Here is a 111,301-nt window from a genome sequence, read left to right as displayed (position 1 = left end):
TGGTGTTTGAAGGCCTCGATACGGTCGCGACGATCGTGCTGAACGGCGAAGAGTTAGGCCGCACCTTCAACATGCACCGCACCTATCGCTTCGACGTGTCGGAGCGGCTGAAGCAGGGCGCGAATGAACTCGTTGTGACCTTCCGCTCCCCTTATGCCTACGGCGCCGAGATGGAGGCGCATTACGGTTACCGGCCGAACAACTATCCCGGCCCTGGCAACCTGATGCGCAAGATGGCCTGCAACTTCGGCTGGGACTGGGGTCCGACGCTGGTGACCTCGGGGATCTGGAACCCGGTGCGGCTGGAAAGCTGGGAGCGGGCGCGGCTTGCGGAGACGCGGGTTTCGGCGACGCTTGCAGGCGGCGAGGGGCTCGTGACGGTTCGCGCTCGTATCGAGCGCCGCGACGGCGCTGGCGCGAAGATCGTCGCGAGCATTGCCGGCGTCAGCCACGTCGCCGAGTTGGCGGAAGGAGCCGATGCGGTCGAGTTCCAGCTGACTGTTCCAGCGCCGCAGATCTGGTGGCCGCATCACCTTGGCGCACAGCCACTCTACCCGCTGCAGGTCGAATTGCGGAATAGCGTAAGCGACGACTTACTCGACAGCTACTCTAAGCAGATCGGCTTCCGCTCCGTCAGACTCGACACAGCACCCGATGAACACGGCTCCGCCTTTACCTTCGTCATCAACGACGTGCCGCTTTTCCTCTGCGGCGCCAACTGGATTCCGGACGACTGCTTTCCGCCACGGGTAACCGCCGAGCGCTATGCTTCCCAGATCGAGGAGGCGAAGGCTGCAAACATCAATCTGCTGCGCGTCTGGGGCGGCGGCATCTTCGAGCGAGACGAGTTCTACGAGACCTGCGACCGCGCGGGGATGCTCGTTTGGCAGGACTTCCTGTTTGCCTGCGCCTCCTATCCGGAAGAACAACCGTTGCACAGCGAGGTCGAGGCGGAGGTGCGCGACAATGTGGTGCGCCTGATGCCACATCCGTCGCTGATTGTCTGGAACGGCAACAACGAGAACATCTGGGGCTTCGACGAATGGGGATGGCGCCCGATCATCAAGGAGGGCGTAAGCTGGGGGCTCGGCTACTATCTCGATGTTCTGCCAAAGCTCTGCGCCGAGCTGGACCCAGATCGGCCGTATTATCCGGGCAGCCCCTACTCCGGGACAATGGAGATCGAGCCGAACGCGGACGAGCACGGCTGCAAGCATATCTGGGATGTCTGGAACGATGTCGGCTACGAGGTCTATCGCAACTACATCCCTCGCTTCTGCTCGGAATTCGGCTGGCAGGCGCCTCCGAACTGGGCGACGATCGAGGAAAGCGTCCATGACACGCCGCTGACACCTGTTTCGAACGGCGTATTCCATCATCAGAAGGCGACACAGGGCAACGACAAGCTGATCCGCGGTCTCGCCGGGCATCTGCCGGTGCCACGGACGATGGACGACTGGCATTTCGCGACGCAGCTCAACCAGGCACGCGCCATCCGCTTCGCGATCGAGCACATGCGCTCGCACCGCGCCATCTGCAAGGGCGCCGTCGTCTGGCAGTTCAACGACTGCTGGCCAGTGACCTCATGGGCGGCGCTCGACTCGGCAGGACGGCGCAAACCGCTCTGGTATGCGATGCAACAGGCATTCGATCCCAGACTGCTGACCATCCAGCCACGCAATGGCGGGCTGGCAGCCGTCGCCGTCAACGAGCGCACGCTGTTCTGGCGGGCGAAGATATCGGGCAAGCGCCTGCGGCTTGATGGTACGGTGCTCGCCGAATTCGAGTTCTGGCGGCTGCTCTGCGACCGCTTCGAAGCGAAGGAGTTTCCGCTGCCGGCGGATATCGCAACGCCGGACAATGCCGGTGACGAGCTGATCGTCGTGCAGATGCTCGACCGGCGCGCATTCCATTATTTTGTCGAGGACATCGATTTGAAGCTCCCGGCACCGCGGGCGTCAATCGAGCTAACTGCCACGACGGATGGATATGCGGTGAAGGTGACAGCGGAGACCCTGCTGAAGGACCTTTGCCTGATGGCCGACCGGCTCGATCCTGATGGCGTCGTCGATTCGATGCTGGTAACGCTGCTGCCGGGGGAAAGTCACATATTCGCGCTACGGACTGCAAAAGCGATGTCGGTAAGCGACATCAGCATTGGCACCGTGTTGCGCTCCGCCAACGATCTCGTCGCCACACACTGAAAAGGCCCCGTCTGCGACGGGGCCCATCCAGGTCGTTTTACCACGCCGCGCGCCAAGTGGGCAGAGTGCGGCGCAGCGCATCTACGCGCGATCAAGGGACCGCGCGTGTGCGGACGACGTTACATCCAGTAGGGAGGCACGCCGTAGTAGTCGTAAACTCGGCGGCCATTATCGTTGTACCAGGTGTCGTCATCGTCCGCATAGCTCGGCGCGCCCTCGATCTGATCCTTCGTCAGATCGATGCGATAGCCGTCCAGCTGGGTATCGTAGGTCAACTTTTCCCACGGCAGCGGATAGTGATCGTGGCCGATGCCCAAGAAGCCGCCGAACTCGAGTACGGCATAGGCAACGCGGCCATCCTGCTTGCCGAGGATCAATCTTTCAATAGAGCCAATATGCTTGCCATCGGCTCCATAGACGCGGGTGCCTTCCACGCGGTCGCTGGCAATCAGTGTCGGTGTGTCCTTCACATTTGGGTCACGGCGGGTTTTGTCAGCGTCCTGATGCAGCATGGTGCACCTCCTTTTGTTTCCTCGTGGTTGGCCCACGGAGAAAAAACGCTGCCCCGCACTCGATGTTCCCAATTTACTCACAGCAACCGCCAATACATGATTATTGACGTTTACGTTAAGGTTAGTGTAGCTCTATTCTCAGCTTGAACCATTCAGGCGATGACATAAGCTGCCGCGTTGGAAGATGGAGGATCGTCCAATCGGCTTGCCGGTGGGACCGGCCGGCAGCGACAGGGAGAGAGACCATATGAACAGCATTTCCGTCCATCCAGGCGGTGCGAAGCCCGAAAAGCCCTGGCTTGCGACCTATCCCAACAGCGTGCCGGCAGAGCTTCCACCGCTGGAATACGAATCGCTTGCGGAACTGCTCGAGAAATCCTGCGCGCGCTATGCCAATCGCATCGCCTTTTCCAGCATGGGCAAGACGCTGACCTATGGCGAGCTTGAGAGCCAGACCCGCAAGATTGCAGCGTGGCTGCAGAGCATCGGCCTCGAGAAGGGTGACCGCGTTGCCGTCATGATGCCGAACGTTCTGCAGAATCCGGTCGCCGTTTACGGGATCCTGCGGGCCGGCTTCGTGGTCGTGAATGTCAATCCGCTCTACACACCCCGCGAACTGGAACATCAGCTGCGCGACTCGGGCGCCAAGGCCATCTTCGTGCTCGAAAACTTCGCGCGAACGGTCGAGCAGGTACTGGTCAAAACCGATGTGCGCCATGTCGTCGTCACGTCGCTCGGCGAGATCCTGGGCGCCAAGGGGCTGATCGTCAATCTGCTCGTGCGCAGGGTCAAGAAGCTCGTTCCTTCATGGTCTATTCCGCAGCACAAGACCTTCAAGCAGGTGCTCGCGGAAGGTGCCGGCCAACCTTTCAAACTTGTAAGCCTGACGGGGGGCGACATCGCCTTTCTGCAATATACCGGTGGCACGACCGGCATTGCCAAGGGCGCGGTGCTGACGCACCGGAACCTGCTCTCCAACAAGCTGCAGCTCGAACTGTGGCTGCGATCGGCTTTCGACAAGAAGCCGCGCCCAGAGGTTCTGAACTTCCTGTGTGCCCTGCCGCTCTATCATATCTTCGCACTGACGGTGAATTCGCTGATGGGCATGTCGCTCGGCGCCCACAATATCCTCGTCGCCAACCCGCGCGATATTCCGGCGCTGGTCAAGGAATTCGGCAGGGTGAAGGTCCACATCTTCCCCGGCCTCAACACACTCTTCAACGCGCTGATGAACAACGCCGATTTCGCCAAGCTCGACTTTTCCTCCATCGTGATGTCGCTCGGTGGCGGCATGGCGGTGCAGCGACCGGTCGCCGAGCGGTGGATGAAGATCACCGGCTCCCATATCACCGAAGGCTATGGTCTCTCCGAGACATCGCCGGTCGCCACCGCCAACCGCTTCGATTCGGCAGAGTTCACCGGTTCCATCGGGCTACCGATTCCATCCACCGATCTCGACATTCGCGACGAGGACGGCAATTCGCTGCCGCTTGGTGAGATCGGCGAGATTTGTATCCGCGGCCCGCAGGTGATGGCTGGTTACTGGAACAAACCGGAGGAGACCGCCCGCGTGATGACGCCGGACGGCTATTTCCGCAGCGGCGACATGGGCTTCATGGATGCGCGCGGCTACACCAAGATCGTCGACCGGAAGAAGGATATGATCCTTGTCTCCGGCTTCAACGTCTATCCGAACGAGATCGAGGAAGTGGCGGCGATGCATCCCGGCATCCTCGAGGCGGCGGCTGTCGGCATCCCCGACGGGCATTCCGGCGAAGCCGTGAAGCTCTTCGTGGTTCGCAAGGACCCGGCGTTGACGGAGGCAGACGTCAAGGCGCATTGCGCGGCAAACCTCACCAACTACAAGCGGCCGCGCTTCGTGGAATTCCGCACCGAACTGCCGAAAACGCCAGTCGGAAAAATCCTGCGCAAGGATCTGCGCGGCTAAGTTTGACGGTCGCGTGAAATTATGAGCCATCCGTTTGTTCAGATGACTTTTTTGCGTTCCGAGAGGTCGCCGAACTTGATTTGCGCCCTACAAAGCGAATAGTTTCCGCGACCCTCTCGCCCTGCAAAGGAGCCTCCCATGAATGCCATCGTCGAACAATTGAAGAGCACTGCAGCCGCCACCAAGGCAACCGATCTGCGCGCCGCCTTTGCCGCCGACCCGCAGCGTTTCTCGCGCTTCAGCGTGTCGCTCGACGACCTCCTGATGGATTATTCCAAGACGGCCGTGAACGACGAGATCCTGGCTCTCCTGGTCAAGCTCGCGGAGACGGGCGGCGTTGAAGTCAAGCGTGACGAAATGTTCGCCGGCAAGGCGATCAACTTCACCGAAAACCGAGCCGTTCTGCACACGGCGCTACGCAACCGCTCCAATACGCCGGTGCTTGTCGACGGCAAGGATGTCATGCCTGATGTCAACGCCGTGCTTGGCGCCATGGGCAAATTCGCCGATGGCATCCGCTCTGGCAGTCTTAAGGGCGCGACCGGCAAGGCCATCACCGACGTCATCAACATCGGCATCGGCGGCTCTGACCTCGGCCCCGTGATGGCAACGCTGGCGCTGGCGCCCTTCCATGATGGACCGCGCGCGCATTTCGTTTCCAACATCGACGGCGCCCATATCGCCGACACGTTGAAGCTCGTTCAGCCCGAGACGACACTGTTCATCGTCGCCTCCAAGACCTTCACGACCGTAGAGACGATGACGAACGCGCAAACGGCGCGCAAGTTCATCGCCGACGCGCTCGGCGAGGCCGCCGTCCAGCATCATTTCGCTGCCGTTTCGACCGCACTCGACAAGGTCGCGGCCTTCGGCATCGAGAGCGAACGCGTCTTCGGCTTCTGGGACTGGGTGGGTGGCCGCTACTCCCTCTGGTCGGCGATCGGCCTGCCGATCATGATCGCCATCGGCCCGGAAAATTTCATCAAGTTTCTCGAGGGCGCCCATGCCGTCGACAACCACTTCCGCACCGCACCGATCACCAAGAACTTGCCCATGCTGCTCGGCCTGATCGGCTTCTATCACCGCAATGTACTCGGCTATCCGACCCGTGCCGTCCTGCCCTACGACCAGCGCCTGTCGCGCTTCCCGGCCTATCTGCAGCAGCTCGACATGGAATCGAACGGCAAGGGTGTTACGATCGACGGCACGCCCGTCGAGGGTAATTCCGGTCCTGTTGTCTGGGGCGAGCCCGGCACCAATGGCCAGCACGCCTTCTACCAGCTGATCCACCAGGGCACGAGCGTCATCCCGGCCGAATTCATGATCGCGGCGAACGCCTTCGAGCCAAATCTGCGCCACCAGCACGAGCTTCTGATATCGAATGTGCTTGCGCAGTCCGAAGCGCTGATGAAGGGCCGTACCTTCGACGAGGCGAAGAAGCAGCTGACCGACAAGGGCATGGACGACAAGAAGGCCGACTTCATCGCACCGCACCGTGTCTTTACCGGCAACCGCCCGTCGATCACCTTCGTCTACGACAAGCTGACGCCCTACGCGCTCGGTCGCCTGATCGCGCTCTATGAGCACCGAGTCTTCGTCGAAGGCGTGCTGTTCCGCATCAACTCTTTCGACCAGTGGGGCGTCGAACTCGGCAAGGAACTGGCGACTGGTCTGCTGCCTGTCGTGGAAGGCAAGGAAAGCGCTGCCGGCCACGACTCCTCGACGCAGGGCCTCGTTGCCGCACTGGCAAAACTTGCCAAGTAACAGAGCATTGAGATCAAAAAGCTCCCGCGGCTGGCCGCGGGAGCTTTACACAGTCTGGGAATTGACTTGAGGGCTTAAAGCCCGTCCTCTAGTTCGACCTCTTCGGGAAGCCTCGACATATCAGTCGATTGTGAACCTGAGTCGATCCGACGATGGCAGCGGCGACATCCGCGGCTAGTTCGTCATCTCCGCGACAGCGGACGAAGCCTTCAAGCACCACGAAATCGCCAAGCATTGAAACAACGATCTGCGTGCTGTCGAACTCCGATGACGCTTCCAGTGCGCACTTGACCGCGGCTTTGGTCGCCGCCGAACAATGTCCGGCTTCGACGCTGCTGAGCGACCAGCCTTGACCATCAACGCGTAGAACCATTTCTTCTCCTCCAACGTTAAACGCTGAAGCTACAGGCCGCAATATTAGCAGTCTATTAAGTATGACATGCGCCGGCATTTGTCTTGTGGTAGCGCTTGGTCAATGTCGAAATTCGGCTTCACGATGCGTCTTAGGTACATCGCTATAAGGAGAGGTTGAATGGATGTGACCGACGACGAGCTTCTGAATTTCGAAGCACATGGCGCAGCGCCCCTGCCAAGGCCGCAGCGCGAAGGCTTCGTCGAGAACGACGGCGCTTGCATCTGGTATGCGACCTACGGTTCCGGCCCAGCCGTGATCCTGCTGCATGGCGGGCTCGGCAATGCGGGGAACTGGGGCTATCAGGTGCCGGCACTGGTCGCCGCGGGCCGACAGGTCGTCGTTATCGACAGTCGCGGCCACGGCCGCAGCACGCGCGACATGCGCCCCTATCACTATGCCCAGATGGCAGGCGACGTTCTTGCGGTGATGGATTGCCTTGAGCTTACGAAGTCCGCCCTTGTCGGCTGGAGCGACGGGGCCTGTACGGCGCTGATCCTCGCCGACCAGCGGCCAGAGCGGGTACCCGGTGTGTTTTTCTTCGCCTGCAATATGGATCCCAGTGGCACGCTTGAATTCAAGCCGACACCGGTCATCGATCGCTGCTTCAGTCGTCATCGGAAGGATTATCAGGCGCTATCCGCCACGCCCGATGCCTTCGAGAGCTTCGTGGGCGATGTGTCGAAGATGATGGCAAGCGAGCCAAACTATACGGCTACCGATCTCGCTGGCATCAAGGTGCCGGTCGCGGTCGTGCTCGGAGACAATGACGAGTTCATCAAGCGCGAGCACGCCGATTATCTGGCCCGCAGCATTCCCGATGCCGAACTCATCCTGCTTCCGGAGGTCAGCCATTTCGCGCCGCTGCAGCGGCCAGAGCACTTCAACCGCGAAGTGCTCGCCTTTCTCGATCGGCTATAGCCTGTCTCAGAGGCCGATTTCTTTCGCCCAGGGCGGATTGGCGCCGGCGCGCGAGACGGTGACGGCAGCGGCCTTGGCACCAAGCGAAAGCGCGTTCTGCAGCGCCTTTTCGCTGAGCGAAGCGACCTTTTCCTTGGTCAGGAGATCGTCGATCTTCAGCGAGGCAAGCACGCCGGCATCGAAGGTGTCGCCAGCGCCGACGGTATCGACGACAGTGACGCGCTCGCTCGGCACGGTGACCTTGCGCTCGTTGGTGTAGCCCGACGCGCCCTCGGCACCCTTGGTGATGACCACGAGCTTGGCGCCCTGCTTCAGCCAGTAGGCCGCCAGGTCGTCATGGCTGCCTTCGAGGCCGAACCATTCCAGATCCTCGTCAGAGAATTTCAGGATGTCGGACTTCGCCGCCATGCGCTTGATGCGCGCCATATGGGCGTCCTTGTTCTTGATGAAGCCCGGGCGGATGTTCGGATCGAGCGAAATCACCCGCTTGTTGCATTCGCGGTCGAGCAGCGCCTCATAGGTCTCGCCGCAGGGGCTCGGGATGAGACTGATCGCGCCGAAATGCAACGCCTCGCAATCGTCGCCGAGGACAGGCAGATCGTCGGTCGTGATCATGCGCCCGGCCGTGCCTTCGTCGTAGAAGGCATAGGTTGCCTGGCCGTTGACCAGCTTGACGAAGGCGACCGTCGACGGGCGTGGGGTGATGGCGCAGAGGCTGAAGTCGACATTGCTCGCCTTCAGCGTATCGCGCAGGATTTCGCCCATCATATCGTCGGCGAGGCCGGTGAAGAAGGCTGTCGGAATGCCGAGGCGTCCGAGTGCGATCGCCGTGTTGAAGATCGCGCCCCCTGCATATGGAGCGAAGCCCTTCTCGCCCAGAGTCGTCTCCCGCGGCAGCATGTCAATCAGCGCTTCGCCACAGCACAAAATCATTCCGGCCTCCCAAGCATTACGATCCATCGATGCTCAAATCGATTAGATAATTTCGTGGCAAAAGCAAAGCGCCGCGACGCAATTCTTCATTCAAAGTGATGAAATGCCGCCATTGCGTCCCGACCAGGCAAGCGGCGCATCGAGGAAGGCTTCGACTTCGCTCAAGGTCTTCTCGTCGAACAGCTTTTGCGCCTTGGCGACGGCCAGCACATCGCGCCAGGTGGCGATATAGTGCAGCTTCACCTTGCCATCGGCAAAGCGCAGCGCGCCTTCATCGAAAATACCGTAATAGAACAGGGCGATACCATGATCGACCACGCCGCCAGCAGCCCTGACGGCATCGATGAACTTGAACATGCTGCCGCCTGCCGTCGTCAGGTCCTCGATGACGAGGACGCGTGAGCCCTCCGGCATGTTGCCTTCAATCTGCGCGTTGCGGCCATGACCCTTCGGCTGCTTGCGGACATAGATCATCGGCAGGCTGAGGCGATCGGCGAGAAGGGCTGCAAATGGGATGCCCGCAGTCTCGCCACCGGCCACGCAATCGAACTGCTCGAAACCGGCTTCGCGCAGAACGACGCTGGCGGCGAAATCCATCACGGTCGAGCGCACGCGCGGAAAGGAGAGCAGCTTGCGGCAATCGATATAGACCGGGCTCGCCATGCCGGAGGCGAATTTGTAGGGCTGCGCTGCATTGAAGTGCACCGCCTTGATCTCCCAGAGCATCTTCGCCACGAGTTCCGCCATCACGGCGCGGTCGGTGAATGTCGTCTGGATCATCGCTCTCTCCTTTGGTCAAATTTATGGGCCAATAGCAGCAAGCGCGGCAGTTTTCCAGAACGGCGAGCGATTCCACGCCGTCAATGAGGGCAAAAAACGCGACAGCGCTTGAAGACGTCGGCCGGGCATCCGTCCAGAGGTGCCTGAAGGCACCGCCTTCGTTGCGCTGAGCCAGCAATGCATCAATTCTTTCAGTTATTTGCGCTTGCGCGCCGGCGCGGCGGCGATATCGTCACGTCATGGAGCATATTGAGGTTTTTCAGCGGCTCGGCGTCGCCCTTGCTATTGGCCTGCTCGTCGGGGTCGAGCGGGGATGGCAGGAGCGCGACATTCGCGCTGGCGGCAGAGCGGCGGGCATCCGGACGTTCGGCCTTACCGGTTTTCTCGGCGGAATAGCCGGAACGCTTCAATCGATGACCGGCCCATTTTTGCCTGCGACGATCGCCGTGCTTCTGGGGGCCATTTACATTGCCGGCAAGTGGCAGGAGACGAAGGAAAACGAAGACTACAGCATCACCTCGGTCGTAGCCGCCCTGGTGGTGTTCGGGCTCGGCTTTCTGGCAGCTGTCGGCGACATCGTTACCGCGGCAGCCGGCGGTGTCGCGACCACGGTCATTCTTGCGGCTCGCCATAGCCTGCATGGCTTCCTCAGAGGATTGACGTGGGTGGAGCTCCGCTCGGCGCTGGTGCTGCTTGCAATGACCGTCATCGCCTTGCCGCTATTGCCTAACAGGGCGTTGGATCCCTGGGGCGCGCTCAACCCCTACTCGCTCTGGCTGCTGACGATCACCATCGCAGCCCTGTCCTTCGCCGGCTATGCCGCCATTCGATTGATGGGCCCGGGCCGTGGCGTTCTGCTGGCAGGTGCCGCGGGCGGGCTTGTCTCGTCCACCGCCTTGACGCTTTCCTTCGCCCGCTATTCGGCGAAGGCGCCGGAGGGCGCACGCCACCTTGCGGCAGGGGCAGGCATTGCCGGCGCCCTCTCCTTCGTCCGCGTTCTCGTTATCGCCAGCGCGCTTTCCTTCACCTTGCTGGCGCCCCTCGCCGCCGCGCTGGTCCCTGCAATCATCGGTTTCCTGGCAGCGGCGCTGTTTTCGGTCTGGCGTTCGGAGACCGCGACAAAGGCGCCGGAGATCGACCTCAAGAACCCCTTCGAGCTCACCACGGTCATTTCCTTTGCTCTGCTGCTCGGCCTGATCAGTCTCGTGTCGAAGATCGCGATCGAATATGTCGGCCCGTCCGCGCTCTTCGTCGTGGCGGCGATCTCCGGCCTCGTCGACGTCGATGCCATCACGCTATCCACCGCGCGCCTCGCCGGCTCGACGATCGACGTGATTAAGGCGGCTGACGTCATTCTGATCGCCGTCGCGGTCAACGCGGTGACAAAGGTGGTGCTTGCCTTCACCGCCGGCCGGCGGGAGTACGCGATGGCGCTCGGGCTGGCTTCGGTCGTGGCGGTCGCGCTCGGAGCCATCGGCTATTTCGCGGCGCGCAGCTTTTTGCCGGCCTGAAGCAATTGGACCGGCGTGACCAGTTCCACCAGTCGCCCTGACTACGACAACCGGCCGATATCGATCGGGAGCATTCGCTGATAAAGCGCAATCGCAGCCCGTCCCTCGGTATCATCCAGCGAGATCGCATAGCGGACGGCGGCTGCCAGCAGCTGCATGGTCAGCCTGGCAATGGCGACAAGTTCGCCCTTGCTCCGCCCTGGTTCCAGCGTGGCGAGAACCGAAAGCAGCGCCTGAGCATGAAACTCCATGTCCTCGGCATCGATCTGTTGCAGTAGCCGATCGGCCTGGGTGGCGACCCAGATATCGCGCATCACCGGCTCTTGCCGGAAGAAGTCGTAATACTGGTCGGCGATGTTACAAAGTGCCTGCCGCAGCGTCGCCGCGTCCCTTACCGCCGCAAGCTCGGCTTCGACGCAGGCCCTGCCCTGCTCGTTGAAGCGTTCGGCCAGTGTGCGGATGATCGAGCTTTTGTCCGGGAAATATTGGTAGAGCGCCCCGAAGGATAGCTCTGCCTTTTCAACGATCTCGCTCATCTTCAGCGCATCGCTGCCATTCTTTTCGATGAGCTCGAGCGCCACCGAAAGGATCTTCTCGAAGCGCTCCCGCCCGCGCTTCTGCTGCGGAATCCTGCGCGGTTGGCCGATTGATTCCGGCCGTCTTCTAGGGCTCACGGAAACCTCTTCGCCCATTCCACTCTCCGTTTTCTTCTTGACGATGAAAATAAGAGAGCTTATCTCATTTTACAAATGAGAGACTTTCTCTTGTTTTTGCCGGAGGTGTATTCTTATGCGGCATTCCATTCTCATCGACGCGCGGGACCCAGTAAATTTCGACCGCCCCGCCAAGGATTTTCGGCCCCATCTGCGTGATGCTGCCGCCAATGGCCCGTGGAGGATATGAAAATGACACTGGTTCTCGGGATCGTTCTGGCGGCGGCTGCGATCGGTAGCGGCCTCGTCGCCGGCATCTTCTTTGCCTTTTCGACCTTCATCATGACGTCGTTCGCCCGCATTCCCGCCGAACAGGGCATAGCGGCCATGAACTCCATCAACGTCACGATCGTGCGCTCGCCCTTCATGCTGCTTTTCGTGCCGACCGTGGTCCTCTGCCTTGTGATCGCTGCCTTCGCATTCTTCAACTTGCGCGAAGGCATCAGCGTCTGGATGCTGGCCGGAGCGGTGCTCTATATCTTTGCATCGTTCCTCTCGACGATCGTCTTCAACGTGCCGATGAACGACGCGCTGGCGAAAGTCGGTGGTGGCGGCGCCGAGGCGACCGCGCTCTGGGCGAGCTATCTCAAGGATTGGACGTGGTGGAACCATGTGAGGACAATCGCCTCGCTGCTCGCATCCATGGCCTTCGTCCGCGCCTTGATGCTCATCTAAACGGGAGGGACTGCAGTACGCGCGTTCTCAGACAGTTTGCCGCCCTTAAAGAAGGGCGGCAGAAAATTGCGTGTTAATAGAACGCTTTAGCGCTCGACATCCCAATGGAGCGGGAACATCGGATCGAAAACCGTAACGGAGCCAGCGCCGGTTTCGATCTTGGCGGGAAAACTGACGGGGTCGTTACGCTTGACCAGCGTTATTCTCTCTTCATTGACCGGCAGGTCATACCAGGTAGGTCCGTTCAGCGACGCGAAGGCTTCGAGCTTGTCGAGCGCATTTTCCTGCTCGAAGACATGCGCAAGGCAGCTCATCGTATTGATCGAAGTATAGATGCCGGCGCAGCCGCAGGCACATTCCTTCAAGGGATCGACATGCGGCGCCGAATCCGTACCGAGGAAGAAGCGCGGATCGCCACTTGTTGCAGCGGCACGCAGCGCAAGACGATGGTTTTCGCGCTTGGCCACCGGCAGGCAATAGTAGTGCGGGCGAATGCCGCCGACGAGGATGGCGTTGCGGTTGATGATCAGGTGGTGGGTGGTGATCGAGCCTGCGAGACCACCCTTCGCGGACTTGATGTAGTCGATGCCGTCCTTCGTGGTGACGTGCTCCATCGTCACCTTGAGTTCGGGCAAGCGCTTGCGGATCGGATCGAGCACCGTCTCGATGAACACCGCTTCACGGTCAAAAATGTCGACCTCAGGCGTCGTCACCTCGCCGTGGACGCAGAGGGGCAGGCCGATCTTGGCCATGCGCTCCAGCACCGGCATCGCCTTTTCGATGTCACGCACCCCGCCATGTGAATTGGTCGTGGCACCGGCCGGGTAGAGCTTGACCGCCGTGATCAGCCCATTCGTCTTGCCGGCCTCGACATCATCGGGATTCGTATGTTCCGTCAGGTAGAGCGTCATCAACGGCTGGAACTTGTCGCCCTTCGGCAGCGCTGCCATGATCCGACCGCGATAGGCTTCGGCGTCCGCCGTGGTCACCACCGGCGGCACGAGGTTCGGCATGATGATCGCGCGGGCAAAGTCGCGGCTGGTATCGCCGATCACACCTTCCAGCATGGCGCCGTCCCGCAGGTGCAGGTGCCAATCATCTGGGCGACGGATGGTGATCGATTGCATGCGCTGGAACTCCGGAGGCTGGCCTATAAGGTTCAGCCCTGCGCATTATCACCCCGAAGCGGGCCATGGCAAACACTTTGCCCGCGACACTCAGGCTGGTGCTGCACCATATTCGTTGGAGCCGGGCGTGCCGGGGGTGAGATACCACACGAGCAGAACGATCCAGCCCACCAGCGGAATGATGCCGACGAGAATCCACCAACCGGAGCGGCCGATATCATGGAGGCGGCGGACCGCCACGCCGAGACCCGGAAGCAGCACGGCAAGCCCATAGACGGCGCCGAGTATTTCGCGGCCGAAGAGAAGATAGTCGACGGCGCCCAGAATCACCGTGGCGATGACGTTGAAGAGCGCAAACCACCAAAATTCCGGGCGACCGGCGCGGCCGCTGAAAACCGCGTATTTAGAGAAGACTGATGAGACTGCTTCCGTGAAACTCATGCGCTCTTCCTTCATGTCCACACAGGGTGCCAAACCGCAAAAGTTGTATTGAAGGTGAGCCTGCAACGATTCCATCAGGCGATGCAAGTCCCGGCATTCAGCCAGACCGCCAGACAGGTCAGGCGATCTCGAGCGTCACATCGGCCCTGCGGCGATTGCCAAGAATCAATCGACCATTAGGCAAATCGTTGCCGTAGACCTTGGCGCTCGCTTCTTCCTCTGTCAGCTTGTAGCCGCGCCAACGCGCCCACAGCCGTTCCTCGAGCACCTCGATCGGCGGGGCGAGCATGACAGAGTAGTCGAAGATACCTTCGAGCTCTGCCCATTTGCCCTGGCTGAAGAGCAGGTAATTGCCCTCGACGATAATGAAGCGATGCTCCGGCGAAACCACACGCGCCGAGGCGATGGCGATTTCCCTGGACCGGTCAAAGACGGGGATCAGCACGTCCTGGTCGGCGGGACGCACGGCCCGGATGATATCGAGAAAGCCCCTGACGTCGAAGGTTTCCGGGATACCCTTGCGCGCCAGAAGACCGCGTTCAATGAGGATGGCATTGTCCATATGGAAGCCATCCATCGGCAGGACCTCGGCCGTTTCGCCCCTGGCTTTCAGTGTGTCGGCCAGGTTGTCCGCCATGGTGGACTTGCCAGCGCCGGGCGGGCCGGCGATGGCGATCAGGAAGCGCTTGGTGTCACCGGCGCGATCGATGACCTCGCCGGCGATTTCATCGATCGTTGCACTCATGCGGCAACCGGCTCCGTCGGCGCGGCTTTGGCGCCGGTCATGAAGGCCACCGCATCGGACATCGTGTATTCCTTCGGATTGATGACCGTCAGGCGGCGACCGAGCCGGTGGATATGGATACGGTCGGCAACCTCGAAGACATGCGGCATGTTGTGCGAGATCAGCACGATCGGCAGACCGCGCGAGCGCACGTCCAGGATCAGTTCCAAGACCTTGCGGCTTTCCTTGACGCCAAGGGCAGCCGTCGGCTCGTCCATGATGACGACCTTGGAACCGAAGGCTGCAGCACGCGCGACCGCCACACCCTGCCGCTGACCGCCCGAGAGCGTTTCGACGGCCTGGTTGATATTCTGGATGGTCATCAGGCCAAGCTCGGAAAGCTTGGTGCGGGCGCGATTCTCCATCTCCGGGCGATCGAGCATGCGAAACCAACTGCCAAGGATGCCCGGCCGACGAATCTCTCGGCCGAGGAACATGTTGTCGGCGATCGAAAGCGCCGGTGATAGAGCGAGGTTCTGGTAGACCGTCTCGATACCGGCATCGCGCGCCTCCATCGGAGACTTGAAATGCACAGGCTTGCCTTCCAGCGTGATCTCGCCCTCATCGGGGCTGATGGCGCCCGAGATCGCCTTGATGAGCGAGGACTTGCCGGCTCCGTTGTCGCCGATGACTGCCAGGATCTCGCCGGGGTACAGATCGAAATCGGCATGATCGAGTGCGGTAACGCGTCCGTAGCGCTTGACCAGACCGCGTGCCGAGAGGAGAGGTTCGTTCGCCATATTACACCGACACCTTTCTGATCCACTGGTCGATTGCGACCGCGGCGATGATAAGCACGCCGGTGAGCAACACCTTCCATTGCGGATCGGCGCCGAGCATGTTGAGGCCCATAGAGACGACGCCGACAATCATCGCGCCGAAGAGTGTGCCGAGGATCGAGCCGCGGCCGCCGAAGAGCGAGATACCGCCGATCACCGTCGCCGTGATGGCCTGCAGGTTATAATCCGTTACCGCAGACGAGGGAGAAATCGAGCCGTTGCGGCCGATGGAGACCCAGGCTGCGAAGGCGGCGATGATGCCAGAGACGGTGTAGACGGTGAGCAGCACGCTCTTGGTCTGAATACCTGAAAGCTTTGCCGCTTCCGGATCATCGCCGACGGCATAGACGTGGCGGCCCCAGGCGGTGTGATTGAGGATGTACCAGAGCGCAAGGACAAGTAGCACCATGGCAATGACGCCGAGCGTCAGGACTGCACTGCCGAGCCTGAAGCTGATCGCAAAGAAATGCAGCAACGGCGCCTGCGCGTCGACATCGGTGTCGCGGATCGTTTCGTTGGCGGAATAGATGAAGTTCGTGGCCATCACGATGTTCCACGTACCGAGCGTCACGATGAACGGCGGCAGTTTCATGAACGCGACGAGGAAACCGTTCAGGAGACCGCAGAGGCCGCCTACCAGCATGCCGGCCAGCACGGCGATCGGTGTGGGGATGCCATAGGTGATGGCACAATTGCCCATAATGACGGCCGAGATGACCATGATCACACCGATCGAAAGATCGATGCCAGCGGTCAGGATGACCAGCGTCTGCGCGGCCCCCAGGATACCGACGATGGCGATCTGCTGGAGAATGAGCGTCAGCGTGTAGGACGAAAAGAACCGCCCGCCAATCGCGATGCCGAAAATGATGATCGACAGCACCAGCACGATCAGCGGCACAGCGGCCGGTGTCGAGTGCAAGAAATGCTGCGCACGCTTCACAAATGGTACGGCTTGATGTTCAAACGACGCGACATTCTTGTCGCTGCCGTCAAGCACCCGTTCGAAGTCCTGTGCTCCAGTCATTGTTCCTCCTCCGCTTTCGCGCCAAACCGCGCGCGGAAGCCCTGCCCCATATCACACCGGTCTTTGTTTGCCGGTTCCCGAGACAGCAGCCATGGTCGGTCGAAACCGACCGGGGATCAAGCCCCGGCCGGCAGTAAGTTATATCGCGGGATTTAGCCCCAGCACTTGTCGGTGCCGACCTTCGTGTCGATCGACTCGAGGCCCGAGACCGGCTTGTCTGTCACCAGCGAAACGCCGGTGTCGAAGAAGGACTTGCCTTCGGTCGGCTTCGGCTTTTCACCGCTGTCCGCAAACTTCTTGATCGCCTCGATGCCGAGCGAAGCCATCAGCAGCGGATACTGCTGGGAGGTGGCGCCGATGACACCGTCCTTGACGGACTTGACACCCGGGCAACCGCCATCAACCGAAACGATCAGCACGTTCTTTTCCATGCCGACAGCCTTGAGGGCCTGATAGGCGCCGACAGCAGCCGGCTCATTGATCGTGTGGATGACGTTGATGCTCGGATCCTTCTGCAGAAGGTTTTCCATAGCCTTGCGACCGCCTTCTTCGTTGCCGTTCGTCACGTCGTGGCCAACGATGCGCGCATCGTCCTCGTCGCCGATCTTGTTCGGATCCTTGGTGTCGATGCCAAAGCCCATCATGAAGCCCTGGTCACGCAGAACGTCGACGGTTGGCTGCGACGGCGTCAGATCGAGGAAGCCGACCTTGGCATCCTTTGCCTTGTCGCCAAGCGTTTCCTTGGCCCACTGGCCGATCAGCTTGCCGGCGAGCAGGTTGTCGGTCGCGAACGTTGCGTCGGCAGAATCGGCGGGATCGAGCGGCGTGTCGAGGGCGATCACCAGGAGGCCCGCATCACGTGCCTTCTTGACGGACGGGACAATGCCCTTCGTGTCGGATGCGGTGATCAGGATACCTTTCGCGCCATCGGCAATGCAGCTTTCGATCGCGGCAACCTGGCTTTCGCTGTCACCGTCGATCTTGCCGGCGTAGGACTTCAACGTCACGCCGAGTTCTTTTGCCTTTGCTGTCGCGCCTTCCTTCATCTTGACGAAGAAGGGGTTGGTGTCGGTCTTGGTGATGAGGCAGGCGGAAACATCCGCGGCCATTGCCGGCGCCGAGAAGGCGACACCGAGGGCGAGCGCGCCAAGCGCTGCGGAAAGCACTGATTTCTTCATTTAATCCTCCCAGAAATAGCCGACCCACCCCCTGGCGGTGCCGGAATTGACGAGCACGAGAACGCTGCAGTCTCGCCGACGGGCCTCCTCCAAGCCGTTCTGTGCCGTTTGACGAGGGTAATTAAGAGCGAAAGAAATCGCCTTGTCAATAAATAAATCCAATTGAATTATTAATTCGCTATGGCATGCTGAGCAAAAATAGCGCATAGGCCACGAGACGGGAGGAGCGGCCAATGTCGTCTTTAGACGGTCCGGTTCACACACCGGCCCAACCGCCTATATCGAGTCCTGCGGGCGGCGCGAACCAGATCAGGGTCCGCGCCTATAACGAGCGGCTTGTGCTGTCGCTGGTGCGCCTTTACGGCTCCCAGTCGAAGGCGGATATCGCACGCCGCACCGGCCTTTCGGCACAGACGGTGTCGGTCATCATGCGGGCACTGGAGAAGGAAGGGCTGCTCTCTCGCGGCGAGCCGGTGCGCGGGCGCGTCGGCCAACCCTCGATCCCGATGCGCCTCAATGCCGACGCCGTTTACTCGTTCGGCGTAAAGATGGGCCGACGCAGCGCCGACCTGGTGCTGATGGATTTCGTGGGCAATATCCGCCTGCAGCTTCACCAAACCTATGCCTATCCGCTGCCCGAGGTTTTCCTGGATTTCATTACGTCAGGCATCCGCGAGCTTGAAAGCCGGCTGGACGAGCAGCAGCGCAGCCGCATTGCCGGCATCGGCATCGCAGCACCCTTCGAGCTTTGGAACTGGGAAGAGGAAGTGGGATCGCCCAAAGGCGCAATGGACGTGTGGCGCGACTTCGATCTCCACGCAGAAATCGCCGCCCGCGTGCCCTACCCCGTCTACCTGCAGAACGATGCGACAAGTGCCTGCGGCGCCGAACTCGTGTTCGGTATCGGGCCGTCCTATCCCGATTTCGTTTATTTCTTCATCGGCTCCTTCATCGGCGGCGGTATCGTTCTCAATTCGGCAATCTTTTCCGGTCGCACTGGCACAGCCGGAGCCATCGGCCCCCTTCCCGTTCGCGGCAAGAACGGCGAAACACTGCAGTTGCTCGAAGTTGCCTCGATCTTCGTGCTGGAGAACATGCTGCGCGAGCGCGGCATTGACCCGCAGCCGCTCTGGTATTCGGCCGACGACTGGATCGACTTCGGTGAGCCTCTTGAGACGTGGATCCAGGACACCGCCAAAGCGCTCGCACAGGCAATCGTCGCCGCGGCCTCGATCATCGACTTCAGTGCGGCCGTCATCGACGGTGGCTTTCCCGGATGGGTACGGGAACGGATTGTGCAAGCGACGATCCATGAAGCAGCGATGCTCGATCTGCAGGGCGTTGTCATGCCGGACATTATCGAAGGCGCGGTCGGCGCTCATGCGCGCGCCATCGGCGGCGCCAGCCTGCCGATCTTCGCGCGCTACCTTACGGACCAGAACGTTCTATTCAAAGAGGTCGAATATGCTGAAGGGACTTAACCCACTTCTGAGCCCGGACTTGCTTTCGACCTTACGCGCCATGGGGCATGGCGACGAAATCGCCATCGTTGACGGCAACTATCCCGGTGTCGAACATGCAAGGCGGCTGATCCGCCTCGATGGCCACGGTATCGTACCCGTGCTCGATGCTGTTCTCAGCGTCCTGCCGATCGACGACTTCGTTCCGGATGCGATTTTCCGGTCGACCGTGAAGGCCGAGCGCGACAAGCTCGACCCTGTTCATGAAGAGATAATCGATTGCTGCGCCCGCCACGAGCCACACCGGCAGGTCGTGCCGCTGGTCGGGGCTGACTTCTACAATCGCGTTCGGACCGCTCACGCCGTCATCCAAACAAGCGAACCGCGACTTTACGCCAACGTCATCCTGCGGAAGGGCGTCATCTACCCAGAGCAGGCGGGCGACCACGCCGTTGAAAAGGCAGAGGTCGACCCCTTTACCTATTGAGCGTCAGATTTCCCCTGCCAATGGCCCCCAGATATCAGTCAGGGCAAAGCCACCCGGATGCGGATCGAAGGGATCGAGCGCGACCTGCGAAAGACCAAAGGTAAAGCCACGCCCGGCGATCGTCGGAATGATCGCGGCACGGCCGGCGACTTCGGTTTCCGCCAGCAGACCGACCTCGAACTCCGAACCAATGATCGAGCGCGACTTGAAGATGTCGCCGACCTTTGCCTCGCCACGCGCATGGCGTGCTGCGAGGTTGGCGGAATTGCCGGTGCCGCAGGGCGAGCGGTCGGCGCGCCCCGGCCACATGGTCGTGCAGGTACGAACGGTGCCGTCCGCCTCGAGGTCGCGGAACATGACGTAGGCAACGCCCGAGATCGCCGGAATTTCCGGATGGACAACCTCGATGCTGCGGTTGATCAGCTCCTTCAGCACCATGCCGGCCTGCACAAGCGCCGCGGCATTGCCCTTCTCGATCGTCAGGTTGATCTGTCCGACATCGACCAGCGCGTAGAAGATGCCGCCGTAGCAGATATCGACCTTGATCTTGCCCCAGTGCGGGGTGTCGACGTCCACGTCGAGCTCATGCACGAAGGACGGAACCATGGTGAGCTTGACCTTCTCGCAGCGCCCGTCGCGGCAGGTCGCCGTCGCCTTGACGAGGCCCGCGGCCGTCTCCAGCGTGACGATGGTTTCCGGCTCCTTCATCTCGACGATGCCTGATTCCAGCAATGCGGTGGTGACGCAGATCGAGTTCGAGCCCGAGCTTGCATGCGCCTGGTCAGGCTGCAGGATGATGAAGGCCGCATCGGCATCCGGATGCTTCGGCGGCAACAGCAGATTGACGGAGCCGATCGGCGCGCCGCGTGGCTCGAGGCAGAGAAAGCGGCGCAGTTCCTGGCCCTTCGGATCGGTGTTCAGCCAGTTCAGCTGTTCGGCGACCGTATTGCCGGGGATCTTCGGCACACCGCCGATCGCGACCTTGCCGATTTCACCTTCCGCGTGGACATCCAGAAGCTGGATCGTGCGCTTCCATCTCATTCGTCAACTCCTCTCAAGCGCGTGATCTCGCCATCACGCGAATATTGTCCGGCAATATTGTCGACACCCTCCGGCAGCAATCCTGCATTTCGCCGATGAGCTTGGTTCAGATCTCGCCTATCCGCAGGCGCGTGAGTGTCGTTGCAGCCAATTCCTGATATATCAGATCGCAGTCGATTGCCTACGGGGAATCTCCGCCGGTGAAAAACTCCCAGGCGACACTGCGGCTGACGGCATTAAGCCAGCGTACCGCAGCTCCAGAAAAACTGGGCCGGCACAGCGCTGATGATTTGCAGGAAGGACCGAAAAAGAAGAGAGCCCGGTGCGGGAGGAGGTGCACCGGGCTCTTGATCCTGACTGACAACTGGGAGGAGGAGTGTTGTCAGTCCGATGAAGGAGCGCTGGGAGGAGGAGTGCGCTGCCTTCGAGGTAATAGATAGCCCATTGTTTCGATCAGGAACAGGGAGATTACCGCAATGCAGCATTGCAGTGCCCGCATAGCTCCACCAATCTTGCAGCCTCTTTTTGCGGCATATTTGATCGACTGATCAATTTTTCTTAAACAACGTCGGCCGTGAGATTGTGCTGCGGCGAGAGACGGCAATCGGGTAATGCCGTCCCGAAACGATCTCGGGGCACCGCAGATCTCCTGGTTGGCCTGGAGACCGCAAACACAGAAAAACATCACCATTGAAGGAAGAAGATGACGGAAAGCCGAGAATTCGTCTCGCCTTTCCCTCGGCCCAACCCCATCAATAGCCGTTATCGCATGGCATGCTGCCATCGCCATTGGTGCCGCCAAATGTGTTCTGACAGTAGGTTTGCCGCTGCATCGGCCGTGCCGGTTGAGTGCCGATCGAGCCGGTCGTACCGCCCTCGACACTGAAGGCTGCCAGCGGATACCAGTAGCCATCCGGACCGCGGCGGGTGCCGGGGCGCTCGGTGCGCGAGCCACGATAGCCGTTCAAGTGACCTGCCCGCTGATTGTACTGCACCATCTCAACGTTCGAGGCACTTGGGAGAGGAACCTGCTGCACAGGTGCCGCCTGGACGGGAGTGATTGATGCCAGCGCGAGAAGAGTTCCGGCCGAGAGAGTGGAAGCGAAGCTGAACATTTTCATGATAAATCCTCCTTCTGGATTTACCTTAGAAAAATGCGTTCTACCGTAGCAAAGTTCCGCCATCACACGCGGGTTCCTGCATTCGTGATCGGCAGCGACTGCGCGTGATGTGTGGGTCCTGATTTTTTACAGCGCGCACTCGATCCTGGCATGGCGGATCAAGCGATCCGGCCTCGGAACTCAGGAGGCCCGCAAACTCATCTATTTGCGATTCGGTATCCCTGGCTCGACAGGCACGCGACATACTGCCGGTGCGCGGCAGCGGTCGCATTCGCTTCCTCTTGGGCCGGATCGATCGGAGCGCCGGCCATTCCGGCGCGCAGTTCGTATTGCTTCTTCGCCTCGCGATACATGAAATTGCCGTCAGCGACACAGATGTGATGCGCGATGCCCGGCGGATTGAGCGGTGGATCGAAAGGCGCAGCCACGGGCACGAGGGTCGGCGCGTTGGCGTCGACGCAACCGGAAAGCGCCGCAACGACCACGCACAACGCAAACGCTCGCCCCATACCCCACAACATATTCCCTCCGGCCATGCGCCACGAACCGCTGCACGCAGCGCCAAGTTCACCATGGCATCGCAATATTGCGCCAAGCTAGCGCGTCAGCTCTGCAGCAGCCTTCATGCCCGCCCGGTCAATCCGAAGCGGTTGCGGTAGTCTCCGGGCGATAGCCCAGTGATCTTGTGGAACACCTTTAGGAACGCGCCCGGATCCTCGTAGCCGGCCGCACCCGCAATCTGCTCGATCGTGCGGTTGGAAAACTCCAGCATTTCGCGGGCCTTGCCGATCCGCAGATGCTGGCAATACTCAGTCGGGCGAAGGCCGGTCGCCCTGCGGAAACGACGCAGGAACGTGCGCTCCTCCAGGCGGGCACGCTCCGACATCACCGCAAGCGTCACTTGGCGCGCACCACTCGCGTGCAGCCAGTGCTGTACCTTGAGGATCTGCTCGTCGCCATGATTGAGACGCGGCGAGAAATTGCTGTAGTAGCGCTGCTCCCTGCCCGGCGGATCGACGAGAAGATAGCGCGCGGTCTCGAGCATGATCGTCGATCCCAACAATCTGTCGACGAGTTTGAGGCCGAGATCGGTCCAGGCCATCAGGCCGCCCGCGGTAATCACGTCGCCATCGTCGATGATAAGCTTGTCGGCGTCGACCCTCACCTCGGGAAAGCGCTGAGCCAGCGCGTCCGCGCAGACCCAGTGGGTCGTCGCCAAACGGTTCGCCAGAAGGCCCGTTTCAGCAAGAAGGAAGGCGCCGACGCAGACGGAACTCAGCGTCGTTCCCTCGGCATGCCGCGCACGAAGCCATTGCGCCAGCGGAGCGGCTTGCTCTGACGTCATCGGGTCGCCGAAGCTCGGCGGCAGGATGAGCACGGCCGGCGATCCGGGAGTGCCGGGTGCCGTATCGAAGACGCGCGCGACCGCCGCCGAGGTTTCTGCCCCTTGCCAATGGCTGACGCGCAGGGCGGGGCCTCCTGACGGCTGCCGGGCAGTTGCGAACCGATTGGCCAGGTGGAAGAGATCGGTCAGACCGTGGACGGCTGCGAGTTGGGCGTTCGGATAAAGCAGGATGCCGATCTCGGCCGGCGCGTCGGTTTGGCTCATTTGTCAGTTTTCGCCTCGATAATGTCAATTTCGCCAATCCACACCATGGCGATTCAGACATAGTTTGTCCATCAACGGCCGGCGATCGCCCCGCGAAGGACCGAAAGGACACAAGCACATGAGCAAGCAAGCCCTCATCGTCGTCGACATTCAGAACGACTATTTTCCGAACGGCAAATGGCCGTTGAGCGGTGCCGAGGCGGCTGCCGACAATGCGGCGCGCATCATCGCGGCTGCTCGAGATGCAGGCGATCTTGTCGTTCACGTCAGACATGAGTCGGCGAGCGAGAATGCCGCCTTTTTCCTGGCCGGCTCAGAGGGCGCCCAGATTCATCCGAAGGTGCTGAACCGACCCGGCGAGCCCATCATCGTCAAGAACCATATCAACTCGTTCCGTGAAACGGATCTGAAAGCGACACTCGACCGCCATGGTATCGAGGACGTCACGGTCGCCGGCAGCATGAGCCACATGTGCATCGACGCCGTGACGCGGGCCGCCAACGATTTCGGCTATCGGGTGACGGTCATCCATGACGCTTGCGCAACGCGCGACCTCGAATTCAACGGCACGCTCGTCCCTGCCGCGCAAGCGCATGCGGCCTTCATGGCGGCACTCGCCTTCGCCTACGCCTCCGTGCTCTCGACCAACGAGGCACTCGCCATGCGCGGCGAATTGAGGGTCACGGCTTAGAGGGGGCGGCATCGGGCGCCTTTCGACGCGGGCTGACTCTGAAGAGCCCAGATGACCTCCATCGTCCGGTGGCGGTCATCGGCCAACCGACCGACCAGACCCGTTCGCCGTTGACTTCACAGACGATGAGAGGAGAATGCCTGTTATGCCTCCCCACGCAATATAAGGGGTGCCCACGATGACGATCGCAAGGAAACTTCAGGATTATATCGACGGTGAGGGTATCGCCTATGATACCGTCCCGCATCATCGCACAGCGACAACCAGCCAATCGGCGCAAGCCGCCCATGTTCCGGGCAGCCGACTGGCGAAATCCGTCGTCGTGCATCATGAAATGGGCTACGTCCTCGCCGTCGTTCCCAGCACGCACCGGATCGAACTCGGCACGCTGCAAGATGTCATGGACAGGCGCCTCGGCCTCGCCTCGGAAGATGAGGTTTGCTCGCTCTTCGCCGACTGCGACATTGGCGCTGTCCCACCGATCGGGTCGGCCTACAACGTGCCTGTGATCCTCGACGAAAGCCTCGGCGACGCCAGTGACGTCTATTTCGAGGGCGGCGACCACACGACGCTGGTGCATATGAGCGGCCCCAGCTTCCGGAACCTGATGAAGGACGCGCAAATCGCCCGCTTCAGTCACCGGCCGTAAGGTCGGGATCTAAAGAGCCGCTCGCAATTCGATTGCTCCGGCAAGGCAATGCGCTGGACGCATGCCAAGAAGGCAACATTTCGTCGTAGGCAGGCTTGCCCGATCAGCGAGGACTGTGGGCATGACCGATTTTGGAATGTGGCGCCCTTCGATCCGATTCCCTTTGATCTGCAGCGTCTCGACACCCTCCCCATGACAAAATTGCGAGCCACACCAGGACTACTGGCCGGGATCGGATCCGACATCTTGTGAGTACGGCCTGTAGCACTCGAGGGACATAAACGCAGCATCGGGCGAGATGAAACTGAGAACTGGCACGTGATTGTTATCGCTGTCGACGTCCAGGCATGCCCGCTTCATCTTACTGTCGGATCTTACCGAGTGAAGCCGCAAGATCGCGAAATCGCAAACCTTGCGAGTTCAGCAGCGCACCCTAGTTTGAAATCGTGCACGACTTTTGCAACCGATTCTATGCCGTTGTTCTAATGTAACTTTTCAAACCACAAAGGGCTTCATCATGCCGGACGAATCTAAAGAAGGCCTCGATCGCCGCCATTTCCTGGTAGCATCCATCGCGACGGTCGGCGCATCCGCCGCCCTTGCCGTCAACGCTGGTGCTGCAAATGCCCAGCAAGCAGCGGCACCCTCTACCAATCCGTCATCAGGAACAGCCTACACCGGCGACGTCATCGACGGGAAGAAAGTCGTCAGCGCGCTTGACGTCAACGACCTGGAGCCCGGCAAGAAGCATGCCCTCTATTTTCAGGGCGTTGAAATGCCCACCGGACAGCACTGGCATGTCTCTGTGGTGGTCGCCAAGGGAACAAAGCCAGGTAAGCGCGCCATCCTTGTCAGTGGTGTGCATGGCGACGAAATGAGTTCTATCCATACAGTCCAGACGGTGATGAACCAGCTCGATCCGGCGGAAATGTCGGGCACGGTGATGGCGGTCACGGACGTGTCCCGCCCAGCCGTCGAAAGCATGCAGCGCAGATGGCCCAATCAGGGCAGAGGCATTGATCTGATCGATATGAACAGGGAGTGGCCCGGGAATGAGAACGGCGCCACCGCGCCCAGCCGGCACGCCGGGCTCCTGTTCAACCGGCTGCTGCGGCCGAACGCCGACTTCGCGATTGACTTCCACACCGGAACAACCGGATTCGAAGTGACAGCGTTTAATATTGGCGGCATGGATCTGCCCGAGGTCAAGGCAATGCTGGAGCTCTATCCGGTCGGCCAGATCTTCGACAACCATGTCTATCCCGGTGTCCTGCATAACGCGTTCATCGACGTGGGAATTCCGGCCTTTACGCCGGAGATCGGCGCTGCGCGGGTGCTGGACCTCGACATGATCTCTCTGTTCGTGGAAGGCACGATGAATGTCCTCAAGCATTACGGCATCGTCGCCGGGTCGATGGGACGCACAGGCAAGGACGTGAGTGTCTTTGTCGGAAACAGCGCCTTCCCGATTCTTGCCACCGCGGGCGGGATCGTCGAGCATCTGGTCAAGCTGAACGACAAGGTCGAAGCCGGGCAAAAGGTGGCAATACAGCGCAACAGCTTCGGCGAGGTGGTTGCGGAGTATACAAGCGGTGTGGCTGGCGAGATAACGGGTCAACGCAGCGATGGAATGTCCGAGCCCGGCAACCCCTTGGTATTCATCCTATTCAACAAGCCAACGCCTGAAGGCTCCGAGGTTTATCCCGAGTAATTCACCGTGCGGGCGATCTTTGCTTGTCTTCGCAGGACAAGCATTTGCGACGCTCTTGCGCGCACGCCAAGGGCTTGGCGTGTCCACCTTGCTAGCTGCCACCCGGCGAGACGCAGAGGCTCTCGTCGGAACAAAGCCGCAGCTTCACAGCATTTTCGTCTTAATGAGGGGAATGGCGCACCCGAAGAGATTCGAACTCCTGACCCCCAGATTCGTAGTCTGGTGCTCTATCCAGCTGAGCTACGGGTGCGTGCCGGAAGCGGTCAAACCGCTTGCGTGGGCGGTTCTCTAAAGGGTCCTTTGAGGGATTGCAATAGGCATTCTGAAAAAATCGCGACTTTGGTGGTGCAGAGCTGAAATGCGAAAAATGCATCACTTTTCTTGGAGTGCTCGGCCGCGATAATCGTCCAGGGATACCGGGCGGTCCGGAATTTCGATGCGGAACTGCGTTCCGACCGATGGTTTCTCCACAAGAGCGATCGTGCCGCCGTGGGCCAGCACCAGTTCACGGGCGATTACTAGGCCGAGGCCCGTGCCGCCGGAGCGGGCTGAGCCGCGGAAGGCTGCGAAGAGATTCTGTCTGGCTTTCTGCGGCATGCCGGGGCCAGTGTCGTCGACTATGATGCTGACGACGCTGCCGACACGTTGGGCCGAAACCGTGATTCGCTTGATGCCATCCGGTCCCCGCCCCGCGCCAGGCACGCTCAACGCCTGCACGGCGTTGCGGCAGAGATTGTGGATAACCCGGAACAGTTGCTCGCTGTCTGCATCGACCTCAAGGTCGGGCGCCATCTGTTCGACGAATTCAATGTCGCTCTGGGCATCGACCGCGAGCATGTCCTTGACGTCCTGTGTCAGGTCGAAAAGCCGGACGCGGCGCCTGCGCGGAGCGGCCTCGCTTGCCTGGCCATAGGACAGGACCTCGGTCGTATAGCCGACAGCGCGGTCGATCGTGCGCAGCAGCTTTGGCGCGAAGGCCTTCACCATAGGATCGTCGACGTCCACGAGGCGGTCCGACATCAGCTGCGCCGAGGCCAGGATGTTGCGCATGTCGTGATTGATCTTGGAGACGGCAAGCCCCAGGGCAGCAAGGTTCTTCTGCTGCTTCAGCGTCTTCTGCAGCTCCATCTGCATCGAGGTCAGGTGTCGGCCGGCAACCGCAAGCTCATCGCGCCCGCCATCGCCGACAAAGACGTTCTGCGGATTTTCCGGATCGGAGGAGAATTGCTGCATGCTGCCCGTCAGCTTGCGAATCGGCCGGATCAGGATCCGGTTGATCGCGAAGAAAACCAGTGTCGCGGTAAACATCGAAATCAGAATGGACAACAGAAAGACGTTGCGGGAATAGACCAGCATCGCATTGCGGAGGTGCTTGTCCTTCATCAGCACTTCCACGCCGGTATTGGTATCCTGCACCGGGCCATAGACGCGGATCATGCGATTGCCGCCGAAAATCATCGTATCGAGCGCATCGCGGATCGCGATCATCGGCGGCACGTCGGTCAGATCATACTGTTCGTCAACGGAGGTCGGCATATCCGTCGTCGCAAGCAGACGCGAGGTGCCCTCTTTCCGCAAGACGATCGCCTTGGTGCCGGTCGCCTCCAAAGTTTCCTTCTGTAAGGCGCGAGGCAACTCCACCGGCTGCAGGCCATCGATAACGATCGCGGCTGCGGCCGCGGCGTTCAACCGCTCATCCAGCCAGCGCAGACGCATACTGGCAACCGAGGGGAAGAAGATCAGCACCTCGGCTAGCATGATGCAGACAACCGTCAGCCACAGCAGCTTGCCGGAAAGCCCGCCGAACTTTCCGGACGGGCGGTGCTCCGCCCTGTTGGTCTCGTTCCCTGCAGCACCGCTCTGGGGAAGATTCTCGCCTTGATCGTTGGCTTGCATCGTCTTTCGTCCGCTCGGCGCCAGGCGCCCTTCGCGATTTCTATATTAGCCGATGACGGTCCGCTTTCAAATCTTTGAGAGCAACGCCGCTTGCGACAAAAGGAAACGCCGCCCCGAGGCGGCGTTTCCGATCGGTCGAAAGAGGAAGAGGGCTGATCAGAACTCTTCCCAATTCTGCTCGGCGACGGCGGCATTGCCGGCGAATGCGCGTGCGACGGTCCCCATGGCGCGGCGCGCTGGTGAGGCCACCGGACGATGCTCCTGTTGGCGCGCAACGGCGACAGGAGCCGCGGCCGGCACGTTCGAAACCTTGAAGCGCGAGATGAGGCGGACGAGGCCGTCGGCTTCACCGGAGAGCTTGTGCGTTGCCGCGGAGGTTTCCTCTACCATGGCGGCGTTCTGTTGCGTCACCTGGTCCATCTGGTTGATGGCCGTGTTGACCTCCTTGAGGCCGGTCGACTGCTCCTTCGCGGCAGTCGCGATCGAGTGAATATGGTCGTTGATCGCGTTGACGCGGCTTTCGATCTGGGACAGCGCCTCGCCGGTGGCCTGAACGAGCTTCACGCCGACTTGGACTTCGTCCCCCGACTTGGTGATCAGGCCCTTGATGTCCTTTGCGGCGGTTGCCGAGCGCTGCGCCAGTTCGCGGACCTCCTGGGCGACGACGGCAAAGCCCTTGCCTGCCTCGCCGGCACGCGCGGCCTCGACACCGGCATTGAGGGCCAGCAGGTTCGTCTGGAAGGCGATCTCGTCGATGACGTTGATGATCTGGCTGATTTCGCGCGAGGCCTGCTCGATGCGGCCCATGGCGTCGACGGCATTGCGGACGACAACGCCCGATTTGCCGGCATCGTCTTTGGCCTCGGACACCATGACGCTGGCCTCCTGCGCGCGCTCTGTCGAATTGTTGACCACGGCCGTGATCTCATCGAGGGCTGCCGAGGTTTCCTCGAGAGCCGCTGCCTGCTGCTCGGTGCGCTTGGAGAGGTCGTCGCTTGCGGCGCGCAGCTCGTTGGTGTTTCCGTGGAAGCCTTCTGCCGTTTCGCGGACTTCGCGTATGGTCGTCTGAAGGGTGGCGAAGGTGCTGTTGACGTTCTGCTGCAGTTCGGCGAAGGCGCCGTGGAAGCTGCCGCGCATCGTCTGCGTCAGGTCGCCTTCCGCCAGGCTTGCAATCACGCGGCGTGTTTCGCCGACACCGGCATCGATACTCGAGAGCAGCTGGTTGATGTTGGTGGCGAACTGGTTGAGATTTTCGTCACCATAGTCCTTTTCGATGCGGCGGCTGAAGTCGCCGGCAGCTGCGGAAGCCACGACCACGGACATGCTGGACTGCAGATCGTCACTCTTGGCACGCATGGCGGCCTCCTGCGCGTTCATGCGGCGGACGGCGAGACCGTTTTCCTTGAAGACGGCAACGGCCGCAGCCATCTCACCGATTTCATCCTGACGGCCGGCAAACGGCACGTCGGCATCAAAATTGCCGTCAGCCACTTCCTTGATCGCCTGGGTAACCTTGTTGATCGGACGGCTGAGCTGGATCGTGCCGATGTAGAAGCCCATGCCGATGCCAGCCGTGACGCCGACAACACTGATCGCGATCACGAGCCACAAGATTGAGGTGCGCGAGCTTTCGACGAGAGCATTGACAGCGTCCAGCGTCGCCTTGTCGGTGGCCACGACAGCGTCGATTTCGGCCTGGAAGGCTTTGCGGTTGGCGCGGTTGGCATCGTTGTTGCCTTGCTCGCTGGCAGCCTGCGGGCTCACTTCCGTGCCGAGACGCGCTGTTTCGGTGCGGAATGTCCGGAATTCCTTGGCACGTTCAACCAGCTTGGCAAAAGCACCCTTCTGACTTTCGGGAACGAGCGGGGTCCAGGAGGCGATCACATTGTCGATCTTGTCGAGGTTCGCAAGCAGTCCCTTGGCGAAGGTAGCGGCCTCCTTCGTCGTGGGCGCACTGTAAATTCCGCGTGCTTCCATGACCGTCGCCGTCACAAAACGGTTAAGGCGCTCACCGGCGTAGGCGCGATCAGATGCGTCTTCGTAAGCCGACAGATTAGTATCGTATTGATGCACGGCCCAAAGCGCCGTCGCCCCGATCAGCAATGCAACGCCACACATGGCGGAAACAAGCAGATTGATCTTACCTCGAATTTTCAAAGGAAAAGCCCCCCAAAGACTGATGACAAGCCGGGAAAGCATTCCGGCCGATAGCTAAAATTGGCCCAAATAAATTAACGTTAGATTTCGGGTGCTTGGCTGCAGCACTACAAAAAATTACCCGTACTTAATCGCCGCCGCTTCGCTTTTTGCGCGCAGAAGCGTTAGACGCTACGCAGGATGCGTGCTGTAGTTGAAACTTGAGAAAAATATTACGCCAGCGCATGGCTCACTGCTTGTCACAATGATTAATGCGCTTCACGAAATCTTGTACTGCGGGCGCAAACTCGGAAATTCCCGGCGATAATTGACTTTGACTGCCGTCATCCGTATAAGCCGCCGCACGTCCGGTCATATAAGGCTTTCGTTAGCCTCGCCCGTTCGAAAAACAACGCTCCTTGCAATATGCAAATTCAAGAAGGGCCGCACTCCGCGGTGTTTAAATAAATGAAGCGTACCTACCAACCATCCAAGCTTGTCCGCAAGCGCCGCCACGGTTTCCGTGCACGTATGGCCACCAAGGGCGGCCGTAAGGTTATCGTTGCTCGCCGCGCACGCGGTCGCAAGCGTCTTTCGGCCTAAGGCCGAATTGCCCGATAAGAGATGGCGGGCGAATTGACGACCAATAACAAGAAAATGACTGCCGGGCGGCTGAAAAGCCGCCCGCAGTTTCTTGCTGTCCGCCAGGGCGAAAAACGCAAGGGCGGTTTCTTCCTGCTTGAGGTGCTCGACCGGAAGGAACCGGAGACCGAAGCCCGCGTCGGCTTCACCGTCACCAAGAAACACGGCAACGCGGTCGAACGAAACCGCATGCGGCGGCGCCTGAAAGAAGCGGTGCGACTTCATGCAGGGTTTGCAATGCAGCCCGGACACGACTATGTGGTTGTCGCGCGAAGGGACGTGCTGAAAGCATCCTTCAAAGAATTAGCCGCAGAGCTCAAAACTCGCGTCGAGACCAAGCCGAAACACAAGCGGTCCGGAGACGGCCGCCCCAGGAACGTATGATGCAAAACAACCGCAATTATTTCATTGCGATCGCTCTCTCAGTGCTGATCGTTCTCGGCTGGCAGTTCCTCTATATGAATCCGCGCATCGAGGCTCAGCGCAAGGCGGAGCTTGCCCAGAAGGCACAGCAACACACCGAGCAAGTGCAGACGCCTGCGCCCGGCGGCGCAACGACGGCGCAGCCGAACGGGTCGGCTCCCACCGACCAGGTTCCGGCGGTGGCGTCGATTGCAGATGCTCTTGCGAAGAACCCGCGCATCACGATCGATACGCAGGCACTTTCCGGTTCGATCAACCTTGTCGGCGCCCGTCTGGACGACCTCCGGCTCAAGCGCTACCACGAGACAGTCGACGACAGCAGCCCGATCATCACCCTGCTCAGCCCCTCCGAAACGAAGGACGGGTACTTTGCCGAACTCGGCTATATCGGTGGCGACGCGACCGGCAGCGTGCCGGGTCCCTCGACGGTGTGGACAGCGCCGGTTGACGCAAAGCTGACCGAAAAGACCCCGGTCACGCTTACTTACACCAATGACAAGGGCGTCACCTTCGCGCGCACCATTTCCGTTGACGAGAACTACATGTTCACGGTCACGGACAAGATCACCAATGCCGGTCAGGCTCCGGTCGCGCTTTCCGGCTACGGCCGCATCACGCGCTACAACAAGCCGGCTGTCGCCTCCACCTATGTTCTGCATGAAGGTTTCATCGGTGTCATCGGCGAAGATGGACTTGTCGAAAGCAAGTATACCGCCGTTGAAAAAGAAGCCGTCAATATGGCGAACGCAACCGGCGGCTGGCTCGGGATCACCGACAAATATTGGGCAGCGACGCTCATCCCGCCGCAGCAGACCCCCTTCGACGCCCGCTTCAGCCACTTCACGGACGGACAACCGCGTTTCCAGGCGGACTACAAGCAGAATGCGGTCACCGTCGCGCCCGGCCAGTCGACTGAGCTCAAGAACCTGATTTTTGCCGGCGCCAAGGTCGTTCCTGTCATCGATAACTACAAGGATACGTATCAGATCCCTCGCTTCGATCGCCTGATCGACTGGGGCTGGTTCTACTTCCTGACGAAGCCGATGTTCAGGCTGATGGACTTCTTCTTCCATTACTTCGGCAACTTCGGCGTCGCGATCCTGCTGACCACCATCGTCGTCAAGGCGCTGTTCTTCCCGCTCGCCAGCAAGCAGTACGCTTCGATGGCGAACATGAAGCGTGTTCAGCCGAAGATGGAAGAGCTGAAGGCCAAGTTCGGCGACGACCGCATGGGCCTGCAACAGGCGACGATGGCGCTCTACAAGGAAGAGAAGATCAATCCGATCGCCGGTTGCTGGCCGATCGCGCTGCAGATCCCGATCTTCTTCTCGCTCTACAAGGTGATCTACATCACCATCGAGATGCGCCACGCGCCGTTCTTCGGCTGGATCCAGGACCTTTCGGCGCCCGATCCGACCTCGTTCATCAACCTTTTCGGCCTGTTGCCGTTTGCCGCTCCGACCTTCCTGCATCTCGGCGTCTGGCCGCTGATCATGGGTGTGACGATGTTCCTGCAGATGCGCATGAACCCGACCCCGCCGGATCCGACACAGGCGATGATCTTCAACTGGATGCCGCTGGTCTTCACCTTTATGCTGGCAAGCTTCCCGGCTGGCCTGGTCATCTACTGGGCCTGGAACAACACGCTTTCGGTCATCCAGCAGGGCGTGATCATGCGCCGCCATGGCGTGAAGATCGAGCTCTTCGACAATTTGAAGGGGCTCTTCAAACGAAAGCCGGCTCCCACAGAGAAATGACGAAAGCCCCGCTCCGGCGGGGCTTTTCATTTGTACCCCGCCGCGGTGTCCGACGACTGTGCGGTTGACAAAATCGCCTGGAACCTGAATGCCATAGGCACACTGGATTTTGCTGGAAAAGGCCGAATGACCGACAACAAGAACGACAAGCCGCTGTTCGGGCGCCCCTGGACCTTTATCCGCGGTGTTCCCTCCCTGAAATTCCTGCCGCCGGAAGGACCGCTGGAAGTGGCTTTTGCCGGCCGTTCGAACGTTGGCAAGTCTTCTTTGATCAACGCGCTCGTCAGTCACAAGGGGCTGGCGCGCACCTCCAATACGCCAGGCCGGACGCAGGAGCTCAACTACTTCGTGCCGGAAGGCTATTCGGGCGAAAGCGGCGACCTGCCGCCGATGGCTCTGGTCGACATGCCGGGCTACGGCTACGCGCAGGCGCCGAAAGACCAGGTCGACGCCTGGACGAAGCTCGTCTTCGATTACCTGCGCGGCCGCGCGACGTTGAAGCGCGTCTACGTTTTGATCGACAGCCGCCACGGAGTGAAGAAGAACGACGATGAGGTGCTGGATCTGCTGGATAAGGCTGCCGTCTCGTACCAGATTGTTCTGACCAAGACCGACAAGATCAAACCACCGGCTGTGACCAAGTTGCTCGCGGAGACCGCGGACAAGATCAAGAAGCGGCCCGCCGCCTATCCGGCCATCATCGCCACGTCCTCGGAAAAGAGCGAGGGTCTCGATGACCTGCGCGAGGCAATCGCGCAAACGGTCGGTATCGCCAACTGGAAATGAAAGAAGACGCCCCGGTGGAACGGGGCGCCTTCTATTGACCGCCTGACCTAATTTACATCTTCGGCAGCAGAACCTTGTCAACGACGTGAATGACGCCGTTGGATTGCTTCACATCGGCAATCGTGACGTGGGCGACGTCGCCGTTTTCATCGGTGATCGTGATCTTGCCCCTGCTTTCCTTGGCCTTCAGCACGCAGCCGCCGACGGTCTTGATGTCGTGTTCGCCGCCGTCGGCCTTGATCATCTTGGCAACGGTCTTGGCCATCGCATCGGCCGCGACGACGTGGCAAGTCAGAACCTTCGTCAGCGTGGCCTTGTTTTCAGGCTTCAGCAGCGTGTCGACCGTGCCGGCGGGCAATTCGGCAAAGGCCTGATTGGTGGGAGCGAATACGGTGAAGGGTCCCTTGCTTTCCAGTGTCGACACGAGACCGGCAGCCTTGACGGCAGCAACCAGCGTCGTGTGATCCTTCGAGTTCATTGCATTCTGCACGATGTCTTTCGTCGGATACATCGCAGCGCCACCAACAATCGGATTCTTGGCCTCAGCGACGAAAGCAAATGTGGAAACGGCAACGGCAAGCGCACTCAAGCGCAGGGCGGACTTCATCATGACGGTTCTCCTCTAGCATCCGCTTATGAGACCGGCCGAATGCCGGCATTCCCTTGCGGACATGAGGAGCTACGGAAGGCTTGCAGGAAGAGTTTCAGCGAGAATGCACGTGTGCCGAAAAAAAGTGTTAGCGGCGGTGCGTCGTGCCGCTCGCCACGATCGGGCCCGTGGCCTGGCCTGTCGGAGAGCCGCCAAAGGGCTCGAGGCTGACGGCAAGGGACGCGCCCTCGCCTATGTTGCCGCGCATATCAACCGGTATGACCAGCTCGCCGGTCTGATCCGAAGGAAACACGCCAAGCGACCTTGGTGTGCCGGTTGCCGGAACGAGCCAAAGCTCCAGTGACTTCTCCTGCGGCTTGCCAATGGCGACGGGCACGATCCTCAGCCTTCCGCTCTGCCGCTCATAGGAGGCGAGCAGGTTCACCTGGCTGTTAGCAGCGGTCAGCTCGGCGACGAGCGGTGCCGGTGTTTGAGGCGGCGTGACCGCGACGGTCGCGATTGTCAGTGCACCCGCCGTGATCAGCAGCGAGACGAGCGCAAGACAACGCCAGAAAACGATAGAGCTCCATAGACCGCGCGACGGCACCGCGACAGCTTCCGGCTCACCGAACAAACGTGCTTCGATCTGCTTGAACGTTTCCTGACCGGGGCTGACGACGTCGTAATCGTCGTTGAAAGCGGAAAGGTTGGTCTCCCAGCGGCTGACGATGGCTGCGAACTGCCTGTCGCGGCGCATCCGCTCTTCCACAACCCGCCGATCCTTGAAGGAAAGAACACCAAGAACATACTCACCGGCGAGTACCTCGTCGCGGGAGCGGCCTCCCTTGCTCTGATCCGGCGATGTCATCGTTCCATGCACTCTCTCAGTTTTAAGAGGCTGCGACGCAGCCATGTGCGCATCGTGTTCAAGGGGACGCCAAACTGATCGGCCAGTTCCTGATAGCTCTGCCCTTCGACATAGGCTCTCTTCACCGCCGTCGCCCGATCAGCTTCCAACTCTTCCATGCAGGTGTCAATCCGCCTTCCCTCATCCTTGATCACAGTCTGTATCTCGGGCGAAGGATCGTCATCCGCGAGGTCGTATGCACTGTCCAGTTCGTCGGCGACCGGCTTGCGCGCGCGCATGATGTCGATCGCCTGGTTACGCGCAATCGCAGCGAGCCAGGAAGATGGTGCCCCCGATCCAGCAGCAAAAACGCCGGCGCGTTGCCAGATCTTGACGTAGACCTCCTGGGTCGCCTCCTCGGCGTCCGTTCTGTCTCTCAAGATACGCAGGCAGATGGAAAGAAGTTTCGGGCTCGTCTCGCGATAGAGCACAGCGAATGCCTTGCGGTCCCCGATCGCAACGAGGCTTATCAAATGTGCGATTTCGTCGCTGGTCATCCCATGCCTCTTGCCAAAGCGCCGATCTTCTCGAGCGCGGTTGCCAGCACATACGGCAAACTATTGGCCTCTGGATTATTCCATCTGTCAAAAACTTGAGATAAAAGGCCGCGATCAATTCCACGGGGTATCCCATGAACCAGTCCGAAAGCGAAACCCAGGCACGCCTCCTAGCGCAGGCCCTGCCCTTCATGCAGCGTTACGAAAACAAGACGATCGTCGTGAAGTACGGCGGCCATGCCATGGGCAATCCCGAGCTGGGCAAGGCTTTCGCGAGCGACATCGCGCTGCTGAAGCAGTCCGGCGTCAATCCGATTGTCGTCCACGGCGGCGGCCCGCAGATCGGCGCGATGCTGACGAAGATGGGCATCGAATCGAAGTTCGAGGGCGGCCTGCGCGTCACCGACGCCAAGACGGTCGAGATCGTCGAAATGGTTCTCGCTGGCTCGATCAACAAGGAGATCGTCGCGCTCATCAACCAGACGGGCGAATGGGCGATCGGCCTTTGCGGCAAGGACGGCAACATGGTCTTTGCCGAAAAGGCGCAGAAGAAGGTCAAGGATCCGGACTCGAACATCGAGCGCGTGCTCGACCTCGGCTTCGTCGGCGAGGTGGTCGAAGTCGACCGCACGCTGCTTGATCTGCTTGCCCGCTCCGAGATGATCCCGGTCATCGCACCGGTCGCGCCCGGCCGCGACGGCGCAACCTACAACATCAACGCCGACACTTTTGCCGGCGCGATCGCCGGGGCGCTGAGTGCAACCCGTCTGCTCTTCCTGACGGACGTCCCCGGTGTTCTCGACAAGCAGGGCAATCTGATCAAGGAACTGTCCGTTGCCCAGGCGCACGCGCTGATCGCCGACGGCACGATCTCCGGCGGCATGATCCCGAAGGTCGAGACCTGCATCGATGCGATCAAGGCCGGCGTCCAGGGTGTCGTCATCCTGAACGGCAAGACCGCGCATTCCGTGCTGCTCGAGATCTTCACCGAGCATGGCGCGGGAACGCTGATCGTTCCCTGAGCCGCGGCTCTGCGCTTTTCCGGGAGTTGTGCTTCAGCCTGCGGCGGCATAGACCGCCGTGGCTGCCTCTTTCAGCTTCTCCATCATCATCCGATAGGGTCCTGGCCCATAGCTGACGCGGCTGACGCCAAGCCTCGCCAGCGTCTTAACATCGGGAGCGCCCGGTCGCATCATGATGTTGACCGGCAAGTTCGAGGCGGCTGAGATTTTCTCGATCAGGCCCTCATCGATTAGCCAAGGCACGAAGAAGCCGTTGGCACCGGCAGCGGCGTAAGCCTTGCCACGCTCGATCGCTGCATCGACCAGTCCTGCGTGCTTTGAGAGATCACCTTCGCGCAGAAACAGATCGGTGCGGGCGTTGATGAAGAAGGTAATGCCACGGCGATCCGCCATCTCGCGAATGGCGCGGATGCGGGCGGCCTGCTTCTCAACCGGGTGCAAGCCTTCACCGCCGACCACCTGATCTTCGAAATTGATGCCGATGGCGCCGGCGTCGATCAGCTTTTCGACATTGGCGGCGGCACCGGCCGGTTCCGTCGAATAGGCGCCCTCGAAATCGACCGAGAGCGGCAGGTCATTCACCGTGGTGATCGACCGCGTGGTGGCCACCAGCGCTTCGAGCGGAATCTTTTCACCATCCCCATAACCCTGCGCGGCGGCGACTGACCAGCTTCCCGTCGCAAGAGCCTTGGCGCCGGCCTCGGTCACGGACTTCGCCGTTCCGGCGTCCCATATGTTGTAAAGGACGACAGGGTTGCCCTTCTGATGCAGCGCACCGAATGCCCTTGCCTTCTCGGCCTGATTCATTGGATCTCCTCCACAAACAATCCCTTGGTCTTCATCTCATCTTCGTGCCGCAAAAGCCATTGCTTGCGCCAGAGCCCGCCGCCGTAGCCGGTCAGAGATCCGTCGGCGCCAATCAGGCGATGGCACGGGATGACGATTGCCATCTGGTTCGCGCCATTGGCGCGCCCGACGGCCCGCACCATCTGCGGGTTCTCCATGTCACGCGCAATATCACCATAAGCGCGTGTCTCGCCGACGGGTATCTCCATCAGCTTCGACCAGACCTGACGTTCGAAGGCTGTGCCGAAGCCCAGCGCAAGCGGCGTCCGGAACGCAGCAGACCGGCCATCGAAATAGTCCTTCACCTCAGTATCGATCTGATCGATCGCAGGTGTGCGGCCGGCCGCAACCGAGGAGCGCGTCTTGCGCTGCAGCTTATCCAGTTCGGCCGGCAGCGCCTTGCGGTCGTGGAATTCAAGGAGATGCAGATGTGTCTGGTCCGCGACCGCCACCATGGGCCCGAGAGGCGTTTCGAACCAATCGGCAAACAGGAGATCACGCTTCTGCGACATGACAGGCGCCTTGCCGATCAGACGCTGGAATGCGGCGCGAAAGCCGCTGCCGGACTCATACCCAGCCTCAATCTGAGCATCGATGACACGAGCGCCATTCGCCAGTTGCTTCTCCGCCTCGCCAAGACGGCGATAGCGGGCGATATCGAGGAACGTCACGCCTGTTGATCGCTTGAAAGCCCGCCGCACGGTCGAGGGGTCGTAGCCGCGCGCGATAAGATCGTCCTCCGTCCATCGCGCTGCCGGATTGTTGTCGAGTGCCTCGAGGAGTTCGTCAACAATCGGCTCCCTGTCCGCCTCTTCCAATGGCCGGCACCGCTGGCACGGCCGAAATCCGGATTGCATGCAGGTGGCGATGGAATCGTAGAAGAGGGTATTTTCTCGCTTCGGCTTGCGAGCCGGGCAGGTCAGCCGGCAGAAAATGCCGGTTGTCTTGACGCAAACGTAAGCGCGGCCCTCATAGGCAGGGCTTCGGGCAATCAGCGCGTCGTAGAGCGCATCGTCATTGGGCAGATCGAAGAGCATGAGGCGTTCTAACATCCCTTGCCGGCTGCGTCCGCCGCAAATCGGGCGTCTATTTTTTCTTGCCGATTTCCTTGCGCGGCACGCCGTGCCATAACGCCCCCATGACCAAGATAGATCGCACGCCGACCAAGGCGGACTTCTCGCATGTGACCGAGTGGGTTTTCGACCTCGACAACACGCTCTACCCGCATCACGTCAACCTGTTCGCGCAGATCGACAAGAACATGACGGCCTACGTCTCGACTTTGCTGCAGATGGAGCGGGACGAGGCGCGCAAGCTGCAGAAGCAATATTATCACGATCACGGAACGACGCTGCAGGGACTGATGATCCACCACGGTGTCGATCCGAACGACTTCCTCGAGAAGGCGCATGCGATCGATTATTCCAGCCTGACGGCGCAGCCCGAACTGGGCGCGGCCATCAAGGCCCTGCCGGGTCGGAAGTTCATCTTCACCAATGGAAGCGTCAAGCATGCCGAGATGGCGGCGGGCGCGCTGGGCATCCTCGAACATTTCGACGACATCTTCGACATCGTGGCGGCGGACTTCGTGCCGAAGCCGGCGCAGGCGACCTACGACAAGTTCGCAGCGTTGAAGCGGGTGGAGACCGGCAAGGCGGCGATGTTCGAAGACCTGCCGCGCAATCTCAAGGTTCCAAAGACCCTTGGCATGCAGACAGTGTTGCTGGTGCCAAACAATCTCGAAGACACGGTTGTCGAATGGTGGGAAAAGACCAGCGGCGAGGACGATCATATCGACTTCGTGACCGACGATCTCACTGATTTTCTTGCGAAGATTACCGGTTAGGTTACGAAAGTTTTATCCAGCTTACCGATCTTTAATTGGGCGTTTTGCCACACCAGCCCTACCCTTTCATCTGTAATCCGATTGCGATTGCATATTGAAAGGAGCTGAAATGTCTCGGAACAAGCTGATACTGGCCGCACTCTCCTCCGTCTTGATCGTTGGTGCCGCAGGCACCAGTTTTGCAGCATCTCACGACAAGAAGCCTCATCGGCCTCGCCCGCAGCACAGCATGGGCATGATGATGGGCCCGCGCATGGGCGCGATCCGCGAAGTCATCTTCGTTCGCATGCTGAAGCAGTTCGACACCAACAAGGACGGCCAGATCTCCAAGCAGGAAGCCAAGGACGGCATGGAGGCAATCTTCGTCGCGATCGACACCGACAAGGACGGCTCGCTGACGCCAGGGGAAATCCGCAAGCACCGCGAAGCCATGATGGCCAAGATGAAGGCACCTGCGGATGATACCGCGGATGACGATGCAATGCCGATGGCACCGCCGGCCGATGCCGACAGCGCCCAGCCAGCACCACCGCAGGCCACCCCTGAAGGCCGCGGCATGCGTGGCGGAATGATGCGAGGCATGATGATGATGCAGCGCTTCGATACCGACGAGAACGGCCAGATTTCCAAGCAGGAAGCCGAAGCCGCCTTCGACAAGTTCTTCACCTGGATGGATCGCAACAAGGACGGGGTAATCTCGCTCGACGATATGCCGGATCGTCCATTCCCGTAAGTTTGGACTTACCGATCGATCGCAAGGCCCGTCGTTCTGGCGGGCCTTTCTATTCGTGGTGTTCGTAGAAGTCCTCGATAATCTTCCAGGCGGCATCCGCGGTGTCGACGAAGCTGATCAGATCGACATCGTCAGGCGCGATCGTGCCGAACTCGGCCAGTGCCTCGAAATTGATGATGCTGCGCCAGAACTTCTCCCCGAACAGGATGAGCGGCATCTTCTCCATGCGGCCTGTCTGAATCAGCGTCAGGCACTCAAAGAATTCGTCCAGCGTGCCGAAACCGCCGGGAAAGACCGCAATCGCCTTGGCGCGCACCATGAAGTGCATCTTGCGGATGGCGAAGTAGTGAAAGTTGAAGCTGAGCTCCGGCGTGACGTAGACGTTCGGCGCCTGCTCGTGCGGCAAAACGATATTGAGACCGATCGACGGCGCGCCTTCATCGGCGGCACCACGATTGCCGGCCTCCATGACACCAGGCCCGCCACCGGTGACAATAACGTATTCGTGGAAATCGAAGCTCGCCGAATACTTCGAGCAGAGCCGCGCAAACTTGCGTGCCTCGTCGTAGTAGACGGACGCGGCCTCGAGATTGGCCCGCTGCACCTCGTTGCGCGCCGCCCATGCGCTCTGGCCGGGAGCAGGAATACGGGCGCCACCAAACATCACCACCGTTGACTTGATGCCGCGCTCGGCGAGCAACATCTCCACCTTCAGCAGTTCGAGCTGCAGCCGGATCGGCCGCAACTCCTCGCGGCACAAAAAATCCTCGTCGACATAGGCAAGACGATAGGCCGGTGACAGGGTCTGCGGCGTCTTTGGGACGGACTCGGCGCGATGCTTGTCGACCGCACTCGTCTTGAGCGGGGCCCATACGCCATCCTTGCGCCGCAGTCTGCCGTTTCGTGCCTTTGCCATGCCTAATGCCTTTCAATACCGCCGGCTTTCAGAGCCGGTATGTCGTCCCGAGGCGTTGAAACGCCGCGGGAAAAATCATTCCATTTTACCCGTTCATGCGATAGAGCAGATCGCACCCTGCCAATCACAATTCCGGAGGCTTCGGTCTCCAACGATAAAGATCGAAGTTTAAGGAATTCCCATGAGCGCCAGCGACCTTTCCTCCCTCGAAAAGACCATCGAAGCCGCCTTCGACAACCGCGACAATGTGAATACGTCGACGAAGGGCGAAGTCCGCGACGCCGTCGAAACAGCGCTCGAACTCCTCGATGGCGGCAAGGCACGCGTTGCCGAGCGTGGCAGCGACGGCGTCTGGAAGGTCAATCAATGGCTGAAGAAGGCCGTCCTCCTCTCGTTCCGCCTGAACGACATGGAAGTCGTCAAGGGCGGTTCGGGCAACTCGACCTGGTGGGACAAGGTGCCATCCAAGTTCGAAGGCTGGGGTGAAAACCAGTATCGCGCTGCCGGCTTCCGCGCCGTGCCGAACTGCGTCGTGCGTCGCTCCGCCTACATCGCCAAGAACGTCGTGCTGATGCCGTCCTTCGTCAACCTCGGCGCCTTCGTCGACGAAGGCACGATGGTCGATACCTGGGCGACCGTCGGTTCCTGCGCTCAGATCGGCAAGCATGTGCACCTCTCCGGCGGCGTCGGCATTGGCGGCGTTCTTGAGCCGATGCAGGCCGGCCCAACGATCATCGAGGACAACTGCTTCATCGGCGCGCGTTCGGAAGTCGTCGAAGGCTGCATCATCCGCGAGGGCTCGGTCCTCGGCATGGGCGTTTATATCGGCAAGTCGACCAAGATCGTCGATCGCGCCACCGGCGAAGTGATGTACGGCGAAGTGCCGCCCTACTCCGTCGTCGTTGCAGGCTCGATGCCGTCGGGCAATGCCACCATGGCCAACGGCCAGCCGGCGCCGCACCTCTACTGCGCCGTCATCGTCAAGCGCGTCGACGAAAAGACCCGCTCGAAGACCGGCATCAACGAACTGCTTCGCGACTGATCAAGTCTTGAGGTTCCGGCGGTCTACGCGTCTGAAACGATGGGTGCCTCCGAAACGCTGACGGTCGGACTTGATCCGGCAAAATGAACGGCACATTTCAACAAGGCGGTACCGCCGCCTTGCCTTTTCTTTGCCACTACCGCTGGATAGTTCCACTCCCATGACCGCTACCGATCCCGTTGCCAATCTTCAGACTCTGATTCGCTGCCCGTCCGTCACGCCCGCTGAAGGCGGCGCGCTTTCGGCGCTCGAGGCAATGCTGTCGCCGCTTGGCTTCAAGGTGGATAAGGTGAAGGCGACCGAGCCGGGAACGCCCGATATCGAGAACCTCTATGCGCGGCTCGGCGGCGAAGGCCCGCACCTGATGTTTGCCGGGCATACCGACGTCGTGCCGGTTGGCGACGAAGCCGCCTGGACGCATCCGCCCTTCGCCGCCGAGATTGCGGACGGCGAACTCTTCGGACGCGGCGCTGTCGACATGAAGGGCGGGGTCGCCTGCTTTGTCGCGGCCATTGCCCGCTATATCGAAAAGCATGGCGCACCGAAGGGCTCGGTCTCATTCCTGATCACCGGCGATGAGGAGGGCCCGGCGATCAACGGCACGATCAAGCTGCTGCAATGGGCGGCCGAGCGCGGCGAGCGCTGGGATGCCTGCCTCGTCGGCGAGCCGACCAATCCGGACAAGCTCGGCGACATGATCAAGATCGGCCGCCGTGGCTCGCTCTCCGGCAAAATCACCGTGCATGGCGTCCAGGGCCATGCCGCTTACCCGCATCTTGCCGACAATGCGGTGCGCGGCATCCTGCAACTCACGCAAGCGCTGATGGACCCACCTTTCGACGCTGGCACCGACAATTTCCAGCCGTCCAACCTGGAAGTGACGACCATCGACGTCGGCAATCCGGCGACGAACGTCGTACCCGCCAAGGCAACGGCGAGCTTCAACATTCGCTTCAACGACACGTGGACCGCCGCGAGCCTGCAACAGGAGATCCTGCGCCGCCTCGATGCCGCGGCAGCGGAAGGCGTGCTGCGCCCCGGCCGTGCGCCGCTCAAATACGATATCGTCTGGGCCGAGCGCCCGAGCCACGTCTTCCTGACCCGCAACAACGCGCTGATCGCCTCGCTGTCTTCGGCCGTCGAAAGCGTCACCGGCCAGTCCCCGAAGCTCTCCACGACGGGCGGCACGTCGGACGCCCGCTTCATCAAGGATTACTGCCCGGTCGTCGAGTTCGGCCTTGTCGGCCAGACGATGCACATGGTCGATGAACGCGTCGCAATTTCCGACCTCGAGCGACTCACGGTAATCTATGAAACCTTCATCGAGCGCTGGTTCACTAATGCCGGGCTTTAGGGAAGTTCAGTACTATCTTGCCGGGATTTGGCTGCTGATCCGCATGGATCCGCGCGGCTTTCGCTTCCTCGACATGTCGGATCGCGGCGTCAACCGTTCGTTCTGGGCGATCTTCTGGTGCCTGCCGCCAATGGGCATCTCGTGGCTGTGGTGGCGCCAGGCCTTCCTGCAAACGATGCCGCCGCGTACCGACGTCGGCGCACTCTTCTATTTCAGACTCGGGCTCGTCGAGGCCGCCAATTGGTTCGTGCCCCTGGTCTTTGCAGGCTTGCTGCTGCTGGCCTTCAAGAAGGGCGAGCGTTTTGGGCCTGTTATCGTCAGCGTCAATTGGCTCGGCGTGCCGCTGTCCTACGTCAATGGGATGCTGCTCGCGCTCGTCTTCTTCCTGCCACAGCTGGTTGGCCTCGTCTCGGTGCTGCTGCTGGCCTTCATGCTTGCGCAGGTCTTTGCGATCGCACGCATCCTGAGGATGATCTTTTACGGCCAAGGCCTGATGGTTGGGGCACTCACGCTGGTGCTGCTCGTGCCATCACTGATGCTGTCGGAATACCTGCAGCGCTTTCTCGGCATTTATCCCGTCTGATCAGCGAAAAAATCAGAAGTCCTCGCCGTCGTCGCCTTCCACCGGCGGGCGCCGGTCGACGATGACGTCGGGATAATCCACCTGCATGAAATAGAGCCCATCCGGCGGCGCGACCGGGCCACAGGCCTTGCGGTCTCGCGCATCCAACGCGGCGCGGACGTCGGCCGGCGTCCATTTGCCCTCCCCCGCGAGCTTGAGTGTTCCCGCGAAAGAACGGATCTGGTTGTGCAGGAAGCTTTGGGCCGTAGCACGAATCTCGATCAGTTCGCCGTTTCTCGTCACGTCCAGCCGATCAAGTGTTCGAATCGGACTGTTGGCCTGGCAATGTGCGGAGCGGAAGGTGGAGAAATCGTGCTTGCCGACGAGCGTCTGCGCAGCCGCATGCATGACCTCATGGTCAAGCGCTTTTGGGACCCACCATGCCTTCCCGGCCTCCAGCGCCAACGGCGCCCGGCGGCTGATGATGCGATAAAGATAATGGCGCCGCAGCGCCGAGAACCGTGCGTCGAAGAACTCGCTCGCCGCTTCCACGCTGACGATCGCGACCCGCTCCCCGGCCATCTTGAGATGGGCGTTCAGCGCATTCTGCAATTTGAAGGCCGACCACTCCCTGGCGAGATCGGCATGGATGACCTGGCCCATTGCATGAACGCCGGAATCGGTGCGCCCCGCGCCGCGGATCGACACCGTCTCACCGCTTGCCGACAGAATCGCCTTCTCGATCGCCCCTTGGACAGACGGTCCGTTCTCCTGCCGCTGCCAGCCAACGTAAGGACCACCGTCATATTCAACGATCATGCGGTAACGATGCATCAGGGAAGCCTCGTGCCTGATGGAAGCGGTGTCCCGCGCAGGAAATCAGCGGCCGGCAACGGCTTGCCGCCGGCTTTCTGCAGTCTGGTCAGGCGAACGGCGCCGGTTCCACAGGCAACGACCAGATCATCGGTCAGCAACTCGCCAGCGCTGCCGCGGCCTTGTGCGATTTCCGAGGCCAGCACCTTGACGCGCTCAGGCTTGCCGCCGATTGCCACTTCGAACCACGCACCCGGAAACGGCGCCAGACCGCGAATGTGATTGTGGATGTCAGCGGCGTCCCGCGAGAAGTCGATCCGCGTCTCGCCTTTGTCGATCTTGGCGGCGTAGAGCACACCGTCCGACGGCTGCGGCGTCAGGGGAAGATCGCCCATCTCGAGCTTGACCATTGCCTCAGCCATTGCCCTGGCCCCGACATGCATCAGCTTGTCGTGCAATTCCCCGGCCGTGGTGTCGGGGCCGATCTCGACTTCACCGGTGAGAGCCACCGGGCCGGTATCGAGCCCCTTGTCCATCTTCATCACCATCATGCCGGTCTTTTCGTCGCCGGCCATGATCGCCCGCTGAATCGGAGCAGCACCCCGCCACCGGGGCAGGAGTGAGGCATGACCATTGTAGCAGCCGTGTCGCGTGCCGGTCAGAATCGCCTCCGGCAATAGCAGTCCATAGGCAACCACAACAGCGACATCTGCATCATGCGCCCTGAAGCGCTCGCGCTCTTCCGGATCCTTGAAATTCACCGGCGTAAAGACGGGAATGCCGAGCAGCTCAGCCGCCTGGTGCACCGGCGACTTCTGCAGGTCCAACCCGCGCCGTCCGCCCGGCCGTGGTGGCTGCGTGTAGACGGCAAGAATCGTGTGACCCGCGTCGATCAGCGCTCGCAGGGTCGGGACGGAGAATTCGGGCGTGCCCATGAAGATGATGCGAAGCGACATTTCTATCCCGCCATGTTTCCGGTCAGACGTCTTCAAACGGGCTTGCGAGCTTCAGATCAAGCCCCTTCAGGCATCCGGCCCGCGAAATCGCCTGTCCAGCGAGGCTGCGTCAGCAAAGGTCCGGTTAGAGCGCCTTCGCCGACTTCGCCGCCTTTGTGAACTTCTTGATCACCATGTCCCGCTTCAGGCGAGAAATGTGGTCGATGAAGAGTACGCCGTTCAGGTGGTCAATCTCGTGCTGCAGGCAGGTCGCGAGCAGGCCGTCGGCTTGCACCGTCTGCTCCTTGCCATCACGGTCGAGATATTTGACGGTGACGGTCGCCGGGCGTTCGACTTCGGCATAATAGTCAGGGATCGAAAGGCATCCCTCCTCATATACCGAACGCTCGTCTGTCGATGCCACGACCTCCGGATTGACGAATACGAGGGGCTGCTTCTCTTCGCCCTCGCGGGAAACGTCGATGACCAGCATGCGGCGCGGCACGCCGATCTGGATGGCAGCAAGGCCGATACCGGGCGCGTCGTACATGGTTTCAAGCATGTCGTCGGCAAGTCGCTGAAGATCGGCGTCGACGCGCTCGATCGGCTTGGAAACCTGACGAAGCAGCGGATCGGGGAGAATGATGAGTGGCTTGATGGTCATGGCGTTCCCATAACGCATCTTTTTCCAGGATGGAATTATCCGGTGGGCTGGCGGAGCGCTTTTTTACGCCCCAGCCCAGAATTTCGCCGCATTCCCGTCATGCGGCGCGGCGTGTCGTGGTCATCGAACGTTGCTCGACGCCGGTACGGAAGCGCTGCAGCAGTGCAACCAGATTATCGACTTCGCCGCGCAGGCGCCGCGTCTCGGCAGAGGTGTTCTCGACCATTCCCGAGTTCTGCTGCGTAATCGTGTCCATGTTGCGGATGGCGACACTGACCTCGTTGACCCCGGTTGCCTGATCGCGCGCGGCAGCGGCGATATCGGCAACGAAGCTGTTGATGATATCGATGCGGTTGATCATGTCGTTCAGCGCCTCGCCGGTGCTGCTGACGATGTCCACTCCTTCGTTCACCTGGACCGAGCTTTCCGAAATCAGGTTCTTGATCTCCTTGGCGGCGTCGGCGGTGCGTTGCGCCAGTTGGCGGACCTCTTGCGCCACGACGGCAAAGCCCTTGCCCGCTTCGCCGGCACGCGCAGCTTCCACGCCGGCGTTCAACGCCAGCAGGTTCGTCTGGAAAGCGATCTCGTCGATGACGCCGATGATCTTGGCGATCTCGGTCGAGGATTTTTCGATGCCGGCCATCGCGGAAACGGCGCTGGTGACGAGTTCGCCGGAGTTCTTGGCCTTCTGCTGCGTCTCACGGACCGCACCGGATGCCTTTTCGGCGTTTGCGGCAGTCTGTCCGACACTGACCGAAAGCTGTTGCAGCGCCGCCGAGCTTTCCTCGACGCCAGCTGCCTGCTGGGCCGTTCGCAAGGCAAGGTCATCGGAGGCCTTGGCGATCACGTCCGTACCCCTCAGGATCTCGCCCGAGGTTGCCCGCACCGAGCCAAAGGACGTGCGAAGAGCGGCGACGGCGCGGTTATAGTCGTCGGCCATGGCTTTGAAATTACCGGGGAGATCTGGCGGCAGCGTGGCCTCGAGATCGCCGTTCGACAGCGCCTCCAGACCGCGGCGAAGATGATCGAGCGCAACGGCCTGATCCTGCTCGCCCTTTACGCGCTCTTCTTCCAGCTTGCGTCGCTTCTCTTCGAGCGCTTCCAGATAGACCGAGATCGAATAGTCCATATCGAGCATCGCGGCCTTGATGACCGCTGAAAGCTTCTCGGCCAGCACCTTGCCCTGCTGCCTGGCGAACATGGAGGGCCACTGCTTGGCCATCAGGCCCTTCACGAGTTCGCTCATCAGCAGCGCGTAGCCGCCGATATACCAGCGAGGCTCGAGGCCAATACGGGCATGGGTCTTGCCCACCGTGACCACGCCTTTGACGTAGGTTTCGTCGAAGTTGCCGCCAGCCAGATTGGCCCAGTGGTCTTCCTGGCGCTTCTTGGCATGTCCCATATGCGCTTTATCGGCAAAGAAGCTTGCGACCTCAGACGTCCTTGCCAGCTTCGCGTAAAACTTGTCGAGAGCGCCGCCGAGCAACTCCGAGATTGCCGGGCGCATCTCACGCAGCGCCGCGCGGGCTCCGTCGTCCAGCTCGATGAAATCGAGGCGTTGCTTGAGCGTGCTGTCGGACTGCTGGCTGGTCATGATCTCTCTGCTTTGTAATTGATGCAAAAGGGAATTTGACCTGACCTTTTACGCAATATGGTTGAGCAAAGGTTAAATGAACTTGAGATTTGTCAACTGTCGTTTGTTCCCTCTGCGAGCCAATCCTTTCGGAAGCCTTGCGAGTTGTTCACGTTTTGATCTAGCCATCCCACACGAGTTTGTTATGGTGGCGAAATGAACACCAGCTCTGAGTCGTTTCTCCTCGCCCTTTCCCGTATCAGTCCTGCCACGCTGGCGCTCGCCGGAGGCGCGATCGCGGCTCTGGTCTTGTTGCTGATCCTCCTTCTCGTCCGCAGCGGGCAGGTGCGGCGCGAGCAGGCCGAGGTAGCGAGCCTCCGTGCCGCCGAGACGGATGCTCGAATGGCCGAACTTCTGAAAATCCAGGCGGAAATGCACGGGCGCATGTCGACAATGGCCGAAGTGTTCGGCTCGAGGCAGTCCGAGCTCAACCAGGCGATCAACCAGCGTCTCGATGGTATGTCGCAGCGCGTCAGTTCGACGATCAGCGAGCAGACCAAATCGACGCACGAGAACCTGCAGCGGCTGCAGGAGCGTCTCGCCGTCATCGATGCCGCCCAGAACAACATCCAGACACTGGCGAAAGATGTCGTCGGTTTGCAGGCGATCCTCTCCAACAAGCAGACACGCGGCGCTTTCGGCCAATCGCGCATGGAGACGATTGTCGCCGACGGCCTTCCGATGGGGGCCTATGCCTTCCAACAGACGCTTTCCAATGGCTCGCGCCCGGACTGCACCATTCGCATGCCCAACGGCGCACCACCGCTGGTGATCGACGCGAAGTTCCCGCTTGAAGCCTGGAACGCGATCCGGGACGCCGGCGGACCTGACGGAGCCAAGGTCGCCTCGCAGCAGTTCCGCCGCGACATGGAAACGCACATCCGCGATATCTCCGAGAAATATCTGATCCAGGGCGAGACGCAGGACACGGCCTTCATGTTCGTGCCGTCGGAATCGATCTTCGCGGAGATCCACGAGAATTTCGAAGCGATCGTGCAGAAGGCGCACCGGTCGCGCATCGTCATCGTGTCGCCTTCGCTGCTGATGCTCTCCATCCAGGTTATTCAGGCAGTCCTGAAGGATCAGCGGATGCGGGCCCAGGCACACGTCATCCAGGGCGAAGTCGCGAACCTGATGGACGATCTCGGCCGTCTCGACGAGCGTGTCCGCAAGCTGCAGAGCCATTTTTCCATGACGCAAAGAGATGTCGACCAGATCCTCACCTCCACCGATAAGCTCACCAAGCGCGGCGCGAAAATCGAAGCTCTGGAGTTCGAGGGCGGCGACAACAGCAAGGCCGCGGCGCGGGACGGTGATGGCGCGCCAAAATCCGTCGACAGCCGCAGCGGGCTTCTGAAGCTCAGAGTGGTTGACGACGAGTAAGCCCTTCAGGCAGTGTCGCGCTCAAGAAAAGCATTGGACAGGACACTCATGATCACAGTCTTCGGCTCCATCAACATGGACCTCATCGCCACCACCGCGCGCTTGCCGAAGCCCGGCGAAACGGTTGCCGGCAACGGCTTCTCAACGGCAGCAGGCGGCAAGGGCGCCAATCAGGCACTTGCGGCGCGACGCGCCGGCCGAACCGTTCACATGGCGGGAGCCGTCGGCCGCGACGCCTTTGCGGAGCCGGCGGTTGCTCTCTTGAAGGACGCCGGCACTGGACTTGAAACCGTCAAGCAGGTCGACGAGCCGACCGGAACCGCACTGATCCTCGTCGGCGGTGACGGCGAGAACATGATTGCCGTTGTGCCTGGCGCAAACGGCACGATGACGCCGGCCGATGCCAACGTCGCGATCGACGCGATGAAGGAGGGCGACATCCTGATGCTGCAGCTCGAGGTGCCCGTTCCGGCCGTCGAGCGGGCGCTGGCCGCGGCGCGCGCCAAGCGCGTCACGTCCATCCTCAACCTGGCCCCACTGATCGAAGACGCTCCACGCCTCGGCCGCCTTGCCGACATCGTGATCGCGAACGAAACCGAGTTCGAGCGTCTTGCCGGCCAGGAAAACATGGGCACGGCGGATCGCGAGGCCGCGCTGAAACGACTCAATGCGGAGACGGGGCAAACCTTGATCGTGACGCTCGGCGCAGACGGCGTCATCGCAATCCGCGACGGCGTCATCTCCCGTGCGAAGGGATTGAAGATCGAGCCTGTCGATACAGTCGGTGCCGGCGACACGTTCTGCGGCTATTTCGCCGCGAGCCTGGACGAAGGCCTCGATTTCGAGGCATCGCTGCGGCGGGCCGCCGTCGCAGGATCGCTCGCCTGCCTCAAGCAAGGCGCTCAGCCATCGATCCCATCAAGCGCCGAAGTCGCAAACGAGCTATAGGGCAATTCGCCCCGCGACATATCGGGGCGGTTTGCCGTATGCAGCGTCTGTTTTCATTAGATTTCATTCAAATTTAATAGGTTTCCGGCGATGTTCCAGCCATCGCCGGCCTTCGCCAAGGGGTCGGCTTCTGTCACGGCTGCTCCATGAGGGGGCGACGCCTTCGTCCCCTGTGCCGATGAATGCCCCGTACGGCACATCCTTGCTTCCCGAGGAATACATGTTCATCTTTCGCATGAAATCGCTTGCAGCCAAGCTTATCCTCATTACGGGCGTTGCCATCGCCCTCGTCCTCCTCATTTCCAACTTCTTCCTCATCGGCGAGACGCGCAACCGCGTGCGGACCCTCACCATGGACCAGGCTAATCTCGAGGCGAAGGCTATCGCCAACGAGGTTGCCTCATCCGTCGGCGAGCTGGCAGGGGCCGCGCGCTCGATGGCCGGCACGATCGGTCATGGTCAGGAGGGCAAATATCTCGACCGCAAGGCCGTTCTGGACATGCTGAAGGCAAACGTCGAGCGGAACCAGTTTGCCTTCGGCAGCTGGTTTGCCGAAGAGCCGAACGCCTTCGACGGCCAGTCGCCGTCCATGGCCGGCAAGGCCGAATTCGGCGCAGCCAAGGATGGCACATTCAACCCGTACTGGACGAAGAGCAAGGACGGCGGCTTCAGCTTCTCCACCTTCGATTCCGACTATAAGGCTGCCTGGTACGCGCTCGCCGCAGAAAGCAAGAAGGGCGCGCTGTCGCCGCCTTATGCCGAGACGACGACCGGCGAGAATACCGCGATGACGTCCATTGCCTATCCGGTGTTCTCGGGTGGCAAGATGATCGGCGTCAGCGGCGTCGACATCTCCCTCAAATCGCTCCGCGATAAGCTTTCGACGCTCCACCCCTTCGGCTCTGGCCGCGTTACGCTGCTCTCGCAGACCGGCAAATGGATTGTCTCGCCGATTCCCGAGCTTTCCATGAAGGACTATGACGGCGAAGGCACAGATGCCGTGAAGAGCGCGCTTTCGACGCTACAGCCAGCCGTCGTCAAGGACCTGAGCTACGATAGCTACGAGCCCTTCGACCGCGTCGTCTATCCCTTTGCCCTGCCCGACGTGAACACGACCTGGGTCATCCTCGTCGACGTCCCGCACTCGGCCATCAACGCGCCTGTTCAAGATCAAACCTCCATGATGGTTGTCGCCGGCATTCTCGTGCTCGCAGCCGTCATGATTGCCCTCTACCTAGCCGTCCGTTCCCTCGTCCAGCGTCCGATCGGCGGTCTCGTCGCCAGCGTCAAGGCACTCAGCGACGGCAAGTACGAGCAGCCGGTAGCCGGTCAGGATCGCGCTGACGAGATCGGCGCCGTGGCCAAGGCTCTTGAGGGCTTCCGCTTCGCACTCGCCGACACGCAGCGTCTTGAGGCCGAGGCAAACAACCAGCGCGATGCAGCCGAAACCGAGCGTGGCCGCTCGGAAGCCGAGCGGCATCAGTCGATCACGCTGCAGCGTCATATCGTGTCGATCGTCGGCTCCGGCCTGTCCGAATTGTCCCAGGGCAACCTCGGCCATCGCATCACCGAGGACTTCCCGGGCGAATACGCCAAGCTGAAGCAGGACTTCAACGCGGCTCTCGAAAGCCTCGAGGAAACCATCAACACGATGAACCTCAGCGTCGTGAACATCGGCTCCGGTACAAGCGAAATCAGCGGCAGCGCCTCCGACCTCGCCAAGCGTACGGAACAGCAGGCAGCAAGCCTGGAAGAAACGGCAGCCGCGCTCAACGAGCTCACCGCACAGGTCAACTCCAGCGCCGACAACGCCCGCACGGCGGCTGATAACGTCAACCTCGCCTGCGAGGATGCCGAAAAGTCAGGCGAAGTGGTGCGCAAGGCAATTGCTTCGATGCAGGGCATCGAGCAGTCCTCCACCGAGGTCTCGCGCATCATCGGCGTCATCGACGAGATCGCCTTCCAGACCAACCTGCTGGCCCTGAATGCCGGCGTTGAAGCCGCACGCGCCGGCGAAGCCGGCAAGGGCTTTGCCGTCGTCGCGCAGGAAGTCCGCGAGCTGGCCCAGCGTTCCGCGAACGCCGCCAAGGAGATCAAGACGCTCATCAACACTTCGGCCGTACAGGTCAAGGAAGGCGTCGATCTGGTCGGCCGCGCCGGCGATACGCTGCATAAGATCTCCGAGCAGGTCATGGGCATCAACGGCCTTATCCGCCAGATCTCCGCATCGGCCAGTGAACAGGCGATCGGACTGAAGGAGATCAACCAGGCCATGAACCAGATGGACCAGGTTACCCAGCAGAACGCAGCCATGGTCGAGGAGACGACGGCAGCCAGCATCACGCTGAACGACGAGGCCCAGACGCTGAAGCAACTCGTGACACGCTTCCGCGTATCCGGCATGAGCCACGCTTCCGCACTACGCTCGACGGCACAGCAGATGCGCGCGCCGACTGCTGCACCGACGTATCGCCAAGCTGCAGCACCGGCACCGCGCCGCGCAGTTCCGCAGGCTCAGGGCTCGGCAGCGCTCGCTCAGGACAACTGGGAAGAGTTCTAAGCCGAACTCGACGGCTTGATGAAAAAAGGCGCCTGAGCAATCAGGCGCCTTTTTTACTGGCATGAATGCTCAGGCTGCGTTCGAGGTCTGCTCCTCATTGAGGAACGCATAGATCGCCGAGGCGGAGTCGGTCGCACGCAGCTTGGCGACGAGATCGTGGTCGCGCAGCACGCGGGCGATGCGCGAGAGGGCCTTGAGGTGATCAGCGCCGGCGCCTTCCGGTGCGAGGAGCAGGAACACCAGATCCACGGGTTGATCGTCCAGGGCCTCGAAATCGACGGGCTGATCGAGACGCGCGAAGATGCCGACGATGGAATGGACGCTTGCCAACTTACCGTGCGGAATAGCGATCCCGTTACCGACGCCGGTCGAGCCAAGGCGTTCGCGCTGCAGGACAACATCGAAAATTTCCCGCTCCGAAAGCCCTGTGACTTTCGACGCCTTTGCAGCCAATTCCTGGAGGAGCTGTTTCTTGGAATTTACCCTAAGGGCGGGAATGATCGCATTTTGCTGCAGCAAATCTGCCAAAGCCATTTTATTTTCCTTCTGCGCCAAGAGAGGAGAGCGGCAGCCTAACTGCCGCCCTTCGCCTTGATCTCAGCTTTTGATACTGGCTGCATCGATCCAGCCAATGTTACCGTCGTGCCGACGATAAACGATGTTCAGTTGTTCCTTGCCTGGACTGCGGAATAGCAGCAGCGGCTCATCCGTCATGTCGAGCGCCATCACGGCGGTCGCGACAGACATTGTTTTTAGTTGCTTGGTGCTTTCGGCGACGATCGCCGGCGCGAAGTCATCCGGGATCTCGTCTTCGTGGTCCGACATGCCATCCATGACGGTGTAGGCAACTTCCGCAGAACCATTCTGGTGATTTCCGGCGTAGTGATCCTTCAGCTTGCGCTTGTAGCGGCGAAGGCGCTTCTCGATCCGCTCGGAAGCGGCATCGAAGGCCAACTGCGGGTCCATCGCCTCTCCGGCGGCATGCAATACAACTCCGCTATCGAGATGAAGCTTGCAGTCGGCGGAAAAACGGGCGTTGGCCTTATGCACGATCACTTGACCAGAATACCCTCCGTCGAAGTATTTCGTGACGGCGACACCGATTTGGTCCTCGATCCGCTGACGGAACGAGTCACCAATTTCCATATGTTTACCGGATACACGCACACTCATGGAGTTTCCCTTCTTACAGTGTTTGCGGGTACCAGTTTACGCCAAGGCTCACCCTCATCCAAGCACTTCGCGCGATCCCAAGCAAGATCGGCCGAAGTTGCCGGCTTCAGGCGCCCTTAGGATGATGGGGATAACTTCCAACGCTGTCCACAGCGCCAATTGCGGCGCGCTTCTAGCCAGAAGTTACCAAAATGTCAACAGACGCATGAATTAGAATTCATAAATACACGTTTCGGTAGCTCCAGGCAGCAATCAAAAACCCGCAACCTTGGCCAAAGCGCGCTTCTCCCGCCGGCGCTGGACCGATGATGCGATGTTCATCGCTTCCCGGTATTTAGCCACCGTGCGACGGGCCAGGTCGATGCCGCCCTTCTTGAGAATATCAACGATATCGTCGTCGGAAAGCACGGATTCCGGGCTTTCCTGCGAAATCAGCGTCCGGATCTTGTGGCGTACGGCCTCGGCCGAATGGCTGTCACCGCCTTCGACGGCGCTGATCGAAACGCTGAAGAAATACTTGAGCTCGAAGAGCCCGCGCGGCGTCAGCATGTACTTGTTGGATGTGACGCGGCTGACGGTGGATTCGTGCATCTTGATGGCGTCGGCCACCGTCTTGAGGTTGAGCGGCCGCAGGTGATCGACCCCATGCATCAGGAAGGCGTCCTGCTGCCGAACGATCTCACTCGCCACCTTCATGATCGTCTTGGCGCGCTGGTCGAGGCTCCGGGTCAGCCAGTTGGCGGTCTGCAGGCATTCCGACAGAAACGCGTGATCCTCACCACTCTTGGTGACTTTTGAAAAATACGCCTGGTTGACCAGAACGCGAGGCAACGTGTCGGGATTGAGCTCGATCAGCCAGCCGCCGTCGGAGCCTGCCCGCACGACGACGTCAGGCATGATCGCTTCCGACATTCCGGTTTCGAAGCCGGCACCTGGCTTGGGATTGAGCTGCCGGATCTCGCCCAGCATGTCGAGCAGATCTTCCTCGTCCACGCCACACAGCCGCTTCAGCGTCGCGAAGTCACGCCGGGCCAGGAGCTCGAGATTGCTGACCAGCGCCTGCATGGCAGGGTCAAAGCGGTCTTTCTGCCGAAGCTGGATCGCCAGGCACTCCGCCAGATTGCGGGCGAATACACCGGGCGGATCGAGCGCCTGCAAGGCGGCGATTACACGCTCGACATCGTCGACACCCGCACCCAGCCTGTCGGCTGCTTCCGTCGAATCGCCCTGGAGATAGCCTGCCTCATCCAGCTGATCGACGAGATGTTGCGCGATCAGGCGATCGGCCATATCGGGCAGGACAAAGGGCAACTGCTGGGCAAGGTGATCGCGAAGCGAGATTTGACCGGCAACGAAATCATCGAGATCGTAGCTCTCCGCCCCTTCGCCGCTGCCGGGCATCGACTTCCACTGGCTGATCAGCTCCGGAGCATCGGCGCGCTGCGGGACGCCGTCATCGGGAAACACGTTGGCATAATTGGCGTCGAGTTCGTCGCTGAGGCGGCTTGCCCCACCGCTGTTGCCACTCTCGTACCAATCGCCCGACAAGACCTCGGTTCGGCTATCGTAGCCGTCGTCGGAGGGGTCTTCAGCCTGATGCGCGTAGGCCTCGTCCTCCGCGCCCCCGCGCTCGCTGCCCGATTCCGCATCATTTGACGGAATCTCGAGCAGCGGGTTCTTTTCGACTTCCTGGGCAATAAACTGCGTCAGCTCGAAATGCGTCATCTGCAGCAACTGGATGGACTGCATCAGTTGCGGTGTCATCACCAGCGACTGGTTCTGGCGCAGGAAAAGATTGGCCGACAGTGCCATAGCGGACGCGAAACTCCCGTTCGTCTCCTCCGGGAAACCGCGTCCTGCCACGGGCTCAGGCCACGGAAATCCAAGTTGGCCCAAAAATTGCTTTTTTATTCTATTTGGTCAAGCGGAACTGTCACAGAAGGTGAATTTCCGCGGCGCGAGAGCGCGTCAGAGGCTGAAATTATCACCGAGGTAAAGGCGCCGCACTTCCGGGTTGTTGACGATGTCGTTGGCACGACCGTGCGTCAGCACTTCGCCGGCATGGATGATATAGGCGCGGTCGATCAGGCCCAACGTCTCGCGCACATTGTGGTCGGTGATCAGCACGCCGATGCCGCGCGCCGTCAGATGATGCACGAGATGCTGAATGTCGGCGACGGAGATCGGATCAACGCCCGCAAACGGCTCATCGAGGAGCATGAAGGTCGGATCGGTCGCCAACGCGCGGGCAATTTCGAGGCGGCGACGCTCGCCACCGGAAAGGGACACGGCGGCGCTCTTGCGCAGCTTGCGAATGTGAAACTCATCGAGCAGTTCGTCGAGCTTCTTCTCGCGCGCAGACTTGTCGTTGATGTGCACTTCCAGGACGGCGCGAATATTCTCTTCGACGGTCAACCCCCGAAAGATCGACGCTTCCTGCGGCAGATAGCCGACGCCCAGCCGCGAGCGACGATACATCGGCATCGTCGTGACTTCGTTGCCGTCGATCTCGATCGTACCTTCATCAACGGGCACAAGCCCGGTGATCATATAGAAGCAGGTTGTCTTGCCGGCGCCGTTCGGACCCAGCAGGCCAACGGCCTCGCCGCGTCGAACGACCAGCGACACGCCGTTCACGACACGGCGGGTGCTATAGGTCTTGGTCAGACCGCGCGCAATCAGCGTGCCCTGGTAACGGCTTTTGTCGCCGGTGGGGGCTTCAGCAACTTGCTGCCCGGACCTGCCGAACATGGTCGATAGCGAGAATAACTTCACGTGGTACGGCCGGGGTCAGTTCTGTTTCTGCGATTTCGGATCAAGCTGAATCTGGACGCGCCCCCCGCAGCTCTCCAGCTGTGCCTGTCCCGTCTCCATGTGCACAGTCAGCTGGCAACCCGTAAAGACGTTGGGCCCATCGGTGAGGACGACCCTGTCACCCTTGAGGATGAAAAGCTGCTTGGCCATGTCGAACGAACCGTTGTCGGCGGTAGCTGTCTGCGTGCCCGAGGTCAGGTACACCTTGTCCGTCACCACGATGTGATCGATATCGGCGTTTCCGGATGAAATCGATGCCGAAGCATTCTTGGTGTCGGCGGCCTTGGCGTCGGCGGCAGGCGCGTTCGCGTCGCCGGCCTTCGGCTTGTAGTAGACCGTCATGTGGCCGGCCTGCAGCGTCGTCTTGCCCTGCACGACCTTCACATTGCCAGTGAAATCGGCCGTGTGCTCCTTATCGTGGATCTCCAGCTTGTCGCTCTCGATCTGGATCGGTTCGTCACTGCTGAGCTTCAGCCCATCCATCTGACTGGTTGTTGCCTGCGCCAGGGCGCCTCCGGTCAACATAAGCAGCGCAACCGCGCCACTCAGAAATACTGCTCCCGCCTTGCGGGTAGAAATGCGACAAGCGTTTGTCATGGTGACCCGGCTGGTTAAGTGCCCTGTTTGTGAATAGCTGAGGGATCGACGTTCATGCGTACATTTCCCTCGAATGTGATCGTCTGCCCCTTATCCGTCATCTTGACCGACTGCGCAACAATAGAGGCACCATCTTTCTGAATGCTTACGGGATCCTCGCTGGTGAGCTTCCCGCCCTTGATGTCGACCTTGGCGCTCTGGAAGTTGGCCGTCAGCCCATTGCTCAAAAGGATGGCAAAGGGAGATTTGACATCGAGATTGTCGGTCGCACGATCGTAATCTGCGGCCGTCGCCTCGACGCGGGCGATCAGATCGTCCTTCATCGGGACGGCCGCCTTGATATTCTCAAGCGTCATCAGGTTGGGATTCTTGATATCCTGAAGCGCGCGTTCCGCCAGCATCGAATAGTTGATGCCATCCGAGTTGCGGCCGGAGATGGCGGGCTTTTCCATCACCACCTTGCCATTCTCGATCTTGGCGCCCTCGATCTTGATGTTCTCCGGCAGGTAGGTGCGGATCACGGATACACCAATGAAGATCAGCGACACCACAACGGCCGCGATCGGAAGAATGACCTTCAGGCGGCGCACCCGTGCCGAATGGAAGCGCGCAGCGACATAGGCGCTTCGCTCCGGCGTCACATAGTCAGCCTGTCCCGTGGTGTTCAAAGTATTGAGCATAACCTGGTCCGTGTAGGTGATGGAGCAGCGAATATAAGCATTCTCGCGCTCGATCACAGTTCGTTTCGCATTATTACACTGACTTGCCAATATGGATTTTTTTCTGCAACAAGCAACAAAGGCGCCGACGCGTGCAAAATCTACGTGTCCGAACGGCGCAGGAGCCCTAGATTTGCGGGATCACGCGTGCTCCCCACCCCCTGGAGGAATGTATGGACAGTTCCATGATCGCCGATCGCCGCAGGCTTCGCCGCAAGGTCGGTTTCTGGCGCGTCGTCGCGGTGCTGCTGCTCGTGCTATTGGGTTACGCTGCTTACCGGGCACTCATCGGCGATATCGCGACCAGTCGGCCGCACGTCGCCCATGTGACCATTTCCGGGCTGATCACCGATGATGACGAGCTGCTGGAGCGGCTGAAGAAAATCGAAAAGAGCGATGCGGTGAAGGCCGTCATCGTCTCGATTTCCTCACCCGGGGGCACGACTTATGGCGGAGAGCGGATATTCAAGGCAATCCGCGCCATTGCCGCCAAGAAGCCTGTCGTATCCGACGTGCGCACGCTGGCCGCTTCCGCCGGCTACATGATCGCGACCGCCGGCGACATGATTATTGCCGGCGACAGCTCGATCACCGGCTCGATCGGGGTGATCTTCCAGTATCCGCAGATCAGGCCGCTGCTCGACAAGATCGGCGTTTCGATGGAAGAAATCAAATCGTCGCCCTTGAAGGCCGAACCGTCGCCATTCCATCCGGCGAGCGAAGAGGCCAAGGCCATGATCAACAACTTGATTCTCGACAGCTACGGCTGGTTCGTCGATCTCGTCGCCGAGCGGCGCAAGCTGCCGCATGATGAGGTGCAGAAGCTTGCGGACGGCTCGATATTCACCGGCCGTCAGGCGCTCAAGGTCAAGCTGATCGACCAGATCGGCGGAAATGACGAGATCAGGGCCTACCTTGAGACGCGCAAGGTCAGCAAGAACCTACCTGAGGTCGATTGGGACAAGAGAAGAAACACAGCTTTCCTGCTCGCAGACAGCGCGTCTCATATCCTCACGCTGCTTGGTTATGACGATCTTGCCAAGGCGCGCGACCTCGGCGGAATCCTGCCGCAGAAGTTGCTCCTTGACGGGCTCCTTTCAGTTTGGCAGGTTGGCAATGATTGATAAGAAATCAATAATTTAAGGGGGACGAAAGTGATCAAGTCCGAACTGGTGCAGATCGTTGCAGCCCGCAACCCGCATCTTTATCATCGTGACGTCGAGAATATCGTCAACGCGGTTCTCGATGAGATAACCGACGCGCTCGCGGCCGGCAATCGCGTCGAGTTGCGCGGCTTCGGCGCCTTCTCGGTGAAGAACCGCCCGTCCCGCTCCGGCCGCAACCCGCGTACCGGCGATACCGTTTTCGTCGAGGAGAAGTGGGTTCCCTTCTTCAAGACCGGCAAGGAGCTGCGTGAGCGCCTCAACCCGGGACAGGCCGACGAAGAGGATTGATCCTCTCCCTGATGCAGCCCGCGGCAAGCCCGCACTTGAACTTGTGTCTCGGCCCACTATCCTGCTGACCAGATCAAAGCGCTGCGTCAAAGTCGACGGGCGTTGATATACGGAGGCCGAGCATGGCGAAGAAGATCACCAACCTTTTGATTTTTTTACCACTCGGAATCATTTTGATCATCTTCTGCGTCGCCAACAGGCAGGTGGTGACGCTCGCCTTCAACCCGTTTCGGCCGGACGACCAAGTCCTTTCCTTGTCAGCGCCGTTCTTCGTGTTTCTTTTCATCACGCTGATCATCGGCATGCTGGTCGGCTCGGCAGCCACCTGGCTCAATCAGGGCAAATACCGCAAGCGTGCGCGAACCGAAGCGAAAGCGGCCGTTCGCTGGCAGGCCGAGGCGGACCGCCACAAGACCCACGCCGAGGAGATTGCGGGCCATCTGGCGTCGAGGTGACGCGCACGCCAAGGGCGGATAGCGGGCCGAAATTCAGCTATGCAACCACTTGCAGCCATAGATCCGGCTTCATAGCTATATAAAATGCGACCCACTGCACATCTGCTAGGCACAGTCGTTTCGCGGCATACGAGCCCTGCCTTGCGAGGATGAGACCATGAATATCGACGAAATCCTGCGGTCAGTCGTGGCCGTTCGCTCCTCAATTCCTGATGATGCCTTTACGGCCGGCACACTCGGCACGCGCCGGGAGGGAAGTGGCGTCGTCATCAAGCCATCCGGACTGGTCCTCACCATCGGCTACCTGATCACCGAGGCCGAGGAAGTCTGGCTGACCACGCTAGACGGGCGCGTTGTCGCGGCCCATCCTCTCGCCTACGATCAGGAGACCGGGTTCGGCCTGCTTCAAGCACTGGGTGACCTCGGCCTGCCGGCATTGGAATTCGGCGACGACATCGGCGCTAACCTCGGTGATCCGGTCGTGCTGGCGGATGGAATCGGCCAGTTCGTGGAAGCCAGGATCGTGGCAAAGCAGGAATTCGCGGGTTATTGGGAATATCTGCTTGATGAGGCGATCTTCACCACGCCTGCGCATCCCTCCTGGGGAGGCGCGGCACTCATTAATGGCGACGGCAAGCTGCTTGGCATCGGGTCACTGCGGCTGCAGATGAGTCAGGGCGGCGACGCCGTCGATATCAACATGATCGTGCCGATCAATCTGCTTCCGCCAATTCTGGACGACCTGATGACCCAGGGCCGCGTCAACAAGCCACCGCGTCCATGGCTGGGCGCGTTCTCCGCAGAAAGCAACGGCGATGTGATCGTTATGAGCGTCGCCGACGGAAGTCCTGCGGACGAGGCCGGCCTGCGCCGAGGCGACATCATTTCCGAGATCCGCGACGGCGAGGTCGATGGACTTGCCGATTTCTATCGCAAGGTCTGGAGCAGTGGCCCAGCCGGCGCGGAAATCCCGATGCGGGTGGTGCGCAATGGACGCGAGGCGTGGCTGCGCATCAGGTCCGCTGATCGCAATGCTTTCCTGAAGAAGCCGCAGCTTCAATAGGCCTGCGCATCCCGGGCGGCTGGGTAGAAACTCATCTCTTCGTAGTCGCCTTCCGCCGATGAGCCGGATCCCGTGACGATGAACCCCTTGGATCGATAGAAGGCGTTCGCACGCTCGTTCTTGACCAGGCATTTCAGCCGATACTTCCTGAGCGGCCAGTTCGGCAGCGTAGCGAGCAAGGCGGCGCCCGCCCCCTGCCCTTGCCAGGACTTGCTGATATAAAGCATGTGAATGAAATCGTCCGGCGGCCACAGGGTCATGAAGCCTGCGGTCTCACCGTTCGGCGCTTCTGCAATCCATAGGTCTTCGCCCTGTGTGTGGACGCTGAAATCCTCGTGGCGGAAGCTGGCCGGATCGACCCATGTGAATGTTTCGCGGCGGACGGCCAGATATATGTCGGCCAGCCTTTCCAACTCCGATTGAAGTGGCGATCTGATGGTCCACTTCACGGATGGTGACGTCGTCTGAATGGAGAAATCTGTCAATTCCGACCCTTATTCTGCGGCTTTGGCACTGACGGCGGCGTTGAAGCTGGAGAAGAACTGCTGCGCCAGCTTAGCGGAGGTTGAGTCGATCAACCGCGCGCCGAGTTGGGCAATCTTGCCACCAACCTGGGCCTTTGCTTCATACTGCAGGACCGTCTCCTGGCCCTCATCCTTCAATACGACATCAGCGCCGCCCTTGGCAAAGCCGGCAATACCGCCCTTACCTTCACCCGAGATCGTGTAACTTTCCGGCGCCTGAATGTTGGAGAGCAGGACCTCGCCGTTGAACGTCGCCGAAACCGGACCGATCTTGACCTTCACCACTGCCATGAGCTCCGTCGGGGACTTCATCTCCAGGTTCTGACAGCCCGGAATGCACTGCTTCAATATCTCGGGATCATTGAGTGCCGCCCATACGACATCCCGGGGTGCGGCAATCCGTTCTTCGCCGGTCAAGTCCATCCGAAAATCCTCCCCTTTTCGATGTGGCTCAATTTATCACAGCCCGAAAGCGCTTTGCCAAGATGAAACGGAATGCTATTTGCACGGGCTCTATCGAATTGAAGCACGCGGAAGATTACGTTGAGACAAAAAGAACGCCGGCCAGGCCAGAAACCCGCCGCCGGCCCCTCCGGCGGACGCCGCGCCGACGATCGAGGCCCGCGCCCGGCAAAGCCCGCAGCGAAGCCGGCGCCGGCCCGTGAAAGGGTGCGCGAACCTGCCTCCGTGCCTACTGCAATCGACCGGCCGCTGATGGTGCGGACTGGCGAGCGTCCGGCTGAACGCGTGCCCGTCATCCTTGAATCCCTTGGCGCAGGCGACTTCCATCTGATCGACAGCGGCAACGGCGAGAAGCTGGAGCAATACGGCCCCTACCGGATCGTGCGCCCTGAGGGCCAGGCGCTCTGGCAACCGTCCTTGCCAAAGCAAACCTGGGAAAAGGTCGATGCCGTCTTCACCGGCGATACCGACGAGGAAGGCACCGGGCGCTGGCGCTTTCCCAAGGAAGCGCTCGGCGAGACCTGGCCGCTCAATCTGCTCGGCGTGGATTTCCTCGGCCGCTTCACCTCTTTCCGCCACGTCGGCGTCTTTCCTGAGCAGATCGCCCACTGGACCTGGATGAAGCAACAGGTCGAGGCCGCCAAGCGGCCATTGAAGGTTCTGAACCTCTTTGGCTACACCGGTGTTGCCTCCCTGGTTGCCGCCGCCGCGGGCGCCGAGGTTACGCATGTCGATGCTTCCAAGAAGGCGATCGGCTGGGCGCGCGAAAACCAGGCGATGAGCCGGCTGGAGAAGGCGCCGATCCGCTGGATCTGTGAAGACGCGATGAAGTTCATCCTGCGGGAAGAACGCCGCGGCAACACCTATGACATCATCCTCACTGATCCGCCGAGCTTCGGCCGCGGCCCGAACGGCGAGGTTTGGCATCTTTTCGCGCACCTGCCGCTGATGCTCGATATCTGCCGTGAAATCCTGTCTCCGAAGGCGGTTGGACTTGTGTTGACGGCCTATTCGATCCGGGCCAGCTTCTATTCGATCCATGAACTGATGCGCGAGACCATGCGCGGGGCCGGCGGTGTCGTCGAATCCGGCGAGCTCGTCCTTCGCGAGGCCGGGCTGGACGGCAAGGCGCCGGGCCGCGCACTCTCCACCTCACTCTTCTCCCGTTGGTACCCAAATGAGCCATGAACACAGGGGCCACGGCCCGCATAAGGTCGGGCACGTGAAAGAGGTTACCTCGCTCGCCAATCCGATCATCAAGGACATTAAGGCGCTCAGCGACAAGAAGACCCGCGAGCAGAGCGGCACCTTCATGGCCGAAGGCTTGAAGCTGGTCATCGACGCGATCGAACTCGGCTGGACGATCCGCACGCTTGTCTATGCCAAAGCGGCCAAGGGCAAGCCGCTGGTCGAGCAGATGGCGGCAAAGACGGTCGCCTCCGGTGGGCTGGTGCTCGAGGTCAGCGAGAAGGTGATTTCCTCGATCACCCGTCGCGACAATCCGCAGATGGTGGTCGGCATCTTCGAAAGCCGCTGGAAGCCATTGCGCGAGATCCACCCAAGGCCGGGTGAAACCTGGATCGCCCTCGATCGCGTGCGCGATCCCGGCAACCTCGGCACGATCATCCGCACAGCCGACGCTGCCGGCGCCTCTGGCGTCATCCTTGTCGGCGAGACGACCGATCCCTTCTCGCTCGAAACGGTGCGCGCCACCATGGGCTCGGTGTTTGCCGTTCCCGTTGCACGCGCCACGGCGGAAGAATTCATTTCCTGGAAGAAGCACGCTGGAGCTTCCGTCGTTGCTACGCATCTGGCAGGGTCAGTTGACTACCGTACCATCGACTACAAGAAGAAGCCGGTGGTGATCCTGATGGGCAACGAGCAGTCCGGGCTGCCCGAGCACCTTGCCAAGGAAGCCGATGCGCTTGCCCGCATTCCGCAGCAGGGCCGTGCCGACTCGCTCAATCTTGCCGTCGCCAGCGCCGTCATGCTGTTCGAGGCGCGCCGCCACCTCCTCTCACTCGACGAGGCCAAATGACCGAACAGACGCTAGAACGACCGACGCTGCTTGCCCGGCCGCTGCCAATCCTGATCTTCATCGTCATCGCCGTCGCACTCGACCAGATCGTCAAGATCGTTGTCGACCACACCCTACCACTGCAGGAGCCGGTGCATCTTTTCCCGATGCTGGCGCTTTACCGAACCTACAATCTCGGCGTCGCCTTCTCGATGCTCTCGGGCATGGACGGCTGGTTCATCGTCGGCATGCGCCTCATCATCGTCGCTTTCGTCATCTGGCTCTGGCACCGCACCAACAAGCAACGCACCTTTGCTCACCTCGGCTACGCGCTGATCATCGCCGGCGCGCTCGGAAACCTGATCGATCGCTTCCTCTACGGGCATGTGATCGACTACATCCTGTTTCACACCGAGGCATGGTCGTTCGCCGTCTTCAACTTGGCCGACAGTTTTATCACGATCGGCGCGGGATGCGTGATTCTGGACGAGCTGATACAACCTAAAAACGCAGACCGTTAAAATCTTAGCGGTTTGCTGAAGGCATTTGGAACCGCCGCCGTGCTATTCCGGCGGGCATGCAAGGTCTCGGTCAATTGCACGACAGACTTGCCGCCGCGTTCGGGCGGCATACCGCTCATCGCCACGGTGAGCGGGACTCGGATATTGTTGCCTATCAAGCCGAGTTCGTTTCACCGCAATTCCAACGCAGCCGCGTCGGCCGCAAGCTTCTATCCTGGTGGTTGGGCGGTCTCGGCCTTGTTGGCGGCTTTCTCCTTGTTGTCGTGGCGCAGGCGGGCGGCCCTCTGCTGCCATCGATGGGGCTCGGCGTTGCCGCGCTGTCCTTCGTTGTCCTGCTCGCGATGCTCGCAACCACCAGACAACGCCCGTTGCGGAAACACCTCACCGGCGTTTCATCCGCATGGAGCCAGAGGGCGGCTCTCTTTGCGGAGATCCACGATGCGCTTGGCGACATTACCGTCACACGGAACATGGATCGGCGCATCGTTGGCGCCAACGAGGCATTTCGTCGGCTGACCGGCAGGCTCAACCCAGAGGGACTGACGTGTGAGGAGATTGGCATCGCCTTTCGACCGGGCTCGGCACCGCATCGCTTCGAGGTGGAGATCTCGACGCCGGAAGGCCAACGCATCTTTTTCTGGCGTGACGTCGTTACCCGCGACCCCGCCGACGGACGGCTCCTGCTGCAGAGCATCGCTCGCGATATCACCGACGAACGGCTGACCGCACAAGCCCGCGAGGAGGCCCGGCAGAAGGCCGAGTACAACAGCGCAGCCAAATCACGCCTGCTTGCCACGGTCAGCCATGAAATCCGCACTCCGCTGTCCGGCATCCTCGGCATGACGCATCTGCTGACCGAGACACGGCTGACGCAGGAACAGCAGAACTATCTGACGGGCATCCGCCAATCCGGCTATGCGCTGACGCAGCTGGTCGAGGACCTCCTAGACTTCTCGACCATCGAGGTCGGTCGTTTCCAATTGCGCCCCCGCGCAGAATCGCTGCGCAAACTCCTTGAAAGCGTCGTCGAAATGCTGGCCCACCGCGCCCATGAAAAGGGCATCGAGATTGGGACAACGGTATCCTCCGACCTTCCAGACATGATGAGCTTCGATCCGGCGCGCCTGCGCCAGGTGCTGTTCAACGTGATCGGCAACGCCGTGAAATTCACGCAGGCGGGCGGCGTTTTCGTCCAGGCATCGCTGCAGGCGAACAACGTGCTGATCAGTGTCACCGACACCGGCCCCGGCATGACCGAGGAAGAACAAAACCGCATCTTCGGCGAATTCGAGCAGGGCGGAACGCTGGTCGAGAAGAGCGCCGGGACAGGGCTTGGTCTCTCCATCTCCGCCCGCATCATGCGCGAATTTGGCGGCACACTTACGGTGACAAGCGAAAAGGGAGCCGGTAGCGAGTTCAGCATCCGCTTTCCGATCGCCATTCCGGAGGAACGCCGCAGTCGCCACAAGGCCGTGCTTGCAGGCAGCGTCGTGCTGCTGCTGGCACCGGCCGGTTCGGCGCGCAAAGCGATATCGGAGACGATCGCAACGCTCGGCGGCGATTGCCACCTGGTCACCGACGGTGCGAGCGCCCATGACATGTTGCTCGCCATGGCTGCGGGCGACCGCAGGCCAACCGACATCATCGTCGACCACCGGATGTCGACGGAGTTCGCCGAGCACCTTGCCGACCGTGCTGAAATCGCGGCACTGGGACTGCGCAAAATCTTCCTGGTCAACCCCGAGGAGCGCAACGCCCATCCGCTCGACCTATTCGACGCGTGGCTGATACGGCCGCTGCGCGAGCAATCGCTGATCGACGTGCTGCGTGGACGGATGCGCGGCATGGAGAAGCGCGATGCGTTGAACGATAACCAGCCCGGTTTCAGCGTTGCCATTCCGGAAGCGGGAATCCAGAGCGGGCTGCGTATCCTGCTGGCGGAAGACGACCCGATCAACGCGATGCTCATTCGCGCCATGCTCGAAAAAGCCGGTCATACCGTCGAGCACGTCGAGCACTTCGAGATGCTGCTCGACGCCGCGCTGTCGGAGGGAAGCGTGCGGCCTGACATTGTCATCAGCGACCTTTCCATGCCAGGAGGCGACGGCATCGACATGCTTGGCCGGCTACGCGGGCACGAACGCCGGCTCGATCTTCCGCCTGTTCCGATCCTCGTGCTCACCGCCGACAAGCGCGACGAATCCCGTAGACAAGTCTTGCTGAATGGTGCAAACCGCGTCATGGTAAAGCCGGTTGACCCGATAAGGTTGCTGACGGAAGTCCAAGCTGTTGCTGCGCTTTCGGCCCGCCGCGTGGAAGCGCGGTAGCCATCAAATAACCGGCACGCTTCTTGCGTATGGCGGCTGTATGATGTCACTTTCCTGTCGCATATAAGTGTTTTATGGCGTGTCAAAAGCCGGCAACGGGAGAATCGCCATGTCAGCAGACGCCCTCAACTGTGACGCTGTCGCCGAGCCCCCCCGGCCATCGACCACGCTTGCGCTAAAGGAAGGCGACGTTCTCGGCCGCATCGGCAATCTCGAAACTCGCCTTGCCCGAACGGCCAGCGAGATCGATGCGGCCCAGGCCGTCCGCTTCCGCGTCTTCGTCGAAGAAATGGGGGCACAGCTTTCGCCGGAGGCCATGCGCCGCAAGCGCGATTTCGATTCCTACGACACGTTCTGCGATCATTTGCTCGTGCTCGACCGCTCGATCGAGGGTGACAGCGAGGACCAGATCGTCGGCACCTATCGCCTGCTGCGACAGGAAGTCGCCATGGCGAACGGCGGCTTTTACTCGGCTTCGGAATTCGCCATCGACGAGCTGCTTGCTCGCCATCCGGACAAACGGTTCATGGAACTCGGCCGCTCCTGTGTGCTGCCCGACTACCGCACCAAGCGCACGGTCGAGCTTCTGTGGCAGGGCAACTGGGCCTATGCGCTGAAGCATGGCATGGGCGCCATGTTCGGTTGCGCCTCCTTCCCGGGCATCCACCCGGAAAGCCATGCGCTGGCACTGTCCTTCCTGCATCACAACGTCGCCGCGAAGGATGAGTGGGCCGTCGCCGCTCTTCCGCACCTTGCGCGCGACATGGATCTGATGCCGGCCGAAGCCGTCAACCCGAAGCGGGCTCTGATGGCACTGCCGCCGTTGATCAAGGGTTACCTGCGCCTCGGCGCCATGGTCGGTTCGACCGCCGTGGTCGACAAGGCCTTCAATACGACGGATGTCCTGATCGTGTTGCCGATCGCCAGCATTTCCGATCGCTACCTGAACTACTACGGCGCCGACGCCGGTCGTTTCGCGAGCTGACTTTCAAGCAGATGGAAGACGGAGCGGGAGGATGCCTCCCGCTCCGTTTTTGTTTCACGATCCAGCCGTATAGGCGGCGATCGCCGCCATGTTGACGATGTCGGAATCCTTTGCGCCCATCGAAGTGATCTGAACGGCCTTGTCGAGGCCGACGAGGATCGGGCCGATGACAGTCGAACCGCCAAGCTCCTGCAGCATCTTCGTGGAGATCGAGGCTGAGTGAAAGGCCGGCATGACGAGCACGTTGGCCGGGCCGGACAGGCGGCAGAACGGATACTGCTCCATGACCTTGCGGTTCAGCGCCACGTCGGCCGCCATCTCGCCGTCATACTCGAAATCGAGGCGGCGCTTGTCGAGGATTTTCACCGCCTCGCGCACACGCTCGGAGCGTTCGCCCGACGGATGACCGAAGGTCGAATAGGCAAGCATGGCGACGCGCGGCTGATAGCCCATGCGGCGCGCAAAGCCTGCGGCCTCGACAGCGATATCGGCGAGCTCGTCGGCGTTCGGCATATCGTGAACCGCTGTATCGGCGACGAACACCGTCCGGCCGCGGCACAGCGCGATCGATACGCCGATGACCCGATGGCCGGGTTTCATGTCGATGCAGCGGCGCACATCTTCCAGGGCCGTCGAATAGTTGCGGGTGATACCAGTAACCATCCCATCGGCGTCACCAAGCGCCACCATGCAAGCGGCGAAGTGGTTGCGATCCTGATGGATCAGACGCTGTGCGTCACGATGCAGGTAGCCTTTGCGCTGCAGGCGCGCATAGAGGTAGTCGATATAAGTTTCGACGCGGGTGGAGATACGTGCGTTGACGATTTCCAGCCCCGGCCGATTGAGGTCGATGCCGGCGCGCTCGGCGGTCTGGTGGATCAGGTCTTCGCGGCCGAGCAGGATCGCCGTGCCGAGCTCCTGGTTTGCGTAGGACATTGCCGCACGCATGACCTGCTCTTCTTCGGCCTCGGCAAAAACCACCCGCTTTGGACGGCGGCGAACGCGTTCGTAGAGGCTCGCCAGCGTCGAGGCGATGGGATCGCGGCGGCCGGAAAGTTCGCGGGCATAGGCCGCCATATCTGTAATCGGCTTGCGCGCTACGCCGCTGTCAATCGCTGCCTGTGCCACGGCAACCGGGATCGCCGAGATCAGGCGCGGATCAAACGGCACCGGAATGATGTATTGCGCACCAAAGCGCGGGCGGTTGCCCTGATAAGCGGCAACAACATCGTCAGGAACGTCCTCGCGGGCGAGATTTGCCAGCGCCTCAACAGCAGCGATCTTCATGGCGTCGTTGATGGTGGTCGCACGGACGTCCAGCGCGCCACGGAAGATATAGGGAAAACCGAGGACGTTGTTGACCTGGTTCGGATAATCGGAGCGACCCGTTGCCATGATGGCGTCGTCGCGGATGCGGGTAACCTCTTCGGGCGTAATTTCCGGATCGGGATTGGCCATCGCAAAGATGATCGGGCGATCAGCCATGGAGCGGATCATGCTCTCGGAGAACGCGCCCTTCTGCGAGAGGCCAAAAACCACGTCCGCGCCCTTCATCGCCTCCTCGAGCGTGCGCGCCTTGGTCTTGACCGCATGCGCCGACTTCCACTGGTTCATGCCCTCGGTGCGGCCCTGGTAGATCACGCCCTTGGTGTCGCAAAGGACGATATTCTCGGGCGCGAAGCCCATGGCCTTGATGAGCTCAACGCAGGCGATGGCTGCTGCACCCGCGCCATTGCAGACGAGTTTCGTCGTTTTCAGGTCGCGACCGGTCAGTTCCAGCGCATTGATGAGACCAGCGGCAGCAATGATCGCCGTGCCGTGCTGGTCATCATGGAAAACCGGGATGTCCATCAGTTCGCGCAGACGCTGCTCGATGATGAAACAGTCGGGCGCCTTGATGTCTTCGAGATTGATGCCGCCGAACGAGGGACCGAGGAAGCGGACGCAGTTGATGAACTCATCGACGTTTTCGGTATCGACTTCGAGATCGATGGAGTCGACGTCGGCAAAGCGCTTGAATAGCACCGACTTGCCTTCCATAACAGGCTTGGAGGCCAGTGCACCGAGATTGCCGAGACCGAGAATTGCGGTACCATTCGAGATGACCGCGACCATGTTGCCGCGCGTCGTATAATCATAGGCGGTGGCGGGATCGGCGGCGATTGCCTTCACCGGAACGGCAACGCCAGGCGAATAGGCGAGCGACAGATCGCGCTGGGTCGCCATAGGCTTCGTGGCGTTGATCTCCAGTTTTCCGGGCCGCCCCATGGCGTGGAACTCAAGAGCCTCGTTGTCGGTCACTGATGTAACCGGCCGCTGCTTCTTCTCGGTGTCGGGCATTTTACCTCCAACGTCTTGTGGGTGACGCCTTGCTCTTCCTCAATCGCGGTTGTCATCTATAGCGGCGGGCGGCTAGGGTTGGCACCTCTTTTTTGGAAAAAATGCATCTCCGTGAACGAACGAATAGACACTGGAATAGAAGCCTTTTCGGCTGCCGAGCTGGCCACGGAAGAAAGCCGCGCCTCGGCAACGCCGATGATGGAGCAATTCATCGAGATCAAGGCCAACAACCCTGACTCGTTGCTGTTCTATCGCATGGGCGATTTCTACGAGCTGTTCTTCGAGGATGCTCTGGAAGCCTCCCGTGCACTGGGCATCACGCTGACCAAGCGCGGCCAGCACATGGGGCAGGACATTCCTATGTGCGGCGTGCCTGTTCATGCGGCCGACGACTACCTGCAAAAGCTGATCGCCCTCGGCTTCCGGGTTGCCGTCTGCGAGCAGGTCGAGGACCCGGCCGAAGCCAAGAAGCGCGGATCCAAGTCCGTCGTGAAACGCGACGTTATCCGCCTGGTGACGCCGGGCACGATCACCGAGGAAAAGCTGCTTTCGCCGTCGGAATCGAACTATCTGATGGCACTTACCCGGATTCGCGGCAGCGCCGAGCCGGTATTGGCGCTGGCTTGGATCGACATCTCGACCGGAATTTTCCGCCTGGCCGAGACCGAAAGCTCGCGGCTGCTTGCCGATATCCTGCGGATCGACCCGCGTGAACTGATCGTGCCCGATACGATCTTTCACGATGCCGAGCTGAAACCTGTTTTCGACGTACTCGGCCGCACCGCCGTTCCGCAACCATCCGTGCTCTTCGACAGCGCCACCGCCGAGGGGCGGATCGCGCGCTATTTCAATGTCTCGACGCTTGATGGCTTCGGCACCTTTTCGCGCGCCGAGCTTGCCGCCGCCGCTGCAGCCGTCGCCTATGTCGAGAAGACACAGATCGCCGAACGGCCGCCGCTCGGGCGGCCGGAGCGCGAAAGCGCCGCGTCAACGCTGTTCATCGATCCCGCCACCCGTGCCAATCTCGAACTTGCCCGAACGCTTTCAGGCGATCGCAACGGCTCGTTGCTGAAGGCGATCGACCGTACCGTGACGGGCGGCGGGGCGCGCTTGCTGGCCGAACGGCTGATGTCGCCGTTGACCGATCCCATCCGGATCAATGAGCGGCTGGATTCGATCGGTTTCCTGATGGAGGAGCCTTCGCTTTGCGGCGACCTGCGCCACCATCTCAAGCATGTTCCCGATATGCCGCGCGCGCTTTCGCGTCTTGCACTCGACCGTGGCGGGCCGCGTGACCTTGCCGCCATCCGTCAGGGCCTGAGTGCTGCGGGCGATGTCGCCCGGCTGCTGTCGGAAGCACTGCTGCCGGAAGAGCTGAAGCTCGCGCTTTCGCGCCTCGAGGCCCTCCCGGCCGGCCTCGCAACGCTGCTTTCCGAAGCACTGGGCGACGAGCTGCCGCTGCTGAAGCGCGACGGCGGCTTCTTGCGGGACGGCGCCAACACCGAACTGGACGAGGTCAGGGCGCTGCGCGATCAATCGCGCCGGGTGATTGCCGGCCTGCAGCTGCAATATGCCGAGGAAACCGGCATCAAATCGCTGAAGATCAAGCACAACAATATCCTCGGCTACTTCATCGAAGTCACTGCCGGCAATGCCGGGCCGATGACCGATACGCCGGAGGCCAAGGGTCGCTTCATCCACCGCCAGACGATGGCGAACGCGATGCGCTTCACCACCACCGAGCTTGCCGATCTGGAAAGCCGGATCGCCAACGCCGCCGACAAGGCGCTTGCAATCGAACTGGCGGCATTCGACCACATGACCTCGGCCGTCGTCGCCGAAGCGGAAGCAATCAAGGCAGGCGCTCGCGCGCTCGCCGTTATCGACGTTGCCGCCGGCCTTGCGCTGCTTGCAGACGAGCAGGCCTATTGCCGGCCGCTGGTCGACGGCTCGAAGATGTTTGCGATCGAAGGCGGACGCCACCCTGTCGTCGAACAGGCGCTGCGGCGGCAATCATCTGGCCCGTTCGTTGCCAACAACTGCAATCTCTCTCCCGTCTCCGGCGGCAAGGATGGCGCGATCTGGCTGCTGACCGGCCCGAACATGGGCGGTAAGTCGACCTTCCTGCGTCAGAATGCACTGATCGCGATCCTCGCGCAGATGGGGTCCTTCGTGCCGGCGACGTCAGCCCATATCGGCATCGTCGATCGGCTGTTCTCGCGCGTCGGCGCTTCCGACGATCTTGCGCGCGGCCGCTCGACCTTCATGGTCGAAATGGTCGAAACGGCGGCGATCCTCAATCAAGCGACCGACCGGTCCCTTGTTATTCTCGACGAGATCGGCCGTGGTACGGCTACCTTCGACGGCCTTTCCATCGCCTGGGCCGCCGTCGAACATCTGCACGAAGGGAACCGCTGCCGCGGCCTCTTCGCCACCCACTTCCACGAACTGACGGTGCTGTCGGAAAAGCTTGCACGGTTATCGAATGCGACGATGCGCGTGAAGGAATGGGACGGCGACGTGATTTTCCTGCACGAGGTCGGCCCGGGTGCTGCCGACCGCTCCTACGGCATCCAGGTTGCCCGGCTTGCCGGCCTGCCGGCCTCGGTGGTGGCGCGTGCCCGCGACGTGCTGACACGCCTCGAGGACGCCGACCGCAAGAACCCGGCGAGCCAGCTCATCGACGACCTGCCGCTGTTCCAGGTGGCGGTTCGGCGCGAGGATGCCAGCCGTGGCCCATCGAAGGTGGAAGAAGCGCTAAAGGCCATGAGCCTCGACGACATGACCCCGCGCGAGGCGATGGACGCGCTCTACGACCTCAAGAAGAAGCTGAAGCAGGGCTAGCCGATGTTCATGGATCGGCTGTTCAACGAGACCCAGAGGCTTGCGGCGATCTTCAGCGCGCTTGAAGCGCTGCGGCTTGCGGATGAGCACGGCACCCCGCGCGGCTGGGCTTCTCCCTTCGGCCTGCTGCAGATCATCCGCTGCTGCGCCCGGATTCTGGAACTTTCCTCGTGTGTTGCCAAAGCCGGCTACCGCGAGTGCGACCAAGAGACGCTGGAGGCGATCACCAGCGAAACGCGGCAGGTGCTCTATTCCGTACAGGCTCAGATCGCTGCCTGATCGCCGGATGCCGCCGCTTTCGCGCGCGGCAACACCTTTTCGCCAAAATTAAAGGTTCTGCAGTATGAAAGCCCGTGTCATCGGCGGGCAAAGAGGCTATAGCGCATGCAGACGAAACGAGAGGAGCAGCAGCACACGGCTGCGCCACGCGAACAGGAAGCCGCCCCGCGCATGGCGACGACGAACGACATCGATTTCTCCAATATCCTCGACACCGATCATCTCTCGAAGACGTGCGACGCGGTGGCCGAGGCCAACAAGACGCGGCCCGACGTCATGCGGTCCGATCTGCTGGCGATCCTCAAGAAGGCGAGCAGCGAAGGTAGACAGATAGCGCGCGAGTTGCTTTCTGCCGATGGCAGCGGCATCAATTGTGCCCGCCGTATTTCCTGGCTGCAGGACCAGATCGTCACGGTCCTCTACGAGTTCGTCTGCACCCACGTCTTTCCGAAGCAGAAGGACAAGTTCGCCGTCACCGCAGTTGGCGGCTATGGCCGCGACACGCTGGCGCCAGGCTCCGATATCGACCTTCTGTTCCTGTTCCAGCCGAAGCCGGCGGAGGAGACGCACAAAGCAGTCGAATTCATGCTCTACGTCCTCTGGGACATGGGCTTCAAGGTTGGCCATGCTACGCGTACCCTGGAAGAGTGCATTGCGCTGTCGAAGTCGGACATGACGATCCGCACGGCGATCCTCGAGATGCGCTACATCTGTGGCCTGCGATCGCTGGAAACGCAACTGGAGACGCGCTTCGACAAGGAAATCGTCACCGGCACCGGCCCCGAATTCATCGCCGCCAAGCTTGCCGAGCGTGACGAGCGCCACCGCAAGGCGGGCGACACGCGCTATCTCGTCGAGCCAAACGTCAAGGAAGGCAAGGGCGGCCTGCGCGACCTGCACACGCTCTTCTGGATTTCGAAATACTACTACCATGTTCGCGACACGGCGGAGCTGGTGCCACTCGGCGTTCTCTCCAAGCACGAGTATCGCGTTTTCGAGAAGGCCGACGACTTCCTCTGGGCGGTGCGCTGCCACATGCATTTCCTGACCGGAAAGGCCGAGGAACGGCTGTCCTTCGACATTCAACGCGAGATCGCCGAAGCGCTTGGATATCATTCGCGACCCGGCCTTTCGGCCGTCGAGCGCTTCATGAAGCACTACTTCCTCGTCGCCAAGGACGTCGGCGACCTGACGCGCATCCTCTGCGCGGCGCTCGAGGATCAGCAGGCGAAGTCGACGCCCGGCCTCACCGGTGTCATCAGCCGCTTTGCGCACCGCAGCCGCAAGATCGCCGGCAGCACGGAGTTCGTCGAGGACCGCGGTCGTATCGCGCTTGCAAGCCCGGATGTCTTCAAGCACGACCCGGTCAACATCATCCGCCTGTTCCATGTTGCCGACATCAACGGGCTGGAATTCCATCCCGATGCGCTGAAGCGGGTGACGCGCTCGCTCAACCTCATCGACAGCGATCTGCGCGAAAACGATGAGGCCAATCGCCTCTTCATGTCGATCCTGACTTCGAAGGGCGACCCCGCGCTCATTCTGCGGCGCATGAACGAGGCCGGTGTGCTCGGCCGCTTCATTCCCGAATTCGGCAAGATCGTCGCGATGATGCAGTTCAACATGTACCACCATTATACGGTGGACGAGCATCTGATCCGCACCGTCGACGTCCTGTCGGAAATCGACAAGGGCAAGGCCGACGACCTGCACCCGCTCGCAAACAAATTGATGCCCGGCATCGAGGACCGCGAGGCGCTCTACCTTGCCGTGCTGCTGCACGACGTTGCCAAGGGCCGCCAAGAAGACCATTCCATTGCCGGCGCCCGTGTCGCCCGCAAGCTGTGCGCCCGTTTCGGCCTGTCGCAGAAGCAGACAGAGTTGGTCGTCTGGCTGATCCAGGAGCATCTGGTCATGTCGATGGTCGCGCAGACGCGCGACCTTACGGACCGCAAGACGATTACCGACTTCGCCGATGTGGTGCAGTCGCTCGACCGGCTGAAGATGCTGCTGATCCTGACGATCTGCGACATCCGCGCCGTCGGTCCCGGTGTCTGGAACGGCTGGAAAGGCCAGTTGCTGCGCACGCTTTACTATGAAACGGAACTGCTGCTTGCCGGCGGCTTCTCGGAGGTTTCGCGCAAGGAGCGCGCCAATTTCGCAGCCGAAGCGCTCTACAACGCGCTCTCCGACTGGAGCCAGAAGGATCGCAAGATCTACAGCAAGCTGCACTACCAGCCCTATCTGCTCTCCGTTCCCCTGGAAGATCAGGTCCGGCACGCCGGCTTCATCCGGCAGGCGGACAAGGCCGGCCAAGCGCTGGCGACAATGGTGCGGACCGACAGTTTCCACGCGATCACCGAGATCACGGTGCTCTCGCCCGACCATCCACGCCTCCTGGCCGTCATCGCCGGTGCCTGTGCCGCTGCCGGTGCCAACATCGTCGACGCGCAAATCTTCACGACGTCGGATGGGCGTGCGCTCGATACGATCCACGTCAGCCGCGAATTCAAGGACGATGCCGACGAGTTGCGCCGCGCCGGCACCATCGGGCGGATGATCGAGGACGTGCTTTCCGGCCGCAAGCGGCTGCCCGAGGTCATCGCGACCCGCACCAAGAACCGCAAGAAGAGCAAGGCCTTCGTCATCCCGCCGTCGGTCAACATCTCCAACAGCCTGTCGAACAAGTTCACGGTCATCGAAGTCGAATGCCTTGACCGGCCTGGCCTGCTGTCGGAAATCACAGCGGTTCTCTCGGATCTTTCGCTCGACATTCAGTCGGCCCGCATCACCACCTTCGGCGAGAAGGTCATCGACACCTTCTACGTGACCGATCTCGTCGGCCAGAAAATCTCGGGCGACAGTAAGCGCTCGAATATCACCGCGCGCCTCAAGGCCGTGATGGCCGAGGAACAGGACGAGCTGCGCGAGCGCATGCCCTCCGGCATCATCGCGCCGCCTGCTACGGCCAGCGCCGCGACGCAAACAGAAAAGAAGGCGGATTCGCCCGCATGAGCCCAAACGCATGAGCCTCGTTAGAAAATTCGCCACCGTCGGCGGCGCCACGCTCGGCAGCCGCATCTTCGGCTTCGCACGTGAAACGCTGATGGCGGCCGCACTCGGCACCGGTCCGATGGCCGACGTCTTTTATGCCGCCTTCCGTTTTCCGAACCTCTTCCGGCGGCTCTTTGCGGAAGGCGCTTTCAATGCCGCCTTCGTGCCGCTCTTTGCCAAGGAGATCGAGGCAAACGGCACCGATGGTGCCAAGCGCTTTTCGGAAGAAGTGTTCGGCGTGCTGTTTTCGGTGCTGCTGCTCATCACCATCGTGATGGAGCTCTCCATGCCCTTGCTCGTGCGCTTCGTCATCGCGCCGGGCTTTACCAACGATCCGGACAAGTTCGACATTACCGTGCGCATGGCGGCGGTCATGTTCCCCTACCTCATGTGCATGTCGCTGACGGCGATGATGAGCGGCATGCTGAATTCGCTTCATCATTTCTTCGCCGCCGCGATTGCGCCCGTTTTCCTCAACGTCGTGATGATCGGCGCGCTGTTCTATGCGCTCTATATCGGCGCGGAGCCCCTGCAGACCGCGTGGTATCTCTCCTGGGGCGTGCTCGTCGCCGGCATCCTGCAGCTCGCCGTCGTCTACTTCGGCGTGCTCCACGCCGGCATGAGCATCGGGTTGCGTTTCCCGCGCTTCACGCCCAACGTCAAACGACTGCTGATCCTCGCGATCCCCGCGGCGGTGACTGGCGGCATTACCCAGATCAACCAGATGATCGGCCAGGCGATTGCGTCCTCGCGCGAAGGCGCCATTGCAGCCCTCCAGTATGCCGACCGTATCTATCAGCTGCCGCTCGGCGTCGTCGGCGTCGCCGTCGGCGTGGTGCTGCTGCCGGAACTCGCCCGCGCCCTGAAGGGCGGCAATCTGCGCGAGGCCGCAAACCTGCAGAACCGGTCGATGGAATTCGTGCTGTTCCTGACCATCCCCGCTGCCTTCGCGCTCTGGATTCTCTCCGACGAAATCATCCGTGTGCTCTATGAGCGCGGTGCCTTCCATCAGGAAAACACCTCCATCGTCGGCTCCATCCTCGCCATCTACGGCATTGGCCTGCCAGCTTTCGTGCTGATCAAGGCGCTGCAGCCGGGATTCTACGCGCGCGAGGACACCAGGACGCCGATGCGCTTTTCCGCCATCGCCGTTGGCGTCAATTGCGCTACAGCGCTGACGCTCTTCCCGTTCCTCGGCGCTCCCGGCATTGCAGTCGCGGAAGCGACGGCAGGCTGGATAAGCACCGTACTGCTCTTCACCACCCTGCTGCGTCGTCGCCATCTCACCTGGGAATGGGCCTTGGCGCGGCGCACGGCGCTGCTCGTCGTGTCGGCGGCCGTCATGGGCGGCGTGATCATGTACCTGCAGCACCGCTGGGAGCCGTGGCTTGCCTCAAGCGCGCACCTGACGACGAAGGTCGGCACGCTCGGCCTTCTGATCGTGATCGCCATGGCTGTCTACTTCGCGACCGCATTCCTGATCGGTGGCGCAAATCTCGGCATGATCCGGCGCAATCTCAATCGCAAGTCGGCTGCAAAGGTAGACGGTTGAGCCTCAGCAATAGGTCCATCGTCGTTTGGCGCCTACGTCCACATGAACGATGCCGTTGCAGTAACGGCCGATCCCGCCGATTCCTGGTGCCGATTCAGCGATCGCAATGATGGTGCGCTCCGAAACGCCGGGGATCCGGATATCGGCGGCTGCGCAGTAGCGATGCTGGGAATGAGATCGCCCGTGCGCCCGGAACCCCGAGGTTACCATTGGACGGCGACCGGTCTTGGCGGCGATATAAGCAAGAACGCCGCGTAGCCGCGGTGGGAAGCAGTTCGCCTGGACGCTGACGGTCTGCAGCGAGTAGGCAAGCGTTTCCTTATGCTTGAGCGGCGGTATTGCAACTCTTCTGACGTTCTGGGCGTCGGCACTGTCGAAACACGACAGACTGAACAGGCCGGCGAGTGCGATGGAAAATGCCGAATGCATGGTTCCCTCCCCTCGAAATGCGCCGGCATCGCCGGCGCAGTTTTTGGCGAATGGAACGCTCACCCCAAAAATGGCCTTTTTGTGAAATTCTTTACCTACCGTTACGGAACCGTAACACAATTTACCGCCAATTGATGAATTAGCTCTACCTCAGAGGTGGTATAAATTTGCAAGCTGCGTAAATTTTCTTGACATATTCACAGCAAGCAATTCATCGCCAATCTCCCGTTCATAGCGTTTCTCGTGCAAATACCACCGCCAATCCCGCCGGGTGCAATGTGTGTCAAAACGCTTGCTAGACCTCACGGTCGCTAAGACGCCCCCGTCGGCGCGAGGAGCATGATCCTTGACCGAGCCCCCGCAACCGGCAACAACACGACACGACAAATCGGAGCCTGCAATGTCCCAATCGCTTTTCTCGTAACGCTCGTCGTCGACGACTACGATCGCGCCAAGGACTTCTACTGCGGCGCGCTCGGCTTCGATTGCCTCCAGGATGACGTCCAGCCGGATGGCAAGCGCTGGGTCGTCGTCAGACCGAAGGGCAGCGACGGCGCAGCCTTTCTGCTCGCGCAGGCGGTCAACGATCGGCAGATGGCGGCAATGGGCAACCAGACGGGCGGGCGTGTCGGCTTCTTTCTCAAGACCGACGATTTTGCAGGCGACCATGAGTCGATGCTGGCCAAGGGCGTGCAGTTTCTCGAGGCGCCGCGGCACGAAAGCTACGGGACCGTCGCCGTGTTTGCGGATCCTTACGGCAACACCTTCGATCTGATCGAACACGCCGCAGGCTGAACCCCTTGATTGCGGGAGCGCGCGCGTGCATAAGCGCGCCCGTTAGCAACATGGGTTACAGACCCTGGGGCCCTCCACCAGCCTAATCGAGGACATAATGAACGAATTCAAGAAAGTCGTTTTTTCCGGCGTCCAACCGACCGGCAATCTCCATCTCGGCAACTATCTCGGCGCGATCCGCAAGTTCGTGGCACTGCAGGAAGGCAACGACTGCATCTACTGTGTCGTGGATATGCACGCGCTGACGGCGCAGCTCGTCCATGAGGATATGCCGAACCAGATCCGCTCGATTGCCGCCGCCTTCATCGCCTCCGGCATCGATCCGGAAAAGCACATCGTCTTCAACCAGTCGGCCGTGCCGCAGCATGCAGAACTCGCATGGATCTTCAATTGCGTAGCGCGCATCGGTTGGATGAACCGCATGACGCAGTTCAAGGACAAGGCCGGCAAGGACCGCGAGCAGGCCTCGCTCGGTCTCTACGCCTATCCGAGCCTGATGGCTGCCGACATCCTCGTCTATCGCGGGACGCATGTCCCCGTCGGCGACGACCAGAAGCAGCACCTTGAACTCGCCCGCGACATCGCCATGAAGTTCAACCTCGACTACGCGGAGCATATCCGCAAGACGGACTATGGCATCGACATCACCGTCGGCAACGAGCCGGTGCATGCCTATTTCCCGATGGTCGAGCCGCTGATCGATGGCCCGGCGCCGCGTGTCATGTCGCTTCGCGACGGTACCAAGAAGATGTCGAAGTCGGATCCATCAGATCTTTCGCGCATCAACCTGATGGACGACGAGGAGGCGATCTCGAAGAAGATCCGCAAGGCCAAGACCGATCCGGACGGCTTGCCCAGTGAAGTCGACGGTCTCAAGGGTCGCCCGGAAGCGGACAACCTTGTCGGCATCTACGCGGCGCTCGCTGACAGGTCGAAAGCTGACGTGCTTGCCGAATTCGGCGGGCAGCAGTTCTCGGTCTTCAAGCCGGCGCTCGTCGATCTCGCCGTCAATGTGCTCTCGCCGATCACCGCCGAGATGCGCCGCCTGATGTCGGACACCAGTCACATCGACGCGACCCTGCGCAACGGCAGTGAACGGGCTCGGGCCCGCGCCGAGGTGACGATGAAGCAAGTGCGCGACATCGTCGGCTTCCTGTACTGAGATAGGCCTCAAGAGCTTACCCGGGGCGACCTTTGCCGCCCCGGGCTTGTCGAAGCCAGACCTGCGGCGTAGTCTGTTGAAACGACCGTCAGGAGGCTTCGATGCGAGATCGCAACCTCATCCAGATCGGCACGATGGAGATCCGGTTTCTGATCGACGAGGATCAGAGTGCCGGCGGCCTCGTGATGTTCGAATTCACGGTCCCGCCCCAGGCACGCGTCCCCGCCCCCCATTACCACCGCGACGTCGACGAAGTGATCTACGGATTGTCCGGCACGATGTCGACGACGCTGGACGGGCGCAAACACGAGATCGCAGCGGGGGAAACCCTGTTCATTCCGCGCGGTTACGTCCACACCCACGAGAACCTGCATGGCGAAACCGCCAAGGCGTTGATCACCATGACGCCCGGCCTGATCGGCAGGCGCTATTTCGAGGAGATGGCATCGGCCATCAATGTTCAGGGCAAGCCTGACATCGAACACGTGAAGGCGATCATGCGTCTCTACGGACTGGTTCCGGCCTGACTACACAGCACGCAGGCGATCCTTCGAAGGCGACCAAACGAGGGCTTGCAAATCTTCAGGTTCAGGTGTCAGAGTCCGCCCCATGGTATCAAAACGACTCTCCCGGCTCGAAGGTCATCGCCGCAAATTCATGGCGGTCATTGACGATACGCCTGAATGCTCCCGCGCCGTCCACTACGCCGGTCGGCGCGCCAAGAACTCGAATGGCGGCCTTGTGCTGATGTACGTGATTCCGGAGGGCGACTTCCAGCAGTGGCTGGGTGTGGAGGAAATCATGCGCGCCGAGGCGCGCGAGGAAGCGGAAGCAGTGGTCGCCAAGGCGGCGCATGTGGTTCGCGAAACGATCGGCATCGACCCTGAGATCGTCATCCGCGAGGGAAGCGCCACGGAACAGATCAACGCCGTCATCGAAGAAGACCGTGATATCGCCATCCTGGTGCTGGCCGCAAGCTCGGCAAAGGAGGGACCGGGGCCGCTGGTGTCGTCGATCGCCGGGCGTGGCGCGACATTTCCGATCCCCGTCACGGTCCTGCCGGATACATTGACCGACGAGGAGCTGGATGCCCTCGCATAAAGCCATTTCTTGAGTGCCAGTCTCTTGAATAGAGTTGCCAATCGGCTTATTTTCTTTTTTGAAGAATTCTAAAGACGGCCTGGGGCACTGCCCGCCGCACGGAGAGCGACATGTTTATTCAGACCGAAGCCACACCGAATCCCGCCACGCAGAAGTTCCTGCCGGGTCGGGTCGTGATGGAAAACGGCACGGCCGAGTTTCGGAGCCCCGACGAGGCCCAGGCATCACCGCTCGCGGCTCGTCTGTTCGAAATCCCGGGCGTGACCGGCGTCTACTTCGGTTATGACTTCATCTCCGTCTCCAAGGACAATGCCGAGTGGCAGCACCTGAAGCCGGCGATCCTTGGCTCGATCATGGAACACTTCATGTCGGGCAAGCCTGTCATGGGCGATGCATCGATTCTTTCCGAAGATCTCGATGCCGGCGGCGAATTCTTCGACGAAGCCGACGAGTCGATCGTGCTGACGATCAAGGAGCTGCTGGACACACGCGTGCGGCCGGCCGTTGCACAGGATGGTGGCGACATCACCTTCCGCGGCTTCAAGGACGGCAAGGTTTATCTCAACATGAAGGGCTCTTGCTCCGGCTGCCCGTCCTCGACGGCGACGCTGAAGCATGGCGTGCAGAACCTGCTTCGCCATTTCGTTCCGGAAGTCGAGGAAGTCGTCGCCGCCTGACGGCGACGCCCCTGTTCCGGCATTCGTCCTGGCGCAGCAATTGCAAGCGCGGCAGGGTGATTGTATGGACGCTGAGGAACGCTTTATTCGGAAATTGATGCCATGATCATACTGGCGCTCGACACCGCAGGTGTGGATTGCGCTGCCGCTCTCTATGACAGCGGCAGGAATACGATGCTGGGGGAGGCATCGGACATGATCGGCAAGGGGCATGCTGAGCATCTGATGGGGATCGTCGACCGCGCGATGGATCAGGCGGGCCTGGCGCTTTCGGCCGTCGATCGTATTGCCGTCACCATCGGTCCTGGCTCCTTCACGGGCATTCGCGTCGGCGTCGCCGCTGCCCGCGGCTTTGCGCTGTCGCTCGGCGTTCCGGCCGTCGGCATCACCACGCTTGCGGTGATGGCTGAAGCGCAGCGGCAAAAGACGCCCGGGCGCCCGGTGCTGACAGCCATGGATGCCAAGCGAAACGAGATCTACTTGCAGGCCTTCAATGCCGATGGCGAACCGCTCGACGAAGCGCGCGCCGTGACTGTCGAGGAAGCGCAGACGGTTGCTGCGGCATTCGATGGTGAAATAACCGGTTCGGCCACGCCACTCCTGAAGCCGGACGCGACCGGCGACCATGCCAACCATTTCCCGATTTCTTTGGTGGCGCGCCTCGGTGCCGCCGCCGATCCGTCTGCTGGAAAGCCTAAACCTCTTTATCTGCGCGGACCCGATGCCAAGCCGCAGGCCGGATTCGCAATTGCGCGAGTATGACGATGTTGGAATCCTATTTGACCTTGAAGCCGGAATTTGAAATCGTCGCGATGGATGCCGATGATTGCCGCGCGGTCGCCGCGCTGCACGGCGAGCGTTTCGCCCGCCCGTGGGGCGATGGCGAATTCTACAGCCTGCTCAGCCAGGATACCGTCTTCGGCTTCGTGGCCCGCCAAACCAATGCATTCCTCAAGAAGCCGTTGCCGGGCTTCGTGCTGGCGCGCCAAGTCGCCGGCGAAGCGGAAATCCTGACGATCGCCGTGCAGACAAAGGTCGCGCGCGCCGGCCTCGGCTGGCGGCTGATGCAAGCTGCCATGCGCGAAGCGAAACTGCGCGGTGGCGAGAGCATCTTTCTCGAGGTCGACGACGGCAATGCGGCCGCACTCGGGCTCTACGGCAAGCTCGGCTTCGAGAAGGTCGGCGAACGCCGGGGATACTACAAGGATGCCAAGGGCGCGGTTTCCACAGCGCTTGTCATGAAGCGCGTTCTTCGCTAGTTCCGTTGCTTGAACGTTGACTATCGGAAGGCAGCCCATGACTGACGTCGCCAAGACCCTCGAGGAGCTTTGCGCTGAACGCGGCATGCGCATGACCGAGCAGCGCCGTGTAATCGCACGCATACTCGAAGAATCCGCCGACCACCCCGACGTGGAAGAACTCTATCGCCGCTCGGTGAAGGTCGATGCGAAGATTTCGATCTCGACAGTCTACCGCACCGTGAAGCTGTTCGAAGACGCCGGCATTATCGAGCGTCATGACTTCCGAGACGGCCGCTCGCGTTATGAGACGGTGCCGGAAGAGCACCACGACCATCTCATCGACCTCAAGTCGGGTGTGGTGATCGAGTTTCACTCGCCCGAGATCGAGGCATTGCAGGAGCGCATCGCCCGCGAGCACGGCTTCAAGCTGGTCGACCACCGGCTGGAACTTTACGGCATCCCGCTCAAGCCGGACGAGCGCTGAGACATGATCGCAGCCATGGAGTCTTCGTCTTGATCGCCTGGCTGCGCGTCGCCTTTGCGGGTATCGTCATTTTCGTCGCCAGTCTCCTGCTCATGCCCTGGCAGCTTTTGGCGCTCCGCTTCGACTGGAAGCTGCGGCGCTGGCTGCCCCGCGTCTGGCATCGCATCGTCTGTTTCTGTCTCGGCATCCGGATTCGCGTCCATGGGAAGATGGAAACGCACAGGCCGTTGATGCTGTGCGCCAATCATTCGTCGTGGATGGACATCATGGTGCTCTCCGCGGTTGCCGACGTTGCCTTCATCGCCAAGATCGAGGTGCGCGACTGGCCGATTTTCGGCACGCTGGCGAAACTGCAGAAGAGCGTCTTCGTCGTGCGCGAGGAAAAGCGCAAGACCGGTCATCAGGCGAACGAGATAGCGACCCGAATGGCGGATGGCGAGATCGTCGTCCTGTTTCCGGAGGGCACGACGTCGGATGGAAACCGGCTTCTGGAGGTCAAATCGTCGCTGTTTGGCGCCGCCGCCATGGCGGTTCCCGCTTCGCCGACCGGAGCCGTCGTCGTCCAACCGGTCGCGGTGGCCTATACCGGCGTCCACGGTCTGCCGATGGGGCGCTATCATCGCCCGCTTGCCTCGTGGCCGGGCGATGTGGAGATGTTCCCGCATCTGAAAGACATGCTGCGATGCGGCGCCTTTGAGGTGGAGGTCTGTTTCGGCGAAGCCGTCGAATATCGTGCGAACAGCAACCGCAAGGAAGTCAGCACGACCATCGCTCGTCGCATCCGCACGATGCTTGGCGCAGCATTGCGCGGTCGCAAAGCGGCCTGAGGCAAGATTTCCTTTTCTCGCGCATGAAAAACCACTAAATAGCCGCCCATGACCCAGGACAGTGCCCTTCTTCATGCCCCGGAGACCGATCTCCGTGATGGCAGCAACAGCCGCAAGGTGTTCATCAAGACCTATGGCTGCCAGATGAACGTCTATGACTCGACACGCATGAGCGATGCCCTCGCGCGTGACGGATACGAGTCGACGGAAGTCTTGGAAGAGGCAGACCTTGTTCTGCTGAATACCTGTCATATCCGCGAAAAGGCTGCCGAAAAGGTCTACTCGGCGCTCGGCCGCCTGCGCGACATGAAGAAGGAGCGCAACAAGGAAGGCCGGGAGTTCATGATCGGCGTCGCCGGTTGCGTGGCACAGGCGGAAGGCGAGGAAATCCTGCGCCGGGCGCCCGCCGTCGACGTCGTCATCGGTCCGCAGACCTATCACCGCCTGCCGGAAGCGCTGCGCAAGGCGAAGGAAGGGCAGCGGATCGTCGACACGGAATATGCCCTCGAAGACAAGTTCGAGCATCTGCCGATCGCCGAGAGCAAGAAAATCCGCTCTCGCGGCGTAACCTCCTTCCTGACGGTTCAGGAAGGATGCGACAAGTTCTGCACCTTCTGTGTCGTGCCCTATACGCGCGGTTCGGAAGTATCTCGGCCTGTCAGCCAGATCGTCGAGGAAGCACAGAGGCTCGTGGAAGGCGGCGTGCGCGAAATCACGCTGCTCGGCCAGAACGTCAACGCCTGGCATGGTGTCGGCCCGAATGGTCAGGAATGGACGCTCGGAGACCTGCTCTACCGGCTGGCCGAGATCCCCGGACTTGCACGTCTGCGCTACACCACCAGCCATCCTCGCGACATGGACGATCGCCTGATCGAGGCGCATCGGGACCTGCGCGCGCTGATGCCCTACCTGCATCTGCCGGTGCAGGCCGGCTCCGACCGCATCCTGAAGGCGATGAACCGGCGCCATACGGCCGCCGAATACCTGACCCTCGTCGAGCGCATCCGCGCCGCTCGCCCAGACATTGCCCTTTCCGGAGACTTCATCGTCGGTTTTCCGGGGGAGACAGAGCAGGATTTTGAAGATACACTCCGTCTCGTGGAGGAGGTGCGCTATGCGCAGGCCTTCTCCTTCAAGTACTCGACACGGCCGGGCACGCCCGGTGCGGAACTGAAGGACCAGGTGCCGGAAGAGATCAAGGCAGAACGGCTAGAACGCCTGCAGGCGCTTCTTCTGAAGCAACAGCAGGAATTTGCCGAATCCTGTGTCGGGAAAACGATCGAACTGTTGCTCGAAAAGCCCGGTCGCATGCCAGGACAGCTTATCGGCCGTTCTCCGTGGCTTCAGTCCGTGAATGTTGATGCAAAAGCATTGCAAATCGGTGACATTATTAACGTGCGAATCACCGGAACCGGAACCAACAGCCTGTTTGCCGAGATAGCAGAGGCTGAGGTCTAAACCCTAGGAGCTCGACCGCTTGAACGGACAAGAATTGGTTTCTTCACCGCGCCACCCACGCATTGCGAGCGACGCCAATCACTTTATTCTGACGTTCGAGAACAATCGGTTCGCCAGTGAGTTGTTCGGTCAGTTTGACCAGAACCTCAAGCTGCTTGAAGAGCGTCTCCACATCGACGCTCGAGCGCGCGGCAATTCCGTCGTTATCTCGGGAGACATTGTCGCCACCAACCAGGCGCGGCGTACACTCGATTACCTCTATGAGAAACTCCAGAAAGGCGGCAGCGTGGAGCGATCCGACGTTGAAGGCGCGATCCGCATGGCGGTCGCCGCAGACGATCAACTGAGCCTGCCGACGATGGAGCGCAAAGCCAAGCTCACCATGGCGCAGATTTCGACCCGCAAGAAGACTATCGTCGCGCGAACGCCGACCCAGGACGCCTACGTGCGCGCTCTGGAACGGGCCGAACTGGTTTTCGGCGTCGGTCCGGCGGGTACCGGCAAGACCTATCTCGCCGTCGCTCATGCGGCCCAGCTCCTCGAACGGGGTCTTGTCGAGAAGATCATTCTTTCCCGCCCGGCGGTGGAAGCCGGCGAGCGGCTCGGCTTCCTGCCCGGCGACATGAAGGAAAAGGTCGATCCCTATCTCCGCCCGCTCTATGACGCGCTCTACGACATGATGCCCGCCGACAAGGTCGATCGGGCAATCACGGCCGGTGTTATCGAAATCGCTCCGCTCGCCTTCATGCGCGGCCGGACGCTCGCAAACGCCGCCGTCATTCTCGACGAAGCGCAGAACACGACCTCGATGCAGATGAAGATGTTCCTGACGCGTCTTGGCGAGAATTCCCGCATGATCGTCACCGGCGACCCGAGCCAAATCGACCTGCCGCGTGGTGTCAAATCCGGACTGGTGGAGGCCCTTCAACTGCTGAATGGCGTCGAAGGCATTTCGATCGTCCGCTTCCGGGATACGGATGTCGTACGTCATCCGCTTGTCGGCCGCATCGTCAAGGCCTACGACTCGACCTATATCGCGGAAGCAGAGGAAGCCAGCCGGCAGGATTGATGGCCGAACTCGACATTCAGATCAGCATCGAAGAGGGCGACTGGCCCTCCGAGGATGCGTTGCATGCATTGGCGGATCGGGTGCTGGAAACAGCCGCCACCTATCTGCGTGAAACGGTCAAGCAGCCCTTTCCGAAGATGGTGCCCGAGGTTTCGCTTGTTTTCACGGATGATGCCTCGATCCAGGACATCAATGCCGAGTGGCGCGGCAAGGACAAGCCGACCAATGTGCTTTCCTTTCCGGCCTTCCCGGTCAAGCCGGGCAACGTGCCGGGACCGATGTTGGGCGACATCATTATCGCAAGAGAGACCGTTGAGCGGGAGGCAGTCGAGCTCGAAAAGAGCTTTGACGACCACCTGACCCACTTGATGGTGCATGGTTTCTTGCATCTCTTCGGCTACGATCATAATAATGACGCTGAAGCCGAGATAATGGAGGGGCTCGAGACTCGCATTTTGGCGGTACTCGGCCTATCTGACCCATACGAGGGTCAAGACCTTAAAATGGAACCATGAGCGACTTTACGACGAGACCGGCCGCGGAGGCCAAGGACGCCGACCAATCCTCCTCTTCTGACGAGGGTGGCAGTAGTAGTAGGCAGTCTGGACGACCCCAATCCTTCTGGACGCGCGCCGCGCGTATCTTGAGACCACAGCAGGGCTCGCGCCTTCGCGAGGACATCGCCGATGCGCTGCTGACCGACGCTGCCGACGGTGACGTCTTTTCGCCCGATGAACGGGCAATGCTGCACAACATCCTTCGCTTCCGGGAAGTGCGCGTTGCTGACGTGATGGTGCCGCGGGCCGATATCGAAGCCGTCGATCAGAACATCACGATCGGCGAACTGATGATCCTGTTCGAGGAATCTGGCCGTTCGCGCATGCCTGTTTATGCGGATACGCTCGATGATCCGCGCGGCATGGTGCATATCCGCGATCTCCTGTCCTACGTCGCCAAGCAGGCGCGCAACAAGCGCCGCGGCAGCACCAAGACAGTCAAGTCGACAGAGGCTCTGGTCGAGGTTTCACCCGAACACTTGCAGAAGCCTACACGTGCTGCGAAGCCGAATTTCGACCTCAGCCGCGTCGACCTACAGAAGACGCTGTCGGAGGCCGGGATCATCCGCAAGATCCTGTTCGTTCCGCCGTCGATGCTTGCGTCGGACCTCCTTCGCCGCATGCAGGTCAACCGCACGCAGATGGCGCTGGTCATCGACGAATACGGCGGCACCGATGGATTGGCCTCGCACGAGGACATCGTTGAGATGGTCGTCGGTGACATCGATGACGAGCACGACGACGATGAAGTCATGTTCAAGCGTGTCTCCGAAGACGTCTTCGTCGCGGATGCCCGTGTCGAACTGGAGGAGATCGCCGAGGCGATCGGGCCGGACTTCGACATCACCGAACAGGTCGACGAAGTCGACACGCTGGGCGGCCTGATCTTCTCCGAGCTCGGGCGTATTCCGGTGCGTGGCGAGGTCGTGCAGGCTCTGCCCGGTTTCGAGTTCCATATCCTCGACGCCGATCCGCGCCGGATCAAGCGCGTGAGGATCACCCGCAAGCGTCAGGCCATCCGTCGCCGCGTCAAGATCGACGGCGACAGCACGCCCGGTTCGGATCACGGCGAGGAGAGGCAAACCGACGCCTCCACGTCGACCTGATGGCGCAACGCACGACAAACGGCGGCTTTTTTGAAAGACTGCGAGCGGGTTGATTCGCAGCTTGATGGGAGTACGCATGGAGCGGCTTGCGGACAGGGTTATCCTTGCCTGGGGGTTCAAGAGGGTTGCGTTGGCGGTCCTTGCTGGCGCCGTCGGCGTTCTGGCCCTGCCTCCATTTGGCTTCTTTGCCGCAATGTTCGTGTCGTTCACGCTGCTCGTCTGGCTGATCGACGGCTCAGCTGCCGCTCCGGAAAGCGGGCTCATTAGGCGACTGTGGCCATCTTTTACCGTCGGTTGGCTCTTCGGCTTCGGCTATTTCGTCGCGGGTCTCTGGTGGCTTGGCCACGCCTTGATGATCGACGCGGAGGCCTTCGCTTGGGCGCTGCCGCTGGCGGTCCTCGGCCTGCCTGCCGTGCTCGCCATCTTCTACGGCATTGCTGCGGCGCTGGCGCGAACCATGTGGTCCGATGGCATGGGGCGGATTGCGGCGCTTGCGGCGAGCTTCGGGTTGCTGGAGTGGCTGCGGAGCGTGCTTTTCACCGGCTTCCCCTGGAACGCTATCGGCTACGGCATGACGCCCGTGCCGCTCATGATGCAATCGGCGCACGTCATCGGCATCATGGGCATCACGTCGCTCTCAGTCTTCATCTTCGCCGCGCCCGCACTCCTCGGCACCCGGCAGGGCGCAAAGCTCGGGCTCTCGCTGGCAGCCCTGCTCTTCGCCGCACATATCGGCTATGGCGCCTATATCCTCCATGGCCCGCAACCCGCGCCTGCATCCGACTCCCCGAGCCCGGTCATTCGCCTGGTTCAGCCGATGATCGAGCAGACGGCGAAGATGGACAGCGACGCCGACCGCGCTGCTATCTTCGAGAAGCACCTGAAGCTTTCCGTCAAGTCTCCGAAGGACGGCGGGCGGAAACCGGACATCATTGTCTGGCCGGAAACGTCCATTCCCTTCATCCTGACCGACAATCAGGATGCGCTCAGCCGGATCGCGGACACGCTCGACGACAATCAGATCCTGATTGCCGGCGCGGTCAGGGTGGAGGACATGGGGCCTGGCAATCCGCCTCGCTACTACAATTCGATCTACGTCATCGACGGCCGTGGGCAGATTGCCGGCGCGGCCGACAAGGTGCATCTCGTGCCGTTCGGCGAATACGTGCCGTTCGAGAATATCCTCGACGATTTCGGCATCCAGAATGTGGTCGAGATGCCAGGCGGCTTCTCACCCGCCGCCACGCGCCAGCTTCTGAGTTTGCCCACGGGGATCAAGTTCTATCCCCTCGTCTGCTACGAGATCATTTTCCCCGACGAGATGACCGGCGACCTAGGCGCCGCCAATGCCATTCTCAATGTCACGAACGACGCGTGGTTCGGTGCAACACCCGGCCCCTACCAGCACTTTCAACAGGCTAGGTTGCGTGCCGTGGAGACCGGCTTGCCGCTGATTCGAAATGGCAATAGCGGCATTTCAGCCATCGTGAACGCCCGTGGCGAGGTCATTGCGGGTCTCGGCCTCAATGAAACTGGCTTTGTCGACGCAACCATTGAGCGTTTCGACGCCCAGCGCGATCCGGGTTACCCGCGCCAAACGTACTTCCGGTTGATCGAGATACTTCTGTTTGCAATTGCGCTGGTTTCGCGTTTTGGTTTAGTTTTCAAGCAGAATTGACCGAAAACCCCTAAAATTGCATAGTGGTTCGGATCGGCGTTCTTAGCGTATGTTTCAAGGTGGTTAATCAAGACTTTGCAACGTGGCGTTTTGGGGATGGGTTTGGGCATGCCGGTTTGAACAAGGTTGAAAATTTTTGTTAGGGCAGGACCATGATTGAGAACAAGAAGCGGCCGAACCCCATCGACGTCCACGTTGGTAGTCGCATTCGCCTTCGGCGAACGATGCTCGGAATGAGCCAGGAAAAGCTCGGAGAGAGCCTCGGCATCACCTTTCAGCAGATCCAGAAATACGAAAAAGGCACCAACCGTGTCGGCGCCAGCCGCCTCCAGAATATTTCCAGCATTTTGAACGTTCCGGTTTCCTTCTTCTTCGAGGACGCGCCGGGCGAACAATCCTCCGGCCTGTCCGGCATGGCGGAAGCCTCCAGCTCCAACTATGTGGTCGACTTTCTTTCGTCGTCCGAGGGGCTTCAACTCAACCGCGCCTTTGTAAAAATCACCGATCCCAAGGTTCGCCGCAAAGTCGTCGAGCTGGTGAAGGCACTCGCCGCCGAAGCCGACAGCGAATAACCGCCATTCAAAATTCGGAGCAGAGACAAAAGCGGTCGCAACGGCCGCTTTTGGCATTTTTGGGGCAAAATTTGCCACTTTGCAGCAGATATAAAGATATATTTATGTCCTTCTACGCTTGTTTTTCTGATGCGAACTGAGTACCTACTAGGCAGCTTTTGTTCTTTGAGGGGAATCCCGGAATGCGCGCGAATTACCTTTTCACCAGCGAGTCAGTTGCCGAAGGTCACCCGGACAAGGTGTGTGACCGGATCTCCGACGAGATCGTGGATCTGGTCTACCGCGAAGCCGCCAAGACCGGCGTCAACCCCTGGGGCGTGCGCATTGCCTGCGAGACCCTGGCAACCACCAACCGCGTCGTGATCGCCGGTGAAGTGCGCCTGCCGCCGAGCCTGATGAAGAAGGACAAGAACGGCAACGACGTCATCAACCCTTCGAAGTTCAAGGCCGCTGCCCGCCGCGCCATCAAGGACATCGGCTATGAGCAGGACGGGTTCCACTGGAAGACGGCGAAGATCGACGTGCTCCTGCACTCGCAGTCCGCCGACATCGCCCAGGGCGTCGATAGTGCCGCCGACCAGCAGGGTGACGAAGGTGCCGGCGACCAGGGCATCATGTTCGGCTACGCCTGCAAGGAAACGCCTGACCTCATGCCGGCGCCGATCTATTACTCCCATAAGATCCTGCAGCTGCTCGCGACTGCCCGCAAGAAGGGCGACGGCGAAGTTGCAAAGCTCGGCCCGGACGCCAAAAGCCAGGTGACGGTGCGCTACGTGAACGGCAAGCCTGCCGAGGTCACGTCGATCGTTCTCTCCACCCAGCATCTCGACGAAAGCTGGGATTCGAAGAAGGTTCGCGCGGTGGTCGAGCCCTATATCCGCGAAGCCCTCGGCGATCTGCCGATCGCCGGCGATTGCAACTGGTACATCAATCCGACCGGCAAGTTCGTCATCGGCGGTCCTGACGGCGACGCCGGGCTCACCGGCCGCAAGATCATCGTCGACACCTACGGCGGCGCTGCTCCGCACGGTGGCGGTGCGTTCTCCGGCAAGGACACGACCAAGGTCGACCGCTCGGCTGCCTATGCTGCCCGCTACCTCGCGAAGAACGTCGTTGCCGCAGGTCTTTCCGACCGCTGCACGATCCAGCTCTCCTACGCTATCGGCGTCGCACAGCCGCTGTCGATCTATGTCGACCTGCACGGCACCGGCAAGGGCGTGACGGAAGACCAGATCGAAGCCGCTATCCGCAAGAACATGGACCTGTCGCCAACGGGTATTCGCCGTCACCTCGACCTCAACAAGCCGATCTATGCCAAGACTTCGGCCTATGGTCATTTCGGTCGCAAGGCTGGCCGCGACGGCTCGTTCTCCTGGGAGCGCACCGACCTCGTCAAGGCGCTCAAGGACGCCGTCAAGGTCAAGGAAGCAGCATGACCGACATGGAGCGTCGCGGACGCGCGACCGAAGCCTTCTTCGGTCGCCGCAAGGGAAAGGCTCTGCGTGAACATCAGGCAGAGCGACTGAACACCTTGCTTCCGGCGTTCCTCATCGATCTTTCAGCGGCTCCGCCCGAGCCGCTGAAGACCCTCTTTCCGGTGCCGACCGAAAGGCTGCGCCTGGAAATCGGTTTCGGCGGCGGCGAGCATCTGATCCATCGCGCCGTGGAAATGCCCTCGACCGGCTTTATCGGGGTCGAGCCTTTCATCAATTCCATGCAGAAGCTGCTGACGAGCGTCGACAAGGCAGGCGCCAAGAACGTTCGTGTCTACAACGATGACGCGACGCAATTGCTGGATTGGTTGCCGGACGCCTCGATCGACCAGATCGACCTGCTTTACCCGGATCCGTGGCCAAAGCGGAAGCACTGGAAGCGCCGCTTCGTGTCGAAGACGAACCTCGACCGATTCCACCGCGTGCTGAAGCCGGGCGGGCTGTTCTGCTTTGCGTCCGATATCGATACCTACGTCAACTGGACGCTGCTCAAATGCCGCGACCATGGCGGCTTCGAATGGCTAGCACAGAATGCGGCAGACTGGCTGACGCCCTACGAGGGCTGGCCGAGCACGCGCTACGAGGCCAAGGCACGGCGTGAAGGCAGATCTTCCGCCTATCTCACATTCAAGCGCGTCTGAGCCTGCCTAGTGCAGGCTCACCGTTTTCAGCTCATCCTCAGCGGCCTTGAAGAAGGTGCTGGAGCGATTATCCGTCAAAAGGATCGGCGTGCCATCGGCGCCGAATAGCGCCCAGAGGTCAACGCTCGGATCGATGTCTGGCGCTTCCGGGAAGCACTTGGCAACTTCTTCGTTGCGCATCTTGCGGATATAGGCGACCTCGCCGTTGCCGATGCCGGCAAGTTCGGTTTTGGTCAGGTGCGAATTGGCTTCTTTCATCAACATTCCTGTACCTCCAAGAGAAGGGACCAACGGCTCAACATGCGCCGTTGTCCTACTGTGAGACCGAAATGTTAATTTTCTTCACCATGCGGCTCGGTTCGGGGCGGATGAGATCCACCGACAGCAACCCATTCTTGAGGCAAGCGCCCAAAACCTGCATGCCGTCGGCCAGAACAAAGGTCCGCTGGAACTGACGCGCGGCGATGCCGCGATAGAGATAATCGCGCTCTCCCTGCTCTGCCTGACGGCCGCGGATCGACAGCTGATTTTCCTCGACGGAGACATCGAGGTCGTCCTCAGCGAATCCCGCGACGGCAAGGGTTATGCGCAGCCTTTCCGGATCGCCGGAAGCGCGGTCAGGAGCAACGTGCTCGATATTGTAGGGGGGATAGCCATCACTCGCCTTGGAAAGGCGCTCCAGCGTCTTCTCCATGGCGTCAAAGCCCAAAAGCAGCGGGCTCGCGAAAGGCATCATGCGGCTCATCTTTCAAGTCCTTGATTCAAGCGACCTTGCCGGACCTGAAATGCAGCATCCGACTGCCGACAATATGGGAACTGCCGAGCCCGGGCGCAAGGCGGACGTCCATGCTCGCTCCGCGGAAGCCGGCAAGGGTCCGACCTTGACAAAGCAGGCGCCGCCTCGCATCAAATCCTGCCCGCGCCGGCTGTGCCGATTTGCGACGGGAATATAAACAAACGGTGCATGCCACGAAGACGCGCACCACGAGGATGGGAACGATCGGAATGGCAAACCCTAGAAAGATCATCATCGACACTGACCCCGGTCAGGACGACGCAGCCGCCATCATGCTGGCCTTTGGCAGCCCGGAAGAGCTCGATGTACTGGGCATCACCACGGTCGCCGGCAACGTGCCACTGTCCTACACCAGCCGCAATGCGCGCATCGTCTGCGAGCTCTGTGGTCGCACCGATACGAAGGTCTTTGCCGGCGCCGACAAGCCGATTGCGCGCAAGCTGGTGACAGCGGAGCACGTGCACGGCAAGACCGGCCTCGACGGTCCGGTTCTCGACGAGCCCACGATGCCGCTGCAGACGCAGCATTCGGTGGATTTCATCGTCGAGACGCTGCGCAGCGAGCCGGAAGGCGCAGTGACGCTCTGCACGCTGGGGCCGCTGACCAATATTGGCCTGGCCTTCCAGCAGGCGCCCGACATCATCCCGCGCGTCCATGAACTGGTCATGATGGGCGGCGGCTTCTTCGAGGGTGGCAACATTACGCCGGCCGCCGAATTCAACATCTACGTGGATCCTGAGGCAGCCGACATCGTCTTCCGCTCCGGCGTTCCGATCGTGATGATGCCGCTCGACGTCACGCACAAGCTTCTGACACGCAAGGACCGCGTCAAGCGCATGGCTGATCTCGGCACACGCCCGGCCATCGCCATGGTCGAGATGCTGGAATTCTTCGAACGCTTCGATGTCGAGAAATACGGCTCGGACGGCGGCCCGCTGCACGACCCGACGGTTATCGCCTATCTGCTGAAGCCGGAGCTTTTCAAGGGGCGGACCTGCAATGTCGAGATCGAGGTGAAGTCGGAACTGACTGCCGGCATGACCGTCGTCGACTGGTGGCACGTGACCCACCGCAAGCGCAATGCGCAGGTCATGCGCGATGTCGATGCGGACGGCTTTTTCGATCTGCTGATCGAGCGTTTCGCCCGCATCTGATTTCGGATTGTTTGACGGGCGCCTGAGGGATCAGGCGTCCTTCTGGTCGAAAACCGAATTGGTTTCGGGTTCGACCAGCTTCGGTCCGCCCTTGGCGACGCCGACCATGGCCGGGCGCAGAACACGCTCGCCAATCGTGTAGCCAGCCTGAACGACCTGAACAACGGTGTTGTTCGGCACCTCAGGGTTCGGTACTTCGAACATGGCCTGGTGGAAATTCGGATCGAACTTCTGGCCAACCGGCTCCAGCTTTCGGACGCCGTGGCGCTCGAGCGCCGACAACATCGAGCGTTCCGTCATCTCGACACCCTCGATCAGCGTTGTCAGGCCGGCATCAGCGGCAGCCTTTGCTTCCTCCGGAATCGCATCGATGGCGCGGCGCAGGTTGTCCGAAACGGCCAACATGTCGCGGGCGAAGCCAGCAGCCGAATAGGTCTTGGCGTCCTTGATTTCCCGCTCGGTGCGGCGGCGCAGGTTATCCATCTCGGCAGCAAGCCGCAGATAACGGTCGCGCAGCTCTGCGTTCTCGCCCTTCAGAAGTTCCAGCGGATCGGGCTGTGCGGTGGCTTCGTTCTCGACGTTTGCGGCAGCGTCCGCTGCGGCTTCGGCCGCGGCTGCGTCAGGTCCGTTCTTCGTCGTTTCGTCAGTCATGACGTTCTCCGGTGATTGGTGTCTTTTAGGATGTGCCCGATATCGAGCTTTGACGGGCAAAAATCAAGTCTGCGTGACTGAAAAGCGCGCGATGCGGGGCAACTCATGCCGGGTTGAGCGAGAGGGCCAGCTTGACTTGCTCGCGCTAAAGTTCTTTTATTTTAGAGCTACCTAAATCTTTCTTGCTTCGGCCTAATCCTGGGTCAGGGAGCTGCTACCATGAGCGATCAGAAAAGCTATTCCGGGCGCTGCTTCTGCGGCGCCGTGGAGATTGTTGCTACCGGCGAACCGGTGGCGATGGGATACTGCCACTGTGCCTCCTGCCGGCATTGGTCCGCAGGGCCGGTCAATGCCTTCACGCTCTGGCAGCCGCAGGCTGTCCGGGTCACTAAAGGCGGAGAGCATGTCGAGGGCTATCAGAAGTCCGATACCAGCGTGCGGAAGTTCTGCGAGCTGTGCGGTGGGCATCTCTACACCGAGCACCCGACCTGGGGCGTCACCGACGTCTACGCGGCACTTCTGCCGGATCTCGACTACACCCCGGCGCTGCACGTGAACTATCAGGAGAGCGTGCTGCGCATTCGTGACGGCCTGCCCAAATATAGAGACATGCCCGCGGAGATGGGCGGCTCGGGCGACACGTTGCCTGAGTAGCTGCGCTACTTCGCGCTGCGTGACAGTCGCGTCATAAGCTGAGCGGTATAATCCACCATCGGGACGATGCGCGAGTAGTTGAGACGCGTCGGCCCGATCACTCCCACGGCACCGACAATGCGGTCGTCATCATCACGATATGGCGCAACGATCAACGACGAGCCGGAGAGCGAGAAGAGCTTGTTCTCCGAGCCGATGAAAATGCGCACACCTGGCCCGCTTTCGGCCAGATTGAGGAGTTCCAGCAAGCTGTCTTTTTTCTCGAGGTCGTCGAACAGCATGCGCAGGCGGTCGAGATCGTCGGCACCGGCGAGACCGGCGAGCAAATTGGCGCGGCCGCGAATGATGAGCTGAGCCGGTTTGCCTTCGTCCGCGCTGCCGGACCACACAGCGATGCCGCGCTCGACGAGATCCTGCGACAGCGTGTCGAGTTCGCGGCGGACATCGTCCTTCAGTCGGCTCAGCTGATTGCGCAGTTCCGGCAGCGTCTGGCCGGTCATATGCGCGTTGAGGAAGTTTGCGGCCTCGGTCAATTGCGATGATGTGACGCCTGCCGGAAGCTCGATGATGCGGTTTTCCACCTGGTCGTGATCGCCAACGAGCACCGCAAGCGCCTTGGTCGGCTCGAGGCGAATGAACTCGACATGCTTGAGCACAGGATCGCTTTTCGAGGTGATGACAAGTCCGGCGCCGCGCGAAATGCCCGAGAGCATTCGGCTCGCCTCGTTCATCATCAATTCCATCGGATTGTCGCGGCTTTCGGCGCGCACCTGCCGATCGATGTTGGCACGATCCTCGGCCGAGAGATCGCCCACCTGCATGAAGGCGTCGACGAAGAAGCGCAGGCCGATCTGCGTCGGCAGACGCCCGGAACTGACATGCGGTGAATAGATGAGGCCGAGTTCTTCCAGATCGCTCATCACATTGCGTACGGACGCCGGCGACAGCGACATCGGCAGGATTCGCGAAAGGTTGCGGGAACCGAGCGGTTCGCCCGTTTCCAGATAGCCCTCCACGATGCGGCGAAAGATTTCCTTGGAGCGTTCATCCAGCGCAGCCACTGCCTCTGAAACCGACGTCGATCTGAACTCCATGAAACCTTGCGTACCCGTGCTGACGATGATCCGACAAAATATAGCCAATCTCTCCGCAGCGGCAAAAGGGAAATTGCAAATGGACGCTGCCAATCGTAGAAGCTCTCAACACCATAGCACGCATGATCTACCCGAAGCCTGCTTGGGTCTTCGGCACGATGATTAGGAGAATAGTATGCGGCCCTCAGGCAGAAAAACCGACCAGATGCGCAAGGTCTCTTTCGAGCGCAATTTCTCCAAGCACGCGGAAGGCTCCTGTCTGGTGAAGTTCGGCGATACGCATGTGGTGTGCACGGCGAGCGTCGAGGAAAAGCCGCCGGCATGGCTGCGCAACACCGGCAAGGGCTGGGTTACGGCCGAATACGGCATGCTGCCGCGCGCCACCGGCGATCGCATGAAGCGCGAAGCTGCGGCCGGCAAGCAGGGCGGTCGCACCCAGGAGATCCAGCGCCTGATCGGCCGCTCGCTGCGCGCCGTCGTCGACCTCAAGGAGCTCGGCGAGCGCCAGATCACCCTCGATTGCGACGTCATCCAGGCGGACGGCGGAACGCGCACCGCCTCGATCACCGGCGCCTGGATTGCGCTCTACGACTGCCTGAAATGGATGGAGAGCCGCAACATGCTCAAGGTCGAGCGCGTGCTCAAGGACCATGTCGCGGCCATTTCCTGTGGCATCTTCGCAAACCAGTCGGTCCTTGACCTCGACTATCTCGAAGACTCCTCGGCCGAGACCGACGCGAACTTCGTGATGACCGGCACTGGCGGTATCGTCGAAATTCAGGGCACCGCCGAAGGCACGCCCTTTACCGACGAGGAGTTCGCTTCGCTGATGACGCTCGCCAAGGGGGGCATTGCCGAACTCGTGGCGATGCAAAAGCAGGCGATCGCCGGATGAACGACGTGCTGGAAGGCATGCTGGAGACGGCGCTCTATGCTGAGGATCTCGACAAGGTCGAAGCCTTCTATGAAGGCGTTCTCGGTCTTTCGAAGATCTCGCGGAGCGGCAACCGGCATGTCTTCTTTCGCTGCGGCCCCGGCGTGCTGCTGATTTTCAATCCGAAAGAAACGATCAAGCCGCCCTCACCGACCGCGCTGCAGGTGCCGCCTCATGGCACGACAGGTGCGGGACACGCCTGTTTCCGCGTCTCGGGCGAAAATCTCGATGCGATTGCCGCCCGGTTGATGTCCGAAGGTGTTGCCATCGAATCCGAAGTCACCTGGCCGCAGGGCGGCCGATCGATCTATTTCCGCGATCCAGCGGGCAACAGCCTTGAATGCGCTGAAGCCCGTATCTGGGGCATCGAATAGGACAATCATGCGCAAGCTCGAAACCAAGACCATTGTCGTTGCCAGCCACAATGCCGGCAAGATCCGGGAAATCCAGGACCTGATCGGCCCCTTCGGCTTCACCGCGAAGTCGGCGGCTGAATTGAACTTCGTGGAGCCTGACGAAACCGGCACCACCTTCGAGGAAAACGCAAAGATCAAGGCGCTCGCTTCTGCAGAAGCCGCTGGACTTCCGGCGCTGTCGGATGATTCCGGCCTCGCCATCGATGCGCTCGGCGGCGATCCTGGCGTCTATACCGCCAACTGGGCCGAGAAGCCCGACGGGACCCGCGACTTCGCGATGGCGATGGAGAAAGTCGAGGCGGCGCTGGACAAGGCCGGCGCTTCAAAGCCGGAACAGCGTACCGCCCGCTTCGTAAGCGTGCTCTGCCTTGCCTGGCCGGACGGCCATACGGAGCTCTTCCGCGGTGAAGTCGAGGGCGCTGTCGTCTGGCCGCCGCGCGGCAGCCAAGGCTTCGGCTACGATCCGGTCTTTCAACCCGAGGGCTATGACACTACCTTTGGAGAGATGAGCGGGGAAGAAAAACACGGCTGGAAGCCGGGCGACGCAGAGGCCCTGTCGCACCGCGCCCGCGCCTTCAAGATTTTCGTCGAAACCTGCCTGGAAGCCTAAGGGCACACGTGGACACTTTGGAACAGCCTGACCTGATGCGCTATGCCGCTCTTCTGCCCGATACCGGCGAACCCGGCTTCGGCGTCTACGTGCATTGGCCGTTCTGCGCCGCCAAGTGCCCCTATTGCGATTTCAACAGCCATGTCCGCCACCAGCCGGTCGATCAGGAGCGCTTCACTGCGGCCTTCCTGAAGGAAATGGCAACGGTGCGCCAATTGAGCGGGGTGAAGACGGTGACGAGCGTCTTCCTCGGCGGCGGCACGCCCTCTCTGATGAACCCTTCGACGGTTTCGGCCATTCTCAATGGTATTGCCAAGCATTGGCATATGCCAGACGGTATCGAGATCACCATGGAGGCGAACCCCTCCAGCGTCGAGGCGGAGCGTTTCCGGGGCTATCGCGCCGCCGGGGTCAACCGCGTCTCGCTTGGCGTCCAAGCCTTGAATGACCGCGACCTGAAGTTTCTCGGACGGCTGCACGACGTTGCCGACGCGCTGAATGCGATCAAGCTGGCACGCGACATCTTTCCGCGGATGTCCTTCGACCTGATCTATGCTCGCCCGAACCAGACTGTCGAGGAATGGGAGCGCGAGCTGAAGGAGGCGATCTCCTACGCGGTCGATCACCTCTCGCTCTACCAGCTGACGATCGAGGAAGGCACGCCCTTCTACGGTCTTCACAAGGCGGGCAAGCTTGTCGTTCCGGACGGCGATCAATCGGCATTGCTCTACGAAGCGACGCAGGAGATCACGGCTCGCGAAGGAATGCCGGCCTACGAGGTGTCCAACCACGCGCGCCCCGGCGCGGAGAGCCGCCACAACCTCACCTATTGGCGTTACGGCGACTATGCCGGTATCGGCCCCGGCGCCCACGGGCGGCTGACGCGCGGCGCGATGAAGATCGCGACGGCGACCGAGCGGAAGCCGGAAAGTTGGCTCGATCTCGTCGAGCGCGACGGCCACGGCATCCTCGATCAGGAACAACTCGGCTACGAGGAGCAGGCGGACGAACTGCTGTTGATGGGACTACGCCTGAAGGAAGGTGTCGATCTCGCCCGCTGGCAACAGCTTTCAGGCCGCGATCTCGACCCAAAGCGTGAAGAATTCCTGCTGGAACACGGCTTCGTCGAGCGGATCGGCAATTCCCGGCTTCGCTGCACGCCGTCGGGTATGCTGATCCTCGATTCCGTCGTAGCCGACCTCGCCTGCTAGGCCGGCCGCTTTCGTCCCAGGGAAAACAACCGCCCGTCGATCGCCGCAAGGCCGATCGCGATCATCGCCATGCCGATCAGATGCTTGGCGTGCAGTTGCTCGCCGAGAATAGCTGCGCCGAGCAGGATGGCGCTGACCGGGATCAGGAAGGTCACGAGCATGAGGTTTGTCGCCCCTGCCGTTGCCAGGATGCGGAAGAACAACACATAGGCGATCGCCGTCGACAGCAAGGCCAGGCCCAGCAAGGCCATCCAGGTCTCGAGTGACGGGGCGGCCAAAGTCCAGGGTTGATCCACGACGAGCGCGATCGGCAGCATCAGGATGGTCGAAGCGGTAACCTGTCCGGCGGCGGGAATGAGCGGCGCCATGCCCATCTGGCGGAAGCGTCGGCCGAAGATCCCGGCGAAGGAGTAGGAGAGCGCAGCACCGAGCACGGCAAGCTGCGCCAGCACGTTCGAGCCGAGATCACGCAACACGTCGAAGCCAATCATGTAGGCAACACCAGCAAAGCCAACGAGGACGCCGAGCAGGCGGTTGCCGGTCATCTTTTCGTCCGCTGTCAGGAAATGCGCGACGACGACACCGAAGAGCGGCGTCGTGGCATTCAGGATCGAGGCAAGGCCGCTTGCGATGTGCGTCTGGCCCCAGACGATGAGGCAGAACGGGATCATGTTGTTCAGGATGCCCATGCAGAAGAACGCAGCCCAGGACCTAGCGTCGCGCGGCATCGCATGGCCGGTGGCTCGGACGATAAGGTTCAGCGCAAGTGCGGCAATCAGGACCCGGCCCGCGACGATCGTGAACGGCGGCAGGGTCTTCACCAGAATACCGTTGAAGAGGAAGGAGCCGCCCCATAACAGGGACAACACCAGCAGCATTCCCCACTCGGCAAGGCCCATTTGTTTCTGCTGCATTATCTTCTCCCTAGTCAGCCTGACCGGAATACATCCAGCCGCTGGCTGCCACCACCCGATTGTTGCGCGTCTCGAACGCGGCCATTCTCGATTAATTCTCGCTCATCGCGCAGCTTAAATCAGCTTTTTCGACGGCTTTCATGCTGATATTATTGCGATGCCTGGCAGGAGACAAACGAGTCTTTCTCGTTACATGATATAGCTGAGCTAAACCATGAGCGACTATCTTCCCTCTCTTTCAGCACTTAGGGCCTTCGAAGCCGCCGCGCGACACCTCAGCATGACGCTTGCGGCAAAAGAGCTCAACGTCACGCCGGGCGCCGTCAGCCTGCAGATCCGTGACCTGGAAGCATCGCTTGGCGTCAAGCTCTTCGAGCGCAAGACGCGCGCGCTGGCCTTGACGGTTGAGGGCGCGGATTATTTTTCGACGCTTAGGGCAGCATTCCGTCTGGTCCGGGAGGCGACGGCAGCGATCACGGCGCGGGGACGCGGCACCGTCCTCAACGTCACCTGCACGGCGGGCTTTGCGACCTACTGGCTGGTGCCACGTCTCGGACGTTTCGAAGCGATGCACCCTGAAATCGACGTTCGCATCAGCGCATCGCACCGCGTGCTCGACTTTCAGCGTGACGGCATCGACCTCGCAATCCGCCACGGGCTCGGCGGGTATGACGGCTTGATCAGCGAGCGGCTCGTCGATGACGAACTCGTGCCGGTCTGCACGCCAAAGCTTGCCGCTGAACTGGGGAGCAATCCGTCGCCCGGCGCTCTCGCTGGTTTCCAACTGATCCATGACGTCTATCGCCATGACTGGCAGCTCTGGCTGGAAGCGGCCGGCGCAACGGGGGTCGATCCGTCGCGCGGGCCGATCTTCATGCATGGCAACGGAGCCTATGACGCGATGAAAGCCGGGCTCGGCTTTGCCTTGATGCGACGCTCGTTTCTGGAGCGGGACCTGAAGGAAGGTGCGGTGATCACGCCTTTCCCGCTTGGGATCGCAAGCCGCCTTGCCTTCCACCTCGTCTATCCGGGCCCTGCGCTCGAGCGACCGGCAGCGGCGGCCTTTCGCCGCTGGCTGCTGACCGAGGCACAGGCCTGACCTGACTGTGGCTGATTTGTCATGCTGATTAAAAAGTGGAGCATTTTAATCATAAAATAGGGTTTTCTTCGGGCTTTTTCTTGACTATTACACTCCAGATAAAATTCTGCAATGAGCCTTCCGGTGTGATAAGCCAATGAATAATCTTCAATTTTCTTCTCGATTCCTTTCCACATCAGCTTTGACGGGCGTGGTGCTCGCCCATCTTCTCGCGCCGGCTGCGGCACAGGATGCCGCGGGGCAGCAAGACGGAGCGACGGTTCTCGAAGATATCATCGTCAATGGCGGCAGCGGAGGCGTGATCCAGGCTGACGGCTATGTCGGCAAGAGCAGCGCGACAGGCACGAAGACCGACACGCCGTTCATCGAGATTCCTCAGTCGATTTCGTCCGTAACCGAGCAGCAGTTGAGGGACCGCAATCCGCAGAGCCTGCTCGATACGGTCGCCTACACACCGGGCACTCGTGTCGGTGCTTACGGCTTCGATCCGCGCTTCGATTCATTCTCGGTGCGCGGCTTCGACGTGACCTATACCGGGATCTTCCGCGATAACCTTCGTCAGCCCGGCGCAGGTTCGTCACTCTTCAAGACCGAGCCTTACGGCCTCGAAGGTGTCTCAATCCTGCGTGGACCATCCTCAGCGCTGTATGGAGCAACGGGCGCCGGCGGTCTCTACAACCTCATCACCAAGCGGCCGACGGAAGACGCTTTTCACGAAGTTCAGCTGCAGTATGGCACCGACCAGCGCTATCAGACCCAGTTCGACCTCTCGGGTCCCGTCAACAACGAGGACCCCTTCTACTATCGCCTGACGGGCCTCTACCGCGATGCCAACACGGAACAGGTCAGCGTTCCCGACGACCGCGTCTATATCGCGCCGGCCTTCATGTGGAAACCGGACGAAGATACCAAGCTTACCATTCTTGGGGAGTATTCCCGAACCAAGACCGGCGGCACGGCGGCCTACTATAACGATCCGGCCGGCAACGTAACCGACATTTTCGCAGGCAATCCGGCCTTCAACGATTCAGTCCAGAACCAGGCGCGCATCGGCTATGAATTCGAGCACCGGCTGAACGACGTCTTCGTGTTCCGCCAGAACGCCCGCGCATCGACGCTCAACATCGACGCCGACTGGGCCTTTGCCTACGCCCCCAACGCGGTCGATCCAAGTCTCCTCGACCGCAGCGCCGGCACGTTCGACGAGCGGCTGACGGCCTTCGTCATCGACAATCAATTGGAAGCCAAGTTCGAAACGGGGGCGGTCGACCATACGGTGCTTGCGGGCCTGGACCTGACCAAGCTGCGCTGGCGTTCGCTCGATGGTCGTGGCGTGTCGCCGCCGCTCGACACCAACAATCCGACCGCGGGAGCGCCCGTTGCACCGATCGACTTCGACACGCGCACCATCCAGGATCAATGGCAGGTCGGCACCTACCTGCAGGACCAAATCCGCTATGACGCATGGATACTCACCGTCGGCGGGCGCTACGACTGGGTTTCCACCGACACCGACAATACCGACCTCAGCACGAACGCTCTGACCAGCCTCTCGCAAAAGGACAAGGCATTCTCCGGCCGTGTCGGCTTGGGCTACGAGACCGATTTCGGCGTTGTACCTTATGCCAGCTACTCCACCGCCTTCGCACCCAATGCCGGTATCAACCAGGAGACGGACCAGCCCTTCAAGCCGACGGAAAGCGAGCAGGAAGAGATCGGCGTCAAGTACCTGCTCCCGAACAGCAACACGCTGCTGACGGCTGCGCTGTTCAATATCGACCAGAAGAATAGCCTCTACTACGAGGTCGTGAACCTGCCGACAGGACCGGCGAACATTCAGGTGCAGCGCGGCAAGATTCGCTCCCGTGGCTTGGAACTCGAAGCGAACACGAGCCTCGACAACGGCCTGTCGCTGGTCGCGTCTTATACCTACACCGATACCGAGATCCTGGAAGGAACGACCGGGACCGTTGGCAATTCCGTCTCGTCGGTTCCGAGGCACATGGCTTCGCTCTGGGCGAATTACACATTCCAGGAGAGCAGCCCGGTCTACGGCCTCGGCATCGGCTTCGGCACCCGTTATCACGGCAAGAGTTACACCAGCGACGCCAACACGGCGCAGAACGGCTCACGCGTCCTCTTCGACGCCGCCATCAGCTATGATTTCGCGGCGCTGGACAAGAAATACGACGGCCTGAGCCTGCAGGTGAACGCCACGAACCTCTTCGACCGCCGGGAGGCCGTCTGCTCGGCGGGCTTCTGCTATCGCGACCAGGGCCGCGCCGTGATCGGCAGCCTGCGCTACACATGGTGAGCTGATGGCGAGCGCACAGCACCATGTCGCCGATCGAGGCCAGAGCGCCTCGATTCTCTCGCCGGCTTTCGCCGGCGAGCATGCGTGGTGCAGCGAGAAGATGGTACTCTCAACCGAGCTATCGGACGGGGTACCGCTGCCGCGCTTCTTCGGTGACGGCGGGTTCAGGCAGGCGATTGATCGTTATGCCGAGGCATGTGGAGACAGCGACAGGCGCGCAGTCGTCTCGATGTGGTCGTTATATTACTTCTCCACTCTTTCCATCCCCTACGTGCTGGCGCGCCGCCTCGCCGCGCAGGCGCTACCGATCGCCTTCGATGAGATGACCATCGCATTGCAGGAGAACGGGCTGCCACGGGCGTTCGGCGTTCCACACCGGGGCGGGCATGCCTCGGTCGAGGAGGACGACGGGTTCGGGGCGATAGGTCCATTGTTGGAGCAACATCTTCCCGAGGCGGTCGCGAAACTCAACGCTTGCGGTATTTCGGCCAAGCTGTGCTGGAACAATGCCGCTGTCTATCTCGACTATGCGCTGCGATTGACCCGGCCAGCTGAAGGCCCCGATCTCACGGTGTTCGTGCGCGGCTGCCTGCCGGATGGCGGCGTCAATCCTCTTTGCGGCAGCGTCCGATATGTCGAGGAGGATGGTGAGCGCGTCGCCCGGCGGAAGATATGCTGCTTGCGCTACATGCTGCCCGGCGTGCCTAGCTGCGGCAAGCCTTGCGCTCTTCCGAGCCAAAGGAACGTACAATGACCCTTTCCACGATCACGAGACGTGGCTTTCTCGCCGCCGCGTCCACGACGCTCTGCGCGCCGGCTCTCTTGAAGGCCGAGACGCGCTGGCCGCTGACCGTGACCGACGCGGTCGGTCGAACGGTGACGATTTCAAGGAAGCCGAAGTCGATCATCCTCGGAACGGGATTCAATCTTTTCGCGCTGTCGCTGATCCATCCGGATCCGGTCAGCCTGCTTGCTGGCTGGGCGACCGACATGAAGACGGACAATCCGTTCATCTACGACGCCTTTCGCAGCAAGTTTCCGGCCCTCGACAAGGTCCCGCTCGTCAGCAATGGGCAGGCGGATGGCATGAACTTTGAGGTCGCACTCTCCTTGGAGGCGGACCTTGCAATCATGGGCAGGTGGCAGGCCGATGGCGAACAAGGCGAACGTGCCATCGACTATCTCCAATCGATCGGCGTGCCTGTCATCGTCGTCGATTTCAATCTCGATCCACTGAAGAACACCCCGCGAGACATTCGCCTCCTCGGCCGCGTTCTGGAATGCGATCGGCAAGCGGAAGATTATGCGCAGTTCTTCGAAAAGCGGGTGCAGCGCATCAAGGCGGAGTCGGCAGGGAGAGGCGAGGATGCGCCGCTGGTGCTGATGGACGCCTTCCCGAGCGCAACACGGGGCAGCTGGGCGATCGGCCGGACCGGCCTCGGCGAGTTGATCACGCTTGCCGGCGGACGCAGCATCGCGGACAAGAACCTACCGCCGCAGGGCGGGCCGGTGACGGCGGAATACATCATCGCGGCGGAGCCGGACGTCTATATCGCCACAGGCTCGCCGGGTGGCGTCTACACCGTCTTCTCGATTGGCCCTGGCGTCGCTCCCGCAGAAGCCCGTCGGTCGCTCCAGGAAACCGTTAAGGCACCCGCCCTTGCCCCACTGAAGGCTGTGCGCGAGGGAAATGTGCATGGCATGTGGAACTTCTTCAACGCCGTGCCGCTGAATGTGCTGGCGGCGGAAGCCGTGGCATCCTGGGTAAGGCCTGACCTGTTCGGCGATCTCGATCCGGCGGGCAGCCTCGCCGAAATCAACGAGCATTTCGCTGCGGTCCCGTTCGAGGGGGCATACTGGACTAGTTTGGCGGGCTAACGTCCAGGCGCACCGGTCTTGAAAAGACTGCCCGTCGGCATGTTGAGGAACATCTCCAGCGGAATGTATTCCTGATGCAGGAAGCCGGTGGACGGCAGCAGATCCTCGCGCACCATTTCGATCACGGCAACCACCGAGGCCGATGTCGTCCAGGCAATCGCCGTGCGGCGAGCGCCTGCTATCTCGATCGGATAGTAGGCGCGCACAAACTCCTTGCGGCGCAGGTTGCCGTTCTCCGTGCCCTCCGCTGCCACGTGGACATACACAACATCATCCTCGACCGGCGGCTTGGCGTTGGTGAGGATTTCACCGGCAAGCTTGCGCCTGTCGCGCATCAGGAGTTCGTGAAAGAAGAAGTTCATCAGATCCATGTGTCCGGGATAGCGCATCGTCTTGTAGTCGAGGTTCTCGACCTTGCCGAGCATGGTGTCACACATGGTGCCGAGGCCGCCTGATGTCGTGAAGGCCTCCAGCTTCACACCCTCGACATAGATCGTCTCGTGCCATTCCATCGGCGAGACGAGCTTGCGAATGCCCCCCTCGATCACTTCGCAGTCGTTCAAATACTCATTGACCACGCCTTCGGGCGACCAGTTGAAGGCGTAGCCGAGGAGACCGGTCGGATGCTGCGGCAGGGCGCCGACGCGCATGCGAATGGAACGGCATTTGTCGAATCCATCCGCAAGGCTCGATCCGACAATACCGACGAAGCCGGGGGCGAGGCCACATTGCGGCGCCATCAGCCCGCGCGCGTTCTTGGATAGTTCGATGATGAAATTAGTGGTCGGCACGTCTTCCGTGAGGTCGAAATAATGGATCCCGGCAAGATGGGCAGCGCGCGCCAGGCCGATGTTGAGGTGATAGGGCAGGCAGGAAAGTACGGCCTCGACACTCGACAGCAGTTCGCCGATGGTGGTGGGGTCGGAAACGTCCCCACTCATGCACTGGAACGGAAGGCTCTCTGTCGGCGCCTGAATATCGATGCCGAGAACGTCGAAGCCCCCCTCGTGCAGGAGCGTCGCTGCCAACCGCCCGATCTTGCCCAGCCCGAGAACGGCAATCCTGTCGAAACTCATCAACTCCCTCCCCTTTTGCGCACGCGGCACACGCCCCTCACAGCCAGCGTACAGAAGATTGTGCGCAAAAGAAAACGGCCGGAGCAATGCCCCGGCCGTCAAAGCACAGAAGGTTTCCCGACTATTCGTTGATCAGGCGCTTCAGCAACTCGATCTCATGCGAGAGCTTCGTATCCTCAGCAATCAACTCCTCGATCTTGCGAACGGCATGCAACACGGTCGTATGATCGCGACCGCCGAAGCGACGGCCGATTTCCGGGAAGGACCGCGGCGTCAGCGTCTTCGACAGATACATGGCGATCTGGCGCGGCTTGACGATGACACGGGTGCGGCGGTTCGAGACCAGCTCCTGGCGCGACACGTTGTAGTGCCGTGCGACGATGCGCTGGATATCCTCGATGCGGACGCGACGCGGCTCACCCGAACCAACAAGGTGGGCAAGAAGCTCGTCCACGCGCTCTACCGTCAGGTTCGGCTCGAAGGAGCGACGGAAGAGCAGCTGGTTGAAGGCGCCTTCCAGTTCGCGGCCGCTCGCAGTGATGTTGCGGGCAACATGGTTGAGCAGTTCCGGCGGGATTTCCAGAGACGGATCCTCGACGCGAGCTACGGCGAGGCGACGCTTCAGGATTTCGAGGCGCATTTCGTAGTCCGGCGCATCGAGCTCGATGGCAACGCCGCCCTGCAAACGCGAGCGGACACGTGGATCGAGCGATTCCAACTCCCAGGGAGCGCGGTCGGCAGCGACCACGACCTGCTTGGCGCTGTCGAGCAGCATGTTCAGCAGGTGGCAGAACTCGTGCTGGATCATCTTGCCCTGCAGGAACTGCATGTCGTCGATGATCAGAAGGTCGATGTTGCGCAGCGAGTCTTTGAGCGTCAGAGCATCATTGTCGCGGATCGCGGTTGCGAAACGCCACATGAAATACTCTGCCGTCAGATAGACGACGCGCAGTGCGCGCGGGTTCTGAACCGCGGCATTGGCGATCGCCTGCAGAAGATGCGACTTGCCGAGGCCGACGCTGGAATGGACGAACAGCGGATTGAAACGGACAGCGCCCTGTCCGGCTTCCGCAATCGTCTTGGCGGCGGCAAGTGCCACGCGGTTCGAGCTGCCTTCGACGAAGGTGTCGAAGGTGAAGCGGGAATCCAGAGGCGAGCCGAAGAGCGGCTGGCCGGAGGTGGCCGGACGGGCTGCGGCAGCGGACGAAACCGCCTGCTGCGCAATCTGGCCGGCATGCTGCGCCACAGGGCGGCGCGTCTGCGCAGCGGCAACAGGCTCCGGGGAAACCGGCTCTTCAGCCGGCTTACCAACGCCACGCGTTGCCGTGCGAACAAGAATTTCGACTTTCAGGATTTCAGAGTCTTCGGCCCGGAACAGGCTGGTGATCAGCTCAAGATACCGATTGTTGATCCAGGACTTCAGGAAAGTTGTCGGCACCGTCAGGCGCACGACGCTCTTTGAAACCGAATGCAATTTCAGCCGTGCAAACCAGCTTGCATAAACATCCGGACCGACCTGCGCCTTCAGACGGGCGCTGACACGCTCGAAAAGTACACCATGCTTCATGTCTCCCTTTTCCCCTGCCGCCTCGGCGCAAATAGAGCCAAACGCCTGCGGTTCATTGTCCCCACTCTCCAGGACATCCGCCGTCATTGTATTCATCTGCATCATGCCGCCTTCCATTCGTCGGCCGACTTTGTTTCGTCGCCCGATTATTTCCCCGCTATGGCTAGAAAGTGGCACCCTCATGAGCCACTCGCCTGCCGGTTCACTCAAATACTGCCCCACTCGCAAGATGCTCCCGGGAAAGTGCGCGCCGCATCATGCGGTTCGACTGCGTTCCCTCGGACTGGATGCCGTTCCTCGTAACACCGGCTTCCAATCGTCCTGCCACGACTTCTCTTCCCATTCGGCTTCACGCAACGCGTGCAACCAACACACAAAACATTACCGTTCCGCGACAGCCACATCGCGGTCAAAAATGCCTAACTGCGTGAAAAACCGAAGACTTTGACTCTCCGTAACAAGTGGCACAGGATCATCGCCCTGCCGACGTGGCAGTTTCAGACCAAGCCTTTACAGGTGATGTCTGGACCCCTTGTTGATCGGCATTTAGGCAGGATCGAATGCGGGAATCAACGATGAATTTTACGCAAAATTAAGAGCGGGCCGTTGACTCCGGCTGCAGTTTTTGGGCGTCACATTGATGTCAAAAAAGAATCGCTTTTGAATCAAGGGGATTCCGATTCTGGGCATTTTTGACACGCATAAAAAGAAAAAAATAAAAAAGCTTCTTGACTCTGCTCAGACCGCAGATTGTAGGGCCCGAGTCGAGCACACCTGAAGTATCCTACAACAAGTATTTGTTTTAATTGAATTTTTCATGTCACACGCTCGACATGAAATCGTCGCCGAATTAACCATACGGAAGCTAGTCGGCGGAATCGAAAAAGCCCGACAAAGTTGCCGGGCTAATCATAATGCTGCGTTTATTAACGAAAGATTATGCGGTCGCAGAAACCGACAGAGCCTTCACACGAGCTGCGAGGCGCGAAACCTTGCGGGAAGCCGTGTTGGCGTGCACAACGCCCTTGCTTGCGGCGCGAGCCAGTTCCGGCTGCGCGGCCAGGAAAGCTTCCTTAGCCTTGGCAGCATCACCAG

General features: G+C 60.8%; 109 protein-coding genes and 1 tRNA gene (2 of these 110 running past the window's edge). 64 read left to right on the top strand and 46 right to left on the bottom strand.

The genetic code is table 11. From position 1 onward, the window contains the following. Positions 1–2,204: the 3' portion of a glycoside hydrolase family 2 protein gene (locus RHIBUN_RS0105450; RefSeq protein ID WP_025658773.1), read on the top strand. The gene continues 247 nt to the left of window position 1, outside the view; only the last 2,204 of its 2,451 coding nucleotides appear in the window; the start codon falls outside the window, past its left edge; its stop codon occupies positions 2,202–2,204. A gap of 119 nt (positions 2,205–2,323) precedes the next feature. Here RHIBUN_RS0105450 and RHIBUN_RS0105445 read toward each other — a convergent pair whose 3' ends face one another. Next, on the bottom strand, positions 2,324–2,716 hold the full coding sequence (locus RHIBUN_RS0105445) for a PRC-barrel domain-containing protein (protein WP_018857676.1): 393 nt from the start codon (positions 2,714–2,716) through the stop codon (positions 2,324–2,326). Between the two features lie 247 nt (positions 2,717–2,963). On the opposite strand from RHIBUN_RS0105445, the gene RHIBUN_RS0105440 reads away from it, so the two are divergent. Then, positions 2,964–4,664, top strand: a complete 1,701-nt coding sequence (locus RHIBUN_RS0105440) for a long-chain fatty acid--CoA ligase (RefSeq protein ID WP_025658772.1) — start codon at positions 2,964–2,966, stop codon at positions 4,662–4,664. Positions 4,665–4,802: 138 nt separating this feature from the next. After that, the gene (gene pgi, locus RHIBUN_RS0105435; protein ID WP_025658771.1) at positions 4,803–6,428 is read left to right on the top strand and encodes a glucose-6-phosphate isomerase; all 1,626 of its coding nucleotides are present in this window, start codon (positions 4,803–4,805) and stop codon (positions 6,426–6,428) included. An 88-nt stretch (positions 6,429–6,516) separates the two neighbouring features. On the opposite strand, the gene RHIBUN_RS0105430 is transcribed toward pgi, so the two are convergent. Next, entirely contained in the window at positions 6,517–6,801 is a 285-nt protein-coding gene (locus RHIBUN_RS0105430) for a BON domain-containing protein (RefSeq protein ID WP_018857679.1), read from the bottom strand. Positions 6,802–6,960: 159 nt separating this feature from the next. Here RHIBUN_RS0105430 and RHIBUN_RS0105425 point away from each other — a divergent pair, with 159 nt between their 5' ends. Further along, positions 6,961–7,761, top strand: a complete 801-nt coding sequence (locus tag RHIBUN_RS0105425) for an alpha/beta hydrolase (RefSeq protein WP_025658770.1) — start codon at positions 6,961–6,963, stop codon at positions 7,759–7,761. 6 nt (positions 7,762–7,767) lie between these two features. Here the strand turns inward: RHIBUN_RS0105425 and RHIBUN_RS0105420 are convergent, their stop codons facing one another. Together RHIBUN_RS0105420 and RHIBUN_RS0105415 are read right to left on the bottom strand one after the other, a co-directional pair. Continuing rightward, complete coding sequence (locus RHIBUN_RS0105420; protein ID WP_025658769.1) at positions 7,768–8,694, bottom strand: carbohydrate kinase; 927 nt, start codon at positions 8,692–8,694, stop codon at positions 7,768–7,770. A 90-nt stretch (positions 8,695–8,784) separates the two neighbouring features. Next, positions 8,785–9,474, bottom strand: coding sequence for an orotate phosphoribosyltransferase (locus tag RHIBUN_RS0105415; RefSeq protein ID WP_025658768.1), 690 nt, complete (start codon positions 9,472–9,474; stop codon positions 8,785–8,787). A 239-nt stretch (positions 9,475–9,713) separates the two neighbouring features. On the opposite strand from RHIBUN_RS0105415, the gene RHIBUN_RS0105410 reads away from it, so the two are divergent. Next, positions 9,714–10,985: an MgtC/SapB family protein gene (locus RHIBUN_RS0105410; RefSeq protein ID WP_025658767.1), complete on the top strand. Its 1,272-nt coding sequence runs from the start codon at positions 9,714–9,716 to the stop codon at positions 10,983–10,985. Between the two features lie 41 nt (positions 10,986–11,026). On the opposite strand, the gene RHIBUN_RS0105405 is transcribed toward RHIBUN_RS0105410, so the two are convergent. Then, a complete protein-coding gene (locus tag RHIBUN_RS0105405) occupies positions 11,027–11,677 on the bottom strand; it encodes a TetR/AcrR family transcriptional regulator (RefSeq protein WP_025658766.1) in 651 nt (216 codons plus the stop codon). Between the two features lie 213 nt (positions 11,678–11,890). Here RHIBUN_RS0105405 and RHIBUN_RS0105400 point away from each other — a divergent pair, with 213 nt between their 5' ends. Further along, positions 11,891–12,373, top strand: a complete 483-nt coding sequence (locus RHIBUN_RS0105400) for an anthrone oxygenase family protein (protein WP_025658765.1) — start codon at positions 11,891–11,893, stop codon at positions 12,371–12,373. 86 nt (positions 12,374–12,459) lie between these two features. Here the strand turns inward: RHIBUN_RS0105400 and pyrC are convergent, their stop codons facing one another. From pyrC to RHIBUN_RS0105370, 6 genes are all read right to left on the bottom strand, one after another. Next, positions 12,460–13,500 (bottom strand): dihydroorotase, encoded by a 1,041-nt coding sequence (pyrC, locus tag RHIBUN_RS0105395; RefSeq protein ID WP_025658764.1) that lies wholly within the window; start codon positions 13,498–13,500, stop codon positions 12,460–12,462. 90 nt (positions 13,501–13,590) lie between these two features. Continuing rightward, complete coding sequence (locus RHIBUN_RS0105390; RefSeq protein ID WP_025658763.1) at positions 13,591–13,941, bottom strand: DUF805 domain-containing protein; 351 nt, start codon at positions 13,939–13,941, stop codon at positions 13,591–13,593. Positions 13,942–14,059: 118 nt separating this feature from the next. After that, positions 14,060–14,686 (bottom strand): nucleoside triphosphate hydrolase, encoded by a 627-nt coding sequence (locus RHIBUN_RS0105385; protein WP_025658762.1) that lies wholly within the window; start codon positions 14,684–14,686, stop codon positions 14,060–14,062. After that, positions 14,683–15,465: an ATP-binding cassette domain-containing protein gene (locus RHIBUN_RS0105380; RefSeq protein WP_018857689.1), complete on the bottom strand. Its 783-nt coding sequence runs from the start codon at positions 15,463–15,465 to the stop codon at positions 14,683–14,685. Before RHIBUN_RS0105380 ends, RHIBUN_RS0105385 begins: the two co-directional genes overlap by 4 nt. Position 15,466: 1 nt before the next feature. Next, a complete protein-coding gene (locus RHIBUN_RS0105375) occupies positions 15,467–16,531 on the bottom strand; it encodes an ABC transporter permease (protein ID WP_018857690.1) in 1,065 nt (354 codons plus the stop codon). A 152-nt stretch (positions 16,532–16,683) separates the two neighbouring features. Then, on the bottom strand, positions 16,684–17,709 hold the full coding sequence (locus RHIBUN_RS0105370) for a sugar ABC transporter substrate-binding protein (protein WP_018857691.1): 1,026 nt from the start codon (positions 17,707–17,709) through the stop codon (positions 16,684–16,686). Positions 17,710–17,942: 233 nt separating this feature from the next. On the opposite strand from RHIBUN_RS0105370, the gene RHIBUN_RS0105365 reads away from it, so the two are divergent. Further along, on the top strand, positions 17,943–19,190 hold the full coding sequence (locus RHIBUN_RS0105365; RefSeq protein WP_018857692.1) for an ROK family transcriptional regulator: 1,248 nt from the start codon (positions 17,943–17,945) through the stop codon (positions 19,188–19,190). After that, positions 19,174–19,656: an RbsD/FucU domain-containing protein gene (locus tag RHIBUN_RS0105360; RefSeq protein WP_025658761.1), complete on the top strand. Its 483-nt coding sequence runs from the start codon at positions 19,174–19,176 to the stop codon at positions 19,654–19,656. Before RHIBUN_RS0105365 ends, RHIBUN_RS0105360 begins: the two co-directional genes overlap by 17 nt. Positions 19,657–19,659: 3 nt before the next feature. Here the strand turns inward: RHIBUN_RS0105360 and RHIBUN_RS0105355 are convergent, their stop codons facing one another. From RHIBUN_RS0105355 to RHIBUN_RS0105340, 4 genes are all read right to left on the bottom strand, one after another. Then, the gene (locus RHIBUN_RS0105355) at positions 19,660–20,697 is read right to left on the bottom strand and encodes a 4-hydroxyproline epimerase (protein ID WP_025658760.1); all 1,038 of its coding nucleotides are present in this window, start codon (positions 20,695–20,697) and stop codon (positions 19,660–19,662) included. 752 nt (positions 20,698–21,449) lie between these two features. Continuing rightward, positions 21,450–21,818, bottom strand: a complete 369-nt coding sequence (locus tag RHIBUN_RS0105350; protein WP_025658759.1) for a hypothetical protein — start codon at positions 21,816–21,818, stop codon at positions 21,450–21,452. A 197-nt stretch (positions 21,819–22,015) separates the two neighbouring features. Further along, positions 22,016–22,339, bottom strand: coding sequence for a hypothetical protein (locus RHIBUN_RS0105345; protein ID WP_025658758.1), 324 nt, complete (start codon positions 22,337–22,339; stop codon positions 22,016–22,018). Positions 22,340–22,440: 101 nt separating this feature from the next. Next, positions 22,441–23,427, bottom strand: a complete 987-nt coding sequence (locus tag RHIBUN_RS0105340; RefSeq protein WP_025658757.1) for a GlxA family transcriptional regulator — start codon at positions 23,425–23,427, stop codon at positions 22,441–22,443. A 118-nt stretch (positions 23,428–23,545) separates the two neighbouring features. Here RHIBUN_RS0105340 and RHIBUN_RS0105335 point away from each other — a divergent pair, with 118 nt between their 5' ends. From RHIBUN_RS0105335 to RHIBUN_RS0105325, 3 genes are all read left to right on the top strand, one after another. Next, positions 23,546–24,118, top strand: a complete 573-nt coding sequence (locus tag RHIBUN_RS0105335; RefSeq protein ID WP_025658756.1) for a cysteine hydrolase family protein — start codon at positions 23,546–23,548, stop codon at positions 24,116–24,118. Between the two features lie 178 nt (positions 24,119–24,296). Further along, entirely contained in the window at positions 24,297–24,767 is a 471-nt protein-coding gene (locus RHIBUN_RS0105330) for an aminoacyl-tRNA deacylase (protein ID WP_025658755.1), read from the top strand. Between the two features lie 517 nt (positions 24,768–25,284). Then, complete coding sequence (locus RHIBUN_RS0105325) at positions 25,285–26,478, top strand: succinylglutamate desuccinylase/aspartoacylase family protein (protein ID WP_025658754.1); 1,194 nt, start codon at positions 25,285–25,287, stop codon at positions 26,476–26,478. Between the two features lie 173 nt (positions 26,479–26,651). On the opposite strand, the gene RHIBUN_RS0105320 is transcribed toward RHIBUN_RS0105325, so the two are convergent. The 3 genes from RHIBUN_RS0105320 to RHIBUN_RS0105310 all read right to left on the bottom strand — a co-directional run bounded on the left by RHIBUN_RS0105320 (position 26,652) and on the right by RHIBUN_RS0105310 (position 30,531). Then, a tRNA-Arg gene (locus RHIBUN_RS0105320) sits at positions 26,652–26,728 on the bottom strand. A gap of 122 nt (positions 26,729–26,850) precedes the next feature. Continuing rightward, positions 26,851–28,374, bottom strand: a complete 1,524-nt coding sequence (locus RHIBUN_RS0105315) for a HAMP domain-containing sensor histidine kinase (protein ID WP_025658753.1) — start codon at positions 28,372–28,374, stop codon at positions 26,851–26,853. A gap of 156 nt (positions 28,375–28,530) precedes the next feature. Next, on the bottom strand, positions 28,531–30,531 hold the full coding sequence (locus RHIBUN_RS0105310) for a methyl-accepting chemotaxis protein (protein ID WP_025658752.1): 2,001 nt from the start codon (positions 30,529–30,531) through the stop codon (positions 28,531–28,533). Positions 30,532–30,978: 447 nt separating this feature from the next. Here RHIBUN_RS0105310 and rpmH point away from each other — a divergent pair, with 447 nt between their 5' ends. From rpmH to yihA, 4 genes are all read left to right on the top strand, one after another. Next, positions 30,979–31,113: a 50S ribosomal protein L34 gene (gene rpmH, locus RHIBUN_RS0105305; RefSeq protein ID WP_016552555.1), complete on the top strand. Its 135-nt coding sequence runs from the start codon at positions 30,979–30,981 to the stop codon at positions 31,111–31,113. Positions 31,114–31,134: 21 nt separating this feature from the next. Beyond that, positions 31,135–31,536, top strand: coding sequence for a ribonuclease P protein component (gene rnpA, locus RHIBUN_RS0105300; protein WP_007802014.1), 402 nt, complete (start codon positions 31,135–31,137; stop codon positions 31,534–31,536). Continuing rightward, on the top strand, positions 31,536–33,332 hold the full coding sequence (yidC, locus tag RHIBUN_RS0105295; protein ID WP_025658751.1) for a membrane protein insertase YidC: 1,797 nt from the start codon (positions 31,536–31,538) through the stop codon (positions 33,330–33,332). The genes rnpA and yidC overlap by 1 nt, the downstream gene beginning before the upstream one ends. Before the next feature lie 126 nt (positions 33,333–33,458). Continuing rightward, positions 33,459–34,118 (top strand): ribosome biogenesis GTP-binding protein YihA/YsxC, encoded by a 660-nt coding sequence (gene yihA, locus RHIBUN_RS0105290; RefSeq protein ID WP_025658750.1) that lies wholly within the window; start codon positions 33,459–33,461, stop codon positions 34,116–34,118. A 52-nt stretch (positions 34,119–34,170) separates the two neighbouring features. On the opposite strand, the gene RHIBUN_RS0105285 is transcribed toward yihA, so the two are convergent. From RHIBUN_RS0105285 to RHIBUN_RS0105275, 3 genes are all read right to left on the bottom strand, one after another. After that, on the bottom strand, positions 34,171–34,728 hold the full coding sequence (locus tag RHIBUN_RS0105285) for a fasciclin domain-containing protein (RefSeq protein ID WP_025658749.1): 558 nt from the start codon (positions 34,726–34,728) through the stop codon (positions 34,171–34,173). A 127-nt stretch (positions 34,729–34,855) separates the two neighbouring features. Next, a complete protein-coding gene (locus tag RHIBUN_RS0105280; protein ID WP_018857706.1) occupies positions 34,856–35,575 on the bottom strand; it encodes an anti-sigma factor in 720 nt (239 codons plus the stop codon). Continuing rightward, positions 35,572–36,111, bottom strand: coding sequence for a sigma-70 family RNA polymerase sigma factor (locus tag RHIBUN_RS0105275; RefSeq protein ID WP_025658748.1), 540 nt, complete (start codon positions 36,109–36,111; stop codon positions 35,572–35,574). The genes RHIBUN_RS0105280 and RHIBUN_RS0105275 overlap by 4 nt, the downstream gene beginning before the upstream one ends. Before the next feature lie 134 nt (positions 36,112–36,245). Here RHIBUN_RS0105275 and argB point away from each other — a divergent pair, with 134 nt between their 5' ends. Further along, on the top strand, positions 36,246–37,133 hold the full coding sequence (gene argB, locus RHIBUN_RS0105270) for an acetylglutamate kinase (protein WP_018857708.1): 888 nt from the start codon (positions 36,246–36,248) through the stop codon (positions 37,131–37,133). A 33-nt stretch (positions 37,134–37,166) separates the two neighbouring features. Here the strand turns inward: argB and RHIBUN_RS0105265 are convergent, their stop codons facing one another. Continuing rightward, positions 37,167–37,940: an isocitrate lyase/phosphoenolpyruvate mutase family protein gene (locus RHIBUN_RS0105265; protein WP_025658747.1), complete on the bottom strand. Its 774-nt coding sequence runs from the start codon at positions 37,938–37,940 to the stop codon at positions 37,167–37,169. Continuing rightward, positions 37,937–39,016, bottom strand: coding sequence for a trifunctional transcriptional activator/DNA repair protein Ada/methylated-DNA--[protein]-cysteine S-methyltransferase (locus RHIBUN_RS0105260; RefSeq protein ID WP_025658746.1), 1,080 nt, complete (start codon positions 39,014–39,016; stop codon positions 37,937–37,939). Before RHIBUN_RS0105260 ends, RHIBUN_RS0105265 begins: the two co-directional genes overlap by 4 nt. 101 nt (positions 39,017–39,117) lie before the next feature. Between RHIBUN_RS0105260 and RHIBUN_RS0105255 the strand changes: the two genes are divergently transcribed. Continuing rightward, complete coding sequence (locus tag RHIBUN_RS0105255; RefSeq protein ID WP_025658745.1) at positions 39,118–39,825, top strand: pyrimidine 5'-nucleotidase; 708 nt, start codon at positions 39,118–39,120, stop codon at positions 39,823–39,825. 109 nt (positions 39,826–39,934) lie between these two features. Beyond that, complete coding sequence (locus tag RHIBUN_RS0105250; RefSeq protein WP_018857712.1) at positions 39,935–40,558, top strand: EF-hand domain-containing protein; 624 nt, start codon at positions 39,935–39,937, stop codon at positions 40,556–40,558. Between the two features lie 49 nt (positions 40,559–40,607). Here RHIBUN_RS0105250 and RHIBUN_RS0105245 read toward each other — a convergent pair whose 3' ends face one another. Then, positions 40,608–41,474: an LOG family protein gene (locus RHIBUN_RS0105245; RefSeq protein WP_018857713.1), complete on the bottom strand. Its 867-nt coding sequence runs from the start codon at positions 41,472–41,474 to the stop codon at positions 40,608–40,610. 181 nt (positions 41,475–41,655) lie between these two features. Between RHIBUN_RS0105245 and dapD the strand changes: the two genes are divergently transcribed. From dapD to RHIBUN_RS0105230, 3 genes are all read left to right on the top strand, one after another. Next, complete coding sequence (gene dapD, locus RHIBUN_RS0105240) at positions 41,656–42,516, top strand: 2,3,4,5-tetrahydropyridine-2,6-dicarboxylate N-succinyltransferase (RefSeq protein ID WP_025658744.1); 861 nt, start codon at positions 41,656–41,658, stop codon at positions 42,514–42,516. 160 nt (positions 42,517–42,676) lie between these two features. Continuing rightward, positions 42,677–43,870, top strand: coding sequence for a succinyl-diaminopimelate desuccinylase (gene dapE / locus RHIBUN_RS0105235; RefSeq protein ID WP_025658743.1), 1,194 nt, complete (start codon positions 42,677–42,679; stop codon positions 43,868–43,870). Continuing rightward, entirely contained in the window at positions 43,857–44,453 is a 597-nt protein-coding gene (locus tag RHIBUN_RS0105230; RefSeq protein WP_025658742.1) for a hypothetical protein, read from the top strand. The genes dapE and RHIBUN_RS0105230 overlap by 14 nt, the downstream gene beginning before the upstream one ends. A 12-nt stretch (positions 44,454–44,465) precedes the next feature. On the opposite strand, the gene truA is transcribed toward RHIBUN_RS0105230, so the two are convergent. The 4 genes from truA to RHIBUN_RS0105210 all read right to left on the bottom strand — a co-directional run bounded on the left by truA (position 44,466) and on the right by RHIBUN_RS0105210 (position 48,438). After that, positions 44,466–45,266, bottom strand: coding sequence for a tRNA pseudouridine(38-40) synthase TruA (gene truA / locus RHIBUN_RS0105225; protein ID WP_025658741.1), 801 nt, complete (start codon positions 45,264–45,266; stop codon positions 44,466–44,468). Continuing rightward, positions 45,266–46,201, bottom strand: a complete 936-nt coding sequence (gene fmt / locus RHIBUN_RS0105220) for a methionyl-tRNA formyltransferase (protein ID WP_025658740.1) — start codon at positions 46,199–46,201, stop codon at positions 45,266–45,268. The genes truA and fmt overlap by 1 nt, the downstream gene beginning before the upstream one ends. A gap of 124 nt (positions 46,202–46,325) precedes the next feature. Then, a complete protein-coding gene (gene def / locus RHIBUN_RS0105215; protein ID WP_025658739.1) occupies positions 46,326–46,844 on the bottom strand; it encodes a peptide deformylase in 519 nt (172 codons plus the stop codon). A 97-nt stretch (positions 46,845–46,941) separates the two neighbouring features. Further along, a complete protein-coding gene (locus RHIBUN_RS0105210; protein ID WP_025658738.1) occupies positions 46,942–48,438 on the bottom strand; it encodes a globin-coupled sensor protein in 1,497 nt (498 codons plus the stop codon). 195 nt (positions 48,439–48,633) lie between these two features. On the opposite strand from RHIBUN_RS0105210, the gene RHIBUN_RS0105205 reads away from it, so the two are divergent. From RHIBUN_RS0105205 to RHIBUN_RS0105195, 3 genes are all read left to right on the top strand, one after another. Next, complete coding sequence (locus RHIBUN_RS0105205) at positions 48,634–49,860, top strand: DNA recombination protein RmuC (RefSeq protein WP_025658737.1); 1,227 nt, start codon at positions 48,634–48,636, stop codon at positions 49,858–49,860. Positions 49,861–49,908: 48 nt separating this feature from the next. Then, on the top strand, positions 49,909–50,808 hold the full coding sequence (locus tag RHIBUN_RS0105200) for a ribokinase (RefSeq protein ID WP_025658736.1): 900 nt from the start codon (positions 49,909–49,911) through the stop codon (positions 50,806–50,808). Between the two features lie 220 nt (positions 50,809–51,028). Further along, positions 51,029–53,368, top strand: a complete 2,340-nt coding sequence (locus RHIBUN_RS0105195; RefSeq protein WP_025658735.1) for a methyl-accepting chemotaxis protein — start codon at positions 51,029–51,031, stop codon at positions 53,366–53,368. A gap of 69 nt (positions 53,369–53,437) precedes the next feature. On the opposite strand, the gene ptsN is transcribed toward RHIBUN_RS0105195, so the two are convergent. The 6 genes from ptsN to lptC all read right to left on the bottom strand — a co-directional run bounded on the left by ptsN (position 53,438) and on the right by lptC (position 58,632). Then, on the bottom strand, positions 53,438–53,902 hold the full coding sequence (ptsN, locus tag RHIBUN_RS0105190) for a PTS IIA-like nitrogen regulatory protein PtsN (protein WP_007529605.1): 465 nt from the start codon (positions 53,900–53,902) through the stop codon (positions 53,438–53,440). Positions 53,903–53,965: 63 nt separating this feature from the next. Continuing rightward, the gene (gene raiA / locus RHIBUN_RS0105185) at positions 53,966–54,541 is read right to left on the bottom strand and encodes a ribosome-associated translation inhibitor RaiA (RefSeq protein ID WP_025658734.1); all 576 of its coding nucleotides are present in this window, start codon (positions 54,539–54,541) and stop codon (positions 53,966–53,968) included. A gap of 252 nt (positions 54,542–54,793) precedes the next feature. Continuing rightward, a complete protein-coding gene (rpoN, locus tag RHIBUN_RS0105180) occupies positions 54,794–56,353 on the bottom strand; it encodes an RNA polymerase factor sigma-54 (RefSeq protein WP_025658733.1) in 1,560 nt (519 codons plus the stop codon). 156 nt (positions 56,354–56,509) lie between these two features. Beyond that, positions 56,510–57,292, bottom strand: coding sequence for an LPS export ABC transporter ATP-binding protein (lptB, locus tag RHIBUN_RS0105175; protein ID WP_025658732.1), 783 nt, complete (start codon positions 57,290–57,292; stop codon positions 56,510–56,512). A gap of 39 nt (positions 57,293–57,331) precedes the next feature. Beyond that, complete coding sequence (locus RHIBUN_RS0105170) at positions 57,332–57,952, bottom strand: LptA/OstA family protein (protein ID WP_025658731.1); 621 nt, start codon at positions 57,950–57,952, stop codon at positions 57,332–57,334. Between the two features lie 14 nt (positions 57,953–57,966). After that, entirely contained in the window at positions 57,967–58,632 is a 666-nt protein-coding gene (gene lptC / locus RHIBUN_RS0105165; RefSeq protein WP_025658730.1) for an LPS export ABC transporter periplasmic protein LptC, read from the bottom strand. 212 nt (positions 58,633–58,844) lie between these two features. Here lptC and sppA point away from each other — a divergent pair, with 212 nt between their 5' ends. The 4 genes from sppA to RHIBUN_RS0105145 all read left to right on the top strand — a co-directional run bounded on the left by sppA (position 58,845) and on the right by RHIBUN_RS0105145 (position 61,643). Continuing rightward, a complete protein-coding gene (gene sppA, locus RHIBUN_RS0105160) occupies positions 58,845–59,795 on the top strand; it encodes a signal peptide peptidase SppA (protein WP_025658729.1) in 951 nt (316 codons plus the stop codon). A 30-nt stretch (positions 59,796–59,825) separates the two neighbouring features. Next, complete coding sequence (locus RHIBUN_RS0105155; protein ID WP_003544934.1) at positions 59,826–60,125, top strand: integration host factor subunit beta; 300 nt, start codon at positions 59,826–59,828, stop codon at positions 60,123–60,125. 122 nt (positions 60,126–60,247) lie between these two features. Beyond that, complete coding sequence (locus RHIBUN_RS0105150; protein WP_025658728.1) at positions 60,248–60,580, top strand: membrane protein; 333 nt, start codon at positions 60,248–60,250, stop codon at positions 60,578–60,580. 157 nt (positions 60,581–60,737) lie between these two features. Continuing rightward, positions 60,738–61,643: a S1C family serine protease gene (locus RHIBUN_RS0105145; protein ID WP_018857732.1), complete on the top strand. Its 906-nt coding sequence runs from the start codon at positions 60,738–60,740 to the stop codon at positions 61,641–61,643. Here RHIBUN_RS0105145 and RHIBUN_RS0105140 read toward each other — a convergent pair. Both RHIBUN_RS0105140 and RHIBUN_RS0105135 read right to left on the bottom strand, forming a co-directional pair. Beyond that, positions 61,637–62,092, bottom strand: coding sequence for a GNAT family N-acetyltransferase (locus RHIBUN_RS0105140; protein ID WP_025658727.1), 456 nt, complete (start codon positions 62,090–62,092; stop codon positions 61,637–61,639). The genes RHIBUN_RS0105145 and RHIBUN_RS0105140 overlap by 7 nt on opposite strands. Positions 62,093–62,137: 45 nt before the next feature. Next, a complete protein-coding gene (locus RHIBUN_RS0105135) occupies positions 62,138–62,590 on the bottom strand; it encodes a carbon monoxide dehydrogenase subunit G (protein WP_025658726.1) in 453 nt (150 codons plus the stop codon). Between the two features lie 120 nt (positions 62,591–62,710). Here RHIBUN_RS0105135 and RHIBUN_RS0105130 point away from each other — a divergent pair, with 120 nt between their 5' ends. The 5 genes from RHIBUN_RS0105130 (at position 62,711) to RHIBUN_RS0105110 (ending at position 68,479) form a co-directional block, all read left to right on the top strand. Then, a complete protein-coding gene (locus tag RHIBUN_RS0105130; protein ID WP_025658725.1) occupies positions 62,711–63,817 on the top strand; it encodes a class I SAM-dependent methyltransferase in 1,107 nt (368 codons plus the stop codon). Beyond that, positions 63,807–64,667 carry an RNA methyltransferase gene (locus tag RHIBUN_RS0105125; protein ID WP_025658724.1) on the top strand — a complete coding sequence of 287 codons (861 nt, stop codon included), beginning with the start codon at positions 63,807–63,809 and terminating at the stop codon, positions 64,665–64,667. The genes RHIBUN_RS0105130 and RHIBUN_RS0105125 overlap by 11 nt, the downstream gene beginning before the upstream one ends. Further along, a complete protein-coding gene (gene lspA / locus RHIBUN_RS0105120) occupies positions 64,664–65,167 on the top strand; it encodes a signal peptidase II (protein ID WP_025658723.1) in 504 nt (167 codons plus the stop codon). The genes RHIBUN_RS0105125 and lspA overlap by 4 nt, the downstream gene beginning before the upstream one ends. A 56-nt stretch (positions 65,168–65,223) precedes the next feature. Further along, positions 65,224–67,494: an ATP-binding protein gene (locus RHIBUN_RS0105115; RefSeq protein WP_025658722.1), complete on the top strand. Its 2,271-nt coding sequence runs from the start codon at positions 65,224–65,226 to the stop codon at positions 67,492–67,494. Between the two features lie 109 nt (positions 67,495–67,603). Continuing rightward, entirely contained in the window at positions 67,604–68,479 is an 876-nt protein-coding gene (locus RHIBUN_RS0105110) for a GNAT family N-acetyltransferase (protein ID WP_025658721.1), read from the top strand. Between the two features lie 54 nt (positions 68,480–68,533). Here RHIBUN_RS0105110 and RHIBUN_RS0105105 read toward each other — a convergent pair whose 3' ends face one another. Continuing rightward, entirely contained in the window at positions 68,534–70,819 is a 2,286-nt protein-coding gene (locus RHIBUN_RS0105105) for an NADP-dependent malic enzyme (RefSeq protein WP_025658720.1), read from the bottom strand. Between the two features lie 111 nt (positions 70,820–70,930). Between RHIBUN_RS0105105 and mutS the strand changes: the two genes are divergently transcribed. The 4 genes from mutS to murJ all read left to right on the top strand — a co-directional run bounded on the left by mutS (position 70,931) and on the right by murJ (position 78,548). Continuing rightward, the gene (gene mutS / locus RHIBUN_RS0105100; protein WP_025658719.1) at positions 70,931–73,663 is read left to right on the top strand and encodes a DNA mismatch repair protein MutS; all 2,733 of its coding nucleotides are present in this window, start codon (positions 70,931–70,933) and stop codon (positions 73,661–73,663) included. A 3-nt stretch (positions 73,664–73,666) separates the two neighbouring features. Then, positions 73,667–73,942, top strand: coding sequence for a hypothetical protein (locus RHIBUN_RS0105095; RefSeq protein ID WP_025658718.1), 276 nt, complete (start codon positions 73,667–73,669; stop codon positions 73,940–73,942). Positions 73,943–74,047: 105 nt separating this feature from the next. Next, positions 74,048–76,957, top strand: coding sequence for a [protein-PII] uridylyltransferase (locus tag RHIBUN_RS0105090; RefSeq protein WP_025658717.1), 2,910 nt, complete (start codon positions 74,048–74,050; stop codon positions 76,955–76,957). A 10-nt stretch (positions 76,958–76,967) separates the two neighbouring features. Then, complete coding sequence (murJ, locus tag RHIBUN_RS0105085) at positions 76,968–78,548, top strand: murein biosynthesis integral membrane protein MurJ (protein WP_025658716.1); 1,581 nt, start codon at positions 76,968–76,970, stop codon at positions 78,546–78,548. A 3-nt stretch (positions 78,549–78,551) separates the two neighbouring features. On the opposite strand, the gene RHIBUN_RS0105080 is transcribed toward murJ, so the two are convergent. After that, positions 78,552–78,977 (bottom strand): D-Ala-D-Ala carboxypeptidase family metallohydrolase, encoded by a 426-nt coding sequence (locus tag RHIBUN_RS0105080; RefSeq protein ID WP_018855102.1) that lies wholly within the window; start codon positions 78,975–78,977, stop codon positions 78,552–78,554. A 339-nt stretch (positions 78,978–79,316) separates the two neighbouring features. On the opposite strand from RHIBUN_RS0105080, the gene RHIBUN_RS0105070 reads away from it, so the two are divergent. From RHIBUN_RS0105070 to trmB, 17 genes are all read left to right on the top strand, one after another. Further along, a complete protein-coding gene (locus RHIBUN_RS0105070) occupies positions 79,317–79,772 on the top strand; it encodes a VOC family protein (protein WP_025658715.1) in 456 nt (151 codons plus the stop codon). 97 nt (positions 79,773–79,869) lie between these two features. Then, positions 79,870–80,934, top strand: a complete 1,065-nt coding sequence (trpS, locus tag RHIBUN_RS0105065) for a tryptophan--tRNA ligase (protein WP_025658714.1) — start codon at positions 79,870–79,872, stop codon at positions 80,932–80,934. Between the two features lie 101 nt (positions 80,935–81,035). Then, positions 81,036–81,461: a cupin domain-containing protein gene (locus RHIBUN_RS0105060; RefSeq protein WP_018855105.1), complete on the top strand. Its 426-nt coding sequence runs from the start codon at positions 81,036–81,038 to the stop codon at positions 81,459–81,461. Positions 81,462–81,543: 82 nt separating this feature from the next. After that, complete coding sequence (locus RHIBUN_RS0105055; protein WP_007789346.1) at positions 81,544–82,035, top strand: universal stress protein; 492 nt, start codon at positions 81,544–81,546, stop codon at positions 82,033–82,035. 110 nt (positions 82,036–82,145) lie between these two features. Beyond that, on the top strand, positions 82,146–82,712 hold the full coding sequence (locus RHIBUN_RS0105050) for a NifU family protein (protein WP_025658713.1): 567 nt from the start codon (positions 82,146–82,148) through the stop codon (positions 82,710–82,712). Positions 82,713–82,814: 102 nt separating this feature from the next. Then, positions 82,815–83,474 carry a tRNA (adenosine(37)-N6)-threonylcarbamoyltransferase complex dimerization subunit type 1 TsaB gene (gene tsaB, locus RHIBUN_RS0105045; RefSeq protein ID WP_025658712.1) on the top strand — a complete coding sequence of 220 codons (660 nt, stop codon included), beginning with the start codon at positions 82,815–82,817 and terminating at the stop codon, positions 83,472–83,474. A gap of 2 nt (positions 83,475–83,476) precedes the next feature. Further along, a complete protein-coding gene (locus RHIBUN_RS0105040; RefSeq protein WP_025658711.1) occupies positions 83,477–83,971 on the top strand; it encodes an N-acetyltransferase in 495 nt (164 codons plus the stop codon). A 37-nt stretch (positions 83,972–84,008) separates the two neighbouring features. Next, a complete protein-coding gene (locus tag RHIBUN_RS0105035) occupies positions 84,009–84,437 on the top strand; it encodes a Fur family transcriptional regulator (protein ID WP_007789354.1) in 429 nt (142 codons plus the stop codon). 29 nt (positions 84,438–84,466) lie between these two features. Next, a complete protein-coding gene (locus RHIBUN_RS0105030) occupies positions 84,467–85,264 on the top strand; it encodes a lysophospholipid acyltransferase family protein (protein WP_025658710.1) in 798 nt (265 codons plus the stop codon). A gap of 48 nt (positions 85,265–85,312) precedes the next feature. After that, positions 85,313–86,722, top strand: coding sequence for a tRNA (N6-isopentenyl adenosine(37)-C2)-methylthiotransferase MiaB (miaB, locus tag RHIBUN_RS0105025; protein ID WP_025658709.1), 1,410 nt, complete (start codon positions 85,313–85,315; stop codon positions 86,720–86,722). A gap of 19 nt (positions 86,723–86,741) precedes the next feature. Further along, complete coding sequence (locus RHIBUN_RS0105020) at positions 86,742–87,791, top strand: PhoH family protein (protein ID WP_025658708.1); 1,050 nt, start codon at positions 86,742–86,744, stop codon at positions 87,789–87,791. Continuing rightward, positions 87,791–88,306, top strand: a complete 516-nt coding sequence (ybeY, locus tag RHIBUN_RS0105015) for an rRNA maturation RNase YbeY (RefSeq protein WP_018855113.1) — start codon at positions 87,791–87,793, stop codon at positions 88,304–88,306. Before RHIBUN_RS0105020 ends, ybeY begins: the two co-directional genes overlap by 1 nt. After that, positions 88,303–89,454 (top strand): hemolysin family protein, encoded by a 1,152-nt coding sequence (locus RHIBUN_RS0105010; protein WP_025658707.1) that lies wholly within the window; start codon positions 88,303–88,305, stop codon positions 89,452–89,454. The genes ybeY and RHIBUN_RS0105010 overlap by 4 nt, the downstream gene beginning before the upstream one ends. Positions 89,455–89,530: 76 nt before the next feature. Next, positions 89,531–91,132, top strand: a complete 1,602-nt coding sequence (gene lnt, locus RHIBUN_RS0105005) for an apolipoprotein N-acyltransferase (RefSeq protein ID WP_025658706.1) — start codon at positions 89,531–89,533, stop codon at positions 91,130–91,132. 152 nt (positions 91,133–91,284) lie between these two features. Continuing rightward, positions 91,285–91,704, top strand: a complete 420-nt coding sequence (locus RHIBUN_RS0105000; RefSeq protein WP_018855116.1) for a helix-turn-helix domain-containing protein — start codon at positions 91,285–91,287, stop codon at positions 91,702–91,704. A gap of 182 nt (positions 91,705–91,886) precedes the next feature. Further along, positions 91,887–93,140, top strand: coding sequence for a methionine adenosyltransferase (gene metK, locus RHIBUN_RS0104995; protein ID WP_025658705.1), 1,254 nt, complete (start codon positions 91,887–91,889; stop codon positions 93,138–93,140). Further along, a complete protein-coding gene (gene trmB / locus RHIBUN_RS0104990; RefSeq protein ID WP_025658704.1) occupies positions 93,137–93,838 on the top strand; it encodes a tRNA (guanosine(46)-N7)-methyltransferase TrmB in 702 nt (233 codons plus the stop codon). The genes metK and trmB overlap by 4 nt, the downstream gene beginning before the upstream one ends. A gap of 6 nt (positions 93,839–93,844) precedes the next feature. On the opposite strand, the gene RHIBUN_RS0104985 is transcribed toward trmB, so the two are convergent. Together RHIBUN_RS0104985 and RHIBUN_RS0104980 are read right to left on the bottom strand one after the other, a co-directional pair. Further along, the gene (locus tag RHIBUN_RS0104985; protein WP_007799651.1) at positions 93,845–94,102 is read right to left on the bottom strand and encodes a DUF1150 family protein; all 258 of its coding nucleotides are present in this window, start codon (positions 94,100–94,102) and stop codon (positions 93,845–93,847) included. Positions 94,103–94,151: 49 nt separating this feature from the next. Then, on the bottom strand, positions 94,152–94,583 hold the full coding sequence (locus RHIBUN_RS0104980) for an Hsp20 family protein (RefSeq protein WP_025658703.1): 432 nt from the start codon (positions 94,581–94,583) through the stop codon (positions 94,152–94,154). Positions 94,584–94,843: 260 nt separating this feature from the next. Between RHIBUN_RS0104980 and RHIBUN_RS0104970 the strand changes: the two genes are divergently transcribed. Then, positions 94,844–95,788: a nucleoside hydrolase gene (locus tag RHIBUN_RS0104970; protein WP_025658701.1), complete on the top strand. Its 945-nt coding sequence runs from the start codon at positions 94,844–94,846 to the stop codon at positions 95,786–95,788. A gap of 30 nt (positions 95,789–95,818) precedes the next feature. Here RHIBUN_RS0104970 and grpE read toward each other — a convergent pair whose 3' ends face one another. Further along, the gene (grpE, locus tag RHIBUN_RS0104965) at positions 95,819–96,439 is read right to left on the bottom strand and encodes a nucleotide exchange factor GrpE (protein ID WP_025658700.1); all 621 of its coding nucleotides are present in this window, start codon (positions 96,437–96,439) and stop codon (positions 95,819–95,821) included. Between the two features lie 219 nt (positions 96,440–96,658). Between grpE and RHIBUN_RS0104960 the strand changes: the two genes are divergently transcribed. Continuing rightward, on the top strand, positions 96,659–97,093 hold the full coding sequence (locus tag RHIBUN_RS0104960; protein WP_025658699.1) for a GFA family protein: 435 nt from the start codon (positions 96,659–96,661) through the stop codon (positions 97,091–97,093). A gap of 5 nt (positions 97,094–97,098) precedes the next feature. Here RHIBUN_RS0104960 and hrcA read toward each other — a convergent pair whose 3' ends face one another. Next, a complete protein-coding gene (gene hrcA, locus RHIBUN_RS0104955; protein ID WP_025658698.1) occupies positions 97,099–98,187 on the bottom strand; it encodes a heat-inducible transcriptional repressor HrcA in 1,089 nt (362 codons plus the stop codon). 175 nt (positions 98,188–98,362) lie between these two features. Between hrcA and rph the strand changes: the two genes are divergently transcribed. The 4 genes from rph to hemW are packed head-to-tail and all read left to right on the top strand — an operon-like array spanning position 98,363 to position 101,358. After that, complete coding sequence (rph, locus tag RHIBUN_RS0104950; RefSeq protein WP_025658697.1) at positions 98,363–99,082, top strand: ribonuclease PH; 720 nt, start codon at positions 98,363–98,365, stop codon at positions 99,080–99,082. Then, positions 99,079–99,495, top strand: coding sequence for a VOC family protein (locus RHIBUN_RS0104945; protein WP_025658696.1), 417 nt, complete (start codon positions 99,079–99,081; stop codon positions 99,493–99,495). Before rph ends, RHIBUN_RS0104945 begins: the two co-directional genes overlap by 4 nt. 7 nt (positions 99,496–99,502) lie before the next feature. Continuing rightward, positions 99,503–100,147 carry an RdgB/HAM1 family non-canonical purine NTP pyrophosphatase gene (gene rdgB / locus RHIBUN_RS0104940; RefSeq protein WP_025658695.1) on the top strand — a complete coding sequence of 215 codons (645 nt, stop codon included), beginning with the start codon at positions 99,503–99,505 and terminating at the stop codon, positions 100,145–100,147. 35 nt (positions 100,148–100,182) lie between these two features. Beyond that, entirely contained in the window at positions 100,183–101,358 is a 1,176-nt protein-coding gene (gene hemW, locus RHIBUN_RS0104935) for a radical SAM family heme chaperone HemW (protein ID WP_100248185.1), read from the top strand. Here the strand turns inward: hemW and RHIBUN_RS0104930 are convergent. After that, positions 101,355–102,272 (bottom strand): DMT family transporter, encoded by a 918-nt coding sequence (locus tag RHIBUN_RS0104930; protein WP_025658693.1) that lies wholly within the window; start codon positions 102,270–102,272, stop codon positions 101,355–101,357. The two genes, hemW and RHIBUN_RS0104930, sit on opposite strands and share 4 nt — an antisense overlap. Before the next feature lie 214 nt (positions 102,273–102,486). Between RHIBUN_RS0104930 and gcvA the strand changes: the two genes are divergently transcribed. The 4 genes from gcvA to RHIBUN_RS0104910 all read left to right on the top strand — a co-directional run bounded on the left by gcvA (position 102,487) and on the right by RHIBUN_RS0104910 (position 107,563). Further along, a complete protein-coding gene (gene gcvA / locus RHIBUN_RS0104925) occupies positions 102,487–103,371 on the top strand; it encodes a transcriptional regulator GcvA (protein WP_025658692.1) in 885 nt (294 codons plus the stop codon). A 136-nt stretch (positions 103,372–103,507) separates the two neighbouring features. Further along, positions 103,508–105,685, top strand: a complete 2,178-nt coding sequence (locus RHIBUN_RS0104920; RefSeq protein WP_025658691.1) for a TonB-dependent siderophore receptor — start codon at positions 103,508–103,510, stop codon at positions 105,683–105,685. Between the two features lie 4 nt (positions 105,686–105,689). Continuing rightward, positions 105,690–106,439 carry a siderophore-iron reductase FhuF gene (fhuF, locus tag RHIBUN_RS0104915; protein WP_025658690.1) on the top strand — a complete coding sequence of 250 codons (750 nt, stop codon included), beginning with the start codon at positions 105,690–105,692 and terminating at the stop codon, positions 106,437–106,439. After that, positions 106,436–107,563, top strand: a complete 1,128-nt coding sequence (locus RHIBUN_RS0104910; RefSeq protein ID WP_025658689.1) for an ABC transporter substrate-binding protein — start codon at positions 106,436–106,438, stop codon at positions 107,561–107,563. The genes fhuF and RHIBUN_RS0104910 overlap by 4 nt, the downstream gene beginning before the upstream one ends. Here the strand turns inward: RHIBUN_RS0104910 and RHIBUN_RS0104905 are convergent. From RHIBUN_RS0104905 to rpsT, 3 genes are all read right to left on the bottom strand, one after another. Continuing rightward, on the bottom strand, positions 107,560–108,639 hold the full coding sequence (locus tag RHIBUN_RS0104905) for a saccharopine dehydrogenase C-terminal domain-containing protein (RefSeq protein ID WP_025658688.1): 1,080 nt from the start codon (positions 108,637–108,639) through the stop codon (positions 107,560–107,562). The genes RHIBUN_RS0104910 and RHIBUN_RS0104905 overlap by 4 nt on opposite strands. Positions 108,640–108,760: 121 nt before the next feature. After that, positions 108,761–110,308 (bottom strand): chromosomal replication initiator protein DnaA, encoded by a 1,548-nt coding sequence (gene dnaA, locus RHIBUN_RS0104900; protein ID WP_025658687.1) that lies wholly within the window; start codon positions 110,306–110,308, stop codon positions 108,761–108,763. Between the two features lie 835 nt (positions 110,309–111,143). Next, positions 111,144–111,301: the 3' portion of a 30S ribosomal protein S20 gene (gene rpsT, locus RHIBUN_RS0104895; protein ID WP_016552476.1), read on the bottom strand. 121 nt of this gene lie beyond the right edge of the window; only the last 158 of its 279 coding nucleotides appear in the window; its start codon lies off the right edge, out of view; the stop codon is at positions 111,144–111,146.

Origin of the sequence: Rhizobium sp. IBUN (genome assembly GCF_000510625.1) — a bacterium.
GTDB classification, from domain to species: domain Bacteria; phylum Pseudomonadota; class Alphaproteobacteria; order Rhizobiales; family Rhizobiaceae; genus Rhizobium; species Rhizobium altiplani.
The sequence above is the reverse complement of the archived record's forward strand: the minus strand, read 5'-3'. Positions and strand labels throughout refer to the sequence as shown.

What these genes read in the sequence shown, in the direction of transcription:
- dapE (WP_025658743.1), top strand. Translation starts at nt 42,677, where the DNA reads ATGACCGCTACCGATCCCGTTGCCAATCTTCAGACTCTGATTCGCTGC.
- yihA (WP_025658750.1), top strand. Translation starts at nt 33,459, where the DNA reads ATGACCGACAACAAGAACGACAAGCCGCTGTTCGGGCGCCCCTGGACC.
- RHIBUN_RS0105330 (WP_025658755.1), top strand. Translation starts at nt 24,297, where the DNA reads ATGACGATCGCAAGGAAACTTCAGGATTATATCGACGGTGAGGGTATC.
- RHIBUN_RS0105265 (WP_025658747.1), bottom strand. Translation starts at nt 37,940, where the DNA reads ATGAATCAGGCCGAGAAGGCAAGGGCATTCGGTGCGCTGCATCAGAAG.
- RHIBUN_RS0104985 (WP_007799651.1), bottom strand. Translation starts at nt 94,102, where the DNA reads ATGTTGATGAAAGAAGCCAATTCGCACCTGACCAAAACCGAACTTGCC.
- miaB (WP_025658709.1), top strand. Translation starts at nt 85,313, where the DNA reads ATGACCCAGGACAGTGCCCTTCTTCATGCCCCGGAGACCGATCTCCGT.
- RHIBUN_RS0105210 (WP_025658738.1), bottom strand. Translation starts at nt 48,438, where the DNA reads ATGACCAGCCAGCAGTCCGACAGCACGCTCAAGCAACGCCTCGATTTC.
- RHIBUN_RS0105420 (WP_025658769.1), bottom strand. Translation starts at nt 8,694, where the DNA reads ATGATTTTGTGCTGTGGCGAAGCGCTGATTGACATGCTGCCGCGGGAG.
- gcvA (WP_025658692.1), top strand. Translation starts at nt 102,487, where the DNA reads ATGAGCGACTATCTTCCCTCTCTTTCAGCACTTAGGGCCTTCGAAGCC.
- RHIBUN_RS0105050 (WP_025658713.1), top strand. Translation starts at nt 82,146, where the DNA reads ATGTTTATTCAGACCGAAGCCACACCGAATCCCGCCACGCAGAAGTTC.
- RHIBUN_RS0105170 (WP_025658731.1), bottom strand. Translation starts at nt 57,952, where the DNA reads ATGACAAACGCTTGTCGCATTTCTACCCGCAAGGCGGGAGCAGTATTT.
- RHIBUN_RS0105135 (WP_025658726.1), bottom strand. Translation starts at nt 62,590, where the DNA reads ATGGACTTGACCGGCGAAGAACGGATTGCCGCACCCCGGGATGTCGTA.
- RHIBUN_RS0105200 (WP_025658736.1), top strand. Translation starts at nt 49,909, where the DNA reads ATGATCACAGTCTTCGGCTCCATCAACATGGACCTCATCGCCACCACC.
- dnaA (WP_025658687.1), bottom strand. Translation starts at nt 110,308, where the DNA reads ATGCAGATGAATACAATGACGGCGGATGTCCTGGAGAGTGGGGACAAT.
- RHIBUN_RS0105335 (WP_025658756.1), top strand. Translation starts at nt 23,546, where the DNA reads ATGAGCAAGCAAGCCCTCATCGTCGTCGACATTCAGAACGACTATTTT.
- RHIBUN_RS0105440 (WP_025658772.1), top strand. Translation starts at nt 2,964, where the DNA reads ATGAACAGCATTTCCGTCCATCCAGGCGGTGCGAAGCCCGAAAAGCCC.
- RHIBUN_RS0105380 (WP_018857689.1), bottom strand. Translation starts at nt 15,465, where the DNA reads ATGGCGAACGAACCTCTCCTCTCGGCACGCGGTCTGGTCAAGCGCTAC.
- RHIBUN_RS0105345 (WP_025658758.1), bottom strand. Translation starts at nt 22,339, where the DNA reads ATGTTGTGGGGTATGGGGCGAGCGTTTGCGTTGTGCGTGGTCGTTGCG.
- RHIBUN_RS0105365 (WP_018857692.1), top strand. Translation starts at nt 17,943, where the DNA reads ATGTCGTCTTTAGACGGTCCGGTTCACACACCGGCCCAACCGCCTATA.
- RHIBUN_RS0104970 (WP_025658701.1), top strand. Translation starts at nt 94,844, where the DNA reads ATGGCAAACCCTAGAAAGATCATCATCGACACTGACCCCGGTCAGGAC.
- RHIBUN_RS0105405 (WP_025658766.1), bottom strand. Translation starts at nt 11,677, where the DNA reads ATGGGCGAAGAGGTTTCCGTGAGCCCTAGAAGACGGCCGGAATCAATC.
- lnt (WP_025658706.1), top strand. Translation starts at nt 89,531, where the DNA reads ATGGAGCGGCTTGCGGACAGGGTTATCCTTGCCTGGGGGTTCAAGAGG.
- RHIBUN_RS0105375 (WP_018857690.1), bottom strand. Translation starts at nt 16,531, where the DNA reads ATGACTGGAGCACAGGACTTCGAACGGGTGCTTGACGGCAGCGACAAG.
- RHIBUN_RS0104980 (WP_025658703.1), bottom strand. Translation starts at nt 94,583, where the DNA reads ATGAGCCGCATGATGCCTTTCGCGAGCCCGCTGCTTTTGGGCTTTGAC.
- RHIBUN_RS0105400 (WP_025658765.1), top strand. Translation starts at nt 11,891, where the DNA reads ATGACACTGGTTCTCGGGATCGTTCTGGCGGCGGCTGCGATCGGTAGC.
- RHIBUN_RS0105125 (WP_025658724.1), top strand. Translation starts at nt 63,807, where the DNA reads ATGAGCCATGAACACAGGGGCCACGGCCCGCATAAGGTCGGGCACGTG.
- RHIBUN_RS0105000 (WP_018855116.1), top strand. Translation starts at nt 91,285, where the DNA reads ATGATTGAGAACAAGAAGCGGCCGAACCCCATCGACGTCCACGTTGGT.
- RHIBUN_RS0104960 (WP_025658699.1), top strand. Translation starts at nt 96,659, where the DNA reads ATGAGCGATCAGAAAAGCTATTCCGGGCGCTGCTTCTGCGGCGCCGTG.
- rpoN (WP_025658733.1), bottom strand. Translation starts at nt 56,353, where the DNA reads ATGGCACTGTCGGCCAATCTTTTCCTGCGCCAGAACCAGTCGCTGGTG.
- RHIBUN_RS0105390 (WP_025658763.1), bottom strand. Translation starts at nt 13,941, where the DNA reads ATGAGTTTCACGGAAGCAGTCTCATCAGTCTTCTCTAAATACGCGGTT.
- grpE (WP_025658700.1), bottom strand. Translation starts at nt 96,439, where the DNA reads ATGACTGACGAAACGACGAAGAACGGACCTGACGCAGCCGCGGCCGAA.
- rnpA (WP_007802014.1), top strand. Translation starts at nt 31,135, where the DNA reads ATGGCGGGCGAATTGACGACCAATAACAAGAAAATGACTGCCGGGCGG.
- tsaB (WP_025658712.1), top strand. Translation starts at nt 82,815, where the DNA reads ATGATCATACTGGCGCTCGACACCGCAGGTGTGGATTGCGCTGCCGCT.
- RHIBUN_RS0105415 (WP_025658768.1), bottom strand. Translation starts at nt 9,474, where the DNA reads ATGATCCAGACGACATTCACCGACCGCGCCGTGATGGCGGAACTCGTG.
- def (WP_025658739.1), bottom strand. Translation starts at nt 46,844, where the DNA reads ATGACCATCAAGCCACTCATCATTCTCCCCGATCCGCTGCTTCGTCAG.
- yidC (WP_025658751.1), top strand. Translation starts at nt 31,536, where the DNA reads ATGCAAAACAACCGCAATTATTTCATTGCGATCGCTCTCTCAGTGCTG.
- lptB (WP_025658732.1), bottom strand. Translation starts at nt 57,292, where the DNA reads ATGTTCGGCAGGTCCGGGCAGCAAGTTGCTGAAGCCCCCACCGGCGAC.
- RHIBUN_RS0105090 (WP_025658717.1), top strand. Translation starts at nt 74,048, where the DNA reads ATGCAGACGAAACGAGAGGAGCAGCAGCACACGGCTGCGCCACGCGAA.
- RHIBUN_RS0105035 (WP_007789354.1), top strand. Translation starts at nt 84,009, where the DNA reads ATGACTGACGTCGCCAAGACCCTCGAGGAGCTTTGCGCTGAACGCGGC.
- RHIBUN_RS0105195 (WP_025658735.1), top strand. Translation starts at nt 51,029, where the DNA reads ATGTTCATCTTTCGCATGAAATCGCTTGCAGCCAAGCTTATCCTCATT.
- RHIBUN_RS0105315 (WP_025658753.1), bottom strand. Translation starts at nt 28,374, where the DNA reads ATGCAAGCCAACGATCAAGGCGAGAATCTTCCCCAGAGCGGTGCTGCA.
- RHIBUN_RS0105205 (WP_025658737.1), top strand. Translation starts at nt 48,634, where the DNA reads ATGAACACCAGCTCTGAGTCGTTTCTCCTCGCCCTTTCCCGTATCAGT.
- murJ (WP_025658716.1), top strand. Translation starts at nt 76,968, where the DNA reads ATGAGCCTCGTTAGAAAATTCGCCACCGTCGGCGGCGCCACGCTCGGC.
- RHIBUN_RS0105115 (WP_025658722.1), top strand. Translation starts at nt 65,224, where the DNA reads ATGCAAGGTCTCGGTCAATTGCACGACAGACTTGCCGCCGCGTTCGGG.
- RHIBUN_RS0105230 (WP_025658742.1), top strand. Translation starts at nt 43,857, where the DNA reads ATGCCGGGCTTTAGGGAAGTTCAGTACTATCTTGCCGGGATTTGGCTG.
- RHIBUN_RS0105145 (WP_018857732.1), top strand. Translation starts at nt 60,738, where the DNA reads ATGAATATCGACGAAATCCTGCGGTCAGTCGTGGCCGTTCGCTCCTCA.
- sppA (WP_025658729.1), top strand. Translation starts at nt 58,845, where the DNA reads ATGGACAGTTCCATGATCGCCGATCGCCGCAGGCTTCGCCGCAAGGTC.
- fhuF (WP_025658690.1), top strand. Translation starts at nt 105,690, where the DNA reads ATGGCGAGCGCACAGCACCATGTCGCCGATCGAGGCCAGAGCGCCTCG.
- lspA (WP_025658723.1), top strand. Translation starts at nt 64,664, where the DNA reads ATGACCGAACAGACGCTAGAACGACCGACGCTGCTTGCCCGGCCGCTG.
- truA (WP_025658741.1), bottom strand. Translation starts at nt 45,266, where the DNA reads ATGCATCGTTACCGCATGATCGTTGAATATGACGGTGGTCCTTACGTT.
- pyrC (WP_025658764.1), bottom strand. Translation starts at nt 13,500, where the DNA reads ATGCAATCGATCACCATCCGTCGCCCAGATGATTGGCACCTGCACCTG.
- RHIBUN_RS0105425 (WP_025658770.1), top strand. Translation starts at nt 6,961, where the DNA reads ATGGATGTGACCGACGACGAGCTTCTGAATTTCGAAGCACATGGCGCA.
- RHIBUN_RS0105150 (WP_025658728.1), top strand. Translation starts at nt 60,248, where the DNA reads ATGGCGAAGAAGATCACCAACCTTTTGATTTTTTTACCACTCGGAATC.
- RHIBUN_RS0105110 (WP_025658721.1), top strand. Translation starts at nt 67,604, where the DNA reads ATGTCAGCAGACGCCCTCAACTGTGACGCTGTCGCCGAGCCCCCCCGG.
- RHIBUN_RS0104920 (WP_025658691.1), top strand. Translation starts at nt 103,508, where the DNA reads ATGAATAATCTTCAATTTTCTTCTCGATTCCTTTCCACATCAGCTTTG.
- rpmH (WP_016552555.1), top strand. Translation starts at nt 30,979, where the DNA reads ATGAAGCGTACCTACCAACCATCCAAGCTTGTCCGCAAGCGCCGCCAC.
- argB (WP_018857708.1), top strand. Translation starts at nt 36,246, where the DNA reads ATGAACCAGTCCGAAAGCGAAACCCAGGCACGCCTCCTAGCGCAGGCC.
- RHIBUN_RS0105340 (WP_025658757.1), bottom strand. Translation starts at nt 23,427, where the DNA reads ATGAGCCAAACCGACGCGCCGGCCGAGATCGGCATCCTGCTTTATCCG.
- rph (WP_025658697.1), top strand. Translation starts at nt 98,363, where the DNA reads ATGCGGCCCTCAGGCAGAAAAACCGACCAGATGCGCAAGGTCTCTTTC.
- RHIBUN_RS0104930 (WP_025658693.1), bottom strand. Translation starts at nt 102,272, where the DNA reads ATGCAGCAGAAACAAATGGGCCTTGCCGAGTGGGGAATGCTGCTGGTG.
- hemW (WP_100248185.1), top strand. Translation starts at nt 100,183, where the DNA reads ATGCGCTATGCCGCTCTTCTGCCCGATACCGGCGAACCCGGCTTCGGC.
- RHIBUN_RS0105370 (WP_018857691.1), bottom strand. Translation starts at nt 17,709, where the DNA reads ATGAAGAAATCAGTGCTTTCCGCAGCGCTTGGCGCGCTCGCCCTCGGT.
- RHIBUN_RS0105360 (WP_025658761.1), top strand. Translation starts at nt 19,174, where the DNA reads ATGCTGAAGGGACTTAACCCACTTCTGAGCCCGGACTTGCTTTCGACC.
- RHIBUN_RS0105060 (WP_018855105.1), top strand. Translation starts at nt 81,036, where the DNA reads ATGCGAGATCGCAACCTCATCCAGATCGGCACGATGGAGATCCGGTTT.
- RHIBUN_RS0105250 (WP_018857712.1), top strand. Translation starts at nt 39,935, where the DNA reads ATGTCTCGGAACAAGCTGATACTGGCCGCACTCTCCTCCGTCTTGATC.
- RHIBUN_RS0105255 (WP_025658745.1), top strand. Translation starts at nt 39,118, where the DNA reads ATGACCAAGATAGATCGCACGCCGACCAAGGCGGACTTCTCGCATGTG.
- RHIBUN_RS0105245 (WP_018857713.1), bottom strand. Translation starts at nt 41,474, where the DNA reads ATGGCAAAGGCACGAAACGGCAGACTGCGGCGCAAGGATGGCGTATGG.
- RHIBUN_RS0105325 (WP_025658754.1), top strand. Translation starts at nt 25,285, where the DNA reads ATGCCGGACGAATCTAAAGAAGGCCTCGATCGCCGCCATTTCCTGGTA.
- trpS (WP_025658714.1), top strand. Translation starts at nt 79,870, where the DNA reads ATGAACGAATTCAAGAAAGTCGTTTTTTCCGGCGTCCAACCGACCGGC.
- RHIBUN_RS0105430 (WP_018857679.1), bottom strand. Translation starts at nt 6,801, where the DNA reads ATGGTTCTACGCGTTGATGGTCAAGGCTGGTCGCTCAGCAGCGTCGAA.
- dapD (WP_025658744.1), top strand. Translation starts at nt 41,656, where the DNA reads ATGAGCGCCAGCGACCTTTCCTCCCTCGAAAAGACCATCGAAGCCGCC.
- RHIBUN_RS0104905 (WP_025658688.1), bottom strand. Translation starts at nt 108,639, where the DNA reads ATGAGTTTCGACAGGATTGCCGTTCTCGGGCTGGGCAAGATCGGGCGG.
- RHIBUN_RS0105010 (WP_025658707.1), top strand. Translation starts at nt 88,303, where the DNA reads ATGAGCGACTTTACGACGAGACCGGCCGCGGAGGCCAAGGACGCCGAC.
- ptsN (WP_007529605.1), bottom strand. Translation starts at nt 53,902, where the DNA reads ATGGCTTTGGCAGATTTGCTGCAGCAAAATGCGATCATTCCCGCCCTT.
- RHIBUN_RS0104910 (WP_025658689.1), top strand. Translation starts at nt 106,436, where the DNA reads ATGACCCTTTCCACGATCACGAGACGTGGCTTTCTCGCCGCCGCGTCC.
- rdgB (WP_025658695.1), top strand. Translation starts at nt 99,503, where the DNA reads ATGCGCAAGCTCGAAACCAAGACCATTGTCGTTGCCAGCCACAATGCC.
- raiA (WP_025658734.1), bottom strand. Translation starts at nt 54,541, where the DNA reads ATGAGTGTGCGTGTATCCGGTAAACATATGGAAATTGGTGACTCGTTC.
- RHIBUN_RS0105070 (WP_025658715.1), top strand. Translation starts at nt 79,317, where the DNA reads ATGATCCTTGACCGAGCCCCCGCAACCGGCAACAACACGACACGACAA.
- pgi (WP_025658771.1), top strand. Translation starts at nt 4,803, where the DNA reads ATGAATGCCATCGTCGAACAATTGAAGAGCACTGCAGCCGCCACCAAG.
- RHIBUN_RS0105080 (WP_018855102.1), bottom strand. Translation starts at nt 78,977, where the DNA reads ATGCATTCGGCATTTTCCATCGCACTCGCCGGCCTGTTCAGTCTGTCG.
- RHIBUN_RS0105285 (WP_025658749.1), bottom strand. Translation starts at nt 34,728, where the DNA reads ATGATGAAGTCCGCCCTGCGCTTGAGTGCGCTTGCCGTTGCCGTTTCC.
- trmB (WP_025658704.1), top strand. Translation starts at nt 93,137, where the DNA reads ATGACCGACATGGAGCGTCGCGGACGCGCGACCGAAGCCTTCTTCGGT.
- RHIBUN_RS0105280 (WP_018857706.1), bottom strand. Translation starts at nt 35,575, where the DNA reads ATGACATCGCCGGATCAGAGCAAGGGAGGCCGCTCCCGCGACGAGGTA.
- RHIBUN_RS0105105 (WP_025658720.1), bottom strand. Translation starts at nt 70,819, where the DNA reads ATGCCCGACACCGAGAAGAAGCAGCGGCCGGTTACATCAGTGACCGAC.
- hrcA (WP_025658698.1), bottom strand. Translation starts at nt 98,187, where the DNA reads ATGGAGTTCAGATCGACGTCGGTTTCAGAGGCAGTGGCTGCGCTGGAT.
- lptC (WP_025658730.1), bottom strand. Translation starts at nt 58,632, where the DNA reads ATGCTCAATACTTTGAACACCACGGGACAGGCTGACTATGTGACGCCG.
- RHIBUN_RS0105040 (WP_025658711.1), top strand. Translation starts at nt 83,477, where the DNA reads ATGTTGGAATCCTATTTGACCTTGAAGCCGGAATTTGAAATCGTCGCG.
- RHIBUN_RS0105350 (WP_025658759.1), bottom strand. Translation starts at nt 21,818, where the DNA reads ATGAAAATGTTCAGCTTCGCTTCCACTCTCTCGGCCGGAACTCTTCTC.
- RHIBUN_RS0105275 (WP_025658748.1), bottom strand. Translation starts at nt 36,111, where the DNA reads ATGACCAGCGACGAAATCGCACATTTGATAAGCCTCGTTGCGATCGGG.
- RHIBUN_RS0105260 (WP_025658746.1), bottom strand. Translation starts at nt 39,016, where the DNA reads ATGCTCTTCGATCTGCCCAATGACGATGCGCTCTACGACGCGCTGATT.
- RHIBUN_RS0105355 (WP_025658760.1), bottom strand. Translation starts at nt 20,697, where the DNA reads ATGAGATGGAAGCGCACGATCCAGCTTCTGGATGTCCACGCGGAAGGT.
- RHIBUN_RS0104945 (WP_025658696.1), top strand. Translation starts at nt 99,079, where the DNA reads ATGAACGACGTGCTGGAAGGCATGCTGGAGACGGCGCTCTATGCTGAG.
- RHIBUN_RS0105410 (WP_025658767.1), top strand. Translation starts at nt 9,714, where the DNA reads ATGGAGCATATTGAGGTTTTTCAGCGGCTCGGCGTCGCCCTTGCTATT.
- fmt (WP_025658740.1), bottom strand. Translation starts at nt 46,201, where the DNA reads ATGTCGCTTCGCATCATCTTCATGGGCACGCCCGAATTCTCCGTCCCG.
- RHIBUN_RS0105055 (WP_007789346.1), top strand. Translation starts at nt 81,544, where the DNA reads ATGGTATCAAAACGACTCTCCCGGCTCGAAGGTCATCGCCGCAAATTC.
- metK (WP_025658705.1), top strand. Translation starts at nt 91,887, where the DNA reads ATGCGCGCGAATTACCTTTTCACCAGCGAGTCAGTTGCCGAAGGTCAC.
- RHIBUN_RS0105445 (WP_018857676.1), bottom strand. Translation starts at nt 2,716, where the DNA reads ATGCTGCATCAGGACGCTGACAAAACCCGCCGTGACCCAAATGTGAAG.
- ybeY (WP_018855113.1), top strand. Translation starts at nt 87,791, where the DNA reads ATGGCCGAACTCGACATTCAGATCAGCATCGAAGAGGGCGACTGGCCC.
- RHIBUN_RS0105095 (WP_025658718.1), top strand. Translation starts at nt 73,667, where the DNA reads ATGTTCATGGATCGGCTGTTCAACGAGACCCAGAGGCTTGCGGCGATC.
- RHIBUN_RS0105385 (WP_025658762.1), bottom strand. Translation starts at nt 14,686, where the DNA reads ATGAGTGCAACGATCGATGAAATCGCCGGCGAGGTCATCGATCGCGCC.